101 protein-coding genes and 2 tRNA genes (1 of these 103 running past the window's edge) are annotated in these 115,343 nt (G+C 41.5%); 69 read left to right on the top strand and 34 right to left on the bottom strand.

Features of this window, described 5'->3' with window-relative positions; all coding sequences use genetic code 11:
- Positions 1 to 117: 117 nt before the first annotated feature.
- Both NYF15_RS11845 and NYF15_RS11850 read left to right on the top strand, forming a co-directional pair.
- Positions 118 to 194, top strand: a tRNA-Arg gene (locus NYF15_RS11845).
- A 97-nt stretch (positions 195 to 291) separates the two neighbouring features.
- Positions 292 to 368 (top strand) — tRNA-Arg (locus NYF15_RS11850).
- A gap of 231 nt (positions 369 to 599) precedes the next feature.
- Here NYF15_RS11850 and NYF15_RS11855 read toward each other — a convergent pair.
- Positions 600 to 2,615, bottom strand: coding sequence for a TonB-dependent receptor (locus NYF15_RS11855; protein WP_371353671.1), 2,016 nt, complete (start codon positions 2,613 to 2,615; stop codon positions 600 to 602).
- Between the two features lie 265 nt (positions 2,616 to 2,880).
- On the opposite strand from NYF15_RS11855, the gene NYF15_RS11860 reads away from it, so the two are divergent.
- The 7 genes from NYF15_RS11860 to NYF15_RS11890 all read left to right on the top strand — a co-directional run bounded on the left by NYF15_RS11860 (position 2,881) and on the right by NYF15_RS11890 (position 10,788).
- Positions 2,881 to 4,257: an SH3 domain-containing protein gene (locus tag NYF15_RS11860; RefSeq protein WP_371353672.1), complete on the top strand. Its 1,377-nt coding sequence runs from the start codon at positions 2,881 to 2,883 to the stop codon at positions 4,255 to 4,257.
- 8 nt (positions 4,258 to 4,265) lie between these two features.
- Entirely contained in the window at positions 4,266 to 5,378 is a 1,113-nt protein-coding gene (locus NYF15_RS11865; RefSeq protein WP_371353673.1) for a dipeptide epimerase, read from the top strand.
- Positions 5,375 to 6,124 carry a L,D-transpeptidase gene (locus NYF15_RS11870; protein ID WP_371353674.1) on the top strand — a complete coding sequence of 250 codons (750 nt, stop codon included), beginning with the start codon at positions 5,375 to 5,377 and terminating at the stop codon, positions 6,122 to 6,124. Before NYF15_RS11865 ends, NYF15_RS11870 begins: the two co-directional genes overlap by 4 nt.
- Before the next feature lie 80 nt (positions 6,125 to 6,204).
- Entirely contained in the window at positions 6,205 to 7,773 is a 1,569-nt protein-coding gene (locus NYF15_RS11875) for a sodium:solute symporter (protein ID WP_371353675.1), read from the top strand.
- Complete coding sequence (locus tag NYF15_RS11880) at positions 7,774 to 8,685, top strand: BadF/BadG/BcrA/BcrD ATPase family protein (RefSeq protein WP_371353676.1); 912 nt, start codon at positions 7,774 to 7,776, stop codon at positions 8,683 to 8,685.
- Positions 8,675 to 9,610 (top strand): N-acetylmuramic acid 6-phosphate etherase, encoded by a 936-nt coding sequence (gene murQ / locus NYF15_RS11885; RefSeq protein ID WP_237118055.1) that lies wholly within the window; start codon positions 8,675 to 8,677, stop codon positions 9,608 to 9,610. Before NYF15_RS11880 ends, murQ begins: the two co-directional genes overlap by 11 nt.
- Positions 9,610 to 10,788, top strand: coding sequence for an exo-beta-N-acetylmuramidase NamZ domain-containing protein (locus NYF15_RS11890; RefSeq protein ID WP_371353677.1), 1,179 nt, complete (start codon positions 9,610 to 9,612; stop codon positions 10,786 to 10,788). Before murQ ends, NYF15_RS11890 begins: the two co-directional genes overlap by 1 nt.
- Before the next feature lie 315 nt (positions 10,789 to 11,103).
- On the opposite strand, the gene NYF15_RS11895 is transcribed toward NYF15_RS11890, so the two are convergent.
- Together NYF15_RS11895 and NYF15_RS11900 are read right to left on the bottom strand one after the other, a co-directional pair.
- Positions 11,104 to 14,157: a carboxypeptidase regulatory-like domain-containing protein gene (locus tag NYF15_RS11895; protein ID WP_371353678.1), complete on the bottom strand. Its 3,054-nt coding sequence runs from the start codon at positions 14,155 to 14,157 to the stop codon at positions 11,104 to 11,106.
- Between the two features lie 349 nt (positions 14,158 to 14,506).
- Positions 14,507 to 15,352 (bottom strand): MurR/RpiR family transcriptional regulator, encoded by an 846-nt coding sequence (locus NYF15_RS11900; protein WP_062569591.1) that lies wholly within the window; start codon positions 15,350 to 15,352, stop codon positions 14,507 to 14,509.
- Between the two features lie 327 nt (positions 15,353 to 15,679).
- Here NYF15_RS11900 and pbp4b point away from each other — a divergent pair, with 327 nt between their 5' ends.
- Both pbp4b and NYF15_RS11910 read left to right on the top strand, forming a co-directional pair.
- Positions 15,680 to 18,127, top strand: coding sequence for a penicillin binding protein PBP4B (gene pbp4b / locus NYF15_RS11905; protein WP_371353679.1), 2,448 nt, complete (start codon positions 15,680 to 15,682; stop codon positions 18,125 to 18,127).
- A 94-nt stretch (positions 18,128 to 18,221) separates the two neighbouring features.
- Positions 18,222 to 19,598, top strand: a complete 1,377-nt coding sequence (locus tag NYF15_RS11910; RefSeq protein WP_371353680.1) for a Na+/H+ antiporter NhaC family protein — start codon at positions 18,222 to 18,224, stop codon at positions 19,596 to 19,598.
- A 150-nt stretch (positions 19,599 to 19,748) separates the two neighbouring features.
- On the opposite strand, the gene NYF15_RS11915 is transcribed toward NYF15_RS11910, so the two are convergent.
- Positions 19,749 to 20,885, bottom strand: a complete 1,137-nt coding sequence (locus NYF15_RS11915; RefSeq protein WP_371353681.1) for a PQQ-dependent sugar dehydrogenase — start codon at positions 20,883 to 20,885, stop codon at positions 19,749 to 19,751.
- A 271-nt stretch (positions 20,886 to 21,156) separates the two neighbouring features.
- On the opposite strand from NYF15_RS11915, the gene NYF15_RS11920 reads away from it, so the two are divergent.
- On the top strand, positions 21,157 to 21,903 hold the full coding sequence (locus NYF15_RS11920; protein ID WP_371353682.1) for a hypothetical protein: 747 nt from the start codon (positions 21,157 to 21,159) through the stop codon (positions 21,901 to 21,903).
- 71 nt (positions 21,904 to 21,974) lie between these two features.
- Positions 21,975 to 23,645, top strand: coding sequence for a P-loop NTPase fold protein (locus tag NYF15_RS11925; RefSeq protein ID WP_371353683.1), 1,671 nt, complete (start codon positions 21,975 to 21,977; stop codon positions 23,643 to 23,645).
- A 196-nt stretch (positions 23,646 to 23,841) separates the two neighbouring features.
- On the opposite strand, the gene NYF15_RS11930 is transcribed toward NYF15_RS11925, so the two are convergent.
- Genes NYF15_RS11930 through NYF15_RS11940 form a run of 3 tightly spaced genes read right to left on the bottom strand, consistent with a single transcriptional unit; the run spans position 23,842 to position 25,636 of the window.
- Positions 23,842 to 24,441 carry a hypothetical protein gene (locus NYF15_RS11930; RefSeq protein WP_371353684.1) on the bottom strand — a complete coding sequence of 200 codons (600 nt, stop codon included), beginning with the start codon at positions 24,439 to 24,441 and terminating at the stop codon, positions 23,842 to 23,844.
- Complete coding sequence (locus NYF15_RS11935) at positions 24,431 to 24,982, bottom strand: RNA polymerase sigma factor (protein ID WP_371353685.1); 552 nt, start codon at positions 24,980 to 24,982, stop codon at positions 24,431 to 24,433. The genes NYF15_RS11930 and NYF15_RS11935 overlap by 11 nt, the downstream gene beginning before the upstream one ends.
- Before the next feature lie 6 nt (positions 24,983 to 24,988).
- Complete coding sequence (locus tag NYF15_RS11940; RefSeq protein WP_371353686.1) at positions 24,989 to 25,636, bottom strand: energy transducer TonB; 648 nt, start codon at positions 25,634 to 25,636, stop codon at positions 24,989 to 24,991.
- A gap of 118 nt (positions 25,637 to 25,754) precedes the next feature.
- On the opposite strand from NYF15_RS11940, the gene NYF15_RS11945 reads away from it, so the two are divergent.
- Together NYF15_RS11945 and NYF15_RS11950 are read left to right on the top strand one after the other, a co-directional pair.
- Positions 25,755 to 26,261, top strand: coding sequence for a DUF3087 domain-containing protein (locus NYF15_RS11945; RefSeq protein WP_371353687.1), 507 nt, complete (start codon positions 25,755 to 25,757; stop codon positions 26,259 to 26,261).
- Between the two features lie 9 nt (positions 26,262 to 26,270).
- Positions 26,271 to 26,720, top strand: coding sequence for a low molecular weight protein-tyrosine-phosphatase (locus NYF15_RS11950; protein ID WP_371353688.1), 450 nt, complete (start codon positions 26,271 to 26,273; stop codon positions 26,718 to 26,720).
- A gap of 15 nt (positions 26,721 to 26,735) precedes the next feature.
- Here the strand turns inward: NYF15_RS11950 and NYF15_RS11955 are convergent, their stop codons facing one another.
- Genes NYF15_RS11955 through NYF15_RS11965 form a run of 3 tightly spaced genes read right to left on the bottom strand, consistent with a single transcriptional unit; the run spans position 26,736 to position 29,084 of the window.
- Entirely contained in the window at positions 26,736 to 27,668 is a 933-nt protein-coding gene (locus NYF15_RS11955; RefSeq protein ID WP_371353689.1) for a nuclear transport factor 2 family protein, read from the bottom strand.
- Positions 27,665 to 28,627 carry a TIGR03571 family LLM class oxidoreductase gene (locus tag NYF15_RS11960; protein WP_371353690.1) on the bottom strand — a complete coding sequence of 321 codons (963 nt, stop codon included), beginning with the start codon at positions 28,625 to 28,627 and terminating at the stop codon, positions 27,665 to 27,667. The genes NYF15_RS11955 and NYF15_RS11960 overlap by 4 nt, the downstream gene beginning before the upstream one ends.
- Before the next feature lies 1 nt (position 28,628).
- Positions 28,629 to 29,084 (bottom strand): nuclear transport factor 2 family protein, encoded by a 456-nt coding sequence (locus NYF15_RS11965; protein WP_371353691.1) that lies wholly within the window; start codon positions 29,082 to 29,084, stop codon positions 28,629 to 28,631.
- A gap of 97 nt (positions 29,085 to 29,181) precedes the next feature.
- On the opposite strand from NYF15_RS11965, the gene NYF15_RS11970 reads away from it, so the two are divergent.
- On the top strand, positions 29,182 to 30,108 hold the full coding sequence (locus tag NYF15_RS11970; RefSeq protein ID WP_371353692.1) for a LysR family transcriptional regulator: 927 nt from the start codon (positions 29,182 to 29,184) through the stop codon (positions 30,106 to 30,108).
- Here the strand turns inward: NYF15_RS11970 and NYF15_RS11975 are convergent.
- Positions 30,105 to 31,178 (bottom strand): energy transducer TonB, encoded by a 1,074-nt coding sequence (locus NYF15_RS11975; protein WP_371353693.1) that lies wholly within the window; start codon positions 31,176 to 31,178, stop codon positions 30,105 to 30,107. The two genes, NYF15_RS11970 and NYF15_RS11975, sit on opposite strands and share 4 nt — an antisense overlap.
- Positions 31,179 to 31,516: 338 nt before the next feature.
- Between NYF15_RS11975 and ribA the strand changes: the two genes are divergently transcribed.
- From ribA to csrA, 6 genes are all read left to right on the top strand, one after another.
- Positions 31,517 to 32,143 carry a GTP cyclohydrolase II gene (gene ribA, locus NYF15_RS11980; protein ID WP_062569603.1) on the top strand — a complete coding sequence of 209 codons (627 nt, stop codon included), beginning with the start codon at positions 31,517 to 31,519 and terminating at the stop codon, positions 32,141 to 32,143.
- Between the two features lie 78 nt (positions 32,144 to 32,221).
- Positions 32,222 to 33,016 carry a BPSS1780 family membrane protein gene (locus tag NYF15_RS11985; RefSeq protein WP_371353694.1) on the top strand — a complete coding sequence of 265 codons (795 nt, stop codon included), beginning with the start codon at positions 32,222 to 32,224 and terminating at the stop codon, positions 33,014 to 33,016.
- Complete coding sequence (locus NYF15_RS11990) at positions 33,016 to 33,468, top strand: regulatory protein RecX (protein ID WP_062569605.1); 453 nt, start codon at positions 33,016 to 33,018, stop codon at positions 33,466 to 33,468. Before NYF15_RS11985 ends, NYF15_RS11990 begins: the two co-directional genes overlap by 1 nt.
- Positions 33,469 to 33,485: 17 nt before the next feature.
- Positions 33,486 to 36,086 (top strand): alanine--tRNA ligase, encoded by a 2,601-nt coding sequence (gene alaS / locus NYF15_RS11995; protein ID WP_237118067.1) that lies wholly within the window; start codon positions 33,486 to 33,488, stop codon positions 36,084 to 36,086.
- Between the two features lie 6 nt (positions 36,087 to 36,092).
- Positions 36,093 to 37,310, top strand: a complete 1,218-nt coding sequence (locus tag NYF15_RS12000; RefSeq protein WP_371353695.1) for an aspartate kinase — start codon at positions 36,093 to 36,095, stop codon at positions 37,308 to 37,310.
- 93 nt (positions 37,311 to 37,403) lie between these two features.
- A complete protein-coding gene (gene csrA, locus NYF15_RS12005) occupies positions 37,404 to 37,595 on the top strand; it encodes a carbon storage regulator CsrA (protein WP_036970495.1) in 192 nt (63 codons plus the stop codon).
- Positions 37,596 to 37,620: 25 nt separating this feature from the next.
- Here the strand turns inward: csrA and NYF15_RS12010 are convergent, their stop codons facing one another.
- The gene (locus NYF15_RS12010; RefSeq protein ID WP_371353696.1) at positions 37,621 to 38,088 is read right to left on the bottom strand and encodes a YcxB family protein; all 468 of its coding nucleotides are present in this window, start codon (positions 38,086 to 38,088) and stop codon (positions 37,621 to 37,623) included.
- 96 nt (positions 38,089 to 38,184) lie between these two features.
- Here NYF15_RS12010 and NYF15_RS12015 point away from each other — a divergent pair, with 96 nt between their 5' ends.
- Entirely contained in the window at positions 38,185 to 39,138 is a 954-nt protein-coding gene (locus NYF15_RS12015; RefSeq protein ID WP_371353697.1) for a hypothetical protein, read from the top strand.
- Positions 39,139 to 39,170: 32 nt separating this feature from the next.
- Here NYF15_RS12015 and NYF15_RS12020 read toward each other — a convergent pair whose 3' ends face one another.
- The 3 genes from NYF15_RS12020 to NYF15_RS12030 form a co-directional block, all read right to left on the bottom strand.
- On the bottom strand, positions 39,171 to 42,137 hold the full coding sequence (locus NYF15_RS12020) for a TonB-dependent receptor domain-containing protein (RefSeq protein ID WP_130150380.1): 2,967 nt from the start codon (positions 42,135 to 42,137) through the stop codon (positions 39,171 to 39,173).
- A gap of 231 nt (positions 42,138 to 42,368) precedes the next feature.
- On the bottom strand, positions 42,369 to 42,560 hold the full coding sequence (locus tag NYF15_RS12025) for a hypothetical protein (RefSeq protein ID WP_130150381.1): 192 nt from the start codon (positions 42,558 to 42,560) through the stop codon (positions 42,369 to 42,371).
- Between the two features lie 57 nt (positions 42,561 to 42,617).
- Positions 42,618 to 42,791 (bottom strand): DUF1328 domain-containing protein, encoded by a 174-nt coding sequence (locus tag NYF15_RS12030; RefSeq protein ID WP_064485886.1) that lies wholly within the window; start codon positions 42,789 to 42,791, stop codon positions 42,618 to 42,620.
- 532 nt (positions 42,792 to 43,323) lie between these two features.
- Between NYF15_RS12030 and NYF15_RS12035 the strand changes: the two genes are divergently transcribed.
- The 3 genes from NYF15_RS12035 to NYF15_RS12045 are packed head-to-tail and all read left to right on the top strand — an operon-like array spanning position 43,324 to position 46,503.
- The gene (locus NYF15_RS12035) at positions 43,324 to 43,569 is read left to right on the top strand and encodes an OadG family transporter subunit (RefSeq protein ID WP_130150382.1); all 246 of its coding nucleotides are present in this window, start codon (positions 43,324 to 43,326) and stop codon (positions 43,567 to 43,569) included.
- Positions 43,570 to 43,583: 14 nt separating this feature from the next.
- Positions 43,584 to 45,362: a sodium-extruding oxaloacetate decarboxylase subunit alpha gene (gene oadA / locus NYF15_RS12040; protein WP_371353698.1), complete on the top strand. Its 1,779-nt coding sequence runs from the start codon at positions 43,584 to 43,586 to the stop codon at positions 45,360 to 45,362.
- A 10-nt stretch (positions 45,363 to 45,372) separates the two neighbouring features.
- Positions 45,373 to 46,503, top strand: coding sequence for a sodium ion-translocating decarboxylase subunit beta (locus NYF15_RS12045; protein WP_062569613.1), 1,131 nt, complete (start codon positions 45,373 to 45,375; stop codon positions 46,501 to 46,503).
- Positions 46,504 to 46,819: 316 nt separating this feature from the next.
- Here NYF15_RS12045 and NYF15_RS12050 read toward each other — a convergent pair whose 3' ends face one another.
- Entirely contained in the window at positions 46,820 to 47,911 is a 1,092-nt protein-coding gene (locus tag NYF15_RS12050; protein ID WP_371353699.1) for an alkene reductase, read from the bottom strand.
- Positions 47,912 to 48,010: 99 nt separating this feature from the next.
- Entirely contained in the window at positions 48,011 to 48,898 is an 888-nt protein-coding gene (locus tag NYF15_RS12055) for a LysR family transcriptional regulator (protein WP_371353700.1), read from the bottom strand.
- A gap of 110 nt (positions 48,899 to 49,008) precedes the next feature.
- Between NYF15_RS12055 and NYF15_RS12060 the strand changes: the two genes are divergently transcribed.
- Positions 49,009 to 50,196, top strand: coding sequence for an MFS transporter (locus NYF15_RS12060; RefSeq protein WP_371353701.1), 1,188 nt, complete (start codon positions 49,009 to 49,011; stop codon positions 50,194 to 50,196).
- A gap of 93 nt (positions 50,197 to 50,289) precedes the next feature.
- Here NYF15_RS12060 and NYF15_RS12065 read toward each other — a convergent pair whose 3' ends face one another.
- Complete coding sequence (locus tag NYF15_RS12065) at positions 50,290 to 50,847, bottom strand: TetR/AcrR family transcriptional regulator (protein WP_237118074.1); 558 nt, start codon at positions 50,845 to 50,847, stop codon at positions 50,290 to 50,292.
- Positions 50,848 to 51,108: 261 nt separating this feature from the next.
- Between NYF15_RS12065 and NYF15_RS12070 the strand changes: the two genes are divergently transcribed.
- From NYF15_RS12070 to NYF15_RS12145, 16 genes are all read left to right on the top strand, one after another.
- Positions 51,109 to 51,582: a phosphopantetheine-binding protein gene (locus tag NYF15_RS12070; RefSeq protein ID WP_371353702.1), complete on the top strand. Its 474-nt coding sequence runs from the start codon at positions 51,109 to 51,111 to the stop codon at positions 51,580 to 51,582.
- A 17-nt stretch (positions 51,583 to 51,599) separates the two neighbouring features.
- The gene (locus NYF15_RS12075; RefSeq protein WP_371353703.1) at positions 51,600 to 52,850 is read left to right on the top strand and encodes a beta-ketoacyl synthase; all 1,251 of its coding nucleotides are present in this window, start codon (positions 51,600 to 51,602) and stop codon (positions 52,848 to 52,850) included.
- Positions 52,844 to 53,911: a beta-ketoacyl synthase N-terminal-like domain-containing protein gene (locus tag NYF15_RS12080; protein ID WP_130150390.1), complete on the top strand. Its 1,068-nt coding sequence runs from the start codon at positions 52,844 to 52,846 to the stop codon at positions 53,909 to 53,911. Before NYF15_RS12075 ends, NYF15_RS12080 begins: the two co-directional genes overlap by 7 nt.
- Complete coding sequence (locus tag NYF15_RS12085; protein WP_371353704.1) at positions 53,904 to 55,178, top strand: beta-ketoacyl synthase; 1,275 nt, start codon at positions 53,904 to 53,906, stop codon at positions 55,176 to 55,178. The genes NYF15_RS12080 and NYF15_RS12085 overlap by 8 nt, the downstream gene beginning before the upstream one ends.
- Positions 55,171 to 56,157 carry a hypothetical protein gene (locus NYF15_RS12090; protein ID WP_371353705.1) on the top strand — a complete coding sequence of 329 codons (987 nt, stop codon included), beginning with the start codon at positions 55,171 to 55,173 and terminating at the stop codon, positions 56,155 to 56,157. Before NYF15_RS12085 ends, NYF15_RS12090 begins: the two co-directional genes overlap by 8 nt.
- Positions 56,144 to 58,996 (top strand): aminotransferase class III-fold pyridoxal phosphate-dependent enzyme, encoded by a 2,853-nt coding sequence (locus NYF15_RS12095; protein WP_371353706.1) that lies wholly within the window; start codon positions 56,144 to 56,146, stop codon positions 58,994 to 58,996. The genes NYF15_RS12090 and NYF15_RS12095 overlap by 14 nt, the downstream gene beginning before the upstream one ends.
- Positions 58,996 to 59,757 (top strand): 3-oxoacyl-ACP reductase family protein, encoded by a 762-nt coding sequence (locus NYF15_RS12100; RefSeq protein ID WP_371353707.1) that lies wholly within the window; start codon positions 58,996 to 58,998, stop codon positions 59,755 to 59,757. Before NYF15_RS12095 ends, NYF15_RS12100 begins: the two co-directional genes overlap by 1 nt.
- Positions 59,758 to 59,760: 3 nt before the next feature.
- Positions 59,761 to 60,528 (top strand): SDR family NAD(P)-dependent oxidoreductase, encoded by a 768-nt coding sequence (locus NYF15_RS12105; RefSeq protein WP_371353708.1) that lies wholly within the window; start codon positions 59,761 to 59,763, stop codon positions 60,526 to 60,528.
- On the top strand, positions 60,516 to 61,715 hold the full coding sequence (locus NYF15_RS12110) for a DUF1302 family protein (protein ID WP_371353709.1): 1,200 nt from the start codon (positions 60,516 to 60,518) through the stop codon (positions 61,713 to 61,715). Before NYF15_RS12105 ends, NYF15_RS12110 begins: the two co-directional genes overlap by 13 nt.
- Positions 61,716 to 61,724: 9 nt before the next feature.
- Positions 61,725 to 62,549, top strand: coding sequence for an outer membrane lipoprotein-sorting protein (locus NYF15_RS12115; RefSeq protein ID WP_062569627.1), 825 nt, complete (start codon positions 61,725 to 61,727; stop codon positions 62,547 to 62,549).
- 12 nt (positions 62,550 to 62,561) lie between these two features.
- Positions 62,562 to 65,192, top strand: a complete 2,631-nt coding sequence (locus NYF15_RS12120) for an RND family transporter (RefSeq protein ID WP_371353710.1) — start codon at positions 62,562 to 62,564, stop codon at positions 65,190 to 65,192.
- Positions 65,193 to 65,593: 401 nt separating this feature from the next.
- Complete coding sequence (gene betI, locus NYF15_RS12125; protein ID WP_054554307.1) at positions 65,594 to 66,184, top strand: transcriptional regulator BetI; 591 nt, start codon at positions 65,594 to 65,596, stop codon at positions 66,182 to 66,184.
- Between the two features lies 1 nt (position 66,185).
- Complete coding sequence (betB, locus tag NYF15_RS12130) at positions 66,186 to 67,649, top strand: betaine-aldehyde dehydrogenase (RefSeq protein WP_371353711.1); 1,464 nt, start codon at positions 66,186 to 66,188, stop codon at positions 67,647 to 67,649.
- On the top strand, positions 67,649 to 69,319 hold the full coding sequence (gene betA / locus NYF15_RS12135; protein WP_371353712.1) for a choline dehydrogenase: 1,671 nt from the start codon (positions 67,649 to 67,651) through the stop codon (positions 69,317 to 69,319). Before betB ends, betA begins: the two co-directional genes overlap by 1 nt.
- 129 nt (positions 69,320 to 69,448) lie before the next feature.
- The gene (locus NYF15_RS12140; RefSeq protein WP_371353713.1) at positions 69,449 to 70,666 is read left to right on the top strand and encodes a BCCT family transporter; all 1,218 of its coding nucleotides are present in this window, start codon (positions 69,449 to 69,451) and stop codon (positions 70,664 to 70,666) included.
- Between the two features lie 12 nt (positions 70,667 to 70,678).
- The gene (locus NYF15_RS12145; protein ID WP_237118088.1) at positions 70,679 to 71,386 is read left to right on the top strand and encodes a TorF family putative porin; all 708 of its coding nucleotides are present in this window, start codon (positions 70,679 to 70,681) and stop codon (positions 71,384 to 71,386) included.
- A 55-nt stretch (positions 71,387 to 71,441) separates the two neighbouring features.
- On the opposite strand, the gene NYF15_RS12150 is transcribed toward NYF15_RS12145, so the two are convergent.
- Genes NYF15_RS12150 through NYF15_RS12160 form a run of 3 tightly spaced genes read right to left on the bottom strand, consistent with a single transcriptional unit; the run spans position 71,442 to position 73,793 of the window.
- Positions 71,442 to 71,657 carry a hypothetical protein gene (locus NYF15_RS12150; RefSeq protein ID WP_237118089.1) on the bottom strand — a complete coding sequence of 72 codons (216 nt, stop codon included), beginning with the start codon at positions 71,655 to 71,657 and terminating at the stop codon, positions 71,442 to 71,444.
- Positions 71,658 to 71,706: 49 nt separating this feature from the next.
- The gene (locus tag NYF15_RS12155) at positions 71,707 to 72,597 is read right to left on the bottom strand and encodes a dienelactone hydrolase family protein (protein WP_371353714.1); all 891 of its coding nucleotides are present in this window, start codon (positions 72,595 to 72,597) and stop codon (positions 71,707 to 71,709) included.
- Between the two features lie 47 nt (positions 72,598 to 72,644).
- The gene (locus NYF15_RS12160; protein ID WP_130150403.1) at positions 72,645 to 73,793 is read right to left on the bottom strand and encodes a hypothetical protein; all 1,149 of its coding nucleotides are present in this window, start codon (positions 73,791 to 73,793) and stop codon (positions 72,645 to 72,647) included.
- 111 nt (positions 73,794 to 73,904) lie between these two features.
- On the opposite strand from NYF15_RS12160, the gene NYF15_RS12165 reads away from it, so the two are divergent.
- Both NYF15_RS12165 and NYF15_RS12170 read left to right on the top strand, forming a co-directional pair.
- A complete protein-coding gene (locus NYF15_RS12165; RefSeq protein ID WP_130150404.1) occupies positions 73,905 to 74,369 on the top strand; it encodes a MarR family winged helix-turn-helix transcriptional regulator in 465 nt (154 codons plus the stop codon).
- Positions 74,370 to 74,456: 87 nt separating this feature from the next.
- Positions 74,457 to 75,206 (top strand): RIO1 family regulatory kinase/ATPase, encoded by a 750-nt coding sequence (locus tag NYF15_RS12170; RefSeq protein WP_371353715.1) that lies wholly within the window; start codon positions 74,457 to 74,459, stop codon positions 75,204 to 75,206.
- Positions 75,207 to 75,238: 32 nt separating this feature from the next.
- Here the strand turns inward: NYF15_RS12170 and NYF15_RS12175 are convergent, their stop codons facing one another.
- The 7 genes from NYF15_RS12175 to NYF15_RS12205 form a co-directional block, all read right to left on the bottom strand.
- Positions 75,239 to 76,651, bottom strand: coding sequence for a family 43 glycosylhydrolase (locus NYF15_RS12175; protein ID WP_371353716.1), 1,413 nt, complete (start codon positions 76,649 to 76,651; stop codon positions 75,239 to 75,241).
- 245 nt (positions 76,652 to 76,896) lie between these two features.
- Positions 76,897 to 77,367, bottom strand: coding sequence for a hypothetical protein (locus tag NYF15_RS12180; RefSeq protein ID WP_371353717.1), 471 nt, complete (start codon positions 77,365 to 77,367; stop codon positions 76,897 to 76,899).
- Entirely contained in the window at positions 77,367 to 78,518 is a 1,152-nt protein-coding gene (locus NYF15_RS12185) for a PepSY-associated TM helix domain-containing protein (RefSeq protein ID WP_371353909.1), read from the bottom strand. Before NYF15_RS12185 ends, NYF15_RS12180 begins: the two co-directional genes overlap by 1 nt.
- Positions 78,519 to 78,618: 100 nt before the next feature.
- Complete coding sequence (locus NYF15_RS12190; protein ID WP_371353718.1) at positions 78,619 to 79,458, bottom strand: mechanosensitive ion channel family protein; 840 nt, start codon at positions 79,456 to 79,458, stop codon at positions 78,619 to 78,621.
- A gap of 34 nt (positions 79,459 to 79,492) precedes the next feature.
- On the bottom strand, positions 79,493 to 80,200 hold the full coding sequence (locus NYF15_RS12195; protein WP_371353719.1) for an LrgB family protein: 708 nt from the start codon (positions 80,198 to 80,200) through the stop codon (positions 79,493 to 79,495).
- The gene (locus tag NYF15_RS12200) at positions 80,190 to 80,543 is read right to left on the bottom strand and encodes a CidA/LrgA family protein (protein ID WP_237118096.1); all 354 of its coding nucleotides are present in this window, start codon (positions 80,541 to 80,543) and stop codon (positions 80,190 to 80,192) included. Before NYF15_RS12200 ends, NYF15_RS12195 begins: the two co-directional genes overlap by 11 nt.
- Before the next feature lie 69 nt (positions 80,544 to 80,612).
- A complete protein-coding gene (locus tag NYF15_RS12205; protein WP_371353720.1) occupies positions 80,613 to 81,404 on the bottom strand; it encodes a crotonase/enoyl-CoA hydratase family protein in 792 nt (263 codons plus the stop codon).
- Between the two features lie 268 nt (positions 81,405 to 81,672).
- Between NYF15_RS12205 and NYF15_RS12210 the strand changes: the two genes are divergently transcribed.
- The 5 genes from NYF15_RS12210 (at position 81,673) to NYF15_RS12230 (ending at position 87,767) form a co-directional block, all read left to right on the top strand.
- Complete coding sequence (locus tag NYF15_RS12210) at positions 81,673 to 82,875, top strand: efflux RND transporter periplasmic adaptor subunit (RefSeq protein WP_371353721.1); 1,203 nt, start codon at positions 81,673 to 81,675, stop codon at positions 82,873 to 82,875.
- 9 nt (positions 82,876 to 82,884) lie between these two features.
- Positions 82,885 to 85,995 (top strand): efflux RND transporter permease subunit, encoded by a 3,111-nt coding sequence (locus NYF15_RS12215; protein ID WP_371353722.1) that lies wholly within the window; start codon positions 82,885 to 82,887, stop codon positions 85,993 to 85,995.
- A 106-nt stretch (positions 85,996 to 86,101) separates the two neighbouring features.
- A complete protein-coding gene (locus NYF15_RS12220; protein WP_130150414.1) occupies positions 86,102 to 86,422 on the top strand; it encodes an HI1450 family dsDNA-mimic protein in 321 nt (106 codons plus the stop codon).
- A 71-nt stretch (positions 86,423 to 86,493) separates the two neighbouring features.
- Complete coding sequence (locus NYF15_RS12225) at positions 86,494 to 87,276, top strand: DUF481 domain-containing protein (protein WP_237118744.1); 783 nt, start codon at positions 86,494 to 86,496, stop codon at positions 87,274 to 87,276.
- A gap of 14 nt (positions 87,277 to 87,290) precedes the next feature.
- Positions 87,291 to 87,767, top strand: coding sequence for a hypothetical protein (locus NYF15_RS12230; protein ID WP_371353723.1), 477 nt, complete (start codon positions 87,291 to 87,293; stop codon positions 87,765 to 87,767).
- Between the two features lie 69 nt (positions 87,768 to 87,836).
- On the opposite strand, the gene NYF15_RS12235 is transcribed toward NYF15_RS12230, so the two are convergent.
- Both NYF15_RS12235 and ygfZ read right to left on the bottom strand, forming a co-directional pair.
- Positions 87,837 to 88,322, bottom strand: a complete 486-nt coding sequence (locus NYF15_RS12235; protein ID WP_054554327.1) for a peptidylprolyl isomerase — start codon at positions 88,320 to 88,322, stop codon at positions 87,837 to 87,839.
- A gap of 12 nt (positions 88,323 to 88,334) precedes the next feature.
- Positions 88,335 to 89,246, bottom strand: a complete 912-nt coding sequence (gene ygfZ, locus NYF15_RS12240; RefSeq protein ID WP_371353724.1) for a tRNA-modifying protein YgfZ — start codon at positions 89,244 to 89,246, stop codon at positions 88,335 to 88,337.
- A 120-nt stretch (positions 89,247 to 89,366) separates the two neighbouring features.
- Here ygfZ and NYF15_RS12245 point away from each other — a divergent pair, with 120 nt between their 5' ends.
- Both NYF15_RS12245 and NYF15_RS12250 read left to right on the top strand, forming a co-directional pair.
- Complete coding sequence (locus tag NYF15_RS12245) at positions 89,367 to 89,618, top strand: succinate dehydrogenase assembly factor 2 (protein WP_130150418.1); 252 nt, start codon at positions 89,367 to 89,369, stop codon at positions 89,616 to 89,618.
- Positions 89,611 to 90,018, top strand: a complete 408-nt coding sequence (locus NYF15_RS12250) for a hypothetical protein (RefSeq protein WP_371353725.1) — start codon at positions 89,611 to 89,613, stop codon at positions 90,016 to 90,018. The genes NYF15_RS12245 and NYF15_RS12250 overlap by 8 nt, the downstream gene beginning before the upstream one ends.
- Here the strand turns inward: NYF15_RS12250 and nadB are convergent.
- Complete coding sequence (gene nadB, locus NYF15_RS12255) at positions 89,993 to 91,615, bottom strand: L-aspartate oxidase (RefSeq protein WP_237118101.1); 1,623 nt, start codon at positions 91,613 to 91,615, stop codon at positions 89,993 to 89,995. The genes NYF15_RS12250 and nadB overlap by 26 nt on opposite strands.
- 400 nt (positions 91,616 to 92,015) lie before the next feature.
- Between nadB and rpoE the strand changes: the two genes are divergently transcribed.
- From rpoE to pdxJ, 10 genes are all read left to right on the top strand, one after another.
- On the top strand, positions 92,016 to 92,597 hold the full coding sequence (gene rpoE / locus NYF15_RS12260; RefSeq protein WP_036969086.1) for an RNA polymerase sigma factor RpoE: 582 nt from the start codon (positions 92,016 to 92,018) through the stop codon (positions 92,595 to 92,597).
- 1 nt (position 92,598) lies between these two features.
- The gene (locus tag NYF15_RS12265; protein ID WP_371353726.1) at positions 92,599 to 93,225 is read left to right on the top strand and encodes a sigma-E factor negative regulatory protein; all 627 of its coding nucleotides are present in this window, start codon (positions 92,599 to 92,601) and stop codon (positions 93,223 to 93,225) included.
- Positions 93,226 to 93,229: 4 nt separating this feature from the next.
- Positions 93,230 to 94,186: a MucB/RseB C-terminal domain-containing protein gene (locus tag NYF15_RS12270; protein WP_130150421.1), complete on the top strand. Its 957-nt coding sequence runs from the start codon at positions 93,230 to 93,232 to the stop codon at positions 94,184 to 94,186.
- Positions 94,187 to 94,189: 3 nt separating this feature from the next.
- Positions 94,190 to 94,639 carry a SoxR reducing system RseC family protein gene (locus NYF15_RS12275; protein WP_371353727.1) on the top strand — a complete coding sequence of 150 codons (450 nt, stop codon included), beginning with the start codon at positions 94,190 to 94,192 and terminating at the stop codon, positions 94,637 to 94,639.
- Positions 94,640 to 94,709: 70 nt separating this feature from the next.
- Positions 94,710 to 96,497, top strand: coding sequence for a translation elongation factor 4 (lepA, locus tag NYF15_RS12280; protein ID WP_130150423.1), 1,788 nt, complete (start codon positions 94,710 to 94,712; stop codon positions 96,495 to 96,497).
- A 25-nt stretch (positions 96,498 to 96,522) separates the two neighbouring features.
- A complete protein-coding gene (gene lepB / locus NYF15_RS12285) occupies positions 96,523 to 97,458 on the top strand; it encodes a signal peptidase I (RefSeq protein ID WP_062569659.1) in 936 nt (311 codons plus the stop codon).
- Positions 97,459 to 97,460: 2 nt separating this feature from the next.
- The gene (gene rnc, locus NYF15_RS12290) at positions 97,461 to 98,138 is read left to right on the top strand and encodes a ribonuclease III (RefSeq protein ID WP_062569660.1); all 678 of its coding nucleotides are present in this window, start codon (positions 97,461 to 97,463) and stop codon (positions 98,136 to 98,138) included.
- Entirely contained in the window at positions 98,128 to 99,060 is a 933-nt protein-coding gene (gene era / locus NYF15_RS12295) for a GTPase Era (RefSeq protein WP_130150424.1), read from the top strand. The genes rnc and era overlap by 11 nt, the downstream gene beginning before the upstream one ends.
- A 16-nt stretch (positions 99,061 to 99,076) precedes the next feature.
- Positions 99,077 to 99,763: a DNA repair protein RecO gene (gene recO, locus NYF15_RS12300; protein WP_371353728.1), complete on the top strand. Its 687-nt coding sequence runs from the start codon at positions 99,077 to 99,079 to the stop codon at positions 99,761 to 99,763.
- A 43-nt stretch (positions 99,764 to 99,806) separates the two neighbouring features.
- Positions 99,807 to 100,538 (top strand): pyridoxine 5'-phosphate synthase, encoded by a 732-nt coding sequence (gene pdxJ / locus NYF15_RS12305; RefSeq protein WP_062569663.1) that lies wholly within the window; start codon positions 99,807 to 99,809, stop codon positions 100,536 to 100,538.
- A gap of 220 nt (positions 100,539 to 100,758) precedes the next feature.
- On the opposite strand, the gene NYF15_RS12310 is transcribed toward pdxJ, so the two are convergent.
- Together NYF15_RS12310 and barA are read right to left on the bottom strand one after the other, a co-directional pair.
- Positions 100,759 to 101,085, bottom strand: coding sequence for a hypothetical protein (locus NYF15_RS12310; protein ID WP_371353729.1), 327 nt, complete (start codon positions 101,083 to 101,085; stop codon positions 100,759 to 100,761).
- A 47-nt stretch (positions 101,086 to 101,132) separates the two neighbouring features.
- A complete protein-coding gene (gene barA, locus NYF15_RS12315) occupies positions 101,133 to 103,901 on the bottom strand; it encodes a two-component sensor histidine kinase BarA (RefSeq protein WP_371353910.1) in 2,769 nt (922 codons plus the stop codon).
- 80 nt (positions 103,902 to 103,981) lie between these two features.
- Between barA and rlmD the strand changes: the two genes are divergently transcribed.
- The 5 genes from rlmD (at position 103,982) to eno (ending at position 111,455) form a co-directional block, all read left to right on the top strand.
- Entirely contained in the window at positions 103,982 to 105,307 is a 1,326-nt protein-coding gene (gene rlmD, locus NYF15_RS12320; protein ID WP_371353730.1) for a 23S rRNA (uracil(1939)-C(5))-methyltransferase RlmD, read from the top strand.
- Positions 105,308 to 105,315: 8 nt separating this feature from the next.
- Entirely contained in the window at positions 105,316 to 107,475 is a 2,160-nt protein-coding gene (gene relA / locus NYF15_RS12325) for a GTP diphosphokinase (protein ID WP_371353731.1), read from the top strand.
- On the top strand, positions 107,475 to 108,275 hold the full coding sequence (mazG, locus tag NYF15_RS12330; RefSeq protein ID WP_130150429.1) for a nucleoside triphosphate pyrophosphohydrolase: 801 nt from the start codon (positions 107,475 to 107,477) through the stop codon (positions 108,273 to 108,275). The genes relA and mazG overlap by 1 nt, the downstream gene beginning before the upstream one ends.
- A 146-nt stretch (positions 108,276 to 108,421) precedes the next feature.
- Positions 108,422 to 110,056 carry a CTP synthase gene (locus NYF15_RS12335; RefSeq protein WP_062569668.1) on the top strand — a complete coding sequence of 545 codons (1,635 nt, stop codon included), beginning with the start codon at positions 108,422 to 108,424 and terminating at the stop codon, positions 110,054 to 110,056.
- 100 nt (positions 110,057 to 110,156) lie between these two features.
- Positions 110,157 to 111,455, top strand: coding sequence for a phosphopyruvate hydratase (eno, locus tag NYF15_RS12340; RefSeq protein WP_062569669.1), 1,299 nt, complete (start codon positions 110,157 to 110,159; stop codon positions 111,453 to 111,455).
- Between the two features lie 48 nt (positions 111,456 to 111,503).
- Here eno and mutH read toward each other — a convergent pair whose 3' ends face one another.
- Positions 111,504 to 112,175 (bottom strand): DNA mismatch repair endonuclease MutH, encoded by a 672-nt coding sequence (gene mutH / locus NYF15_RS12345; RefSeq protein WP_341803103.1) that lies wholly within the window; start codon positions 112,173 to 112,175, stop codon positions 111,504 to 111,506.
- Between the two features lie 541 nt (positions 112,176 to 112,716).
- On the opposite strand from mutH, the gene rppH reads away from it, so the two are divergent.
- Both rppH and ptsP read left to right on the top strand, forming a co-directional pair.
- The gene (gene rppH, locus NYF15_RS12350) at positions 112,717 to 113,235 is read left to right on the top strand and encodes an RNA pyrophosphohydrolase (RefSeq protein ID WP_062569670.1); all 519 of its coding nucleotides are present in this window, start codon (positions 112,717 to 112,719) and stop codon (positions 113,233 to 113,235) included.
- Between the two features lie 33 nt (positions 113,236 to 113,268).
- Positions 113,269 to 115,343, top strand: partial view of a phosphoenolpyruvate--protein phosphotransferase gene (gene ptsP / locus NYF15_RS12355; protein WP_130150432.1) — the 5' portion only. Its footprint extends 202 nt past the window's final position; only the first 2,075 of its 2,277 coding nucleotides appear in the window; the start codon lies at positions 113,269 to 113,271; its stop codon lies off the right edge, out of view.

Here is a 115,343-nt window from a genome sequence, read left to right on the forward strand (position 1 = left end):
GAGTACCTGGCTACGAACCAGGCGGTCGGAGGTTCGAATCCTCCCGCGTCCGCCATATTTGAAACTCACATCGAGTATAAAGATAAAATCATTGCAAGATTATAAAATGCAACTTGCGGACGCGTAGCTCAGCTGGATAGAGTACCTGGCTACGAACCAGGCGGTCGGAGGTTCGAATCCTCCCGCGTCCGCCACTTTCTCTTAGAAAGTGACATAAGCCGACAAGCAGTCGGTTTTTTTGTGTCTTTAAGGCACAGTCAATGCAAGACTTAAACATGCAGAACATAATGCGGACGCGTAGCTCAGCTGGATAGAGTACCTGGCTACGAACCAGGCGGTCGGAGGTTCGAATCCTCCCGCGTCCGCCACTTTTCTCTTAAGTAGAGTTAAAGTGAATAAACCGACGAAAGTCGGTTTTTTTGTGCCTACAATTCGCGAACCACACACTTTCCACACCACAAATTAAACTCCCAACTCAAAATACAAAAAATGTACCCCGCAGGCGTGAAACTTGTTTCACGCGCATTAAGGTGGTGTCGCCATAAATAACGACCGCTCTATACGTAGCTATAAAACGTATAGAGCCTGTATTAAGATTATTAAAACAATAAACTTAGATTAAGTCTCACTGTACGAGGTTCAATAGGGTGAAAGTGGTTATCCTCTATGCCTTCTGCGGGCTCTCCCGCTAAGCGTGAAGCATAGTAATAATCGATATCATGGTCGTTACTATCGAAAAGATTGAGTAGCTCTAAGCCTACTTTCCAATGAGTTTGTTGGTAGCTAACAAGACCATTTACGACTGTAAGCGGCTCTGAGCGCTTGTCGCCATCATCACTTAACATACGTTTACCAATATGACGTAAGCGTAATGAGGTTTGCCATTTTTCAGTTATTTGCCAGTTTATACCGGCGCTTGCAACGATAGGAACCGCTCCTTCAATACGGTCATAGTTACTATCAATATCTAAACGAGAGTGAGTGAATGATGCCTCAGCATCTAGGCTTAGTGTATCGGCTAGCCAATAGTATGCACTAAGCTCTAAGCCGTAACGTTTTGAAGCATCACTGGCTTCTGTATTACCAGCATCGCCAACAAACAATAATTCAGAATCAAGTTCTAACCACCAAAGCGCGGCAGAAAAGTTGAATTGCTTTTCATCAAAGTAGCGCATACCCACTTCTGCACCATTACTTTTAACAAGTAAGTCCACAGTGTCAGCAGCTTCAAGCGTGACGGGGTCTAGGCTAATTGTCGCGCCACGAGCATCATTTGAGTGGAAAGATTGACCCCAATTTGCATAACCTGCCAAGTTATCGCTGAATAAGTAGGTTAGACTCGCTTTAAAACCAAGCAAGTCGTCATCAGCTTCTCCTGAGTTAGCCGTATTGTTGCTATCTACACTGGTATCTAAATAGTCATAACGAACACCGATAGTCGCCTCAAGTTGCTCGCTTAATGTTAATTGAGTTTGCCAAAATGCGGCATAACTTGTTTCATCTACACTGTCTTCACGAACAGTAGATAAAAACTTACGGGCCTTCGTATTATAAAGCCCCACATTATCGATATTGTCATTACGAAGCTCTATACCAACACTATGGCTTACAGGTATAGCGTATAATTTATCGGAAAATTGATAGCTCAGAGCTCCGCCTGAAATTGTGCGCTTATCTTGTTGGTTGAATTGGTCACCATTAATAGGGTCATTTAGCAAATAAGAGAAGTTAGAAAATAAATTTAGCTCATAATCAATAATATAAGCGTTAGCTGTAAAGTGTTCGTTTTGCCAGTTCGCCGATAAACTATAACGACTCGATTTACCGCCTAGCGTGGTGTCCAGCGACCCTAGTTCAGAGATAATACCTTGATCAATGGCTCTTTGAGGGATTTGATCTGCAGAGTTCCAGCTGTTGTCGTAAGCCATAGCTGTAATTGATAAGTTGCCACTTTTTGATTCGTTCACATAGCGAAGTAGGGCGTTCTTTTTATTTACGTCTTCATCAATGTCTTGCCAAGGGCCATCATAACCTTGCCACTCTGTTGCAGCTATTAATTTTCCGTTACCAACTTTTATATGGCCTAAGGCTACTGCTCTTAAGTAGCTATCTTCACCAACAGTAAAGTCGAGTTGCTGGTGTTTTGGATTATCTGTAAGGTGAAAATAGGCACTGCCTGCTGTAGAAAAGTCACCCTGTCGAGCATCATAACTTCCTTTTTGGTAGCTAACGGTGGCAATGGTTTCAGGAATGATGAAGTTTAAATCCGTATAACCTTGACCATGGCCATGGCTACGCATATTAATCGGCATACCATCAATATTGGTCGCAAAATCAGTCCCGTGATCTAGGTTAAAGCCACGAATAAAATATTGGTTTGCTTTACCTGAGCCACTATGTTGCGTTACCGCCATACCTGGAATGAGTTCAAGCATTTCAGTACTTCTTAGCATGGGGCGGTTTTCAATTTCACCTTGACCAATAACACCGCTTGAGGCACTAATTGATTCACCTATTAATCCTGTGCGATGCCCATACACAGTGATTTTTTCAATATTTGCTAACGCGTCTCCAGAGCAGCTAATGCAGCCCAGCAATAGGTATAACTTGTTCATTTTTATAAATTCCTTTTCAAGGGAGGTTTACACTATAAACGTAGTTGCTAACGCTTTGGATGCAAATAAGTTAATAAGTATGAAAATTAAGTTACCTTGCTTCATAATAAATTTGTGGTAAATTTAATAAAATATTCCAAAAAAAATAATAATTGTGAATTTTGTTTTGTGTATGCGAAGGAACTTATCGACACTGCAAGTAAGGGGCTGCACGCATTTGCTAAATTATTAGATTCACGCATTTACAAAGAATTAAGGAACAGCTATGCATCGTTCAATTATTGCTTTATCAATTACTTTAGGTGTTGCTTTTAGTGCACCTATGCATGCTGAGGGTTGGCAATCAGATGTTATCGGGGTTACGCAGTCACAGCTTTCACCAAGTTACTGGTTAGCGAAAGGTGCATCAGCAAAAATGATCATGACAGAGGCGCAAATTGCAGCCTTCAACGAGAAATTAATTAAAGATAATAAATACATTGTTGATCCACTGTCATTTCAAAAATCGCTCACTAAAGACGAGCTAACAAGCGCCATTCATTCGGCAAGCTCAATTCCAAAAAGCCCGCGCTTTTTTACCGATGGCCGACAACTCACCGCGAAAGATTTTGCAAAATATCAGGCTAACTTAAACCTTAATAAGGTCGCAGATAGCAATGAGGTACGCTTTGCTGTGGTCGTTAAGCGCACTGCATTACGTACTTTTCCAACCTGGGATAGAGTTTTAAATAGCGGGCTTGATCAAGACTTAGATCGCTTTCAAGAAAGCGGTATGTTCCCGGGCGAAGCGGTTGCTGTATTGCATCAAAGCGCAGATAAGAAATGGTTGTTAGTTCGTGCTTACAACTATCTTGCGTGGACGCCTGCCGAAGATCTTGCCTTTGCTGATGCAGATAAAATAAAAGCTTATCGCGAACAAGATAACTTCTTGGTGGTAACTGGTGCAAAAGTAAATACCGCTTATGTGCCAAGCGATGAAAGCCTTTCAGAAGTACAGCTCGATATGGGAGTACGCTTACCTTTAGTTAATAATGAGCAAGTACCGTATTTGCTCAACGGCCAAAACAGCTATGCTAGCCATGTTGTACAGTTACCTACCCGCGATGAGCAAGGCAAACTTGTTATTAAAGCCGCGATGATCAGCAAAACTGCCGATGTAAATTTAGGCTACCTAGACTACAACGAGCAGAATCTGATTAAACAAGGCTTTAAGTTTTTAGGCGAGCGTTATGGTTGGGGTCATGATTACAATGGCCGCGACTGTACAGGGTTTGTTGGTGAAATTTATAAGAGCTTTGGCCTACTAATGCCGCGTAATTCAGGGCAGCAAGGAAGTAGTGAATACGGGCAAAATAATCGTTTTGATAAAAATACAGCGGCGGATGCCAAGCTACCAACGGTTAAAAACATGGCGATTGGCGATCTAATTTATATTCCGGGTCATGTAATGATGTACTTAGGGGAGCATCATGGTGAGCCTTATGTTATTCATGACGTTAAAGGCTTAGGTTATAACAAAGGCGATGGCAGTTTTTATAGTAGTGCCTTGAATGGGGTGTCGGTCACGCCATTATTGCCACTTAGATTATCTCAAGAAACCAGCTACTTAGATCGTGTTTATAACATTAAGCGTATTCGCTAGAGGCCATTATGAAAATTAAAGCTGTTCGCTTTGCAAAGCTCAAAGTGCCATTAGTTACTCCATTTAAAACAGCACTGAGAGAAGTAAGTTTTATTGAGGACTTAGTGGTTTTAATCGATACCGAATGTGGTCAAATCGGTTATGGCTCTGCGGCCTCAACACCGGTTATTACAGGCGATACCCATCAAGGGATGATAGCGGTCATTCAGCAGTTTATTGCCCCTAAACTAGTCGGGCAAGAAATCGAAAACATCAATCAGCTTACCCACATTATTCAATCAACCGTGGTTGGTAACAGTAGTGCAAAAGCAGCGTTAGAGCTGGCGGTTTACGACTTGTGGGGCAAGCTCTATCAAGCGCCTTTATATAAGTTACTTGGCGGTGGTAAGACAGCGCTGAAAACCGATATCACCATTAGTGTCGATAACATAGATAAAATGCTCAGTGACTGTCAGCGAGCGGTTGAGCAAGGCTTTGATGTATTAAAAATAAAAATCGGCAATAACCTTAATCAAGATATTGAACGCGTAAAAGCAATCCATGCAGGCTTTGCCGCTAAGGCGCAGTTACGTTTAGATGTAAACCAAGGCTGGGATGCCAAACAAACTGTGTTTGCACTGCAACAACTTGAGCAAGCAGGCGTAGTATTAGAGTTGGTTGAGCAGCCAGTAAAAAGCAGTGATATTCAAGGTCTCAAATATATTACTGAGCGAGTGAATACCCCGATTATGGCCGATGAAAGCGCCTTTTCACCTAAGCAAGTGATCCAACTTTTAGAACTTGGTGCAGTTGATATTATCAATATTAAATTAATGAAAACGGGCGGTTTAAGCCGAGCAATTGAGATTGCTAATATCACAGCCCAATACCAAGCAGAGTGTATGATAGGTTGTATGCTAGAGGGCAGTATTGCCGTCGCAGGGGCTGCACATTTAGCCTCTGCCAAAGCGCAGCAAATCAGTAAAATAGATTTAGATGGCCCAGCCCTTGGTCAATATGACCCTGTGCAAGGGGGCGTTGAATTTAGCGGCCCACAAATACGCTTATCGGATGCCCCAGGTCTTGGCATTGAATCAGTAACTGGGCTTGAACTAATTACAAACGGAGTATGGCCAGCATGAAAAAACTAGTCAGTCTTATTGCAGTTATGAGTTTATCGGCTTGTGCCAGCAAAGAATCACCTAAACCTGTTATTGATAACAGCCATCAACAGCTCGTCGTGGTGGTGGCCAATGACAGTGATGCTATTGATGCCACCCTGTATCGCTTTGAAAAAACTGCTGGTAGCTGGCAACAACAAGGCCAGCAACACGCGGTGGTACTAGGTCGTACTGGCCTTGCTTGGGGAGTGGGGCTGCATCCTGCACAGCCTGGTCAACAAAAACAAGAAGGTGATGGTAAAGCGCCAGCAGGTATTTTTGAGCTTGGTACTGCTTTTGGTTATTTAGATTCATTGCAAACAAACCTCAGTTATCAAGCAATGACCGCCAATGATTATTGTATTGATGTGAAAGGCTCACCGTTTTACAACCAATTGGTTGATAAAGCACAAGTAGGTGAAGATGCCGTAAAAGACTCTTCAGAATGGATGCGTCGTGATATTTACAGCCAAGATAACCTTTACAAAAAAGGCATTGTTGTTAAGCATAATCCAAGCAATATCAATGGTGCGGGCAGTTGTATCTTTATGCATTTATGGCGCGCGCCAAGTAAACCTACAGCAGGTTGCACAGCAATGACAGAAAGCAATATGGATGCGTTACTTGCTTGGTTAGATGAACGTAAAAAGCCGCTATTAGTCAGCTTGACTAAAGCGCAATACCAACAGAAGCAAAGTCAGTGGCAATTACCTAGCTTAGTTGAATAAAAATAATAAAATAAAACTATTTTAATTTTGTCATAATGATGGAATAATATATTCCATTAGGGTTTGGGTTAGGATAATAAATGAGTGCAAATTACGCTTTTCTCGATTGGCTAGTATTCGCAAGTTACGGTGCAATTTTATTGCTAAGTGGCTGGTGGTTTAATCGCAAACGCGCTAACTCAAGCCAAGATTTTTTTCTAGGCGGAAATAGCATGCCAACGTGGATGGTGGCTATTTCTGTTTTAGCTACGTCGCAATCAGCGGCAACGTTTATTGGTGGGCCAGATCAAGGCTATCAAGGTGACTTCTCTTATATCGCAACCAATATCGGTGCGTTTATTGCTGCCTTCATAGTATCGGCGTTTCTAATTCCAAAGTTTTATCAGCAAAAAGTGTATACCGTTTACGAACTGCTTGAAAAACGTATCGGACCAAAGGCCAAGCGCCGTAGTGGCTTGATGTATTTATTTGGCCGTGTGTTTGCCAGTGGCGCCCGTTTATACATGGCCGCTATTGCTGTGGCGATGATTCTATATGGTAATATCGATGCCGATAGTGTGGTTATCGCGACTTTAGTGCTGGCGCTGGCGGGTCTGCTTTATACCTTTTTGGGTGGCATTCGCAGCGTTATTTATTCTGATGTACTGCAAAGTATCGTTTATGTCAGTGCGGCAATTGCGGTTATTTGGTGCTTGCTGAGTATTATACCCGCTGATTTTTCAACCATCATTGCAACGCTGAACGAGCCAAGCCCAGGTGCAGATTCAAAACTCGCGCTGTTTAAATTTGATTTAGATTTTGGCCCGTCAGGGGTGTTTAACATGGCCTCTGTGTTAACGGGGTTTGTGCTATTAAACATCGCTGCATTTGGTTTAGACCAAGATATGACGCAGCGTTTATTAACCTGTAAAAGCCCAAAAGAAGGCAGTAAAGCGTTATTACTATCGGTGGTGATGGTGATCCCCGTTATGGCTATTTTTATCTTTATTGGTTTGCTGCTTTATATTGTTTATCAGCAACCTGCATTAATGAATAGCGAGGCAGGGAAAACGGTTGTACAAGAATTTAATGGCGAAAAAATCACAATCTTTATGTACTACGTATTGAACGAAGTACCAGCTGGGGTTAAAGGTTTAGTCAGCGTGGGTATTATTGCTGCGGCTATTTCTACGTTGAACTCTGGGCTTAGTTCGATGTCTTCAGTCATCGTACAAGATATCTATCGCCCGTATTTAGAAAAACATAACAAGCAAGTAAGCGATCATCACTTTGTAAAAGCGGGTCGTGTAGGGATGGCACTGGTTAGTCTTGCCTTAGCGCTGATGGCTATTCTTTGTTATTTCTGGCAGCAATACAGTGATATGCCATTATTAAAATTTGCGCTAAGTGTCATGGTGTTCTCGTACAGCGGTTTGTTAGGTGTGTATTTTACGACCTTGTTCACCAAACGAGGCAGTGAAGGCTCAGTGTTAGCAGCGCTAATAGCGGGCTTTATGGTGACCTTATTAATGCAGCCGTACATGATTGACTGGTTACTACCTGAGTCAATGCGTTTTTACTTAGGCTTTACTTGGCAGCTATGCATTGGCACTTTGCTTGCGACATTGGTGTGTTGCCTTGGTAAAGCGGCGCACGAGAAGAGTGCATAAATGGCCGTACGCTATGTTTTAGCCATCGATGGTGGTGGCACCAAAGTGTTAGCAGAGCTAAAAGAGCAGGCAAGTGGCGCTACTTTTCGTGCCCAAGCGGGTTCGGCATCAATCTCGAATGATCTTGATTTAGCGTTAGAAAACATTGTTAAAGTGACCCGTGATGTTTGCCAGCAAAGTGGCGCAGAGCCAAGTGAAATCGTCACCGTTATGGGGGTTGCTGGTGGCTCATCGCAGAGTCTTGCTGAGCAATTAACAGTGATGCTCAAGCTGATTTACGAAATAGAATTTGCCAGTTTGCAAATTACCAGCGATGCCATTACGTCATTGTATGGTGCTAATCTTGGTGAGCCATGTGTGGTTATTGCCCTTGGCACCGGTGCTGTTGGGGCAAGATTAAACGCGCAAAAGCAAACTAAGTTAGTGAGCGGCTGGGGCTTTACCGTTGATGATTTTGGTGGTGGTGCACGTATCGGCCTAATGGCTGTGCAGCATTTATTAAACGACATAGATAGTTACGATTTACCAAAAAGCCGATTAACGATTCGTTTGAGTGAGCAGCTAGGATGCACTCGTCAAACAATTAGTAATTGGCTTAAACAAGCAAAACCCGCGGATTATGCAGCATTTAGCCCGTTGGTGTTTAGCTTACAAAATGACTGTGAAGCGGCAAAAACGGTATTAACAGAGCACACCCAGTCGGTGGTTCGGTTAATCAATAAAAGCCGAGGTAACTCGCCGTTACCGGTGATTTTAATTGGTGGTTTGGCGAAAGTCAGCCAACCGTTATTGCCACTTGCCTTACAAAACGAATTATCTCCTTGTAAGGGAGATTCATTAACTGGTGCCGCCATTTTAGCGGCAAAGCATTACCATGACATTATTGAAAAAGGACAACCCAATGAGCCCTGAGCACGTCTTTAAGCAACAACGTGAGTTACTCGAAGAGTTAAACGGTATTGTCTCTGAAGGACAAAACCCAGACACTTTGGATATCGATCTGCTCAGCTCCACTGAGATCCTCACTAAAATCAATAATGAAGATCACAAAGTAGCGGGTGCCGTGAAACGAGTGATCCCACAAATTAGTGAAGCTGTCGATCATGTCGTTGAAGCATTTCAACAAGGTGGCAGATTAATTTACATTGGTGCTGGTACTAGTGGCCGTTTAGGCATTTTAGATGCGGTTGAATGTGCGCCTACTTATAGCGTAAGCGATCAGCAAGTGCTCGGCATTATTGCTGGTGGTGACACTGCGGTTAAAAAAGCTGTAGAAGGCGCTGAAGATAGTACAACACTTGCTATTGAAGACTTAAAAAATGCCAATTTAACCAGTAAAGATGTCGTGGTTGGTATTGCTGCCAGTGGCCGTACTCCTTATGTTTGCTCGGCAATTGAATACGCTAAATCACTTGGTTGTGTCACTGTGGGTGTCACCTGTAACCCTGATTCAGCAGTGATGCGTTTACCACAAATCGGCATTTGCCCCGTGGTGGGGGCAGAAGCTGTGACTGGCTCTACACGTATGAAATCGGGTACTGCACAGAAACTGGTGTTGAATATGCTAAGTACAGCCAGCATGATCCGCACGGGTAAAGTTTATAAAAACCTGATGGTTGATGTGAATGCCAGTAACGAAAAGCTGCACGCTCGTGCTATTCGTATAGTCATGCAAGCAACAGATTGCTCTCAGCAGCAAGCCGTGGATGCATTAAAGCAAGCTGAGCAAAGTGCAAAACTGGCCATTTTAATCGTATTAACCGGAAAGCCAGCCCCTGAAGCAAAACAGTTATTGTCAAAAGCAGGTGGCTTTTTACGTAAGGCGGTTGAAAAATAATGCGCTTTTTAGCTGTATTACTCGTTAGTTGTTTTGCGCTTTTAGGTTGCCAAGAAACGCCTGTACAAGCAGCTCAGAAGCTGCAGCCTTTGCAGGTGGGCGCAGCCAATTTTCAAGCTTATGTACCTGCATTAACAGGAAAACGTGTTGGCTTAGTGGTTAATCAAACATCTGTGGTTGATGGTCAACACCTAGTTGATGCATTACTAGATAAAGGCGTTGTCGTTAGCAAAATATTTGCCCCAGAGCATGGCTTTCGCGGCGATCATGACGCTGGAGCTCACGTTAAAAGCACGGTAGATGCTAAAACAGGTATCGATGTTGTATCTATTTATGGCAGCAATAAAAAGCCAAGCCCTGAGATGCTCGCTGATTTAGACGTTATTATTTTTGATATTCAAGATGTCGGTGTGCGTTTTTATACCTATATAAGCTCAATGCATTACGTGATGGAAGCTGCCGCTGAAAATGGTAAACAGGTTGTGGTACTCGATAGGCCAAACCCGAATATTGCTTATGTTGATGGGCCTATCCTTGATCCACAATTTCGCTCGTTTGTTGGCATGCACGAAATTCCTGTTTTACACGGTATGACAGTGGCTGAACTTGCTCAAATGATCAAAGGTGAAGGTTGGATAAATGACGCTGATAAGCTTGAGCTGAGTGTCGTGCCTGTTGCAAATTATGAGCGTACTATGGCTTATGAGCTACCAATAAAGCCTAGTCCTAACTTACCGAATGCCCAGTCAATTGCGCTTTATCCATCATTGTGCTTCTTTGAAGCAACCCCTGTAACTATTGGCCGTGGTACTGATTTTCCGTTTCAAGTTGTTGGTTACTCGCCAGTTAAACTTGGCGAATTTAGTTTTACGCCAAGGGCGATTAAAGGTGCTTCAATGCACCCTAAATTCAAAGGGGTCGAAGTATTTGGTCAAGACTTACGAGATGCTGATATTCATGGTCTAGATTTAAGTGTATTTATTTCGGCCTACCAAACGTTGCGAGATACCAATCAGACTTTTTTTGAACGTCCTGACTTTATGGATAAGCTCGCAGGCACGGATAAATTACGTTTAGCCATTGAAGCAGGCCAAACTCAGCAACAAATTAGGCAAAGCTGGCAGGAGGATTTAGCTACCTTTAAACGACAGCGACAACCTTATTTACTTTATCAGTAATAATTACGAAACGAGGCACAGGCCTCGTTTTTAGTTTTAGCTAAACCTAACAATTCAATTAAATCTTAAAATAGATACACAATAGCTATGAAACGCCTTAGCCTTGGCTTTAGTTATATAAAAGGCATCAGGATACTCGTCGCTTAAAGCTACTCTTGGAAGACTGTTCTTCTACTTTCTAAAATATTTTTTATATGCAGATTCTATCCGTTAAAAAATAGAGAAGCGAGAGCGTAATCAAGGTAGGTATGTTGCTCAGTTTATTGAGTATAAAAAAAGGGCCGCATATGCGACCCCCAACAGGATTTAACTGGTTTAGAACTTAAAGTTAACTGATAACTGTAAGCTGCGAGGGTTATAGTAGCTGCGTGATTCACCGTAGTTTTCATCAATTACATATGGGTTTTTGTTATAGCCCGTTTGACGATTAAACACATTGAATAAGTCAGCACGCAATTGTAATTCCATATCACCTGAGAACTTAAAGTCTTGCGTGTAGTTCAAGTCTAGTTGCCAATGGCTTGCTGTTCTGCGAGAACCAGCAGGTTCTGCATAGCGGCTCACGTGGCTAGATGTTGAGGTTGACGAGTAGCCATATCGAGTACCATCCCAGTTCTCCCATGCACTGCCAGATTGGAATACGAAATAAGCACCTAAGTTGGCTTCCCAAGGCAATGTGTAATAACCATACACTTTTAATAGATGTGGTTTATCGCCTGAAAGCTTACCGTAGCGGTTATCCCATGAATAACGGCCGCGACCATCACCATAGTACGACGAGCCAATGAAGTTGTTGGCATCGTTGGTTGTGGTGGTGTTGTCTTGGTCAAAGTTACCGTAGTAGTGGCTCCATACATAAGAGGCATTGATATAGGTATTTTCACCCATGTACTCAGCTTCGATGCTTGCTTCCCAGTACTTGGTTTCACCGCCATCAACCTCGGCGATTACATACGAAGAACCACCGATTTCATCGCGAATCGCATCTAGGTTATCAATATATAAACCTTTGTCTGCAATATGCTGTGGTACGCCGTCAGCATCAACGCCAGAGTAGTCTGTTAAGCGTGCTGTATTTGGCATATCTTCCCAAAAGTGCATACCTTTACGGTGACGTACGTGAGCACGTAATACTAAGTCTGAGCCAATATACTTGGTTGTACCCAATGTAAACTCGTTAATACGACGAGGTTTCATATCTTCTTGAAATGCTTTACCTGATGAACCACGGCGCGGAGATGCCGAAAGAATATTACCCGATTCATCTAAAAGCAGTTCGATTTCGGCGCGGGTATTACGGTCCCAAGATGCTGCCCGTGAAAGTGAGCTTGCTTCTGGGTTATAGATTGCAAAGTTGGCAAATATTGAGTCTTCACCTGAGTAGGTCCATGTTGCACCTAATCGCGGTTGCAGCATATCTTTCCAATCTGTTTGATACATTTCATATTTGTGACCAGGAGCGACTTCGTAGCCAGAGATTGTGCCAGATTTCTTTTTCAAGCCTTGGCCATACCAAGTGTCTTGGCTAACAAGTAAACCTAAGTTATAGGTCCAATCCCCATGCTCAATGGTATCGTTAATTTCAAAGTTGAGGCTTCGCGTTTCTGAGTTAATCCCCGAAACTGTTGTGCCGCCATCGGTTGCTAAGCTCATTTGCTGTACATGGGCACGGTAAATCGCATCAGCAGGGTCAAAGCCTTCAGTATCGGCATCAGGATCAACTAAGCCACCAATGTATGCAATACGTCCCCAACCATTTGATAAGCGTGTAAGTTGCTCTTCACCTTCTTCCCATTTCGCACCAAAATGAAGTGTGTGATATGTATCGCCCCAGTCAAATTCATGCTCTAGGTTTATTTCAAAAGAGTCACGATAGAAGTTTTGATTATCATAAGTTGCAAATGCACCTACACCGCCACTGCCTTTCATCACGCCATCTTCTAGATAACCATAGGTGTTGATGAGTGCTGAGGCTCCAGCGTTGTGTATCGCAATTTGTTCTTCGGTGAACCCGTCAGCGGGATCATAGTCTATTAAGCTAGGTACTGAAAAATAACCCATTTCCGTTAGATTATTGACATCAAGTTGGCCGTTTAATGAAGGAACAACACTCAGCGGGTTATCAGGTTGTGAACCCGTTTCTAAATCAAATTTACTGTACTGGAATGATAGGGTGGTTGCAGAGCCTAAAATCCATGATCCATCTAGTGTAAAGATATCTTGATCAGCTTTATCACCTGCAGAGACGCTATCTGTTTCGTAAGCACCAATTGAGCGACCTTTAAGTGTTTTATCCGAGGTTCGTTGTGAAATATTAATTAAAATATCGTCGGTCGGTGCCCAAGTTAATTTACCAAAGTATTCATCACGAACACTTTCATAGTCCTTAACATCACCATAGGCCGTGCCTTTATTAGAGCGTGTTTCTTCAGGGCGATAATACGAGGTATAAAAATAGAGGGTATCTTCGATAAGTGGGCCGCCTAAACTTGCTGTTAGCCAGCTTTTATCCATCTCATAGCTTTCTTCACCCACTGGCGTTGCAACAAAGCTTTTTGGCTGTGCTTTGTATTCGATGTTACCGTGGAATTCATCAGTACCAGACTTAGACACGGTATTAACAGAAAAACCACCAGAGCGGTTAAAACCAACCGCTTTCGCGCCACCGCGGTCCATGGTTACATAAGCAACATCATGGGTTGAAGGTTCAGACGCCAAGTTACCGTACATAGGCAGCGATACATTTACCCCATCAAAACCATACGAATTGTCTACACCAGAGCCACCTGCTGAGGGGCCTAATGTTGTATTTGCTGAAAGCTCTACCCCTGGCACAAGTTTTAATAAATCACGGTAATCTTGGCCTACAGGTACATTATTGATACCTTCTTGACCAAGTGAGTTTGTTAGTGCTGACTTACCTTGGCGATATAATTTACTACCGGTTACGGTGATAACTTCAACATTTTCGTCTGCACCACCTAACGTAATATTGAGGCTAGATGTTTGCTCAAGCAAAACATCAACCATCATGGTTTGTGAAACGCCGTTTTTGTCGGTGAAGGTTAGTTCATAAGTGCCAGGTTTTAACTGTGGTAAGTCGTAGCTGCCATCTTCACGTGTAGTAACGGTTCGTGCTTTAGGCATGACATTACTTTTCGCTGTAACTGTGATCCCTGCCAATGATTGTTGTGCCGCTGGTGTTGATACTTTACCTTTGATTCCGCCTGTTAGATTAGCTAAGGCTGGTGCGCTTGTTAATGCTGCGGCCATAATAACGCCTGTTAAGGCTGTTTTTTTTGTGCGAAGTGCATGGTTAGTCGCTTTTGCTATGTAGCTTAGCGCGAGAGAGGATGCATGTTGTTTCATTGTTTCCCGTCCTTATATTTATATGCTTTGGTGGACTACTTACCCAGTTGAGACATGAACTTTAAAATTATGTTGCCCACATATTAAACAGGTGTTATTAGTGTTGGTCAAGAATATTTTTTCATTTAAATGTTGTTTGTTGGGAATAAAATATATAATTGATTTTGGGTAAAAAACAGGCAGTTTGTAGACTGTGCAAAGGCGCCATGCTGTTTGTACATTCTGTAATTCATTCTCACAGGTAAGTTTGGAATTTGAAGTTATAAGGGGTGGGGAGAGTATTTAAAACAAAAATTATTAAAAAGCAGCCTAAGCTGCTTTGTTATTCAAATAAGCGTAAAAAACTAAATTAGTTATTCTTAAATTCGCCAACAACTTCGTTAGAATGTTCCAGCAATTTACGACCTTGGCGACTCGATTGTGTAAGGGCGATAAAAAGAATATCAATTACAAAGTCCTGAGCTGTTCGCGCTAAAATAGATGATAGGCGAACAGATTCTCCTTCAGCGACAGAGTAGAGTTTTACATCTGCTGAGTCGGCAACTAGGCTGCTACCAAACTTAGTTACTGAGATCACTGAGCTTGCGTTTTTCTTGGCCTGTTTAACTACTTCGGCAATTTCGCGGGTCATACCTGACTCACTAATAGCAATAACTAAGTCGCCCTTAGAAAAGGTGGCCACATAGGCAAGTTGTGCATGTCCATCTGGCTCAGCGATTGCTGGCATACCGAGCTTTTGTAATTTATATGAAAAGTCTTTTGCAACCAGTGCTGAACCACCCACGCCACAAATAAGAATGCGTTTTGCTGATTTTAATAGCTCGACAGCTTTTTCAATTGCAGCAGCTTCGTTAAGGTTTTTTGTTTCAGTTAAAACAGCAAGCTTACTGCTCAGTAATTTTTCAGCGATTTGCTCAAGCGAATCATTTAAAGTAATTTTGCCATGGAGTTTGGGTTCGCTACTTTCATCATTAAGGGCATCAATCACTGCAAGTTTAAAAGCAGGAAAACCTTTATAACCTAATTTTTGTGAAAACTTCACCACGCTTGATTGACTTACACCAACCACTTTAGCTAATTCAACCGATGACAAATTACGAATAGCGTTAGCCGAATTTAATGTGAAATCAGCCAGCTTAGCTTCGCTGCTCGATAAAGATTGGCGTAGGGCTTTAATTTTTACAAAAGTAGACATAGGGCTCACTTTGTTTATTTAACTTAGTCTTGCTTATTGCATGCTTCAAATATGAATACGGCACAATGGCTGTTTAACATGACGACTTATTTTTGTTTTAGCTGACTTAAGTTTGGAATATTTTTCTTAATTTAGATGGAATAATATAGTTTTATTCCATAATAGATACAACACTAATTATTGAGTGTACTCAATATTTACCATGAGAAAGATAAAATATGCTTTTTATTCCAGTTATGTAAAATAAAATATTTTACATGTTACATGGGTGTTGCTACTGTATTGCTGAGAATCGTCAACGCTTAAATCATCAGGTATGAATCGGTTATGAGTTTTATCCCTTTGAAAACATTACTTAAACAGCTGTGTTATCTTTGTAGTGCGGCATTATTAGTTAGCTGTGCTAGTAATCAATATACCTATACGCAATCAGCCAACTACAGTCATCGGGTAAAGTTTTTAGTGATGCATTACACCGCCATTGATTACGAAAAATCGATGCGTGCATTAGTCGATGAAGGAGGTCTAAGCTCTCATTATTTATTACCTGAGTCGGGCGATTCAAGTTACCCAAAAGACGATTTAGAAATTATTCAGCTCGTTGATGAAAAAGACAGAGCATGGCACGCAGGGCGTAGTTTTTGGCAAGGCAGAGAAGACTTAAACGATCACTCTATTGGTATTGAAATCGTTAACGTACCTACCTGTCACACACCTGAGCAAAGTAAACCAGCGATGCAAAATGATGCAAGTAAACTGTGTATCTACCCTGATTACGATGCCAAGCAAATTGAGTTACTTATCAAATTAAGTAAAGATATTCTTGCTCGAAACCCTGATATTGGCCCAACTCAAGTGATTGGTCATTCTGATATTGCCCCAAGCCGTAAGAACGACCCAGGTCCGCGCTTTCCTTGGTATCAACTTTATAAAGCGGGTATCGGTGCCTGGTACGACAGCGACACCGTTGATAAATATTGGCAGTTATTTAGTGCATCAAAACCTTCAACAGAGCTTGTGCAAAAAGCGCTGCGCAGCTACGGTTATGAGGTGATTGCAACAGGGCAGCTAGATTTTCAAACCCTAGATGCTTTGAGTGCCTTTCAAATGCACTTTTTACCTTGGCATGTAAGTGGTAATAATGATGCTAGAACTGCAGCCGTCCTTTTTGCATTATTAGAAAAGTACTTCCCTAAAAAACTTGAGCGGTTATTTACAGAGTATCAGCAGCAACAGCAAGCGGTTGAGCCAGAGCCAAAAACACTGGCTAATGCACAAGTGATAGCACGTATTCCTGCACTTGATCCGAGTAGTCGCGCGCTAGTAAACGACCGAGGCACATTCACTGCTTATAAAGGTCGTGGTGAAATAATTATTGAAAATCACGATGCGATTAGCGCAGACATTTATATTAATGGTGAAAAAATTAATATTGCCTCGCCACTTACCGCAGAGCAAACCTACCAATACAGCTTGTATAAACGTACTCATGATGGCATTAATACTTATAAAGTAGAAAATGTATTGCCTGAAGGAGCAAGCTTAACATTACGTTTCCCTTACCCAGCGCTCGATAAAAATGCTACTCAAAAGCGTTTTAGCGCCGTTGATGAATTAATTAATCAAGAAATTAAAGAGGGCTTTCCAGGGGCTGTGCTTGCAATTGTTAAAGATGGCAAACTGATTAAATTAAGCCATTATGGCGCAGCTAAAAAGTACCATGCTGATGGCAGTGAGCTTAAAACCCCACAAGCCATGCAAAACGATACTTTGTTTGATATTGCCTCGAACTCAAAAATGTTTGCCACCAACTTTGCGCTGATGAAGCTTGCTAGCGAAGGTAAACTCGACGTAGAAAAACCGCTGTTTTATTACCTACCAGAATTTAGGGGCAGCGGTCGCGAGCAGCGCTTAGTGAAAGACTTACTTACCCACAGCGCAGGTTACCCAGCGGTGGTTGATTTTCACCGTAAAGACAATAAATTTGGTGAGCGCTTTTTTTCACAAAATAGCCTGCGTACCAAAAACCTACTATTAACTGGTGTCCCCTTTGTGGCGGGTCGTAACGTAAAGCACTTATATTCTGATATCGATTATATGTTGTTAGGTGTGCTGGTTGAACGCATCAGCGGTATGCCCCTAGATGCTTATGTTGAAAGTCAAATTTATCAGCCACTTGGTTTAACGCACACGGTTTATAACCCATTACAAAAAGGCTTTTTAGCCTCGCAAATTGCCGCCACTGAAATAAATGGTAACACTCGCGGTGGGCGTATTGAATTTGAAAATATTCGTACCGATGTACTGCAAGGTGAAGTACATGATGAAAAAGCGTTTTATGCCTTAGGTGGCGTAGCAGGACATGCGGGGCTTTTTAGTACCGCAGGAGATTTATCTGTATTAATGCAAGTTTTGCTAAACGGCGGTGGCTACGATAATAAACAATTATTTACCCCACAAGTGCTTGCGCAGTTCACTCAGCCGCAAGCGAGTGATGAAACGTATGGCTTAGGGTGGCGCAGAGCAGGACACCAAGCGCGTAAATGGCATTTTGGCCCTTATGCCAGCCCCCGCGCTTTTGGTCATACAGGTTGGACTGGCACAGTAACTGTGATTGATCCCGAATATGACCTAGCAATTGTACTTTTAACCAATGCACGGCATACACCCATTGAAGGCTCACCAGAAAATTACGAATTTGTCGGAAAGCGCTTCGAAACAGGCAAGTATGGCTCTATTATCTCACTGATTTATGAGAGTATATTAAATCACTAGTCGATTTAAGTTGAGTTTAGCGGTAAAGCCATTAAGCTTAGCGGGTTTTAGCATAATAAAAATAAAATATTGATCTTAATTTAAAAGGGTTTTTATGTCTTGGTATTCAATTTTACCACCCTTGATTGCTATCTTAATTGTGTTTTGGCGCAAAGAAGTGATCATGGCGTTATTGGTCGCGGTTGCGTCGTCTGAGTTTTTACTTGCTCTGAATGGTGAAGGTAATACCTTGTTTTTCACCTTTATCAATACCATTGAGCGGGTTATTGAAGTTGCCAGTTCCCCAGGTAATAGCCGTATTCTTATTTTTAGTATTTTAATTGGTGCTTTACTTGCCTACATTCGTGAATCGGGTGGTGTGGCTGCAACGGTTAATTTATTAATGAATAAGGGCGTGGCAAAAAGTAAGCGCCAAGTGGGTTACTTAACCATGTTCTCGGGGATTGCGGTATTTATTGAATCGAACTTAAGTGTTTTAACTTCGGGTATTTTGTCTCGTGGCTTATTCGATAAATTTAAAATGAGCAGAGCGCGTCTTGCTTACATTATTGATAGTACCAGCGCACCTGTGTGTATCTTAATTTTACTCAATGGCTGGGGCGCATATGTGCTTGGTCTGCTGAGTAATTACGAAATGGAAGAGTCTGCGGTATCTGTGCTGTGGGGCAGCATTGGTTATAACTTCTACGCTATTATCGCGTTACTTATCGTGTTTTATACGATTACTTTCGACAAAGTACATGGCCCTTTAAAGCAAGCAGAAGAGAATTTTGAGCAGCAAGAAACTGAGCTTGCAGAAGAAGTAAAAGGCTCTAAAGCCCGTTACATGCTTATTCCACTTATTACCTTAATTGGTAGCATGGTTGGCTTTATGTTCTGGACTGGCGAGGGCGATATTGCCAGTGGTAGTGGTTCTAAATCAGTGTTGTATGCCACTATTTTAGCTTGTGTTGTGGCGTACTTTTTAATGATTAGTTCTCATGAATTTACTCACCATAAGCTTGTTGATATTGGCTTTAAAGGCATGGGTGAGTTACTGCCATTAGTGTCGATTGTATTGCTATCGCTCACCTTAGGTGCAAGCTTGAAAGACTTAGGTACAGGTGTATTTGTGGCTGGCCTAGTAGGTGATTTTTTACCTATTTACTTGGTTGTGCCAGTGCTGTTTTTAACCGGTGCGGTAATTTCATTTACCACAGGTACTTCATGGGGCACATTCGCGATTCTGATTCCAATTGGTGTACCGCTCATTCAAGCTTTGGGTTTACCACCTTCATTAGTGATTGCGGCTATTTTAGGTGGCGGTGTGTTTGGCGATCACTGCTCGCCAATTTCAGATACCAGCGCGGTATCGGCCATTGCATCAGGGTGTGATTTATTAACTCACGTGAAAACCCAAATGCCGTATGCTTTATTCGGCGGTGCGTTAACCTTCATCGCTTATCTAGTAACGAGTATTATTGTTTTATAATTAATAGCTTGAAGTTAATCGCTGTAAGCTATACATAAAAACCACAGACTTTCTCTGTGGTTTTTTATTGCTTGTATATTGCAAAAACCATCGCGCGAAATAAATTTCACGCCTACAATACTCGATAACCCGCACATTCAAATCTTACAGTTATATCTTAGGTACAACCTTATAAACACCCACACCATCAACACCAAGATATAAATCACCATTAGGGTGGGTGGCAAGGCTGCGTACACGACCTACACCTTCAAATACCTTGCTGTGGCCTGTTACTTTGTCACCATCAAGCTTTACCAAAACGAGGTGGCCAAATTTCATCGAACCCACGGCAATGTGACCTTGCCACTGTGGGTATTTATCGCTAGTGATAAATTCCATTCCAGAAGGGGCAATTGAAGGCACCCAATACCAATCAGGCTGCTCCATTCCTGCGCGGCTGGTTTCGTCGGTAATTGTTGTGCCAATGTAGTTGATCCCATAGGTGATCTCAGGCCAACCATAGTTTGCACCCGCTTTAACTATGTTAATTTCATCGCCGCCACGAGGGCCATGTTCATGGCTCCATATAACCCCCGTTTCAGGATGCATAGCCATACCTTGAGGGTTACGGTGTCCATATGAATAAATGCTTTTATGAGTCGTTTTATGGTTATAAAACGGGTTTGATTTAGGGATAGAGCCATCGCTATTGATACGGTGAATTTTACCCGCATCATAGTCTAGGCTTTGTGGGTGAACGTCTCTTTTGCCACGGTCGCCAATAGAGAAGTACAGGTAACCGTCTTTATCGAATTCAATACGCGAACCATAGTGTTTCGTTGTTTTAATATTTGGCTCGCCATCAAACAGCAGTTGCTGGTCAACAAGTGCCATATCTTTAAAGCGGGCGCGCATAATCGAGGTATTGTAACCCTCACCATCGCCTCCATAACCCGAGTAAGAGAAGTAAATCCAACCATTGTCGGCAAAGTTCGGATCAAGCTCTATATCTAATAAGCCCCCTTGGCCTTCATCATGCACTTTAGGAGTTCCTTTAACTGTTTGCTCAACGAGTTTGCCATCACGAATTAATCTAAGCTCGCCACGCCTATCAGTGACAAGTAAGTCACGCTCGTTAAGCCAAGCCATACCCCAAGGAATTTGAATTCCTTCACTTACTAATTCTAGTTTGTAGTTATTCGCGCTAGCATCCAGTGGAATCTTTTGTTCCGGCTGAGCACACGCTTGCAAGCTCGATAAGCTAATCGAGGCAATGATTAAACTGTTAAACAAAGACCTTTTCATAGTAACTCCATATTTTAAAACACGATGTTATTAGCCTAGCTGGTTCAGCATTAAATTGTTATTAACATTAGAACAATGTGCGATTATTGGTAGGAAAAGCGAGGTAAAGGGCGGGGTATTAGCCGTCAGTCTGGAATCTCGTGGAAACCATCGCGCGAAATAAATTTCACGCCTACGGTACTCCTTTACTCTTTCCCCTTGTAGCTCGCCAGCTTGTTTTAAATCTGCTAGCTTAGCAAGTTCTTATTCTTAAAAGGATTTAACAAGTCTTATGAAGTCAGAAAAGTTTTTTAAATGGGTGTGGAATGTTAACGGTCTAATTTTACTTATAGGTTTAATCATTGGAGCAGCAGCAATAGGGTATAACTTTGTTGCTTACTTACTAAAGTCCGATAACCATGTTCAGCAACAAACACTAAACTTAGCTGAAGATGAAAAACAGCAAGAAAAGTGGAAACTGGGTTACCCCCGTAAGGTCGAGGGGAGTGATTTTTACTTTATCCCGTTGGAATCAGAAAAACTGGATATCGAGGTGAAAGCAGACGTAACAATTTACAATAATTTTAGCAGTGGTTATAAATACAGACCTACGCGCTCAAAGAACATCTTGTTTCTAAATGACAAAACTAATCATGCCAATTGGCTATTTAAAACAACGGATCAGTTAATCATAGAGTTTGGTTCTTTAAGCCATTACAAAGAGTTTGATACTCGTGCTGAAAAGGAGCAAAAAGTCGATGCCCCTAAGGCTGTTTCTTACGAAGTTATCAAAAACGATACCAACAACGACAAACTGCTTGATGGCAAAGATAAGCGTACCTTCGCGCTAAGCAAGATTGATGGCTCAAACTACAGCGAAGTTATTTCAGGTTACAACCGCATTGTAGAGTCTAACCTCAACGCTGAAGGCAATTTATTCGTTGTATTTATTAACAACGATGAAGTTTACTCTATGCTGATAGACCTAGATACATTTGAAGTGATTAGTAAAAGCATGCTCCCGAAGGTAGGGGAGTGAGTTGGTTTAAATTTAAATTAACAATGATAATTACTAAATATTAATTCTTAAGTTTATTGTTAGGTACTTAAATGGATAAGATAAAACAATTTGATTGGAGTGGGTCTACTAATCCTAAAACTGAAGGTGAATTTTTCCCGCCAGACAAACTAGATAGAGCAAAATATGCATCTTTTCTTACAAATCTTTTAGCAAGCGAAGGGTTTGATGAGAGCCGTAGCTTCGATTCTTGTAAAAGAAATTATGTGCTTAATTTAAATGCTGAGTGGGGAGCTGGAAAGACTTATTTTTTAAAGCGTTGGTCGCAAGATTTAAAAAGTGATTACCCAGTCGTATATGTTGATGCTTGGAAGCAAGATTATTCTGATGATCCATTTTTGACTGTTATATCATCAATTATTTCTCAATTAGGCATTCAAGCAGAGTTTGAAATTAAAGTTCCCAAAAGTGCTGTCTCTATGTTTAAGGCTGTTGCACCTGCAATAGCTCAAGGGGTAGTAAAAAAAGTTTTAAATACAGACTTCGATGAGATATGTAATTTGTTAGCTGACGATGATTTAAGTGATGAGGAAGGTGGAGACCCTAATACAAAACAATCAACAACTGATTTTTCTCTTGCCGCTAAAGCTCTAGCTGAAAATTTGATTAAAGAGCATGAAGCCAAAAGCAAAAGCATTGAAGTAATTAAAAGCAAGTTATCTATATGGGTTAATAAATTTGAAGAACAGAACGGTATACAGCTACCAATTTTCATTTTTATAGATGAGCTTGACCGTTGTAGACCTAGTTATGCGGTTGAGATGTTGGAAACAATAAAACATATCTTTGATGTCAAAGGTATTGTATTTGTGGTTGCAACAGATACAGAGCAATTACAACACACTATAAAAGCAATATATGGTCAAGGTTTTAGCGCTCAAATGTATTTGGGTAGGTTTTTTAATAGTAGGTATAGTCTTAAAAGACCTGCGCTGAATGACTTTTTAACAGTTCATACCGATGTAACAAAATACGATCCCGCTTACTTGAAAAGTAGAGAAGTTAGAATCTTGCCTGTTACTGACACTCCTGAAATCGCATTAAAAAATATTTCAATTGTCTTAGATGCTTTTCAAATATCAGCAAGAACAGCAATTCAAATTACAGATCGGATTGCAGCGATTATTAGCAACTTAAATAGTGGGAATAAAGTTGATATTTTAGTTTTGGCTATCCTATTTTGCCTATTAGAAAAAGATTATGCTCTTTATGCAGATGTTATTAATGGGACATTCGATAAAAAGGAACAAAATAACAAAGGTGAATCTAGGAGTGTAGACTTAGTAGAATTCATCAAAAGGAAAATGAGTAACGTCTACCTTGAAAGGGATCTTACATATAATTTCAAGACTAATATTGAATTTAAAGACTTGCATTTGAACCATCGAGGTTACAGTGAGAATCATTATTTGATTAGTCTCTCTAAGTTTATGGATTCTATTTTCTCTAAAATTTTTAGCGAAGGGGCGAATACTGCACTTTCAGCTTTTCTTTCATATGGAAGAGAAGAACAGAGTTCTCCTTTAGAAAAGGCTGTCACTTCATTGCGAAGACACAATCCTTCTAACGATAAGCAAGATATAACAGCAAAGCTTTTGATTCAATACATGTACTTAAGAGATGGGTTTAGTGAAATAACGCCAGAGAATTACGGAGACTTTGTTGAATTGTCCTCACCTCTAGAGCATATGGGAGAGAGTTAATTATTAGCTTAAATTAAGTTTAAACCTCAATACAAAAAAATAATGCAGCAGATTTTATATCGCATATTACGTATTAGTAGTACGCGATATGGCGTTTCAAATTGAAAACCCGCTGCTACCTAAAAACTTGCGACTTTACTTTTGTAACTCGCTAACTTGTTGGGTTTCGCTACGCTCTACCCAACCTACGAGTTCGCTAACTCGTACACTTTTCCGTTTCATGGGTCAGTTGTTTGAGTGCGATGATTTGGCCTTGTTTGTTTTGATCTAGGGCGAGTAAGTCACCTTGGTGGATATGAGTATCGAGTGTGCCGTGTTTTTGTAGCTCTTCAAGGAGTGACTGCTTTATTTGTACTATGACATTTTGCTCGCAGTCGGCGATATACCAGTCGTTATCAACACTGACTAGACGGCCAGTGAAGCGGGTACGGGTTTGGTGATTAGCTAATGCTTGTTGGTAGTTCGCATCTAGGTTTTGTTTTTGTTGTTTTAGGTTACTCACATAGCTGCCTTTGGCGTCGAGTTCGTGTACCTCAAGCCATTGATAATCTGATAAATCCACAGCATAAACATCGGTTAACTCGCGGTTGTTGTATTGCAGCATGACAAAACCAAGAATCGCTAAAGCAGCAAAAACACCGGTCAATTGTAAGCCTAAAAAGCGCTGTGGCCTTGGCGTTGCTGACTGTGGCTTTTGCATGTGTGAAAGCTCGTCGCTGCTTAAGGTGTGCTCTGCCTTACGTTTTTGAAAATGTGCTTTTAAATCAGCATCGAATTGCTCGTCGTTACGCTTCATGATGGCCTCCTAGTTGTTGTTTCAGGTTTTGACGGGCATATCGCAGCCGAGTTTTAATGGTCTCTGGGTTACTTTGTGTGATTGCAACAATGTCTTCGAGACTAAAGCCTTCTTGTTGTAAGGTCAGCGCTTCACGTTGTACAAAGCTAAGCGCCATAAGTGCTTTATCAAAGGCTTCGTAGTCGTAGTGATAACTTGCATCCTGCGCTTCAGCAGATAGTTGGTTGTCTTCTAATTCAACGAACTTTTGCTGCTTACGAAATTCATCAATTAACAAATTACGTGCTAACCGAAATAGCCATGCTTTTGGGTTGTTTTGAGCAGTGTAAAAGTCACGTTTATCAATGACTTTTAACCAGGTTTGCTGGCATATATCGAGGGCAAGATCTTTATCACTTTGTGTGACTAGGTAGTGATAAAGATCGTTCCCGTATTGAGCAACGAGTTGGTTAAGGTAACGGTTGTCGCCCGTTTTGGCGTACTGAGCCAAACAATCTGTGTTTGGCTTGTCAAATAACCATGTCTTGATGCTCATTAGCATAGGCAGTTATCCATCTATTTTAAAATCAAGTTGAACGCTTTGGTTTGTTTGTAATTGTGCCACACCTTCAACAACTTTAGGGCGATATTTCCAACGTTTAATCGCGCGAATTGCTTCGCGGTCAAATACCCGTTTTGGCTCAGCATCAATAATAACAGGGTCAATCACTTCGCCCGTCGGTGAAATGCTAAAGCTAATTTGCACCCAGCCTTCAATACCATCGCGGGCTGCGACCGGCGGATATTTAGGGTTTATACGCACGATAGGCGTTGCATCTCCCGTTGGTTGATTAATGGTTTTACTAAGTGTGTCGCCAATGCCATCAAAGGTCACTGTTGGTGTTGCATCGGCAATGATCATTGTATCTGGGGTTTCAGCCGCAGGGCGTGGTGGCGCTTTTGGTGGCATTTTAGCAACTGGCGGTGGCGGCAGTGTTTGTTTTACTTGTACTTTTGAGTCTTCAGGTACTTCATAAATTTCAACTGTGATATCTGGATCTAGCTTTACATCGGCTCTTTGCTCAGCAGAAATTAAGTACTGCATGAAGGCAAATGCTGTAAAGGTCATTACACCGCCGCCAATAATTGCTGCGCTTGTCTTTAAAGCAGTATTGCTGTTATTCAAGCTTGCTGAGTTTAGTGGTAAAGTATGCATAGCCGTTCCTCTTTGGATAATTGCTTTCATAGCTAAAACGGCTGGCAAATAAAAAAGGGGTGAAAATTTTTTCACTTTTTATTTTTTCACTAATTTTAGTGTGACTTTTTAGGTTGTTATGAAACTTATTCAAATAGATAAAGCCCGTTACCGTAAACATTTAAACCAAGTAATTATTGCTTGTGTAATTGCTTTAGCCGTTGGCAGTTTAGCCATTTCACAAACATTAATTGCGTTATTCCCTGATCCAAGCGGTAGCCATTTTCATTGGAACCTATTAGGTGTTGTTGTGTGTAGTGTGCTGGTGGGTTTTGTGCTTAATAAATACCGCAATCATGATTACATGACTGAAATTGTTTATGTGTGGGAGCTTAAAAAAGCGCTGAATAAAATCACCCGTAAAATGCCTAAGTTAAAAGCAGCAGGGCGTGAGGGCAATGCAGATGCTTTATTAGCAATTCATTACAGCTATGCGGGATCACGTTTGTTATGGCAGCTTGATGACAACACTATTACCATGGATGAGTTGGCAATTAAGCAGGCAGAGCTTGATAGTGTTGCAGATAAATATAATCTCTCGCTTGATGCCGAACGTTATGATGAGTCAATCTTAAAGCAATTTTAAGGATGCGTAATGAAAAAGGTGTTGATTGTATGTTTAGGCAATATTTGCCGCTCACCTACTGCTGAAGCGGTACTTCGTAGTCGTGCCAAGGCGCTGGGTGTCAATGTCAAAGTTGATTCTGCTGGCACCATTGGTTACCACCAAGGTAATCCACCAGATTCACGCTCAAAAGCAGCAGCTAAAAAGCGCGGTTATAGTTTTAATGGCATCTATTCACGACCTGTGACTCAAGCTGATTTTCATGAGTTTGATTTAATTCTTGCGGCTGATAAGCAAAACCTTGCTGATTTAAAAGCTCAGTGCCCTAAGCACCTGCAATATAAGCTGTCGTTGTTTTTAAGTCATGGTGATGCAGGGGAGAGCGAGATCCCAGATCCCTATTACGGTGGCGATCAAGGTTTTGAAAAGGTACTCGATTTAATTGAAGACGCAGCAGATAATTTATTAAAAGCGTTCTAATTGAACGCTTCCAATCTAGATAAAAAAGTTTGGTAAGTTGTGTTCATTAAACCAGCCTGCTACGTAATGCGACTCGCACAATCGCCAAGTGTTATCTGACTCTAGCCTCGCCGCTAACTGATAATGAGCGGCATAGATTTTTTGATTGAAATCGTCTACCGTTTTTTCGGGAATTATACGGGCAATGATAAATCGAGCAGAAGTTTTATGTTCGTTAACGTCTACTTTTACTATTTCTGCAAAATGCTGCCAAAATGGCGCTAGTTGCCTAAAGTTTTTTAAACTCCCTACAACATTTTCTTTGCCAGACAAGTCACTCAAAGGTGGAAAGCTGCCATGTATATCTTCGCTATAACAGTCAATTAATAAGTTAATATCGCTGTTATCGACGGCGAATGCGTATTTATTATAAAGATCAATTAAAGCCTGCTTTGGGTCAGTCGATTTGTAGTCTTTGATTAATGCCCACGGAGAGTGTAATTCGCTTACAATTGTTGGGCAGCCATCAACAAGCTGCCACCCTTGAATACCTGGAAGCATATTCCAGCTTGGTATCAGTGATTGCTGCCCTTTATTCCAGTTAATTTGAAACTTAATGTGTTTAATGAGCCATTGTTGGTTTTCTAAGATGAAGTGAAAGATAAGTGTGCAGCCACACAAAAAGCGTTTTTGGCCATGATATATATCAATGTAAGCGTAGCTACTTGCGGCTGCAAAGTCATTTTTATTGGCAGTAAATGTGTTACTGAATTCACCACTTGCAGCATAACTTTTAAAATCTGCACTTAGTGTTCTTGCAACCGATTTACAGCCATCAAAACAACCATGATGATGGCTTTTAAATGTTATATCAGTGCTAAATAGCTGAGTTAGAGATTGTTCATCAGCTAACAGCCAGCTCTCTTTGAATTGACTAATTAAGTTTACGAGTTGCTGTTGAATAGTCATACCGCAGACTCGCTCTGCTCTTTTTCAAGCGCTGGAATAACAAAACTGCCTAACTCGTCAATCACATCTTGTGCTGCTCTTCGCGATGGCTTTAAGTTAAGTGCTATATGTTTTACGCCAAGTTCCCTATGTTTTAATAGTCGCTCTATAAGTGCATTTCGTCCAATACGAATCACATTGTAAAAACGCTGATACGGTGCATCAGGATTTTTATCTAAATCAAAAAATGTCGCATAGCCATAATGTGGGCTTGTGTTGCTATTGCTTGAAATTGATAGGTTGTTAATGATTTCACTGATGGCTTGTTCATTATCAACAGCCCAAATCCAAGCATTAACATTATTAGCCAACCACTCAAATGATTGCCTAGAGCGACCAACGGCCATAACGGGTATCTGCTGATTTACTGGTTTTGGATAAAGGTCAAGTGAACCATCAAGCTCGCCGTAATGTTGGCTAATGTGTTTAGGAAAGCTTTGTTGGTGTAATGTTTTGATAATTTCAACTGACTCTCTGTAGCGCTCAGCACGCGCGTTAAAATCGACACCAAAAGCTGGGTATTCAACTGGCCTGTCTCCGGTTGAAACTCCTAACACAAAACGACCATTACTTAGATGGTCTACTGAGGCTGCTTGTTTGGCAACCATGATAGGATCGCGTAATGGTAAAACTGCCCCTGCGGTGCCTAAAGTAATTGTATTTGTATGCGCAGCAATGAAACCTGCGTAAGTAAATGGATCAAGCATCTGCGCAGCATCACCGAAATTAGGGTCATAAAAAGGCACATCTCGAAACCAAATACTAGCAATACCTGCTTGTTCAGCTTGCTTAGCAGTTGCTATATCAGCATTGAGGGTAGGGAAAGGGCTACTAGGATATGCTTCAATCGGTGTTAATAATCCCAGCGTTAATTTGTTGTCGGCAAATACATTTGTAAAGCTAGTTGGTAGATTATTCATGTTACTGATCTCCCGTATTCGCTGGCCAGACAACATCAAGTTTAGAGTGACTAATGCGCCATTGACCGTCGACTTTTTCATAGCGATCTAAGTATCGGCCCACTAATAAAAGCGGAGATTCGCTTTGCTCTCTACTTGTAACAAAGTCAATTAGATAGCACTCACCCTGTGCTGTTGTTTTATCTGTTAGCACTATTTGATGGTTCATCACGGCATGAACAAAAGGGAAGTGCTTTCTATTGTGGGTATCGAATTCATCATAAGCATTTTTTAATCCTTGCTTTATCTGTTCAATTCCGTTCATTTCACCCACTGTTACTTCGACTCGTGCGTTGCTAGTAAATACTTCTTCCATTTTATGAATTTGACCAGAGTCTAAAAGCTGACTGTAGTTTAATCGAAGAGTTCGGATCTCTTCTTTTTCGAGTAAATCGAGAAGTTTGCGTTCGCTCATCATGTTTCTCTATTGCTGAATAAGTGAACACTATTTTATTATCTTCTTTTTAAATGATAACCTAGCTAATATTCCATTTATTCTGTCCTGAGATTCCACAATGAAACCAGAAGATAGTCCTTTCTTTGGAATTCGAGAGTTTGTTGAAACACTACGCATGGGTACATTCACAGCAGCTGGTAATCGGTTAGGTTTAACAGGCTCCGCTGTTGGTAAAACTGTTACTAGGCTTGAAAGTAAGTTAGGTACAAAGCTACTACATCGAACAACACGTCAGTTAACTGCTACGCCAGAAGGGCAGCACTACTTTGAAGGCTGGCTGAAAATGCTGGATGAAATCGATAGTTTAGAACAGGCAGTGACAGCAGGAAGTCAAAATGTATCTGGACAAGTAAAACTTCACTTACCAGCTGCATTTGGCCGTAAATACGTTATGCCAATACTGTCTGGATTAGCGAGTAAATACCCCAAGCTTGAATTAGTTGTTCACTTTAGTGAAAGTCGGATAGATATAATAAATGAAAATGTGGACCTAGTTGTACGGATTGGTACGTTAGATGATGATGCAGATCTTGTTGCTAAATTATTGGGATATCAAAAGTTAACGGTGTGCGCATCACAAAGCTATTTTGATCGCTACGGGCTACCCGACACACCCGCGGATTTAATAGCCCATGATTGTATTATTGGCAGTAAGCGTGCGATGCAACCTACATGGCTATTCAAAGATAGTAAAAAACAGCTTTTTAAGCAGTTAATTAATGCCAGATACATGCTCAGTGATGGCGACGCTATGCTTGATGCAGCTTTGAGTGGTTTAGGTGTTGCGCAATTACCTACTTGGCTTATTCAGGAACAGCTTGAAAGTAATAAATTAGTCAGTGTATTAGAGACCTACTCAGGTGCAGTTATGCCAATTAATGTTGTATGGCCTCGTTCACGCTATTTGAAATTGAGCCAACGAGTAATAATAGATGAGCTAGCTGAGCAGTTTCGGCTCCACTCATCTATTATCAATCAACTTTAACGATTAATTTTAAAATCAAGCTGAACACGCGATGTAGCTGCGATAGCTTGACCGTTTTCAAATTTAGGGGCATAACGCCATTGTTCTACAGCCCTTTTGGCTTCTGTCTCAAAAGCGCCTCCGCCTTTAGATTCAATAACCGTTATTTTATCAACAAAGCCTGATGGGGTTACTTCAAATTCCATGACAACACTGCCGCTTTGGCCTCGCTGCGCTTTTATCAATGGGTATTTAGGATTAACACGGTACAGGGGTTCTTGTTCTTGGCTGTCTTTCCATGGCACCATTTTGGCAATGGCAACACAATGCTTAGTGGCTTCTTCTCGTTTGCCCACTTTTTCGTAAAGGTGTACAAGTTTAGAGTGAGCATCCAGCTCTGCTTTATGATCAAAACTCAGTGCTTCATCAAAAACAGTGACGACATGAGTCAAACGCTCTATCGCTTGCTCGTAGTTCTTTTTATGCTCTGCAAACGCGGCAACTAAAAAGTCAGCTTCAATACGCTCAACAGAGTTTTCAGGGATATTATTTCTATAATATTCGTCGGCTTCCTCTAGGTAAGCTTTTGCTGTGAAGTAACGACCACCACTTGGTTTGTAAGCTAGGATACGCGCTGCTTTGAGTTTGCTATCAGCAACTAGTTTGTGATCTTTTTTTATTGTGGCGATTTCAATCGCGTCTTCAAGGTAGTCAAAAGCAAGTCTTGGCGATTTGGTTGAATGAGCTAAACCAAATAATGAGTCGTAAACCTCGTTGCTCAGCTTCCCATGATTTTTTGCTAAAATATCGTAAGCATATTTGAATAGCTCAAAGCGCTCCTGTTGCTTGTTTTCAGGTAGGGTATTGGCATAGTTGATTGCTAAATTCGCTGTATTCTCAGCATTTTCACCATATACCTTTTGACCAAGCGTATAGGCTTTTTTAGCAAGCTCAGTGGCGTCTTCATGTTTCTCTATAGCGGCTAGGTAAGCACGATAAGTGTTATTAAATTCTGAGTTTATATCTTGGCTTGCCAAAGAGGGTTGGCTTAATAGCAAGGTAGCACATAATGCGAGAGACATTTTTTTCATAATAATCCTTATTATTATTTTCCTGTAGGTGCGTGAATAAGATGATTGAAGTTGAGTAAATGAGAATGAATCTTATCCTCGATGATGGTAGCAAACAGCGTGAGCGTTGTCACTTGTTTAGAAACTTTCAAACTAAAAGTTGCATGCCTGTATTTCAATTTTAGCCGCAATACACAGTGCAAAGCTCGTATCTTTAAGTGCTTTGAGTGTATAATACTTGAATTGCTGGTAACTGCCTCAATATTAGTTATCACTCGTCGTATGTTGCATTCTTACAACCTTCAAGCTGTTGTAATCACATTTGCAGTATCGCATTTATTTTTTAATTTGGATTTGTCGTGGCGCAAGTAAGAGCAAGAGTCCAGCTAAATGTTGGCAAAAACAGTGATATTCCTGCAGAAATCGTATCTTTTAGTGGCTTAAATGATGGCCAAGAGCATGTTGCTTTAGTGTTTAATCAAGCCGACACCGAGCAAGACGTACCCTTAATTCGTATGCATTCAGAGTGTTTAACTGGCGATGTATTTCATTCGTCACGTTGTGATTGTGGTGAGCAGTTAAATGAGTGCATTGAAATGATGCACGAGCAAGGTGGTATTTTACTGTATTTACGCCAAGAAGGCCGTGGCATTGGTTTATACAACAAGATTGATGCTTACGTATTGCAGTCGCAAGGTATGAATACTTACGAAGCGAATAACCACTTGGGTTTTGCTGATGATTTACGTGACTTTTCAGACGCCGTATTAATGCTCGAAGCACTTAATCAAAAGCATGTTAAGTTAATGACAAATAACCCGAATAAGCTTAAAGCACTGCGTGACGCTGGCATTGAGGTTGATTCAGTGGTTGGTACGCATGCGCACATTAAAGCGGGTGTAGTGGGTAACCGTGCTTACCTTGAAACGAAAATCAAACATGGCTCGCACATGCTTGATATTAAGAAAATTAAAAAGCCTGAATAAATTTCACAACAGGTGACTATAAACCCGTGGCGCACCCAGTTATACTCGGTGCGTTTTGCCGTTATTGAATGAGAAACTATGTCGATCGAAGTTCGTGTTTTTAAAGCCGATGCAGGCGTAAAATGGTTTAAAGCAGGGTGGGAAATCTTCAAGCTGCAACCTGTTACGTTTATTTTAATGCATCTGTTAATAGGTGTTATTGGCTTTTTATCGTTAGTGCTACCACTGTTACAAGTCGTCGGTGCATTTGTTGCGCCATTTTTAATGGCTGGTTTTTATCAAGCAGTATTGACAAAACAGCAAGGTGGTACGGTTAGCCAAGTTGATATTTTTAAACCCTTTAGTAATAAAGGTAATCGTATTGGTTTAGTGCGTGTTGCTGTGTACCAGATGGCGGCGGGTATTTTATTAGCCCTGTTATCAAATTTCATTTTTGCCGATGCTTATGCGGTTATTTCAAGCCAAACGTTCGACCCACAAAATCAAACACATATTGCTGATTTACTGGCCACGATTTCCATGGGGCAAGTGGCGGTATTTCTATTAGCAATCTGTGTGTATATGACTGCGTTTGCTTATGCTATTCCATTGGTTTATTTTCAAAAACAAAGCAATATGTTGCAGGTTCTAAAAACCTCATTCATGGTGTTTTACCATAATATGGCGCCACTGAGTGTCTATGGCCTAATTTGCGCCGTTTTAATGGTGATCTGTATTCCTTTATCGTTTATTCCTCTATTGGTTTTAATGCCAATTTGTTACATTAGCTTCTTCGTGTCTTTTCAGGCTATTTTTATGCCGGTTGTACCAAAAGGTGATGACCAACCAAAAGCACCTGAAGCACAGTCACAATCAGGGCGCTTTGACGCGTAATGGATGATAAAGAACAAAAATTAAAGAATTACGTACTTTGGTTACTGTCTCGACAAGATTATTCGCGTCGAGACCTAACGCGAAAGTTACAGCAAAAAGAGGCAACGCCCGAGTTTACAGAGCGTTTGTTAGATTGGTGTGAATCACACAACTTTATTAACGAACAGCGCTACTGCGAAGGGTTTGTACGCCGCCATTTAGCTAAGTATCATGGTGCTAAACGCATTCAGAGCGAAGCAATGGCAAAAGGGATAGACCGAGCACTATTAGATAAGACGCTCGAGGAGTTCGAAATCGATTGGTTTGAACTCGCACAGGACGCATATTTAAAGAAGTTTTCAAATTCAGGTAAAGAACTCGACCAGAAAGAAAGAGCGAAACGTGTACGCTACTTGATGTATCGAGGCTTTAATTACGAACAAATTGATTTTGCAATGCAAGCACAGCAATAAACGGGTGAGATTTTCACATGCAGCATATGACTACCGCACAGATCAGGCAACAGTTCTTAGACTTTTTTGCCTCTAAACAACACCAAATTGTTCCTTCAAGCTCGCTGATCCCGGGTAACGATGCCACGTTATTATTCAATAACGCCGGTATGGTGCAATTTAAAGATGTATTTTTAGGTGCGGAAAGCCGCCCTTATTCGCGTGCAACCAGCTCACAACGTTGTGTGCGTGCAGGTGGTAAACATAACGACCTTGAAAACGTAGGTTACACAGCTCGTCACCATACATTCTTCGAAATGCTTGGTAACTTCAGCTTTGGCGATTACTTCAAGCAAGACGCAATCAAGTTTGCGTGGCAGTTTTTAACTGAAGTAGTAAAACTACCGCAAGAAAAGCTACTTGTTACCATTTATCACGATGATGAAGAAGCGTTTAACATCTGGCATAAAGAAGTAGGCCTAAGTGAAGATCGCATTATTCGCATTGCAACCAGCGATAACTTCTGGTCAATGGGTGATACAGGTCCGTGTGGTCCATGTTCTGAAATCTTTTACGATCACGGTGAAGAAATTTGGGGTGGCCCTCCAGGTTCACCTGAAGAAGACGGTGACCGTTTCATCGAGATCTGGAACCTAGTATTTATGCAGTATAACCGCCATGCCGACGGTACAATGGAGCCGCTTCCTAAGCAATCTGTTGATACCGGTATGGGTCTTGAGCGTATCTCTGCAATTTTACAAGGCGTGCACTCAAACTACGAAATCGATTTATTCCAAGCGCTTATTGCTGCGGCAGCAAAAGTAACCAACGCACAAGATTTAGATGATAAATCGTTACGCGTTGTGGCTGACCACATTCGTTCGTGTGCATTCTTAGTATCTGACGGCGTTATGCCATCAAACGAAGGCCGTGGTTATGTACTACGTCGTATTATTCGTCGTGCTGTTCGTCATGGTAACAAGCTAGGCGCGAAAGGTGCATTCTTCTACAAGCTAGTTGCTGCGCTAATTGAGCAAATGGGTCAAGCGTACCCAGAGCTTGCTAAGCAACAAGAAATTATTGAAAAAGTACTGCGTATTGAAGAAGAGCAGTTTGGTAAAACACTTGAACGCGGTCTGGCTATTTTAGAAGAAAGCCTAGCTGACATCGAAGGCGATGTGATCCCAGGTGACTTAGTATTCAAACTTTACGACACTTACGGTTTCCCAGCTGACTTAACGGCAGACGTGGCCCGTGAGCGTTTCATGACGATTGATGAGCACGGCTTCCAAGAGTGTATGGCTGTTCAGCGCAAGCAAGCACAGCAAGCAGGTAAGTTTGGTGCTGATTACAACCAACAACTTAAGTCTGAAAAACACACAGACTTTAAAGGTTACGATGCAGAGCATTACACAGGTACTGTGGTCGAACTTTTCTCTGAAGGTCAATCGGTTTCTGTACTTGAAGATGGTCAAGAAGGTATCGCAATCTTAGACCGCACACCGTTTTATGCTGAATCAGGTGGTCAAGTTGGTGACACGGGTGTGTTAAAAGTTGCTGGTGGTGAGTTTGTAGTGACTAACACTACTAAGCTTGGTAATGCATTTGCACACCATGGTCGTGTACAAGGCCGTATTGGTACAAACGATAAAGCAGAGGCTACAATTGATGCGGCACGTCGCGATAGCATCAAGAAAAACCACACTGCGACGCATATCTTGCATGAAACATTACGCCAAATTTTAGGTGAGCACGTAAGTCAAAAAGGCTCACTTGTTGACCCTGAACGTTTACGTTTTGACTTCTCACACTTTGAAGCGGTAACAAAAGACGAATTACGTCAAATCGAGCGCGCGGTAAACGATGAAATCCGTCGTAACTTTGCGCTTGAAACGGAGCTAATGGCTATCGAAGATGCAAAAGCAAAAGGTGCGATGGCATTATTCGGTGAAAAATACGATGACGAAGTGCGCGTAGTAACCATTGGTGATTACTCAATCGAGCTATGTGGTGGTACTCACGTTAAGCGTGCTGGTGATATCGGTTTATTTAAAATTGTATCAGAAAGCGGTATCGCTGCCGGTATCCGCCGTATTGAAGCGGTAACGGGTGCTGAAGCAGTTGCTTATGTAAGTGAGCAAGAGCAACAGTTAAATGATGTTGCAGCGCTAGTTAAAGGTGATAGCAGCACAGTACTTGAAAAAGTAACCGCATTACTTGAGAAATCAAAAGGCCTTGAGAAGCAAATTGCACAGCTTAACGATAAGCTTGCAAGTGCAGCAGGTGCATCGTTACTTGACTCTGTTGTTGAAGTGAATGGTATTAAGCTACTGGTTGCTGATGTTGCAGGTACTGAGTCTAAAGCACTACGTGGCATGGTTGATGACCTGAAAACGAAGATTGGTTCAGGTGTTATTGCCCTTGGCGTAGCCAATGGCGACAAAGTAAGCCTGATTGCAGGTGTAACTAAAGACCTAACAGGTAAAGTGAAGGCCGGTGAACTTGTAAATCACATGGCTGCACAAGTAGGCGGTAAGGGCGGTGGTCGTCCTGATATGGCACAAGCAGGTGGTACTCAGCCAGAGAATCTTGCTACTGCCTTAGAAAGTGTAACTGGTTGGTTATCTGAGCGTTCTTAACTACTAGTGGCACTTATCGTCCAAAAATTCGGTGGCACCTCAGTTGGCTCAATAGAGCGAATTGAGGCCGTCGCCGACCTTGTTGTAAAAACCAAGCAACAAGGCCATCAAGTTGTGGTGGTGCTCTCGGCTATGTCGGGAGAAACTAACCGTCTAATTGAACTCGCTAAAAAAATCGATTCTCGTCCCAGTGCTCGTGAGCTTGATGTATTGCTAACCACCGGTGAGCAAGTGTCAGTCTCTTTACTCGCAATGGCGATTATTAAACGGGGCCATTCTGCGGTAAGCTTACTTGCCGATCAGGTCAACATTCGCACCGACAATATGTTTGGCAAAGCGCGTATTGAAGAGATTGCAGCGACTCGCCTTAAGCATGAACTTGAACATAACCGGATTGCCATTATTGCGGGCTTTCAGGGCCGTGATATTGAAGGTAATGTCACAACCCTTGGTCGTGGTGGGACAGATACTTCTGCGGTTGAGATTGCAGGTGCTATCAATGCCGACGAATGCCAAATTTACACTGATGTAGATGGTGTATACACCACCGACCCGCGTATTGAACCAAATGCGCGACGTATGAGTCATGTTACGTTTGAAGAAATGCTCGAAATGGCAAGCTTGGGCGCAAAAGTTTTACATATACGCAGTGTTGAAGCGGCAGGAAAATACAATATACCGCTTAGGGTATTATCGAGTTTTAACCCGGATCAAGGGACCTTGATCAGTTTTGAGGAGCCTGATGTGCAAACCAATATTGTGTCGGGTATTGCTTTTAATCGAGATGAAAGCCTAATTTATGTCAATGGTGTGCAGCAAGGGGTAGAAAACCTTGCAAAAATTTTGCAACTTTTTGCAGAATTCGGTATCGAAATAGATATGATTAATCAAGTTAATCATAACTTTGAAAAAATAGACTATGCTTTTACTGTGCACACTAATGATTTTGAACAAGCACTTGAAATCCTAACTTTAAACCAAAGTAATATAAAAGCTGAGTCTGTTAAAGGAGTAAGCAATGTTGCCAAGGTGTCAGCTGTAGGTGTAGGGATGAAATCGCACTCAGGTGTAGCAAGTTTATTTTTTAATGCCCTTGCAGAGGAAAACATCAAAGTAGTGCTTGTGTCGACATCAGAAATAAAGATTTCAGTTTTAATTGACGAAAAATATTTAGAGCTGGCTGTACGTGCACTTCATAAAGTTTTTTTAACTGAAAATGAATAAGATTTAGAGTTTTTACTTACTTTTAAGTCAAGTTTTCATTAAAATGTTTTTGACGCGGAATCTTTTAATTTTTTGGAACATGGGAGCAAGAGAATGCTAATACTAACTCGAAGAGTAGGTGAGACCCTGATGATCGGTGACGAAGTAACTGTTACTGTTCTTGGTGTTAAAGGAAATCAAGTTCGCATTGGTGTAAATGCACCAAAAGATGTATCAGTACATCGTGAAGAAATCTATATGCGAATCCAAGCAGAGAAATCTAACCCAAATCCGGGCAATGTTTAATCAGCGAAAAATTCTTAAGAGCCACTCATTGAGTGGCTCTTTTATTTAACTCAACAACTATTTCATCGCTAAGTGCTTGTTTAGAGATGTATTGCATACCGCGCTGTGCTTTTAATATATAACCTCGTTCAGTCTCAATAATCTCGCTTATTTGCTGCCAGCTTAATTGGTAACTCTTATATGGGTTTTCAGCCTTAATCCCTTCATCGTTAAATAAAATGGTCACCTCGCTACCTGATGCACGACTCATCATTTGTCTTGCTACCCACCACGGACGTTTGTAATAAAACGAAAGGCACTCAACGACAGCAAGCATAATCATAAAGCTGCCTAAGTAATGATTATCTAATTGATAAAAAGCTAATAAGCCCAGAGTTATTAATAATGCCAGCAGCGGGTATTTAGGTTTGGCTTGTGATGAGTAGGGAAGTGACTCATCAAAGCATTCGTAGTAATACGGTTTATCTAGTGTGTAAGTTGTACTTAATGTCATTCGGGGGCCTACTTAATTTACTGGCTGCAGTTTAGCACTGATAGAAAAAATCTGCCGCAGTTGGTTTTCATTTTGTTGTCATTATGAGAACTTACTATGATTGTATTTTTAGGTGTAAATAGCATGTTTATTAGTTCAGCCTCATTCGCTCTTGCAATGGCTAGTAATACCTTTTTGGTTATGGGTGATATGCCATACACACCTATGGATGAAATTAATCTCGCTCAGCCGAATGGTAAGCTCGCACGTGCAGTCGCATCCACGCCTCATAGCTTTTTGATGCATTTAGGTGATATGAAATCAGGGTCTTTACCTTGCACAAACAAATTACTTCAGGCCAATAAGCAGCTTTTAACTGCAATTACCGATAAACCTTTTATCTATACGTTGGGTGATAATGAATGGACTGATTGCGATCGTGATAGCTTAAGCCCTCAGTTTGATGAGCTTGAGCGATTAGAATATGTAAAAGGTTTAATGTATGACGATGATTACTATAAAAAAGCAAACTTATTACAAGGTTTTACTCATCAGCTCGACATGAGCGAGAACGCGCGTTGGCAATTTAATAATATTGAGTTTATGACTCTGCATATAGCGGGCACGTATAATGGGCGCGCGCAAATACTGAAAAGTAATAAAAATGACGCTTTGGATGCAGCAGATAAACGCGACAGGTTAAACTTAGAGTGGTTGCAGCGGGGCTTAAATAACCAAAGCGTTAAAGCGTATGTCATTGGCTTTCAAGCTGATATTTACAATGCAACGAATAAATCAGCATGCACTGCGACACTGCGCTCAAACTGTGATGCTTTTAAAGTCTACCGCGATGCTTTTTCCCAATTTGCTAAATTTGCAAAAAAGCCTGTGCTCATTATGCATGGAGATACAGGGCCATTTTGTTATCAACAGCTTACAGAAAATTTAACGCGATTAAATGTGCCTGGTGATTATGTGGTTAGTGACATAGCAAGTGTGAAACTAGAAGATGGGGATTGGCAAATAACCAGTGTTGCAACGGGTAAAGCGTTAACAGCGACATGTAAATAAAATAGAGCGGCCGTTAGGCCGCTCTTAGAAGGTTAAAATTTGAGTTTAATACCCATTTTAAATTGACGACCAAGTACGTCATAGTTACTTGGGAATGTGTTACCAGAGTTTGAACTAGTATCACCTGCTTCATTACCAACCACAGGTGGCTCTTTTTCAAACATGTTATCAATACCGAATGTAACATTCATGTAGTCAGTAACATGGTAGCTGGCGAATAAGTCAAAATAATCATAGCTTTCGATGCTTCTGAATTCTTCAAAAACATTTGGCGCTTCGATTGGCTCGATATCTACACCATCAATGTGACGCCATTGTAGTGACACGGTTAGATCTTCCCAAATCCAGCTAGTACGTTGTACCCAGCGTAATTCAGAGACAGGGTCGCAACTTGTGCTGTAAAAACCTTTACAGTCAATAATGCGTGCGGTATCAGAGCTTTGCGACTCTTGCGTTAGGTATTTATTGATATTACCTGAGAATTGCAACTCTCCCATGTCATCAAGCAAAATACCAAAATTGAAACCAAGTTCGATACCTTCGGCACGTTGATTTTTTAAGTTGGTAGTAAATTGCTCAATACCCGCACCCGCGATAGTTAAGTCACCACCGATACGATTAATCTTCGCACACTCGTTTGCATCACCTAGTACGTAACAGGCATCAAGAATTTCTTGAGCTGAGAACTCACCAATGATGTCATCGATATCAATATCATAGTAGTCAAGCGTAATTGTGAAGTTTTCAACAGCACTGAATTCAGGCGTCCAAACAATACCTGCAGTGAATGTTTCTGCTTCTTCAGCACCTGGTGGGTTAGCAGGATCACTACCACTAATGACTTGTACTTGACCAGAGATTACATCTTGTACGTTACCAACTTGAGCATCTGTCATACCTGTTGAGATACAAAGCTGTCTAAGTGCGTCATCAATGTTAGCTGCGTTAGCAACTGAACATGGATCTTGTAGCGCGTTGTCTAAGCCTGTTACAACAGGTGAAGCAATTTCGCCTACGTTAGGTGCGCGCGTTGCTTGTTGTTGCATAACACGAATAAGTACATCGCTAACAGGACGCCAGTTGAAGCCAAGTTTCCACGTTTCGTTGCTACCTACTGTATCGTAGTCAGCCCAGCGGAAACCAAACTCTACATCAAGAGTTTCAGCACCCGGCAAGCCGTCTAACACAGGTAAGTAACCTTCTAAGAAGAACTCATCGACTTTAAAGCCACCTGTAATAGGCAGTTGGTTACCACCTGCACCACCTTGACAACTAGCAGGGGCAAGTTTTAAACATTCATCAGGTTCAAATAAGCCTTTTTCGCGACGATTTTCATAACCAAAACTCATCGAAAGTGGTGCACCAGCACCTGGGATTTCGATAAACTCGATTGCACCATTAACGGTTGCAGTGAAAATTTCTTGGCTGTACTTTTGTTGTTGAAGGGCAATTGCTTGCGCATAGCCTGCCATTTCATCCGTGATGGTACCAAAGCCACCAAATAGATTAATTGGCACACAGCTTGAATCACCATTTTTACAGGTTACACCATCGGTTGTATCTAATGCATTTTGAATATTGGTTAAGTTTGTATAACCACCACGTACAGTTGTACGGTTAGATTCACCATACTGATAGCTAACATCATATTCCCAGTCATCTAGGAAGAAACCTGTTACACCAGTCACGATTTGGAACTGAGTACTGTCAAATCGTTCTGTACGAGCACCTAACTCTAATGTTCTACGACGTAACTGCACTTTTAGATAGTCTTCACTATCAACAATGCCGTTACCGTTAACATCTTGCCAGTTACTGTCATTTAAGCTACCAGCCGCCAAAGCAGCAGAAGCGCCATCAATCATAAATTGTCGAGCTTGATCGCCAATTAACGGGTTCGCTAAAGGTAAATCAAAACTTGAACCAAACGTACCAGATGGTGCTACTTGCGTATCAACACTGGTGTTAGTGTAGTTAAAGCTTGAATAAACTTTATGCTCATCAGTGAGGTTATATTTAGCGATTGCGGTTGCTGAATAACGCTCTGAAGGTGTTTGATAGAAGTTATATGGATTGAAGTTAAATACACTACATGTATCTGGTTGCAATGTACCATCGTTTCTAAATTGCCCTGAGCCAGTTGTGCCTGCACCAACAATTGCAAATCGTGTTGGGAATGCAGTTGTTGAGCCGCCACTTTCAACCGAGTTAGGACCACTACAATCTGCTGGCGCAGGGATTGGTGGCTCACCGTTTAAAAATTGCTCATAGTTAGCACCGGTAGCCGTTTCAATACCAAGTAAACCTAAAGGACGATCACCTAGTAGTACTTGATCACGCTGGCTCCAGCCAAGAGATAGTACAACGTTACCTTTATCGTCTTCTAGGTTAGAACCTATTGTTAAGGCTATACTGTTTTTGTCACCATCATTGTCACCGGTTTGAGAGTGTTTAAGATCTAAATCAACACCTTGAAAGTCTTCTTTTAATACAACATTCACCGCACCTGCAATCGCATCAGAACCATATACAGCTGACGCACCACCAGTGATAATATCAATTCGTTCAATCAGTGCAGTTGGAATTGTTGAACTGTCAACTGAGCCATTGTAGTTGTATGGGATCATCCGACGTCCATTCATTAGAACAAGTGAACGTTGCGATCCTAAACCTCTTAAGTTAATAGTGGCTGCACCGCCAGAGCCATTATTTACGTTACTACCATCGCCAGGTATTGTTGAAGGTAAAGTTCTTAGTATTTGTTCTACTTCAGGCTCTTGTTGGTAACCTAATTCTTTTTCTCCGATTGATACAATTGGACTTGCAGAAACAGCGCCCGGTTGTCTAATACGACTACCTGTGATTGAAATTACTTCGAGATCTTTTTTTGCGTCGCTTGTCTCTTCTGCTGCACTCATTGGTGCGTATATAAGAGCTGTAGAAACAACCCCTGTACTAATCGCCAGCTTTACAGCATTTGATAGTTTGTTTTTTAACATTGTTATCTCCCAATATTTAATTATAGTTGGCTAGAAAACAATGGATTACTACTCGATATCCATTCTTAGCATGTTTAGATTAGTACACAACCTAGGTAAATGTGTAGTTTTTGATAAGAAAATGTATAAATATTGAAATTTTAATGTTTTATGCTGAGTTGGAGAGAATGGAAATCATAAAAAAAAGCGGCTTTGAGGCCGCTTTTCTGGTTGGTATTTTGTATAGAAGGATTAGCAGTTAGTTTCTTTTGCGTTTACACCTTCTTTAACATCTTCACATGCATCTTCTACAGCATTTTGTGTATCAGTAATTGCTTCGTCAATGCGCTCACCTGCATCTTCAGCTGTGTTATCTTCACAACCCATAATGAATAGACCTGAAAATAGGGCGATAGTAGCGGCTTTTAAAGTTGAATTTTTCATAATCAAATTCCTTGTAATATTTAAAAATGTAGTTTCTAAGTGTCTGTTATTACTGTGTTACTTGGGTACGTTGCCTCTAAGTGCACCTGATACCAGTGAAATAACAAGTAAAACTAGAAATATAAAAAAGATAATTTTAGCGATACCTGCTGCGGCTCCTGCGATACCGCCAAAACCTAACACTGCAGCGATTAACGCAATAACTAGAAAAGTAATTGTCCAGCGTAACATAGTGATTCTCCTTGGCTAATAATATTTCGTTTCGGTTGAAATAGTTGAAGCCAGTTCTATGCCATTGTTAAATATTGTTTATTTTCAATTGGTTGTGATTTTTTCAGGGGTTTTTAAATTTTCTTATTTGGTAACTTTTACGAATTAGCATGTAACTTATTCATAGTGATTATTTTTCAACTTAAATGAGTAAAATCGCATCTTTTACTATTCTTATTTTGGTAAGACCAATTTATCTTTGTGGTGTTTTTATATTCTCAATGGCCTGTGTTGGCGAGGGTTTTGAGTATGTTATGTAAAAACAGGCAATGTCACCTTTATAACTTATGACTATATCGACTATTTTTATCATCTATATAGGGCTATTAATACGCTTATTTCACGGTTGTTAATTTTATGTTTTACGTGTTATTTTGAGTTAAATTGGTTTTACCAATTTACAAGGTGGTATACAAATCAAGAGTGTTTGTTATCATGTTGAATAATTATTTAACTATATCGACTTTTTATTTGTAACAGTGCGAGGGGCAGTATGGACATAAGTGGGTTACTCTCAACCGCGGCCAGCTTGATGATTACGGGCATGATTGGTGTATTTATATTTTTAACTATTTTGATTTCAGCCGTGACCTTAATGTCTAGGTTGATGAATCGTTTTGATGAACCAGTCGATGAGCCTGTACGAGCTGCAAAAATACAATCACAGCAGGGTGTGCCGCAAGCTCACATTGCAGCTATTAGCGCTGCAATCGCTCAATTCAGAAATAAACAAAAATAATGGGGCAGCTGAAAATGGCTAAATTAAAATTAACCGAACTAGTTTTACGTGATGCACATCAATCACTGTTGGCAACACGTATGCGCTTAGATGATATGTTACCTATAGCCGAGAAACTTGATAATGCGGGTTATTGGTCAATTGAATCATGGGGTGGCGCAACATTTGATTCTTGTATTCGCTACTTAGGCGAAGATCCTTGGCAGCGTATTCGTGAACTTAAAGCGGCGATGCCAAATACCAAACAGCAAATGCTACTGCGTGGACAAAACTTACTGGGTTATCGCCACTATGCTGATGATGTAGTGGAAAAGTTTGTCGAGCGTGCACATAAAAATGGTGTTGATGTATTTCGTATTTTTGATGCAATGAATGACGTACGTAATCTTGAAACTGCGATTAAAGCCGCTGTTAAAGTGGGTGCACATGCACAGGGAACAATTTCATACACAGTAAGCCCTGTGCATACTCTTGATATGTGGCTTAAGCTTGCTAAACAGCTAGAAGAGCTGGGCTGTCATTCTATTTGTATTAAAGATATGGCTGGTTTATTAAAACCTTATGACTGTGAGCAACTGATCAAAGGCTTAAAAGAAACGGTGTCAATTCCTATCGCGATGCAATGTCATGCTACAACAGGTTTAAGTACAGCAACCTATCAAAAAGCGATTGATGCAGGCATCGATATGTTAGATACGGCTATTTCATCAATGAGTATGACTTATGGCCACAGTGCAACAGAAACAATAGTATCGATTGTTGAAGGAACAGAGCGCGACACAGGTCTTAACCTTAATCAGTTAGAAGAAATTGCCGCTTATTTTCGTGATGTGCGTAAAAAGTATGCCGCTTTCGAAGGTAGCCTAAAAGGGGTTGATGGTCGTATCTTATTAGCACAAGTACCAGGTGGTATGTTAACTAACATGGAGAACCAGCTGAAAGAACAAGGTGCTGCGGATAAACTCGATCAAGTGCTTTTAGAGATCCCACGTGTACGTGAAGATTTAGGGTATATTCCACTGGTAACACCAACCTCACAAATTGTTGGTACGCAAGCCGTTCTAAATGTATTAACGGGTGAGCGTTATAAAACGATTACTAAAGAAACCGCAGGTGTACTTAAAGGTGAGTATGGTGCAACCCCAGCGCCGATGAATAAAGAACTTCAAGAACGTGTTTTAGACGGAAGCGAAGCAATAACGTGTCGTCCTGCTGATAAACTTGAACCCGAACTCGAAAAACTTGAAGCTGAATTATTAAAAGAAGCTAAAGAGCAGGGTTTAGAGCTGGCTGATGACGTGATTGATGACGTGCTTACCTATGCTTTATTCCCACAAATAGGCTTGAAATTTCTTAAAAATCGTCATAATCCTGATGCCTTCGAACCTGTGCCAACAGGTGAAAAAGCTAAATCTGATCAATCAACGAAACCTTCTTCAAATGGTGAGGTTCAAGCTGAGCAATACAGTGTGAAAGTTGATGGTAAAGTTTACGATGTTGTTGTTGCTAAAGGTGGCGAGCTTAAAGAGGTTGCACTCAAAGACAGTGAGTTAATACCACAATCTGCATCAGCGTCAGCTGGCGAAACACTTAATGCGCCACTGGCAGGTAATATTTTTAAAATCAAAGTAAAACCTGGGCAAACTGTAAATCAAGGTGATGTCGTTATCATTATGGAAGCAATGAAAATGGAAACCGAAGTACGTGCTGCTCATGACGGTACTGTGGCTGATATTTTAGTTGCGGAAGGTGACTCAGTTGCCACCGGCGACGCCATGATTGCACTCGCTTAGGAGGCCTGGGATGGATGGATTATTAAACCTCTGGCATGCAACGGGGATTGCAAACTTTACTTTTCCTGCACTGATCATGATTGCAGTTGGCTGCTTGCTCCTGTATTTAGCGATTGCTCGTAGTTTTGAGCCATTGCTTTTACTGCCCATTGGCTTCGGCGCTATTTTAACAAACATTCCAGTGGCTGGTTTATCAGACCCAGGTGGCTTATTGTACTACGTGTATCACATAGGTATTGATTCTGGTGTGTTCCCATTGCTGATTTTTATGGGGGTGGGTGCACTAACGGATTTTAGCGCGCTTATTGCAAATCCACGTATGTTGTTACTGGGAGCTGCGGCACAATTTGGTATTTTTGCGACGTTATTTGGCGCCATTTTACTTAACTTTATTCCAGGCTTTGAATTTTCACTGCAAGATGCATCGGCGATTGCCATTATTGGTGGTGCTGATGGACCAACCGCTATTTTCTTGGCCTCGAAACTTGCGCCTGATTTACTGGGGGCAATTGCTGTTGCTGCGTATTCATATATGGCATTGGTGCCTATTATCCAACCGCCAATTATGCGTGCGCTAACAACAAAAGAAGAGCGTGAAATTCAAATGCCGCAGCTACGTGCAGTATCAAAAAAAGAAAAAATCATTTTTCCATTGATGGTACTCAGCCTGACGATTTTATTTTTACCTGCAGCGACGCCACTTGTTGGTATGTTTTGTTTAGGTAATTTAATGCGTGAATCAGGTGTGGTTGATCGTTTAAGTAATAGTGCACAAAACGAGATCATTAATATCACTACGATTTTCTTAGGTCTTGCTGTTGGTTCTAAACTTGCAGCAGATAAGTTCTTAACTGTAGAAACTATTGGTATCTTGGTATTAGGTGCTTTGGCCTTTGCAATTGGTACAGCATCAGGCGTGTTTATGGCAAAAGGTCTGAATAAGTTTTCTAAATCGCCGATTAACCCTCTCGTGGGGGCTGCGGGTGTATCGGCAGTGCCAATGGCTGCGCGGGTGGTAAATAAGGTAGGTCTTGAAAGCAATCCACATAACTTCTTGTTAATGCATGCAATGGGTCCGAATGTAGCTGGTGTATTAGGAAGTGCCGTAGCTGCAGGTATTTTGTTAGCGATTGTTGGCTAAGTCGTTTACTTCCAACCGACTGGCGCAGTATTTTACTGCGCTTTTTTTTGCCTATAGACTAGGGCTTAAACTTATCTATTGTGTAAGGAAGCCACAATGAATGTATTTGTTATTTTATTATGCCTGTTTATCGCACTGGCTATTCTTATACCACTACTTGAAAAGTATCATTCAAAAATGGGGCTAGATGGTGCAACCAAATATGCTAAGTATATATGGCCGTTAGTAATGATCTCGATGGTGATCCAGCTGATTTATTTATTAGTCAGGTAACACAATAAGGAGCTCGCCAAAATAAGTTGGCGAGCTTTTTGTTTTAGTGCGTTGCTAAAAGATAGTCGGTATAGCCTTTTGCACCGCCACCAAATAAGGTGTCAGGGTCGTGTTGTGCAAGTGCAATCCCTTTTTCAATACGCTCAGGCAGATCTGGGTTTGCAACAAACGGACGACCAAAGCCAATTAGATCAGCCCAGCCTGCGGCTAATGCTTGCTCTGCTTTCTCGCCAGTGTACTTGCCTGCATAAATCATTAACCCAGAAAAATTTTCACGTAGCGCTTGTTTAAAATTTTGCTCCATTAATGGCGCATCGTCCCAGTCAGCTTCGGCAATATGCAGGTAAGCAACGTTTAGGTCATTAAGTACCTTCGCTGCGCCAATATAGGTTTCAAACGGGTTATCATCGACCGTCCCATTGAGTGTTGTGAGTGGAGCAAGGCGTACGCCTACAAGGTCAGCGCCAATTTCATCACATACCGCTTGTGTCACTTGTTGTAAAAAGCGTAAGCGGTTTTCTAAATTGCCGCCGTATTCATCAGTGCGTTGGTTTGATTCTGAATCTATAAATTGATTAATTAAGTAACCATTAGCAGCATGCAGTTCAATACCATCAAACCCTGCATCAACTGCGTTGCGAGCCGCTTGGCGGTATTCGTTTATAACGAGTTTGATGTCGTCATGGCTCATTGCGCGGGGCAGGGGCGTAGCAACAAAATCGGGTTTATCATCTTCGTCAATAAATACTTTAACGTCTTTGGCTGCAATAGCTGATGGCGCAATTGGCTGCTCGCCGCCGGTGTTACTTGGGTGAGATACGCGGCCAACATGCCAAAGCTGAGCAAACATAATGCCACCAGCTTGATGAACTTTGTCGGTTACCTTCCTCCAACCGGCAATTTGCTCGGCAGTATAAATACCCGGTGTCCAAGCATAGCCCTTACCTAGGGCTGATATTTGTGTGCCTTCGCTAATGATTAAGCCGGCGCTGGCACGTTGTGCATAGTAGTTGGCCATTAACTCATTGGCGATATCCCCTGGTTGTGATGAGCGAGAGCGAGTCATTGGTGGCATGACAATACGGTTTTTTAGTGTGTGACCGGCAAGTTGTACGGTATCGAATAATTTGTTCATTACGGCTCCTTGAAAGCGACTATGCTTTCAGCATAACGAAAATTATTTATGAAATTAATGCCAGTAATCACAAAACACTTTTGTTAAAAATGCAAAAAACTACAGCGTTAACCTGGGTGCTATAAAGTCTAAAAACGCTAATACTCGTGATGACACACCGCTATTTTGATAATACACCGCATGCACTTTTTCGCGACGATTAGGGCTCAATACTTCGCCTTCGAGCACTTTTACTAAACGGCCTGCTTTTAAATCTTCGTTGATCATAAATTCCGACAATAAGGTAATGCCATGACCTTGAATACAAAGCTGGCGTACCGTTTCACCGCTTGATGCACTGATTGAAAATTTAAGATCTAAAGGCGTGCTTAACGGCCAGTGGTTTAAATGCGGCGCATCGGTAAAACCAATAAGCTGGTGCGAGGCTAAGTCGGTTAGCTCATTTAAAGGTGGTGAAGTTTTTAAATAATCAGGGCTGGCAACGAGCTGTAGTTTACTAACTCCCAAAGTGCGCGCATGCAAGTTTGAGTCAGCGAGTTCGCCAATACGAATAGCAATATCGGTTTTATGTTCAAGCAAATCGATAATACTGTCGTGGCTGGTGATCTCGAGTTTTATATCAGGATACGCTTGGTTAAAGGCCTTTAAATGTGGCGCTAATTGATGAAACACAAAGGGGCTTGCGGCATCGACTCTTAATTTTCCTGATGGCGCACAGTGAAGAAGTTTTAGGGCTTCTTCGCCTTGTGCAAGCTGACTGAGTGCTTCTCTAGCAAAGCTTAAAAATAACTCGCCTTCTTCGGTCAGCTCAATGCGCCTTGTGGTGCGATTGAATAAGGTAACGTTTAAAGATTTTTCGAGCCGAGTTACCGCCCGTGATATTTTTGCTACTTGCTCATCTAAGGCATTAGCTGCACTTGAGAATCCGCCGGTATCAACCACGCTGATAAATGCTTCTAAATCTTGGGTGTTGGAGATCACGCTCATGGCAATACCTTTTCATTTTTGACAAAAGTATTTTGTCACTACTGCTATTTTTTGCAAATTTAATTTTAGCCACAATAGCCGCACTTTCAAAATTAAATAGAGGATATGTGATGCCAATTGCATTACTTGCGTTGACTCTCAGTGCGTTTGCCATAGGCACCACTGAGTTTGTGATTGTCGGCTTAGTGCCAACTATCGCTGATGATTTAGCGGTTTCGTTACCGAGTGCAGGGCTACTTGTAAGCTTGTATGCATTAGGTGTTGCGGTGGGGGCGCCAGTATTAACTGCGCTTACCGGACGCTGGAATCGAAAATATGTATTACTGAGCTTAATGAGCCTATTTGTAATTGGTAATTTACTGGCTTGGCAAGCACCTAGTTATGGCAGTTTGATCACAGCAAGGATTTTAACAGGCCTTGCCCACGGGGTGTTTTTCTCAATTGGTTCAACGATCGCTACAGGGCTTGTCAGTAAAGATAAAGAAGCCAGTGCCATTGCGATTATGTTTACGGGGTTAACGGTTGCATTAGTAACTGGTGTGCCACTAGGGACTTGGATTGGTCAGCACTTTGGTTGGCGAGCAACCTTTTTAGTGGTGTCTTTACTGGGCTTAATTGCACTGGTTGGCAGCGCGTTCTTAATTCCGAGTAACTTAAAGCAAAGTAAACCGGCCACTTTAGGTGAGCAACTAAAAGTAATGGTGCAACCTAGGCTTTTACTAGTGTACTTGATGACCATACTTGGTTATGGCGGCACATTTACGGCCTTCACATATTTAGCGCCCATTTTAGAGCAGCAAACTGGTTTGGCATCAGCCACTATTAGCTTAATCATGCTGGTTTACGGGGTATCAGTTGCTGTTGGCAACATCTACGGCGGTAAGTTAGCTGATAAAAAAGGCCCCATTAGTGCGCTGACTATTATCTTTAGTGCTTTGAGTATTGTGCTGTTGGTGCTGACCTTTACCATGCAATCTAAAGTCGCCGTGGTACTGACCATACTTGTCTGGGGTGCATTTGCATTTGGTAATGTGCCTGGGCTGCAAGTTTATGTGGTTAAACTTGCTGAAAGGTTCACACCCAATGCCGTCGATGTGGCATCAGGGTTAAACATTGCAGCGTTTAATATCGGTATTGCGCTGGGCTCAGTGTTAGGTGGCGTTGTGGTTGAAAACTACTCATTGCAAGACACTGCTTGGATTGGCGCTATCATCAGTTTAGCGGCGTTAATTGCAACAAGATACAGCGGTTATTTAGATAAGCGTGAAGCTGTTTTAGAGCTGAAGCTAGAAAAATAACAACATCGAAAGTTAGCTGTACCAACCTTTGCATACTTTTAGTCAAAGGTTGGTGGTGAGCTGGGTAAAAATAAGTTGCAAATGACTTAACAATTATTTTATCTCATCAACAAGCAAATTAATGATTAAGTTAATAACCTCTGTTTTTGGTAGCGGTAGTGCATTTGATGTAATGGAAAAACCTTCAATAAATGGAATAAGTAATGACACGACAACCTTACTTTTTTGTTCGCTAAAGCCTAGCGAGATCAGCAGTAACTCAAGCTCCGTACCACATTTTTTATAGTAGTTTTCTAAACTGGTGAGTACTTTTTCTGAACGGCATGAAATAGCCCAAATTTCTCGAAAAACTTCACACCAATCTTGGATATCGTCAAGGGCAAGCAGGTTACTGATGTAGTTCTTAATGGCTTGAGGGTTATTTTTTAGTTCAATATCACTCATCGAACTACGGATATGATCAAGACAAACTTCTAAATATGAATCAATTACTTGAACAATTAATCCGTCTCTGTCTCCAAAATGATATTGTACATTACTGAGAGTCACACCACTTTTCTCAGCAACTTTTCTGAGAGTGAGTCCTTGATTGCCATTTTCACTGAGCATTTTAGTTGCTGTTTGAATGATAATCTCTTTATTTGATTCCATTTTCACCACACAGTTGTTGAATTTTATATTCCGACCATTCTAGCAAAGAATATTATTTTTTTGTCATACCGCAACTATTTATGTTCATAACCTATCTCGTAGAGGCTTTAAGGGAGTAATAAATTATTCTCTGTCAAAACCCTAGATATTAAATTTTTGTTAACTTTAAAATGTTTCAATTATCATTCTATTGACAATATTGGTCAGTTGACCTAGTGTGTGCGTGCTTTTATTTTTGTTTCTTACATAGGGAAAATTACAGTGGAAATTACAAAAGATGTTGTTGTTGATGTTATTGCAGAGGTATTAGAGCTTGATAAAGATGAAGTCGCTTTAGACAGCTCTATCGTAGATGATCTGGGAGCGGATTCTTTAGATTTAGTTGATATTTCTTTTTCTTTAGGAAAAAAGCTGAAAATTAAAATGCCAACTAAAACAACATTAATTATTGCCAGTGAGCTTTGTGCAGATGAAAAGGCCTTTATACAAGGTGGCAAGCTTACTTCTGCAGGCGTTGATTTATTGATAAATAGTCCAAGTCATTATTCACAAAGTGAAATTGATGTGGGCATGGCTGTCAGTGATTTACTTAGTTTGACAACCGTTCTGCACTGGTTCTATTTAGCTAAAGATGTGTGTGAACATGCTAGCCAAAATGGTGATGTGTTACTGCAAGAGTATGTCGAACAATTCTGTGTATCTAGAGATATTGAGCTGATAAACGTACCAGCATAATTTGTTAGGGAAAACTCATGCACAAGGTTGTTATTACAGGGATTGGCGTAACTGTTAAAAATCACCAAGACCCACATACGTTGTTTGCAACTTTAGAGTCTGGTCAGTCTCTTATTGCAGATGACCATATTTTAAAAGGAATGGGGATCGAGGGCGTCGCCAGTAGTCGTATTAGCGATGAAGAGGTTAGTCAGCTACAAAATCGGTACACATCACTTGATCAAACTAGGGTAGCGCCATCTGGATTTGCTGGATTTGATGCGTTAACTAAATCAGTAAAAGATGCTGATTTAAACCCAGACCAACTTCGTCAAGCTGGCCTTTATTTTGGCACTAACAAAATACTGCCAACAGTTGATCTAGTACATCAGCTTGCTCAACAAAAAGCGGCAAGCGAAAAATTACCCTATCAATCGCCAGAGAGTGTGGATTATTACAATCCGCAAACGATTGTCGCGGATATGGTTGAACACTTCGAAATTGGTGGGCCAGTGACATCTTGTGCCGATGCTTGTGCGGCCGGTGCATCAAGTTTGATCTCTGGTTTTAGGCAAGTCTCACGTGGTGCTTTAGATATCGCATTATGTGGTGCAGCCGATTTTGGAACACAACCCGTCATGCAGTTGCTCTTTAAAAACATAGGCGCGCTCAATCAAGCGCAATTATTTAATTGTGCGAGTGAAGTATCAAGACCTTTTGATAGCAATCGTGCAGGAGTCGTGCTTGCTGATGGAGCAGCCTTTGTTGTACTCGAGAGTGAAGCGTCGGCAAAGCAAAGAGGTGCGTCTATTTATGCATATGTTTGCGGCGCTCATCGATGTACCGAATCTTATAAAATGACCTCAACTGAACCCAGCGGTAAGTTTTATGCACAGTGCATGCAAGCAGCCCTTGAAAATAGCTGTGTCAGTGCTGAGGACATTGACCATATTAGTGCACACGGTACCTCAACCAAGAGTAATGACAGTGCTGAAAGTCGTGCTATTGAACAGGTCTTTGGCAGCCATACGCCTGTTACTTCAACAAAGTCAGCGTTAGGGCATTCATTGGCAGGGAGTGGTGCAATTGAAGTGGTTTTATCTGCATTGAGTATAAAAAACCAAGTCATGCTGCCGACCTTAAACTTTGAATCCCTTGGCGATGATGATGCAAAGGTGAGTGTTGTGAAGAGTGCGACACCTAAAGCAATCAATTATTTGCTTAGTAACTCGTTTGGTTTTGGAGGAGTAAATACAAGCATTGTTTTAGCGAGGGATAGCGCATGTTAAAGCCTGTGTACTTATTTCAAGGTGAGACACTGCTGGCGCAGAATACATCATTAGAATCACTACTCACTCATAAAGGCAGATTAATGAGTACGCCTTTTGAAAGTGCTGATTTAATTAATCACTCCATTTTTATTTCTACGCTAGCAGACGAAAATCTCAAGGATGTTGGCGCTGAGCGCATGGTACGTAAAACCAGTGAGCGTCAAGCTCGTTGGCTTATTGCAAGTGGCGTAAGAACGTGGCGAACTTATTTTAATGAGCCACAGAATAAAGCGGGATTATTTATCGGTTTAGGAACCGTTGACTGCGATGAAGAGGATAATCCTGAGCTCGTTCAAGAACCGACAGCTGAGTGCTTAGCTACCGCAATGTTAGAAGAGAGGCGGCCGCTTGTTTGTTTAGCGTTACTCAACTCTAGTGCTACCAGCCATATTGCACAATTGGCTGGTATTACTGGTGAAAATATGAGTTTTTCGCCATTACTGAGCGCGGGCTTAAATGCCCTATGTGAGGGCTACTTTGCGATTGCTGAAGGGCGTTTGAAACATGCTTTATGTGGTGGCGGGAGTCAAAAGATAACGCCTTGGTCCTTACTTGCCTATGAGTCAATCTGGGCTAATCAAGACAATTACTGGCTAAGTGAAGCGGCAAGTTTTTTTATTGCCAGCGATGAACCCCGTTTAAATCAGCACGCTGCGATAGGTGTTATGCGTCAAGCATATCGAGCTCGCCTACAAAATAATGCACATGCACTCACCGAACAGGTTAATCGCATAACGGGTTCACCTTTAATAGAAAATCAGCACGTTGTAAAAGTTATCCTCGTTGGAGCAAACCTTGAGCAACAAGATATTACGCTACATGCATTAGGTGATGAGCTTAAAAGCAGGGCGGTTGTATTGGATAGTTACGTTGGCAACACCATGGCTGCGGCTACAGCAATAGCGTGCAATAGTGCATTGAGCTATTTGCATGACGCCGAACAGGGCTTCGTTATCGTGATTGCGTTTGGTGATCATGCTGAATTTGGAATGTTTTTGATAGAGGCTAACAATGACTAATCGAGTAGTGGTCACTGGACTGGGAGTGCTTAGCCCATTTGGTGTTGGCGTTGATTCATTTTGGTCTGCCGTAAAGGCAGGTGAAAATGCTGTTGATGCTTGGCATCCTCCTGGAGCTGAAGGCTTTCCTGTTCAGCACGGTGCAACAATTAAGCAAGATACACAAGCGTTGGTGGCAGAGGAATTGGTTGATTTTGAGTTACCAAAACACATCGAAAGACGTGCAATTTATGCACTTATTGCCGCTAAAGAAGCAATTAACGACGCACGTCTTGAAAATGAGTTGAGTCAAGCAGGGATTGCTGTGTGCAGTGGTGTACCTGAGCTTGATGACGCCTCATTACTGGCCCTCGCTGAGCAGCCAAAAGCAGATATCATGAACTATGCATTGGCTGAGCGAGAGCAGGTAATAAAGCGTTTTTCAGGTATTAGATGCAGCAATGATGTATTGGCAACCACCTTGGCTGAACAATTGAATACGTCAGGATTTATTTGCAATGTGAGTGGCGCCTGTGCAGGGGCAACTCAAGCTATAGGTCTTGCATATCGTGCAATCAAGCGAGGTGAAGCATCGGTCATGTTATGCGGAGGTGCTGATTCTGTATTGAGCATTCGTACTCTATCTGCATTACATCTATTAGGTGCCACAGCAGAAACACAGCGTTTTGCGAATCAACTTTGTCGGCCGTTCGATCAAGATCGTGCAGGGCTAGTTGCGGGTGAAGGCGGTGCCATGTTGGTACTTGAGAGTGAGCAGCATGCAAAGGCCCGTGGTGCCCATATTTATGCTGAAATTACTGGTTACGGTAGCTCTTTAGATGCTTACAAAGTCACCGCTCCCCACCCTGAAGGATTAGGGGCGATAAGTGCAATGGAGGGGGCGTTACAAAGTGCCGGTATTGGTGCTCAAAATGTACAGTATATAAATGCTCATGGTACATCCACTCCTTTAAATGATGTTATTGAAACAAAAGCAATTAAATCGGTTTTCGGTCAGCATGCAACGTCATTAAGTGTATCGTCTACAAAATCAATGATAGGTCACTGGATTGCGGCCGCTGGTGCGCCAGAAGCAATTGCAACAGTCCTTGCCATTCGTGATCAGTTCATGCCAGCCACCATTAACCTAACACAACCCGATGAGGGACTCGATTTAGATTATGTGATGGGGCAAGGGCGAGAGGCCAGCATTGACCATGCGCTATCAAATTCATTCGGGTTTGGTGGAATAAACGCGTCGTTAGCTATTGCGAGGTACTATGAATAGTCATTTAAGTTCTGTTGCACTGGTTGGGGTAGCGAGTAGTTTTGCTGACAGTGAATTTTCTTTACTGTTTGATAATCAACCAGAACACATTGCCGTGCCTCGTAAGCTTAAGCGTTATATGGCACCTGCTGCAATTAATTCATTAACAGCCACTTCAGAGGCTTTGGCACATATCAGTTTGGCTGAGCGTGCTACAGAGGTTGGTATATACACGTCTCAAACGGGTTACGGCAGCCCATTTTATTCAGAGTTTAGTGCGGCATTACCCGAGAGCGCGGATTCAGCCGCACAGACCTTTAAAGCATTATGGTCTAGTGAGCGAGTTAATCCATTTTTAATTACCAATGCCCTGAACAATAACTTGTTGGGTATTTCGGGGTTGAACTGGCAATTAAATGGAGATGCATGTGCGTTTATTCGAGATCAACTTGGTGCATTTGGCGCATTACAAGAAGCGATAGTCGCCATTGAAGCTGGTGAATGTCAGCTCGCTATTGTTGCAATTGCAGGAAATAGCAATGACCCATTGGCAAAGTGGCTACAAGACACTGAGTTTGAAGTGGCAGAAGAGGTCACAAATGGCGCCACTACGTTAATTTTGGCAAGCGAAGAGTGGCTTTCAAAAACGGGTCACAAAGCCATAGCAAGGCTAAGCATTTTAGCAAGTGGTTATCATTTAAATACTGAGCAATTAAATACGCTCATAGCTGAATACGTTAAACCAAGCCATTTTTTAAGTTATTACATTGAGTCGGCTAAAGGTAAAAATCGTCTTTTAGCTGATGCATTAGCCTCTTCTAATGTCGCAAACCATCACCTTAATAGTTACAGCGGCTCGGACATATGCCCAGGGATTGTTACCTCAGTAGCCTGCAATTTATCAACACTTCGCAAACAAAATCACTCTACAGGCGTGTGTGTGAATTGCGACCAAGCTGGTTTTTACTCATTTGTTAGGATTGAAAATGAATCGTTATAGTCAATATTGTAAGCCATCATTAAACCATGGCATTTATGCGATGGGGTTGGATAGAGTTTTTCATCGTGCAGAAAAAGGCACCTTATTCTATTTAGATGAGCAAGGAAATGAGCAAGCTATTATTGATTTTCTAGGTGGTTATGGTGCTGCGTTAATTGGCCATAATCATCCTCGTATGATAGATGCTGCGATGAAAAACTTTCAGCACCAAGTTGCATTCCACAACCAGTTTTCTGTTCGCGATGCCGCGAGCAAACTCGCTGAACGATTAAATGCACTTTTAAAAGAAGAAAATAATCAACAGGAAGATTTTTATTTCTCTTTTACAAGTACTGGGGCTGAATCGATAGAGGTTGCCATTAAGCATGCTGAAATGGCACGCCGTAGTGAAACGCAGCAATTAATAGAAGAAATGCAATTTGCTCTGTCACAAATAAAACGGTTGCCAACAGAAGGTAAGTTAGAACTCAGTGTGGCGCAGCGAGAGCTGTTAAATTTGAGCGAAGACGCAACACTGAGTGATTTTGTCACTGCTGTGGGTGAATTTAATGAGCAACAGTTAAATATTCAGCCTTATTTTATTGTTCTTAAAAATGCATTTCACGGTAAATTGATGACGTCGATACAACTTACTCATGGGGAGATGTATCGGGCACCATTTGCACACCTTGGTGTGCAAGCAGAGTTTTTACCGTTAAATGAACTTGATTATGCAGCAGCTATGCTTAACGACAAGCATAATGCCACTTTATTACTGCCTAAAATCAAAGGTCACATAGTAAAAGTTAGCATTGAACCATTGCGACTGGCTACTGCACTGCTTGTCGAACCCGTACAAGGTGAAGGGGGGATTCATTGCTTAACATCAGAACATAGTCAGTGTTTAAAAAAACTTAGCCAAACACTTGGTTGTCCTATTATAAGTGATGAAATTCAGTCAGGTTCAGGTCGCTGTGGGGCATTAACTGCAGGTAGTCAGATTGATTTGAAAGCGGATTATATTGTGCTTTCAAAAGCGCTTGCGGGCGGGGTTGCTAAAATAGGCCTTGTTGCGATATGCAAAAGTAAGTATCAAGCGGGTTTTGATATCATTCAAAGTTCAACATTTGGCGAAGATGACCACAGTGCCAACATCGCGCTTGCATTTTTAGACGAGCTTTATGATCCAAACTTAAATTTATTGGCAGCCATTAAGCAGCAAGGTGAAGCAATTAAAGCGCGCCTTGGTGAACTACAAAATATTTATCCTGATATTATTAAAGACATACGCGGTAGGGGCTTACTCATCGGTATTGAGTTTAATGCCGACATGCCGCTTGATTCAATTTGGTTAAAATCAATCGTGTATCAGGGTTTCATGGGCTACATGATTACTGGGTATTTATTTAATAATTATAATATCCGTGTAGCGCCATCTTCTAGTGCGCCAAATGTTTTACGACTAGAACCAACAATTCATATAACAGAACAAGAACTGAGTCAGCTTATTGCTGGCCTACATGATGTATGTGAGGTATTAAAAAACCAAGATAGCTATCACTTCTTAAAGCATCTAACGACCTCGGCAGAGGTGCGTTCTTCGCGTACAGAGCTTGCTGATTACCGAGCATATTATGCCAATTTAGCTCAAACCCACACACCCGCTGACGTTAAAGTGGCTTTTGTAAACCACCTAATCTCTGCCGATTGGATTTGGCAAGTCGACCCTGCAATGGAAGGAGTGCCTGATGTTGAGGCAAAGCTACTTATTGAGCGTTTAGGTTTTGACTGGCGAGTCGTGCCGTTCCCGCCTATGAGAATGACTTCGGTAACGGGTAAAACGGTGGATTTTATCCTGTATCCCTTATCAGTCACGTCAGAGCAAATTAGTGTCATGTTAGAAAATAATGAGCTTGATGCTATTCGACGTGCAGTGAGTGAGCGCGCGCAAACAGCACAACAAGATGGCTGTAGTGTGGCAGGTTTTGGCATGTTTACGTCTGTTGTGACCAATAATTGTAAGTCTATCCGCGCAACAGATATAGCCTTAACGTCGGGTAATGCACTGACGGTGGGGATGACGAAACTCGCAGTACTGGAGCATATTGAAAGCCACGATATGCAGATTGATAAAGTCGCGGTGATAGGCTCAGCAGGAAATATTGGCTCAGTTTACGCCACAATTATGACTGAGCACTGCCAGCAGTTAGTGTTGATTGGAAGCGCTCGAATGGGGTCGAAAAAGCGCCTACTAAAAGCGGCATATAAAATCTACAGCGATATTTGGCAGATGGTGAAATCACAAGCTTTGCTTACAGGAATCGTTAAAGTGGTTGCTGAACACCCAAAATGCCAACAATGGTTGGCTGATGAAGCTGCGGCACCTGTAGATTTACCCGCTGCGTTATTTGAATTATTTAGTCAAAGTAAAGAAGGGCTTGTTGTTATTGCCGATGACATCAGTGAGGCCTATGACTGCTCACTTATTATGTGTGCCACTAATGCATCTGAAGCTATTTTAGATGTGCAAAAGCTCCCCAAAAATGCCCTTATCTGTGATGTCTCTATTCCACATAACTTAAGTGAGAATGATTTGGCGCTACGCCCAGATATAACCTGTATTCGCGGTGGAATTGTTGGTACGCCAAATGGAGAGTCTCTTGATGGCAGAGCACGTGCTTATCTTAGCCAAGGGCAAATATATGCATGTATGGCTGAGTCTGTGATTCTAGGTTTGGAAGGTGTCCAGCAACATTACTCTTATGGCGATTTATGCAAATCGCAAGTCGATGAAATTTTAGCGATGGCTTCACGTCACGGATTTACCCTAGCCGGAAGTAAAAATGAGGGGTCAATGTAATGACTCAGCACTTAGATAATTTTAAAGCGCGCCCTGTAGCCTGTGTCACAGGAGCAACTCGTGGTATTGGTCGTGACATAGCCCTACATCTAGCAGCGCAAGGGTATGACATTGCATTTGGCTTTCGGAATGAAATTCACGCGAGTAATTTACATGAAGAGCTTGTTGCTTTGGGCGCTAAGGTCTTTTGCCAACCGTTAAATTTGTTTGATGCTAAAAGCATAAACAGCTTTTTTGATAGCTTAAGCACAGCACAGTTTGGTTTGGATTTACTTGTGAATAATGCCGGTATTACGAAAGATAATCTCCTTGCAATGATGAGCCAAGAAGAGCTTGAACAGGTTATTCACGTGAACCTTATTGCGCCTATTTTATGTGCGCAAGCGGCGCTCAAGATAATGCTGCCACAAAAGCAAGGTTGCATTATTAACATGTCATCGATTTCAGCAACTAAACCCAACCCAGGGCAAACGAATTACGCTGCAAGTAAAGCGGGTATTGAGGGCTTTACACGAGCCCTAGCGGTGGAAGTTGCCCGAAAAAATATACGGGTCAACTGTATTGCTCCTGGCATCATTGAAACAGATATGGTGTCTGATTTACTAAAAGGAAATGAGCAGCAAGCAAAGTCGAAACTGTTAAGTAAGCGACTTGGGAAGCCCCGAGATATCAGTGCGTTGGTTGCCTATTTGGCAAGCCAACAGGCTGAGTTTATTTCAGGGGAAGTATTTAATGTTAATGGCGGGATGTTGTTAAGGTAAGAAATGGAAAACGTAATTAATTCAGTACTTGTAACAGGAGCTGCTAACGGTATTGGCGCAGCGTGTGTAGATAAGTTTATAGAGCAGGGATGTCGCTATGTTATTGCACTTGATAAAGATGAAGTGAAGTTACATGAAATGCGACATAAATACCGTGATAAAGACATTATTTTTATTGCAATTATTGCCGATTTAACAAGCCAAGACTATTACTCGCAGCTAACTGATGCGCTGCAACCACTGAGTCAGTTAGAAGCCATTGTATTGAGCCATGGTATTGCCGATGAGAACGAAATCTCTGAACGGGATATTTTTGCCCGTGTAATGGATGTCAATGTCACTAGTTGCCAGTCAATTATTGCTCAATGTGAAAATAAGCTAGCAAAGGGAAGCGCAGTTTTATTCATCTCTTCAATCCTAGGAAAAATGGGCAACCTTCGAAACACAGCTTACTGCAGTTCAAAGCATGCGCAGTTAGGGATGATGAAAGGTTTGGCAATGGACTGGGCAAGGCATGGTATTCGTGTCAACGCTATTTTACCTTGCTATGTTGATACACCGCTTTTAAGAAGTGAGCTGCAAAAGCAGGCTGATATGGTTGGCTCGACCTTAGACCAGGTAATGCGAAAAGCAAAAAAACGTATACCGATGCGTGCCTATGTGCAAAGTAGCGATATTGCCGACAGTGCTTACTTTTTATGTTCGCAGCAGGCGCGCATGATCACTGCGCAATCTCTGATTATTGATGGAGGCAGTTCATGCGGTGGTTAGCATTAATCGTAATGGGCAGTGCTAGCGCGAGTAGTTATGCAAACTTATATATTCAACCTAATTTAACCACCAGCTTTGGCTATAACGTCTCAGAACATTATGCGACTGAGCAAAGAGTCGAGTTAGCAACAAAGCTGGAATTTAGCACAGAAAATATAGATTTCACTTTTGACGGAAGAGTCGAGCATGACTTTGTGTATAACAACAATGATCGCTTCAGTATTGAAGCTCAAGACCAATATGAATCGCGAGCAATTATCGAAGAAGCGTATATTTCCGGTGAAATAAGTAATCGCTTTTGGTCGTTTGGTTATCAGAAAGTTGTATGGGGTGAAGCGGATGACTTACGAGTTGTCGATGTTATTAACCCGTTAGATTATAAAGACTTTATCTTTTTCGATATAGATGATTATCGTTTAGCTGTACCAATGTTCAAGCTTGATTATGAGTATGAAAATGGTGACACGCTAAACGTTATCACCACGCTTCAACAGCTGAGTAATGAGTACCCTGCATCCAGAGCCGAGTTCGGTAATAATTATTACCCCAATAGTGAGCAGACACAGTGGGGTAAATATGAATTAGGCTTACGTTACAGTACATTCGCGTTAGCCACAGATGTTAGCCTTTATGCTTTTCACGGGTATCAAGATGATCCTGTCGTCACTTTGTCGCCAAGCGAGCGCACACTTTATTCATATGAAAAGTTCTCTATGCTTGGTACGAGTTTAAGCAAACCCATAGATGCATTTGTGCTGCGGACTGAGTTTGCTTATTTTGATAATTACACAGTGAATGACAGTGACTTATCTTTTAAAAACGTTAACAAGCTAGAAGCCTTAATAGGGCTTGATTACCGCTATAAAGACTGGACGACTACGGTACAGTTTACTGACCGCATCCTCAATGGATGGCAGCCCTCTTATCTTATTCCAAAATCTGCACCCATTTACACTGCTTCCGCAGAGAGAGGTTTCTTTGCCAATCAGCTCTATATTCGCGCAGCAGTCAGTTACCTCGACAATCAGGGTGGAGGAGTCCTATCTCAACTTAAGTTAACTTATAAACCTAATCAACAGTGGGTTTTAAAGCTAAATCTCGATCTTATTGAAGGTGATCAAGAAAACTACTTAGGTGCCCAGCAGCAGCGTGATCGTATTTGGTTAGCTGCAACTTATTATTTTTAAGGAGAGAAAATGAAACTAACATGCTTTTTAGCCTCAATGAGTATTGTATTTAGTGCAGCAACGTATGCTGAAGATGCAGATAAAATCTTACAACAAGTGCGTGATCGTAATGATGGCAAAGACTATTTATCAACAGTGACGCTTCGCACTCTAAGTGAAGATAGCGTGCTTAATCAGCGTCAGTTTTACATGTTGCAAAAGGATATCGAAAAAGACGAAGTAATGGTGCTCGCGATAAAAGCTCCTGCGGATGTGAGAGATATTAGCTTTTTGATGCGTAGCTTCGAAGAAGGGACTGCTCAAGAAGACGAGCAGTGGATGTACTTGCCTGCATTTAGAAAAGTAAGGCGTATTTCTGCCACTGACAAACGCGGTGCATTTATGGGCAGTGAATATTCTTATTACGACCTCGATAAGCTACGTGTAACAGATTTTGACTCAAAAGTTATAAAAACTGACATGCTAGATGGTGTTGAAACCTATGTCATCGAGCGAGAGCCGAAGTCTCAGGATGTGATTAATAAGTCAGGTTATTACAAACTGGTTACGTGGGTTGATAAACAAAGAAAGTTAATTCTTAAACAGCAGTACTATGACGCAAAAGGTATTCTTTTTAAGCAGTTAGATATCGATAAGGTTGAGAAAGTACAAGACATATGGACCATCACGGCATCTACGATGAGCAACTTTGTAGAGAATAAAAAGAGCACTTTTCTATTTCATGAAACCCTTTATAACCAAGGTGTTGATGATGCAATTTTTAGAAAATCAAAGCTTAAAAGAGGCATAAAAGACAGCGATGTCGCAGAGTTAACTAAAATCTCTGAGTTATAATAGGACACTGAAATGTTAGAGAAATACCTAGATTTTGTTTTTAAATATCCAAAATCGATACTGGCGATATTGTCGCTTATTACCGTTTATTTTTTTATCGCTTCGGCTAATCTCAGTGAGGATAACAACCCTTACTTTTTACCTAAAGATCACCCTGCACGCAGTACTATTTTTGATTTGCGCGATGAGTTTACCGGAACATATGACTCTGTCATGATCGCTTTGCATAACGAAGATACGGTGTTTAATCAGGCATCAATTAACGCTATTTTTGACTTATCTCGTGCCGCAGAGCGAATGAACTATGTTGATGAAACAGATGCTCAAATGCTTCAAGATCTTAAAGCTGATCATCCTGAAAATAGCGAGTTAGTGGCAAGTATTGATGAAATTCTTGCAGATGGTATGACCCCAAGTGATGGCTTGATTGCGCGTGAGTTGCTTAATCGCGCAGTTGAGTGGCAGTTAACAGCTAAACAGCAACGTAACTTAAGTGTGTTTGCCGAGCGAGTAGACCCTGTAAGAGAAATGGCAGGATTGTCGTCGACTGAAAATGTATTTTTAGACGAATACGGCACTATGTTCGCACAAGAAACGGTGAATAAGAGAAATCAAGATATCGAGTTTGTAAAAAATGCAGTCATAGATAATGAGTTAATTGAATATGGCCCAATCTCTCCAGATGGCAAAGTCGCGCTTATTGTTGTTGAGTTAAGTATTTTAGAAGACGATGCAACAGGGCAAGTGCGCGCCTATGAGGCATTCAAGCAACTGGTTGCAGATTATCAAATTGCTCACCCAGAGTTAAAAGACGATATTTATATTAGTGGTGTGCCAGTCTTTTTTGCAGCTCAAAAGCAGGTAATAGACCATGATTTTGCGACCTTGCTACCCATTGTTCTACTGTTGATAACCGTTATTTTAGCTGTATTTTTCAGAACTATTTTAGGGGTTATTATCCCGTTAATTAATGTTGTGATGTGTACCATATGGACCATGGGTATGATGGCTGTGGTAAACGCTCCATTGGATGTAATTACGGCTATTTTACCTGTTTTTCTAATCACGATTTGTTTATCTGATGCCATTCATGTCATGGCTGAGTATTATCATCAGAAAAAGATTGTTAAATCACGCTTAGTTGCAATTCGCAGTGCAATGATACTCATGGCTTCTCCCGTTGTTTTAACGACAATTACAACGTGTTTAACGTTTATAGTGTCAACCTCATCAAGTATCGAGAGCCTCAGAAACTTTGGGTTATTCATTTCATTCGGTATGTTTGTAGCCTTAATTATTTCACTCTTATTAATCCCTGCATTACTGGCTCTTTTTCCGAAAAAAGACATTTTTAAACAGCAGCACGCGCAAAGTAGTAGTGACGTTAGTAAAAAGTACTTTATAAGTCGATTATTAGTCGCTGCACTGACGCCTGTCATGGCAAATAGAAAAATGTTTACAGTCATTTTCATTGGCTTATTTATTGGGTCTGGCTTTTTAGCGTCAAAGGTTCGAGTTGACGATATGGGTTCTGGTTATTTTCCAAAGCAAAGTGATTTTCGTATCTCAGATGATTTTATAAATAATCATATAGCAGGCACGAGCCCAGGTTGGATCGAAGTAGATACCGGCAAAGATAATGGCGCCTTAACAGTTGAAATCAGTCACTTCATTGACCGTTTAGAGCAGCATATCCATCAGCATGAAACAGTGAACTATAGTTATTCTCTGGCACGTTATGTGAGACGAATAAACTACACGCTTAATGATTTTAACCCTGAATATAACCGTCTACCAGAAGATGTTGAACGCTTTATTGAGATTGATGAAGACACACAAGAGCCCTATGAGATCACCATTTCAGGGAGCGACATTATTAGGCAGTCTATTCTTATGTTTGAAAATAGTGGCGGTTCAGATGTAACGAATGTATTGAGTGAAGATTTCTCTAAAACAGTATTACTCTATACGCTAGGGACCACGGTGGCCAATGATTATCAAGCATTTTTAGATCATACCTTACCGTGGATCGAAGCAAATAAACCAGAGGGTGTCACCATTACCCACGCGGGTTCCCCTATTATTTGGACCGCGGTGTTAGATGCCTTGGTTAAGAGTCAAACGGTCAGTGCATCGATTGCACTATTAACTGTTTTACTTGTGATGATGGCTTGGTTTAGATCGATACGTCTTGGTTTAGCTGGAACACTACCGTTATTATCAACGGTGATGATCTACTTTGCGCTTATGACGCTGTTAAATATTGAGCTAAATATTGGTACTGCCATTATTTCATTCTTAGTACTGGGGATTGTTGATTATTCAGTGCATTATATATTAAGAATTCAGCATGAAATTAAGAATGGTTTTACAATCAATCATGCGCTGGTAAATGCAATGAGAGTAAGTGGTCGCGCAATTATTGCAAATGTCTTAGTGTTTAGTATTGGCTTTATCGCGTTATTATTTTCACAGCATCAAGCCCTTATCGACCTAGGAGCCTTAGTTGGTTTATCGCTGCTCATTAGTGGCTTAGTCACGCTGTTTGTTATTACTTTGTTTGCGCCGTGGTTCTTTAAAGACCAGTTAAACGCATCACAATCGAGCAGGACCATGGCCGTAATGAATGAGGCCAGAACATAAGTTTTTAATCTACCCATGTACTTTGTCGTTGCGCTTTCGTTTAATAATAGCGAAAGCGCATCGATGGAGTACTTTTTGAGTGCATTGTGCATACCTCTGGCACAGCAACTACACTTACCAAATTAGCCTAATTTAGCAACATACAAAGTGCTATCTCATAGTGTCTGCGAAAAAGAATAAAAATCTCGTTATTAACATGATTTAGCCATAATTCATGCTTTTTAATCTTAATTTTGAAAAAATTTAGAACTTTTTTATATCCCAAATAATAAGCCTAATAACAATCGCTTAGCTGAAGTGAGTGATGCCGTTTTGTTGTTGTTTACAATTTGTCAACCTTGAATTGCCAAGATGATTACCTTAACCTTTATTTTAATTGAACGTTCAATCAATAAAAAATTATGCCGAAAGTTGGAATGGAACCTGTTCGTCGTCAGCAGTTAATTGACGCCACAATAGAGTCGGTTGCAGAGCTTGGTTTGCAAGGCACCACCATAAATAGCATTAGTAAAAAGGCAGGCTTGTCGTCTGGCATTATCAGTCATTATTTTGGTGGTAAGCAGGGCTTAATTGAAGCCACTGTGCGTTATTTATTGACGAGTTTAAAGCAAGCTCTGATGAATCAAGTAACGCCGCAGACCAGCCCAGAGCAACGATTAATGTTTATCGTTGAAGCAAACTTTTCGCGCATTCAGCAGCAAAGCAACAACACCAAAACTTGGTTGAGCTTTTGGGCGCATTCAATGCACGACGCCCAGTTGCATCGCTTACAAAACGTAAATAGTAAACGTTTATTTAGTAACTTATTAAGCTCATTCAAACAGTTAATGAGCGATAGTGATGCCAACTTAGCTGCTGAGTTAAGTGCAGCCATGATCGATGGTTTATGGCTAAGAGCCGTCCTAAGTAAGTCAGACCAAGATCAATTCGAACATTGTGAGCAATTAGCTAAAGACTACATTCGCTCACTGATAAAACAGTATGGAGCCTAAAATGACCACACCTGTTTACGAAAATTTTATTAATGGCCATTTTTTAAAGAATCAAACTGGCGATACCTTTGCAGTTAAGAATCCTGCAACGGATGAAGTGATTTATCACGTTGAAATCGCTGATGAGTTTATTCAAAACGCGGCAATCGAAAGCGCAAAACAAGGGTTTGCAGTATGGTCTGCAATGACGCCAATTGAGCGTAGCCGTATTTTATTAAAAGCCGTGGCAATCTTACGCGAACGTAACGATGAACTGGCAAAAGTAGAAGTACTTGATACGGGTAAGCCTTGGCAAGAAGCTGAGTGTGTCGATGTTGAAACAGGTGCTGATGTTATCGAATATTTTGCTGGTCTTGCTCCTGCTCAAGTGGGTCAGCAACAAATGGTTGGCAATGACTTTTACTACACACGTAAAGAGCCTTTAGGTATTTGTGCCGGTATTGGTGCATGGAACTACCCACTGCAAATTGCGTGTTGGAAATCAGGTCCTGCACTGGCTGCGGGTAATGCGGTTATTTTCAAACCTTCTGAAGAAACACCACTTGGTGCAATTAAACTTGCAGAGATTTTCATCGAAGCGGGTGTACCTGCTGGCGTATTCAACGTTGTGCAAGGTGCTGCTGAAGTAGGGCAATGGTTAACAGCAAACCCAAATATTGAAAAAGTGTCGTTCACTGGTGAAGTGGGCACAGGGAAAAAAGTAATGGCAAGCGCTGCTGGTTCACTGAAAGATGTGACCATGGAGCTTGGCGGTAAGTCACCGTTATTAGTTTTTGATGATGCTGATGTATCACAAGCTGTTAGTGCGGCAATGCTAGGTAATTTTTATACGCAAGGCGAAATCTGCACTAACTGTACGCGCATTTATGTGCACAAAAATGTTTATCAGCAGTTTATTGATGAGCTGAAAACACGCACTGAGCAAAATATTATTGCTGGCGATCCAATGGATCCTGAGGTGAATTTAGGGGCGCTTATCTCTAAAAAGCACCAAGAGCTTGTACTTAGCTATATCGATAGAGGTATTCAAGAAGGCGCAACCTTGCTAACCGGCGGTAAGGCTCTGTCACCTGCATCAGCACCTAATGGCTACTTTGTTGAACCGACTGTTTTTGTCGACTGTAAAGACGACATGACCATAGTGAAAGAAGAGATCTTTGGCCCAGTAATGAGCGTGTTGGTGTTTGATGATGAAGATGACGTTATTCAGCGTGCAAACGATACCCACCTAGGCTTAGCCGCAGGCGTGTTCACGAAAGATATTCAGCGCGCACACCGCGTGATCCACCAATTACAAGCCGGTATTTGTTGGATAAACAGCTATGGTAATTCACCTGCAGAAATGCCTGTAGGTGGTTATAAGCAATCAGGTATCGGCCGTGAAAATGGTATCGAAACCTTGGATCACTATACCCAAACTAAATCGATTTATGTGGGTATGAGCAATATAGAGAGTCCATTTTAATGAGTACACAGAACTATGATTACATCATAGTCGGTGCTGGCTCAGCAGGCTGCGTGTTGGCAAACCGACTATCAGCAGACCCTTCTAATAAGGTGTTACTACTTGAAACGGGCGGTAGCGATAAAAGCATTTTTATAAAGATGCCTACCGCGCTATCAATCCCAATGAATACCGACAAATATGCATGGCAATTTCATACTGAGCCAGAGCCGTATTTAGATAACCGCCAGATGCACTGCCCACGAGGTAAGGTGTTAGGTGGCTCGTCATCGATTAACGGCATGGTGTATGTTCGTGGTCATGCCAAAGATTTTGATGAGTGGCAGCAACATGGTGCTAATGGTTGGGATTACCAAGCATGCTTACCGTACTTTAAACGTGCTGAATCATTCTACTTAGGTGGTAACAGTTACCGTGGCGAAAATGGCCCATTAGGGGTTAATAACGGTAATGAAATGGCTAACCCGCTTTATAAAGCCTTTATCAAAGCGGGCCAGCAAGCAGGTTATGCGCAGACTGATGACTACAATGCTGCCCAGCAAGAAGGCTTTGGGCCAATGCATATGACAGTTAAAGATGGCGTAAGAAGCTCTGCCAGCCGTGAGTATTTAGACCCAGTTAAGTCACGTAAAAACTTAACGCTAGTCACTGGTGCTTTAGCTGAAAAAGTATTGTTAGAAGGCAAAAAAGCCGTTGGTGTTGAGTTTTCAGTATCTGGCTCTAAGCAGCAAGCATTTGCAGCAAAAGACGTTATTTTAAGTGCGGGCCCAATTGGCTCACCGCATATTCTGCAATTATCAGGTATTGGTGATAAAGACATCCTGAGTGAAGCGGGTGTTGAGGTTAAACATCACTTACCAGGTGTTGGCCAAAACTTACAAGATCACTTGGAGTTTTACTTCCAATATAAGTGTAAGCAACCAATTACTTTAAACGGCAAATTAGGTCTTGTTTCAAAAGGGCTTATAGGTGCGCGTTGGTTATTAAACCGCTCAGGTTTAGGGGCAACGAATCACTTTGAATCATGTGCATTTATTCGCTCAAAACCGGGTGTTGAATGGCCTGATATTCAGTATCACTTTTTACCAGCAGCAATTCGTTATGACGGTAAAAGTGCCTTTGATGGCCATGGTTTCCAAGTGCATGTTGGGCATAACAAACCGAAAAGCCGTGGTGCCGTGACAATTAAGTCGGCGGATCCACAGGTTTCGCCTAAGATCCAATTTAACTACTTACAGCATCAAGATGATATTGAAGGCTTTAGAGCTTGCGTTCGCTTAACTCGTGAGATTATTGAACAAAGTGCGTTTGATGAGTATCGCGATGGTGAAATTCAACCAGGTAAAGATGTTCAAAGCGATGCACAAATCGATGCCTTTGTTCGTCAAGCGGTTGAGAGTGCTTACCATCCGTCCTGTTCGTGCAAGATGGGTGAAGACGAGATGGCCGTGGTTAACTCGCAAACTCAAGTACACGGTATTGAGGGGTTACGGGTGGTGGATTCATCTATCTTCCCAACCGTTCCAAACGGTAATTTAAATGCGCCAACCATTATGGTGGCAGAAAAAGCGGCTGACCACATTTTAGGTAAGCCTGTGTTATCGGCATCAACTGTAGATGTTGCTATGGAAAAACAATGGCAATCAACGCAGCGTAGTTCGGAGATCTAATAAGGCCACCCGCAGTATCGGCTGTGGGGCTTGCAGTGGCGCGCATCACGAGTTGTTTGTGATGCGTTAATGCGAGGAATAAAACTGGAGAAACAATGAAGTATTATTACTTATTTTGGGGGGGTAACTATGACCTTTTGGCTTAGTGCTGGCATCATTTTTACCCTGTTAGCAATTGCGGTTATTTTATTTAAATGGGGTACGGTAAGGTGTGTTGGCGTCACACCAGTTAGAACGTTTACGTTCATTGCAATTTTATTTACATCGGGCCTAGATGTAGGCTTGATTATGTTTCCACTGACAGAGTTTGCAGGTTATGCAGACATAAAAGCAAGCCCAGAGTATGCGTTTGCCAATCCATTAGCCATCGAGTTTGGTTTTTGGGGCTTCTTGATCTGGGGATTTTATTTCCTTACGTGCTTTTATTTCTGTGTAATAGAACCCAAAGTAAAGTTCTTCGAAATTGCTTGGGTAAAACTAATTAATAACATCGTTATTATTGGTACATGCGCATTTACTGCATTTTTACTGCTGTCGAATTTACCTTGGTATTTACCGTCGCTTGGTGATGGTGAGTCAATTATTCCGACATTTTACTTAATGGTGTTTGCAGCAATTTGCTTTGCTGTGTATTCGAGCACTGACATTAAGTTTGTACGCTTTTTAAGTATTTCTACTACTTGGTTGTTTATCGCCTTAATTGCCTTTATGTGGTTTGGTGCCTTTGCTGGCTCAGATGCACAAACATCAGCGTTTGTTGATAACCTTGCGTTAATTGGTGGCTATTTTGGTAATATTGATGAATTTGTATTACCGTTGAATGATTACCATGCCTTTTATCTATTTTGGTGGTTTGCTTGGAGTATCATGATTGGTCAATTTACCTCGCGTTTTGTGGGTGGCCTAAAGACTTACCAAGTTCTGGCAGCCATGCTGATTTTCCCATCTATTCCAATCGCAATTTGGTTTAGCGTTTTATATCAATATCATGAAGCGGGTATTGCTACAGCAGGCCTGAAAAACATCGCTATGGTGTTTGTCGGTGTGGTGTTTGTGATCAACTCACTTGATTCTTTGATCCGTTTATACACAGATAACCTAAACTTAACGGTGAAACGTTTTGGTAAGTTTAATTATATTGCCTTAAATGTGGTGGCGCTTTCATTGTTGACCCTGTTGTTTAAGTTCGACTTTTTACAAATCCAATGGGTTGGTGCGTTAGTGATTGCGTTATTTTTTGGCTGCGCTGTGTTTATTGGCTACAGCAAGTTAAAAACGGTGAAAAATATCGAGGGTTCACCAAAAGACAACAAATTAGATTACACAAAAATAGAAACAGTTAGCTAAGGGGAAATCAACATGACAACAAGACAAACACTACTCGCAACAGCGTTGCCATTGGCATTATTATCGACATCAGCGATGGCTGATTTATCAACTACAGTGACACTAGCATCAGATTACACTTTTAATGGCGTGAGCCAAACGCAAAATGATCCTGCTATTCAAGGTAGTCTAGACTATGCATTTGCAGACTCAGGTATGTATGTGGGGACGTGGGCCTCAAATGTGGATTTTGGTGAGGGGACAGATATCGAATGGGATGCGTATTTTGGTAACTACGCGCAGATTAATCAAGCATTGAGCGTTGATTATGGTATTGCCTACTATTCATATCATGGTGAAGGTCATTCAAGCGATGGTAACTACCCTGAGGTTTATACTAAATTTGGTTATGCCAGTAGCTTAGGACAAACTGAGCTTAACTTTTGGTATAGCTGGGATTACTTTGGTTCTGGCGCAGGGCATGTAATTTCTATGCTTGCGCATACCTTTGAAATTGCACCAAATCACGCAATCCGTGCCAGCTTTGATATTTCAAATTCACTTGATGGTGATAAGTACACATGGGATGGCAGTGATAAGTCATATAACCACTATCGTATAGCTTATCAAACAAGCTTTGCAGGTTTTGACTTTGAGCTTGCCGGTGAAAATACCAGCCTTGATTGGGATACCGCAGACGAGCGCATTGTTGCGTCTATCTCGCGTAGCTTTGATTTATAAGTAAAGCTTTAGTAACGAAACGGCTAACCTTGGTTAGCCGTTTTCTAATTAATAACTAGATTTCTTCGCCTTCATGTTGCATCGCTAAATCATCAAGCTCAGCAAGGGTGTAATCAAAGCCACTATTATCGACTTCGTAGCGTATTTTTACACCGAAACCACCTTGGCAGAGACTTGCGGTGACTTTAGCCACTGACCAGTGTTTAAGCTTGTTTAAAAACCGATTAGCGGTTTGCTGTGAGTCAAAGCGATAACTGATTTGCGATTCCATCTCTTTACTAGCCTACAAATTTTTCCGAGAGTGTATGAAATTGCCTCGATTAAATCAATTGCTCGTTAAAGAATGCAAGTGTACGTTGCCATGAAAGCTCAGCTTGTTTTTCATCGTAACGCGATGTGGAGTCATTATGAAAACCATGATTCGCTTTTTCGTACATGTGCATAGTATAAGGTATTTGGTGGGCTTTTAAGTCACTTTCATATTCTGACCAAGTATCATTCACGCGTTTATCGAATTCAGCTAAGTGGACAAGTAATGGTGCTTTTATGTTTTCTCTAAGCTCTTTAACAGCAGGGGTGCCGTAATAGGGGACGCCAGCATTAATGAGTTTGCTCTCAACAGCAGCGAGGTAGTTAACCATATAACCGCCAAAGCAAAAGCCTACCGCACCTAGTTTGCCATTACTGTTTGGATGTTCTTTTAAGTACTTCGCGGCGGCCACGAAATCTTGTTGGATTTTTTCTCTGTCCATTGAGCGCTGCATAGCACGCCCTTCATCGTCATTACCTGGATAACCGCCAAGTGGGTGCAATGCATCTGGGGCAAAGGCAATAAAACCCGCTTTAGCAAGGCGGCGTGCAACATCTTTAATGTAAGGGTTTAAACCTCTATTCTCATGGATCACTAATACGATAGGATGCTTGTCAGATAAGTTGGCGGGCTCAACTAAATAGCCTTTACCTTCACCGTGACCTTTGAATGAATTGAAGGTTTTGTAACTGGCTTTGATATCAGGATCATTAAAGGAGACCTGTTCAGCTAATGCATAGTTTGGCAACAAGGCACTACTGAGAACAGCCATTGAATAACCTAGTGCAACTAGGCCGCCTAGTTTTTTCATAAAAGTACGGCGGTCTATCAAGCCATGGGCGTATTCATCGTACCAATCAAATGCTTCTTGAGGAATGTGACGACTATGTTGGTTACTCATTGTTAGCTCCTTTATAATTGTGAGTATCAACATAGCTCAAAAAACAATCAATTAATAGCGCGATTTTTTGTTTCAATTAATACATCAATGAAATGGCGATGCCAAATAGCTTTAAACGCTTTATTGAATAAATACAAAAAGATGAGTGGCATTAACAATAACTTGAGAATGAGTAATGATAATAGGTTAAGAAAGTCGATAAAAAGATCTTCAACGGCTGCTACCATATTTCCTATCCCTGTGGTAACGGTGTCGATAATTTTACTCACTTTACTCGCATCATTTGTGTTGAGTTGCTCATTTATTTCCACGAGTTGCTGGTTTAGCGCATCTTTTTCTTGATTAAGTGTCCCTTGTTGAGCGGATAAAGCGTGTAGCTTAGTTGTTATTTGCTGTTTTTTGGCGAGCAGCGGCTTAGCTTGTTCAAGTTCAGTAAACGTTAAACGCTCAGAAAGGCTGCGTGTTGACTGAATGGTGTCAATCTGGGAATCCAGTTCTGCCAGTTGCAGTTTTAACTCAGTCGCTTGCTGGTGGTTTGTTATCTGTTGTTGATTCAAGACATCGAGTTTATCGAACACGGCTTGCTTTTGACTATCAACTTTAGCTTTGAGTTGTGCTGATAATGCTGAAGTTTGTGTAGCATTAGCGCTGACAGTATCAACTTTTTCACTGACCAGTTGGCTTTGTGAGTTAATTTGTTCATCTAAAAAAACTTGGCTGATAAGTCCTGTGCTTAAGACGATAGCGGGAACGAGAAAGCGAATTAAGATGAGGCTTGCCAGAAGTTTGTGGCGAAGATTTGGATAGATATTGCGCCATTCACAAAAAAGGTAAGCAATGACTGAAATAGTAAATACGCTATTAAAAATCACACCAGATGAGATCGTGTATAAAATTCGCTGTAAAAATAGTGAACCTATTGCAAGGCGCATAGCATCTGACATGTACTCAGCCAGATCATTAACAGGATCAAGTAGTTGTGCTGGCTGAATACTCGCAATACCAATGCCCACTTCGGCAGATTGTAATAACGAAATAGCGGCGTTAACTGTACGAGACGAGGCATACACCACGGTTGACTGAACTAAAGCGCTATCGATAAAACTCATAATATAATGTTGGAACTGCTCTAACCAGCACAGTAACAAGAGTACAAAAAGACCTAAATACTTTATAATGTGCTGTTTACTAAGCATACTACCCCCGAAGTTTAAATACCTGACTCACGCTACACCAATTATGACTAAGATTGAATTATTTTAGGTATTAACTGTCAATGAATAGCTATTAATCTTTGTTGAGGAAATATGAAAGAATCTGCATCAATTGGACAGTGCCGCGCTGAAGATTTAGACCCAGTCCAAGACTTAGGGCGTTTAGTGTCTTATTTACGCTCCAACTTAGTTACGCATCTTGATAACGCTCTTGAAGATAAAGAGCTAACATCAGCTCAATATATTGTGGTGGTGTTACTTGCACGAGGTAAAGTAAACACTTTAGCTGAGCTATGTGAGCACATGGTGTACGACCGTGGGGCCATGAGTCGTTTAATCACTCGCCTAGAAGATAAAGGGTTGGTCGCTAAAAAACAGTCAGTTGAAGATAGGCGTTCAACTCTTTTATGTCTTACAGAGAAAGGCCAACAGCTTTACCCTGAAATTTTACCCGCAGTTAATGAGATATATCGAAAAGCGCTCGCTGGCTTCTCTGAACTAGAGCAAAATCAACTTGCTAGCTTGTTGTTTAGAGCAATTCATAATTTAAAAGCATAAATTTCTCTAAGCGGTACATTGTCGCCGCTGACGCATTTTGATAATATAGTTGCCTAGGCATTTAATTTTAACAAGTGACAGATTGCTATGTTCGAATCATCTTTGCTCGCGCAGCTTCAGGCTCAATTCCCTACTCATCAATTTAGCCATGAAAGCTTGTCTATTGTTCATACCGGTCGGTTCGCTAATGCTATTGTTTATCGTTACAAAGACTCGCAGTTTGATTTCATTATCAAAGACTTTCAGCATAGTCCTTGGTGGGTAAGAAAAACCATTGCGCCGCTTTTTATTAATCAAGAGTACAAGGGACTCGCACGCCTGCAAGATGTAGACGGAGTAGTAGATAATTTTTGCCGTTTATCGCCAATTGCTATTGCTTATGACTTTATTGAGGGCACACCACTTAAGCAGCTTGCCCAACAGCAAGCACATTTGCCAGCGCGTTTTTTCAAAGACTTCGAACGTATGGTAGCGAAAATGCACCGTCGTGGCGTGGTACACCTTGATTTACGTAATCTGGGTAATGTGATTTGTTCAAAAGAGGGTAAGCCTTATATTATTGACTTTCAGTCGGCGATTCGCTTTGCACGCTTTCCGCGTTGGTTACAGCGTTTTATGCGTGGTGCTGATATGAGTGGGGTTTATAAAGCGTGGCAAAAACTGGCAGGTGACTCATTACCACAGGCGAAGGCTGATTATTTGCATGACTTTAATCATGTGCGTAAACGTTGGATTTTTAAAGGCTACCCTTTGCATCGTGCGTATGTGTGGTGCGGTGGCGTGGTGACACAGATATTAAATTCTGAGTTTATTCGCAGTATTTTAGAACGATTTTAAAAAGCGCGTTTGCACGCGCTTAGTGGGGAGAACTAGTATTTAGGCCAGCCATTCGCATCCCAATTAAGGGTGCTGATGAGCAATTTGGGTGTGCCATTATCGCCTGCATCATACGCATGACGAACAATTACATCGGTATTTAGAATGTCTTGTCCACCAGGCCCTACCCATTGGCTATTACCCGCATCAAGAATGCTACCGCCGCTGGCTAACATGTCGGTGCCATTTTTATCTAGATACGGACCTCGAATGTCGGTAGAGCGCCCGTAAGCAATACGGTATGTGCTATTTGTGCCATCACAGCATTTGCCAATTGAAACAAACAAATAGTAGTAGCCTTGGCGATACACTATGGTCGGCGCTTCAATACCACCTGAGCGACTTGCTAATGAGTAGATTTGACCAAATGGTTTCATTGTCATTGGGTTAATACGCGTTAGTTTAATACCCGAATTCCATGAGCCAAATGCAAGCCAAGGTGCACCATCTTTTGCTACCACAAGATCTGGGTCAATGGCATTGTAATTATTGCTATTGGTAGTGTTAATCACTAAGCCATCATCACGCCAATTGCCTGTGGCGACACTGTTTGCTGAGGTAAGGCCAATAGCACTGACACGTGAACCAAAGGTCGAAATCGAATAATAAAGCCAGCTGCGGCCATTGTAGCTTTTTAATTCAGGCGCCCAGACATCAATTCCGTCATGATCAGGCACATAGTTACTCCACCAACTTAAACCATTTGAAAAAATTGGCAGCGCATCATTCCAATCCACGCCATTGCTTGAATATTTACCGTAAATACCTGGGCCTGTTTGAAATATCCACCAAGTACCATTCTCGTAACCAATAGTAGGATCGTGGGTAACTAAATTGCCTGTGAGTGGCCAATGATCAGCAGCACCATTGGTGGTCGATGGATCAAAGGGAGTGGATTCAACATTGGCAAGTTTGGTGAGTTGCCATTGCTGCGCATCGCTGCCGTTGTAGCTCCACTGACTAATGTTCGCGCCATCGTTACCATCGAATCCATATAAGTCGAGAGCCTTACCACTGTTTAAGTTAATGAAGCTAACATAACCGTTGCCTTCATCATTAATTTGCCAGTGTTGGCTAGCAATGTTTGCATATTCATACTGCACCACATTACCGCCATCGGCCGTTGAGAAATCAAACACTTCGAGTGCTTTACCACTGTTTAAGTTAATAACCGAATAGTTGCTGCCACCTATGTTGGTAATTAACCAGCGCTGCGTGTCGTGATTTGTGTCAGCCCACTGACTGACATTTGCACCATCATTGGTTTGCGCGCTAGCTACTTCTACAAACTTAGCGCTGTACTTTGATTTAATCGTGTATACGCCATTATCAATCGCGTAGGCACTGGGGAGTATGAGTGTTGTTGCAAAGCTGAGCGCTGCAAGCGCTTTTTTTGAAAGTATCATTGTGTCTCCAAATCATTGTTATTGAGCTTTCCTTGTGTGTTTAGCTCCTTGGATGAGTTCTGATCAACATCAATTGAATGCATTGATGTTAATGAAAACTATTTATAATACTTTATTATATTATTACTTTTGTAAAGGTGTTGAATGAAAATAATTAACAAAAATTTTACTTTTAATTATTTTGGAGGAGATAAAGGTTTTTTCAGAGATATAAAAAAGCCACTCGGTGAGTGGCCTTTCAGATATTATTGAGTAATAAACTGGCTGGGAATATCCCATTTGAGGATATGCAGTTGGCCTTGCCAAGTTTGTATGGTGATCCACAGTTTATCATCTGTTGAGATGGTTTTAGGAGCTATCGCGTGGGCATGCTGACCGTGGCTGGTGCCATGCATTATGCCTTCTTCATCTTTAGCAAACTCCGTTAGTGGTAAAGGTGATTGACCAATATTTAAATATGCCTGACGAACATTGCTTATGTCACCTTGATTAAAGGCGATAAAGAAATCTTTAACATACTCATTGTGGTGTGAGTAAGGAGCATCTTCATTCAGTGGCATTGGCGCGATTTTAAATTCGCCCGCTTGTTGTTCTTGCCAAAGTGCAGGAAACTGAGGGTTTAATGACTGATAAATAAACCACACAGGCAAAGCCAGTACCACAGCATGTAAAACATACTTTTTACGTTGCCACCAAGTCGCTTGTAAACGAGCCATTAGTTTGCCTCCTGAACGTTATTTACTGGCGCAGCTTGGCGCGCTTTTACTGGTTTATTATTAACTAATTTAGCGGCATACATCATAAAGCCAGTGATTGACATACCACTTAAAATCAAACCAAAGATAAACCAAATAACCTTTGTCCACAGGCCGCCAATATTACCGTAATGAAGTGGATCAGTAATATGCGAAAGGGTTTGTAGCCCCGACATTGTTTCAGGACTTTTACTTGCTGCAATTTTACCCGTCCAAGGATTGATTGACGTTGAGTAAGCGTAGTTATCGTAGAAGATAGTATCGCCACTGCCCATAATATTAAACATGCCGCGGTTATGCTCTGGCAGCATCACATAGCTAGGTTTGAAATCTGGGTATTTCTCTTTGGTAAGTGCCAGTGCCGCTTTTAAATCGGTAGGCGGTGTTTGTTTGTCCGCAGGTAAAGTTGAAACAGCCACCAAAGGTGCATGCTCTTCTATGTCTATTTCGTTATGCCACATGATGGCTTGTACTAAATACCACAGGCCTGTGAGTGCCATTACTGCCATAAACCAAATTGACCACACGCCACTTAGGGTATGTAAATCTTTAAGAAAGGTTTTTTTACCTTGATTAAAACGCAGCTTAGGTTGACTGAATGCACGCCAAAAGCTTTTATAAATCACTAAGCCTGTTACTAGTGCACCTAAAATGACAAACGCCATGGCGCTGACTAAGTAGTAACCTATGCTGTAGCCTTCTTGCCAAGGAAAGAATAGCCAGCCGTGTAGGGTACGCATAAATTCGATGAATGAGATAGTGTCATTAACCGCTTGTACTTCGCCTGTGTATTGATTGACGTAAGCCACAGCATAAGGTTTGTCGGTATCAGTGAAAATAACCGCATTAACCAAGTAAGGCTCATAAGTGAGTACACTCATTACATCGGCGGTTGGGTAAGCTTTTTCTACGCTATTAATAACTTGATCAACACCTAGTGCTGGTAAATCATTTGGGTTGTTTGCACGTGCTTCACTGTTAGTAAGCCAAGTAAGTTCATGGCTTATTACAGATACAGTGCCTGTGACACAGATAAAGCAAAATAGCACCCATACTGGGAGCGAAAACCAACCATGCAGTTGGAACCAAAGACGTTTACTCATGGTAAAAATAGCTCGACCTTAATTGATGATAGTAATTGTTATCATTCAAATTGTACTACAATCTTTTGAACAAACACAATCTCTGTCGACAAGCTGCAAAAAAGGCGCCTTAAGCGCCTTTATCATTAGTTTGATTGAGAGTAACAATCCGTTGTGGGAAGGGTATTTCGATATCCGCCCCTTGGATTGCCTTAAATACATTACGGTTTATCGCTAATTTAGTCTCAATAATTTTGGTGGTTGGTACCCAAAAACGATAGCTCAAGGTGACACCGCTTTCGGCAAAGCGCTCAATACCGACTTGTGAGTGTGGTGTATCGGCAATCAGCTCATGATCGTTTAAAACGGTCTCGATCAGCTCAATAGCCAAGTCAGCATTTGCATCATAAGCTATATCAATTTCGCCTTTTACGAGTGAATAGCTAAACGAGTTATGCAGAATTTCGCCAACAATATGTTTGTTAGGAATGGTGATTTCGACTTTTTCTTCGTTAATCAAAATAGTGTAGCCGAGCTCAATTGTTTTAACTTGTCCGCTCACCCCTTTTACTTCAATTGTATCGCCTACTACAAAAGGCCGCGTTGCAATAATCGCAAGCCCTGCACCATAATTTGAAAGCATTCCTTGCAGTGCTAAACCTGCACCTAATGAGGCAGCACCTATCGCAGCCACAAAAGGAGTAACACTGATGCCTATTTTACCCAGCGCAATAATGAGGAACATGATGATCAGCAAGACTTTTATAACATTGCTGATAAAGTTTGTGAGGGTAATATCTATATTGTGGCGCTGCATTAAGGCTGCCACCATATTTGATACTTTTTGTGAAATCCACAGGCCAAATACCAAAATTAAGATCGCACCCACTATTTGCATGCTGTAGGTCACTAAATATTCGGTGATCAGGTTATAGTATTTTTCCACTTGTTGTAATTCTGCGTCAATCATGGCTTTTCCTAACAAGGTTTACTGCTGGTCATTACTATATCAGATGTTGAATGGCGGGGTAGAGTAAGGGGACGATTAAAGCGCTTAATAGTGCACTCAATGCCATAGCTACAGATGCAAAAGCGCCTGCCTTCGGTTGCTCTGTTATAAGAGAAGCAGTGCCAATAGCATGACAAGCAGTGCCAATTGCGACACCTTTAGCTTGTGCATTATGTATATTTATTAGCGAGAAAATTAAATTACCGAAAATTGCCCCAAGTACACCAATAAAAATCACCATAGCCGCTGCTAAAGAAGGAATTCCGCCAAGTGCATCGGTAACCAGTAAAGTGATAGGTGTGGTTACTGACAAACTAGCCAAGGATGCACTAAGTTCTGCAGGCGCGGAAAACATAGCGCAAATAATCGATGCAACCAGCGTGGCATTGATTACCCCTAAACTGCAACTTATCAAAATTAACAGTAGATTCTTTTTAACATGTATAAATTGCTGATAAAGCGGTAGAGCTAAAGCCACAATAGCGGGTTCAAGTAACCAACTTAGCACTTTAGTGTGCTCAGCGAATGGAGCGTAGGGGAGTTTGAGTATCATTAAACACGCTGCAATTAGCACAATTGCCCAGCAAACTGGGTTGGTAAGTGCTTTTGCAATAGCATGGTGTGTTTTAGTGTTTAAAAAACGCAGTGCTAGGAAAAGAGCAATAACTAATGGAACGCTTAACCACCAAAAGCTAGCTGTCATTTTCACGCCCCTTAAAGTAAGCGATAACAGAGCCAATCAATACAACGCTTGTCAGTGGCACAACAATAAAGATAGTCAGTAATAAAGGCCAGTGCTCAGCGATTAAACCTAAGTGTTCAATAATCCCGACCCCCGCAGGAATAAAAAACAATGGCATATAATTGAGTAAAGGACTGGCTGTCGGCTTTAAATGGTGCTCTTTTACTATACCTGTTAAAAGTAATACGAGTAACAAGACCATACCGAGTAATGGAGCTGGAAAACTGCTTTCAAACAAAGCCGTTAAATACTTAGCAACGGCTAAACAAGCAAGAATAATGGCGCTACTGATTAGGTATTTCATGAGTCAGGATAATTGCGAATAAAGTACAACTACATCATACCCTTGTCAGCTGTACTATGCGACTTTAGCTTACCATGATTTAGCATTATTAAATTTAACATCTTCAGCGCCTTTGGCTTTCGCAATCGCCTTTTTGGTATTCGGATTCATTAGTAAGCGAATTTGGCTCCAAGTTTCTTTAGCAAGAATTTTACGTTGCTGTGAGCGATAGCTTTGCTGAGTAATGCGTTTAATTGCTGCGAGTGTATCGGGTGAGCGGGCCATCAATGTTTCAAGTACAGCATCGGTTTGTTTATCGACATCATCAGTCAGTTGCGTAACCAAGCCATATTCTTTAGCGTCTTCAGCCGAAACAGGCCCTGCATGGCTTGCAAGCCAAAGTGCTTGGTCACGCTTCATTAAGCCTGCAAGTACAACGTTAGCCCCCATATCAGGACACAAACCCCAGCGAGCCTCCATAATTGCTAACTTTGCGTTTTTATCGACAATACGGTAATCAGCCCCGAGCGCGATTTGCATACCGCCGCCAAAGCAATGCCCGGTAATTTTAGCTATCACCGGAATACTTAAGTCTTGCCAACCTAACACCACTTTTTGCGCGAGGTTTTGGTTTCCTGGTAACCACTTGAATAATAGTTTGATGATATTACTCGGCTTTTTCATCACCGCAGCAACATCAAGCCCAGAGCAAAAGTGCTCGCCTTCGCCAGAGATCACCACAGCACGCAAACTACGATCGTTTTTAATTTTTTTGATCACGTTTGAAAGCTCCACAAACATAGCAAAACTGAGTGCATTTTGTTTCTCGGCACGGGCAAGGCTAACCCAAGCGACCTGTTGTTTTATTTCTAGTTTTATCATGGTAACTCCTCTGACCTGTTTGCTAGAGCTTACGAACTAATCACATGTATGTAAAGAAATGCTGATGTGTGACAAAGAATTAGGTGATTTATTAAAAAAGAGTAACTTCGTCATATATTTGGTTACAAATTGATGTATATTTTTAAAACAAAGATGCTGGTTTACAGCTAGTTCGGTTTTGCGATTAATAAGATACTGCTTCAAATTTTCGCAAAATCCCATGACACGACTAGACTTAGCTTTAAGTCGCGCTACAAGGAGTAAAAATATGCTGATGCGCAATACACAACGCATGCAAAAGCTATCAACTGAATCTATAACAACAACAGTCTATGCATTGGCATTAAGTGTCTTACTTACAGGTTGTTCAGATGACAAGTCTCAGCAGCAAGCAACACCACCCCCTGCTGTCTCTGTATACAATGTAAATACACAAGAGGTCGGTAACTACCGCGAATTTGTAGCACGAACCGAGGCATTTCAAGAGGTTAAAATTAGAGCGCGAGTTGAAGGTGAGCTTATTGAGCGTCACTTTGACGAAGGTTCGTCTGTTGAAAAAGATCAGTTATTACTTCGTATTGACCCTTCAGAGTATCGTTCAACGGTCACTGAAGTTGAAGCTGATTTAAAAAGCCGTATCGCAGCGGCCAGTGCAGCTGAGCGAGATTTAAAGCGCGGCAAAGATGTTGCGTCACAAGGGTTTATTTCTCAATCTGACCTCGACAAATTAACGACCAATTTTGAGCAAGCAACTGCGGCAGTTAAAGCGGCAGAAGCAGAGCTTGAGAAAGCGAAGTTAAATTTAAGCTATACCGAAATTAAAGCGCCATTCAGTGGGCGCATTGGTAAAGTAAATTATGATGTTGGCAATATTGTGGGGCCATCATCAAATGAACTTGCAGAGCTGACTGATGTTGACCCTATCTATGTGAGTTTTCAGGTAGAAGAGGCAGATTACATTAGTTATCGTCAACAGCACCAGACACCGTCAGGTCGCGACCCGCGAGATGTACCAATAGATTTAACACTACGCTTACCGAATAATTCGACCTTTCCTGCAAAGGGTGTATTAGATTTTGCTGATACTAAAATTAACCGTAATACTGGTACGGTTGAACTTAGAGCCTCATTTGATAATCCCGATGGTATTGTGATGCCAGGGTTATTTGTCACTTTAATCGTAGAGAGTACCAATAAAAAAGAACTTGCACTGATCCCACAAGTCGCCGTACAAGAAAATCAACAGGGTAAATTTGTACTGGTTGTTGGTGATGATAACAAAGTCGCCATGCGTATTGTTGAACTTGGCCGCCGTATCAATGCTATGTGGGTGGTTGAATCAGGTCTTGAAGCTGGGGAAAAGGTGATTATTGAAGGCCTGCAAAAAGTACGGCAAGGTGCAGAAGTTAAGGCTGTGGAAAAGAAAGTAGATGCCACAACAGGCACTATTTCTAATAAAGCAAACTCTTAGGAGTATGAGATGATTAGTAAAACATTTATATCTCGCCCTAAGTTTGCACTGGTTATATCTATTGTTATTACAATTGCGGGCTTAATATCGATGGCTTTATTGCCGGTTAATATGTACCCGCAAATCACCCCGCCACAAGTACAAATTACAGCCAGTTATCCTGGTGCGAGTGCGCAAATAGTTGAAGAGTCCGTTATTAGGCCTATTGAAGAACAGGTCAATGGGGTTGAAGATATGATGTATATCGAGTCAACTTCATCTAATAACGGTACTGCGAATATAACCGTTTACTTTAAAGTTGGCACTGATACGGACATAGCACAGGTTAATGTGCAAAATCGTGTCGCACTGGCTGAGTCAGGTTTGCCTGAAGAAGTGAAGCGTCAAGGGGTGTCGGTTAAGAAAAAATCAAGCTCAATGCTTTTAGGTATTAACCTTTATTCAAGCAAAGATAATATTGATGCTATTTTTCTAAGTAACTACGCGACAAATTATTTAACTGAGCCTTTAGGGCGTATCAATGGTGTGGCCTCAGCAGAGGTTATGGGGGAGCAGACGTACTCGATGCGATTATGGCTGCGTCCCGATAGAATGGCTTCTTTGGAGTTAACGGTGGCGGAAGTACAAGCTGCGTTACAAGAGCAAAACACCATAGTGGCGGCCGGTAAGTTGGGTGCGGCACCAACAGGGCCTAGCCAGCAATTTGAATACTCAATTCAGGCGAAGGGGCGTTTAAAGACACCAGAAGAGTTTGGTCAAACTATTATTCGCGCAAATAAAGATGGTAATTTTGTGCGTTTAAATGATATCGCGCGCATTGAAATGGGAGCCGCGAGCTACAGTACGACCGCCAAATTAAACCAGCAAGATACTGCGTTTATTGTTATTTATCAGCTAACTGAGGCGAATGCGACACAAGTTGCTACCGATGTTAAAGCGCGTATGGAGGAGCTAGCAAAGCAGTTACCTGATGGTATTGAGTACTCAATTCCCTATGATACAACTGAATTTATTAACCGTTCAATTGAAGAAGTGGTAATAACACTTGTACAAGCCGTTGGTTTGGTTATTTTAGTGGTGTTTTTGTTTTTGCAAAATTGGCGCGCAACACTGATTCCTACCGTTGCGATTCCGGTGTCTTTGGTGGGGACCTTCGCATTTATGATGATGATGGGTTATTCCATCAACCTAATTACGCTTTTTGGTTTGGTGCTAGCAATCGGGATTGTGGTTGATGATGCTATTATCGTTATCGAAAATGTTGAGCGGATCCTAAAAGAAGAAAAACTACCTATAAAAGAAGCCGTTACCAAAGCAATGGAGCAGGTATCAGGCCCCATTGTTGCAACCACCCTTGTGTTATTAGCGGTATTTGTGCCTGTTGGATTTATGCCAGGGATCACCGGAGAGCTTTATAAACAATTCTCCGTAACGATTTCATTCGCTGTACTTATTTCATCTGTTAATGCACTTACTTTAAGTCCTGCGCTGTGTGCTTTGCTATTAAATGAAAAAGCCATGAAACCAATAAAATGGCTGGCTCCTTTCGAAAATGTGATCACACGCTCAACCAGCGGATATAGCAAAGTAATTAATTTTATCTTAAAGCGTTCTGCGCGAATGGCACTTTTTGCTGTGGTGATTTTTGCTGCCGCAGGGTGGCTTGTAAAAACGGTTCCTACAGGCTTTGTACCAGCAGAAGATCAAGGCTTTTTGTTCGTTGATGTGCAGTTGCCAGATGCAGCAGCAAGTAATCGTACTCAAGAGGTGATGCATAAATTAGGGGATATTGTAAAAAATGAACCCGCAGCGACTGATTTTATAGCCGTGTCTGGGTTTTCGTTACTAGGTGGTGCAGGTTCAAATAATGCATTAGGGATTGTGGTGTTAAAAGACTGGGAGGAGCGAACTAGCTCTGAACTTGGTTTGCGTGCGGTACTAACACGTTTAATGGGGCAGTTTTGGGCGATGCCAGATGCGCAGATTATGGCATTTAATCCACCATCAATCCCAGGGTTAGGTACCAGTGCAGGTTTTGAGTTTAGGTTGCAAGATAGTGAAGGGCGTGAGCCCGCTGAGCTTGCTCAGGTATTAAATGGACTTATTTATGAGGCAAATCAGCGTCCAGAGCTTTCTAATGTTTACAGCACATTTAGAGCAAATGTGCCACAATACTTTTTAGAGATTGACCGCAATAAGGCCAAGGCCCAAGGGGTGGCACTTAGCGATATTTTCTTAACTTTACAGGCACAATTAGGATCATTGTATATTAATGACTTTAATCAGTTTAGTCGCACATACAGAGTGATCATGCAGGCGGAGAGTCGTTTTCGTCAAAACCCTGCCGACTTACAACATTACTATGTGCGTAATGATGAAGGTGCAATGGTGCCGCTTACCACGCTTGCTAAGCTTGAGCCAATCCTTGGCCCAACCAGCTTAACGCACTTTAATTTATACCGCAGTGCGAGTATTAGCGGGCAGCCCGCAGCGGGTTACTCAAGTGGTGATGCGATAAAAGTCATGCAAGAATTAGCTGAGCAGCTGCCAACGGGTTATGTTTATGAATGGGCTGGGCAATCTAAACAAGAAATAGAAGCAGGTAATGTTGCACCGATTCTATTTGGTTTAGCGGTTGTTTTTGTTTATTTATTCTTAGTCGCACAATATGAAAGTTGGACGATTCCATTTTCGGTCATTGCCGCCGTACCACTGGCGTTATTTGGTGCAATGCTTGCGTTATATGTAATTGGTATGGAAAACAATATCTATGCACAAGTGGGCCTTGTGTTGTTAATTGGCCTATCAACTAAAACTGCTATTCTGATCGTTGAGTTTGCTATGGAAGAACGCTCAGCGGGTAAAGGAATTCTCGAAGCAGCATTAAATGCGGCGAAAATGCGTTTTAGAGCGGTGCTAATGACAGCCCTCTCGTTTGTGCTTGGCGTATTACCTTTGGTATTTGCAAGCGGTGCAGGTGCTGGAAGTCGAATATCACTGGGTGTAACTGTGCTGTTCGGTATGTTAGCTGCTACGATATTTGGTACATTGTTGGTGCCATTATTTTATACCCTTGTGCAGGGGATGCGTGAAAAAATAAAAGGGCAAGCATCTTCATAGCCTTCAGCGAAAAATAAAAAAGTCAGGGTAACCTGGCTTTTTTTTTGGTAAAACTCAAAAGAGGTTTGTTATCATAGCTTAATTCAAATATCAGAGGGTTTTGGTCATGGCTGGTCCACGCTTATACAGTGAAGAAGAAGTAACACATCAGGCGTATGATATATTTTTAGAATTAGCACCTGACAACTTAAGCGAGCAAGATATTGCTGACTTTAATGAACACCGCGAAGAGCTCGGTTTTATTGAAGAAGGTGAACCGGATAATCAATGGCAAGATTTTGTTGCATTAGAGATTGAACCTGAGCTGTTTGTGCAAGTCTTAGTAGGACTTGAGTTTGATAATCAAGATATTCTGTTTGCCAAAATTTTAATTAGCCGAGATAAAGATGCGCCTTTTTGTCATATTCTTTGGAAAGATAGCGAATAAATTTTCCGCCGATGTTTGATTTAATCCCGAGTTGCTTTTATACACTAAAACGTGCGCTTTTAGTCGCTTTTATGCTGACTAGCTGGCAGGTTGCCGCTGTTGATCCATTTGAAGATTTTCATGAGTATGGTCAGCTATCTGAAGAAGAAATCCATAAAATCCATAAGGGCGAGATGCTTTATGGGGATATGGAATTTGGCTTTATGATTAGTAGTGGTAATACACATTCAACCAGCTTTAAATATAAAGGTAACCTGTATCAGGATTTTGAAAAATGGCGTAACCAATTCAAAATAGACACCCTATATAAACGAGACCGTAATGACGAAACTGGTGATGATGAAGTTTCAGCTGATCGAATTTTTATATCAGGGCAGGGTAACTACAAGCTAAACGTTAAAAATGAATCTTTCTTTATTTATGCGGATTATGAAGAAGATGAGTTTAGTGGCTTAGAGTTTAAAAGCACTGTGGCTACAGGTTATGGTAATCGCATATACCAAGGTAGCAAGAACAAGGTTGATATAGATGTTGGGCCTGGCCTTTACCGCTCAGTTGCCGATGAAGATATGGCAACCGAAGAGGATGAAACTAAAACCGGCTACTTATTGCGCTTAGCTCTGCAGTGGGAGCGCACGGTATCTGCACGCACACGTTTTAACCAAGATGTGAGTTATGAGCAATCCATGTCAGGGTTAAATTCGCGACTAAAATCAGAAACCTCGCTGATCAGCAAAATCATGGGTGATGTATCGCTTAAATTTACCTATATGTACCGTTATAACTCAAAACCAGAGGAAGACAAGCTTAAGTATGATTCAGAGCTCAGTGCAACCTTTGTTTATAGCTTTTAATTAGAGAATTCTTTATGTATCAACATAAGCAATATGCACTATTTATCTTTATTGTTTTAGGCTGGATAGGTGGTTTTCTTGCCTTGGCATGGAACTTAATAGGTGCAGATGTGCCACTAATGGGATTTAGTGCCATTTTAGTGTTAGTGGCTTTTTTATTTCATAGCCTAACCATCAAAGTAACTGACAAAACAGTGAGCTGGGCATTTGGGCCTGGTGTGTTTGGTAAAACGGTGAGCTTTGACGACATTGAGTCAGTCAGAGCTGTTAGCAATTCATTTCGTCATGGAATTGGCTTACGTATAACTCACGATGGCTGGGTGTACAGTGTATCTGGTTTTAGTGCGGTAGAGCTGGCAATGAAAGATGGTACACATTACCGTTTAGGCACCAATGATCAAGCAGGTTTACTTGCCGCACTTAAAACGCATATAACTCAGCCTGAAGCTATGCCAAAAGCAAAGGAAGAAGTGAGCGCAGAACCTGAGTAAGTGATACGCTTCTGTAGGGCATAGTGTAGATATAAAAAAAGCGCCATCGGCGCTTTTTTAGTGTTTCGTTTAGTGGCTGTGACCACAACCACCTTCGCCATGCACATGACCGTGTGCAAGCTCCTCTTCTGTGGCATCGCGTACTTCGAGTACTTCAACATCAAAGTGAAGCGTAATACCTGAAAGAGGATGATTACCATCGACAATCACGTCTTCATCTTGGATTTCAATGATCATGACTGATTGATCGCCTGCATCAGTTGTTGCTCTAAATTGCATACCTACTTCAATTTCCATGCCTTCGAACATCGACTTCGGCACTGCTTGCATTAGGTCGTCGTGACGCTCACCATAGCCTTGTTCTGGCTCTACAGTCACACTGAATGTATCACCGGCTTCTTTACCGAGTAGCGCGTTTTCAAGACCAGGGATTAAAAATCCTGTGCCCACGATAAACACCAGTGGTTCACCATCGAAAGAATTGTCGATGGTATTTTTGTTATTATCCAATACTGAATAATGCATTTTTACCACTTTGTTTGCTGCTACGATCATAGTCATTCCTATTTATTCATCTTCGAGAGAGTAAGGTAGAGCTTGAATTGATAGCTCAACCTGAGGGAGGTGTTTTGCACGTAATACGTGGCCTGTTTCATTGTCATTTGGTAAGACTACAAGGCCCACAAGAGTGTGCGTTTGTTGATTATAACTTTGGCTGATAAGCTTGCCTGCACGGCGCCAGTTTTCGCCCATTTGTGTTTCAAGCTCTAGTTCATCGAGTAAACCATCGGCTTTACCTGCGACGATATACATGGCGCGTTTATTTTTTCCGAGATACTTCATACGGGCGACGGTTTCTTGCCCTGTATAACAGCCTTTTCTGAAGCTAATACCACCTATAGCCTGTAAATTAACCATTTGCGGTACATATTCGCCAATAGCATCTTCATTTAAAGAGGGTTCAGCGGCAGTGATTGCTGCTTCTTGCCACATGCTGTCATTATCAAGTGCGGTGATATCGTCAGGTAAGCTAAAGTCATTATTTACCATCAATAATATGCGGTTTTCTGCAAGCTTTAGTGCTTTGCCTCCTGCAAAATCAACAGCAGTCTGAGTATCATTAAAGTGGATATTCAATAACGCGAGGGTTGAGGTAAGATCTTCACCAGTTAAGCCAATAAGCGGCTTATCAGATTGCTCAATCTCAACTTGAGAGAATACAGCATACTTTTTTAATTCGACCAAAGATTGCGCTACCTCAGGTTTAGAGCCAACTAGGTAGTAGTTATCTTGGTATGTAAATAGCTTGAACACACCCCAAAGTTTACCTTTGGCATTACAGTGTCCTGCCCATAAGAAGTTATCGTTACTTAGCTTATTGATATCTTGAGTAACTTGCCCGTGAAGGTATGACAGCTTATCTTTACCTGAAAGGCTAATAAGCGTATGAGATAATGGGCATGCGTAAACAGTCGACATAAAAACCTTCTTTACGATATAAGTGAACCCTAATGATAACTTAGTTAGGGTGGCAATTTAAATAGCTGTTTATTCGATTGCAATTTGTTAAACTGCAGACAAATAAGTACGAGGTTTAAAATGACTGAAATTCACAGTAAAGAACGCATTCGTTGGGCGTGCCGCCGTGGTATGCTCGAACTTGATGTTTTATTCATGCCATTCGTTGAACAAGCGTTTGACTCACTATCTACAGAGCAGCAAGCTGTATTTCAACGCCTACTTGAGTGCGATGATCCTGATTTATTTGCATGGTTTATGGGTCACGAAGAATGTAAAGATGCAGAGCTCAAGGGCATGGTGACGCTTATTTTAGACCGAGTTCGTGTATAGGTTTACCGTCAAAAATAACTTCCCAGACCACAAACCTTTTGTGGTCTTCTTTTGTTTTCTAGCCTTGTTATTATACTTTTCTTATAGTCATATCTTATCAGAGCTTTTAGCCTGTTTTGCTTGCCTTGTGATTGGTGTTGGTTGTTTTAAAAAAGTAAAACAAGCACAGCCCAGTGAGGGAGTTATTATTTTGCAGCAATCGCAGTTAGGCTTTTTTAATGAACAGTTACAACTGCAAGGTAAAATAAGTCCCAAGAGCTATGTGTTTGCAAATCATGTAGTTATAAGATTAATTGGCTTTTATCAATCACACTGGCTGATTATCTCGTCAGCCAGTGTTGATGAGCTAAGTTTTTCTCGTTTGCGACGAGCGGTTATTGCAGTGCAGCAACCAGCTTAGGGGTTAATATAGTCGGTGTAGGGTTTTCAGTTTGATTTGGGTAGTCGATTGTATAATGAAGCCCGCGGCTTTCTTTACGCTCAAGGGCACTACGAATAATCAGCTCCGCAACTTGTACCAAGTTACGAAGTTCTAGTAAGTTATTTGTAACCCTAAAGTTTGCATAGTAATCATGGATTTCTTGCTGCAGTAATTCAACGCGATGCAGTGCGCGTTCTAAGCGCTTGGTTGAGCGTACAATGCCCACGTAATCCCACATAAATAACCTTAGCTCATGCCAGTTGTGGGTTATAACGATTTCTTCATCTGAGTTAGTGACACGACTTTCATCCCATAAAGGTAATGGTTCTGGCGCAGGTGAGGTGTCAATTTTGCTTAAAATGTCTTTTGCCGCAGCATGGGCAAACACAATACACTCAAGTAATGAGTTACTCGCCATTCGGTTTGCACCGTGAAGACCTGTATAAGCGACTTCACCCACGGCATATAAATTGTCGAGATCTGTTCGACCATTAAAGTCAGTCATGACACCACCGCACGTATAATGCGCGGCAGGAACGACTGGAATCGCCTCTTTCGTTATATCAAGACCAACACTTAAGCACTTTGCGTAGATAGTTGGGAAGTGCTCAATAATAAAATCTTTATCTTTATGGCTGATATCTAAATAGACACAGTTTGCACCAAGGCGTTTCATTTCAAAGTCGATAGCGCGAGCGACAATATCACGAGGCGCAAGCTCTTCGCGCTCGTCAAAATCTTTCATAAAGCGTGTGCCATCAGGGCGTTTTAAATACGCACCTTCACCGCGCATTGCTTCTGTGATCAAAAAGTTTTGCAGCTCTGGGTGATATAAACTCGTCGGGTGGAATTGGTTAAATTCCATATTCGCCACTCGACAACCAGAGCGCCACGCCATCGCAATACCATCACCACTCGATACATCAGGGTTAGAGGTATATAAGTACACTTTGCTTGCACCGCCAGTTGCAAGCGCGACGAACTTAGCAGCAATCGTTTCTACTTTTTTATCTTCACAATTCCAGACATATAAGCCATGGATATGCTTTCCTTTTTTGCCAAGGCTTTTATCGCTGATCAAATCAATCGCATTGTAGTTTTCTAATAACGTGATGTTAGGGTGTGCTTGTACTTGGCTGATAAGTGTTGTTTGTACAGCACGACCCGTTGCATCAGCAGCGTGCAGAATGCGGCGATGACTATGGCCGCCTTCACGGGTTAGGTGAAAACGTTCTTTGCCCTTTGAGTCAAATTCCATGTCAAAAGGCACACCTTGCTCAATAAGCCACTTTAAACACTTTTTAGCGTTGCTTGCAGTGTAGTGAACCGCATCACGGTCACACAGGCCACCACCTGCATCAAGTGTATCCTCAACATGAGATTCAATGCTGTCATTTTTCTTATCAAAAACCGCCGCAATACCGCCTTGTGCATACAATGTAGAGCCTTCTGTAAGCGCCCCTTTACTTAATACGGTTACTTTACAGTGATTAGCGAGTGATAAGGCAAGGGAAAGGCCTGCGGCGCCGCTGCCAATGATAGCGACATCAGTAATGTGATGTTTATTTTGGTTCATGTCTGTGGTCTTAGCGGTTACAATGCTCAGCTGATAGTGCAAAAGTTTGAGCAAAAATATTTTGATATGATATATGTATATGTACCATATTTGCTGTAGCACTATTAGTTATTTTAAATGTTATACCAATCTTATTAGATTTTTTGTCATATAAACAGTGTACTATCAACTGTTTTGCACAAATGTAGAATAGCTTTGAATTAGAATAGCTGTTGATTTTAAAGCTATTTTTGAAGTTTTACGCAAATAAGAACGGTATAACTCAATATATTTGCATGCTATCTTATAAAAAAAACATTTTAAACTGAACTTTTATATTCATCGTGCAGTCAGAGTTTGTGTAAACAATGGCGAGTATATGAATAGCAAGCAAGAATCAAACAGAGGAGTACCGGCTCGAATGAGCGAGCAGGATTTGGATTTAGCGCTAGTTAAAAGGGTCCAGCAAGGAGATAAAAACGCCTTCAACCTATTAGTTAGAAAATATCAGAATAAAATCGCAGGCTTGATCTCACGTTATGTGTCGAATCAAGGTGATGTTGCTGATGTCGCTCAAGAAGCTTTTATTAAAGCTTATCGTGCGTTACCTAACTTTAGAGGGGACAGCGCCTTTTATACTTGGTTATACCGTATCGCCGTAAATTGTGCTAAAAATTACTTAGTTGCTCAGGGCCGAAAGCCCCCAGCGAACGATGTTGATGCAGAAGAAGCTGAGTTTTATGACAGTGCAGATGCAATGCGTTCTAACGCATCGCCAGAGAATCTGTTACTCAGTGACGAAGTACGTGCTGTAATTTTTAATACAATTGATAGTTTGCCTGAAGATCTGAAAACTGCGATTACCCTTCGAGAGATAGAAGGGATGAGCTATGAAGAAATAGCCGTGGTTATGGATTGCCCCGTGGGAACTGTACGTTCACGTATATTCCGTGCCCGCGAAGCGATTGATAATAAATTAAATCCATTAATAGGTGAGTCTTAGTATGACAAAAGCAGACGTTAACAAGTTGGATAACGAGCAGCTATCCGCGTTACTTGACGGCGAACAGCAACTAACCGATGAAGCGATAACAAAAGACGATGTCGCGACATTTGGTCGTTATGCGATGATCGGTGATGCAATGCGTGCTGAGGCAAATAACAGCGCTTTTAACTTTGATATTGCCAACGCCGTTGCAGATGCACTTGAACACGAACCTGTCTATGCCGATTTCGCGAATAAAACAAATGCACCAAAAAGCGAAGAAATCGTGGCAGCAACAGGTACTGACAATGTTGTCGCATTTAACTGGCGCCGTCCATTTGCACAAGTTGCTATCGCAGCAAGCGTTGCAATGTTCGCGATAGTGGGCGTACAAACATTGCCGCAAAACAGTGAGTCACCTGAAAGTGACATTCCATTGCTACAAACAACCCCATTGACTGGCGTGGCATCACCGGTGAGCTACTCATCTGAACAGCCAGCGCTTGAAAATGCACAGCAAGGTTTGCGTGAGTTACAGCAGCAGCGAATTGGTGCACTTGTTCTAGAGCACCATAGACAAGCACGTGTTGCTTATTCATTAGAAAAGTCGCAAACTGAGGCCAAAGCCGAAGAGGAAAATCACTAATTTAATGAAAGTTATTACTTTTATTTTATCGCTGGTAATAAGTGCATCCGCTTTTGCCAGCGACGAAAACCCCGCCAAAGCATTATTATTAGATATGGCTAAAGCCGTTCATACCCGTAACTTTGATGCATCCTTTGTGGTCGTTAAAGGTCAAGCAATGGAGCCTTATCGCTGGTTACACGCAAAACAAGGTGATATTGAGCTTGAGCATTTAAGTTTATTGAATGGTGCTGGTCTTGAGATGGCTCGTGTGAACGATCAAGTTACTTATTTTGAGCCCCACTCAGAGCCTTACTCTGTCAAAACTGACTCAATTGCAGGACCTATTCCAGAGGTTTTGTTTAAAGATATTGAGCGTTTAAGTGCTCATTATGATTTCGTTCTTGGCGGAAAAGGCCGTATAGCTGGGCGTTCAGCGCAGTTGGTTCGAATAGAATCAAAGGACGAGTTTAAGTTTAATTACTGGATTTGGCTTGATACTGAGTCATCATTATTACTTAAATCTGCTTACGTTAACCACAAAGGCGAAATGTTGGAACAATTACAGCTTACTCATATCAGTGTGACGGAGCAGCCAGCTCCCTTATTGCTTGAGATGCAAAACCGTGACTTTCCAACTCCCTTACCAGTGAGTGAAATTGACAATGAAAGCACAGGTACGGCGGTTAATAATTGGAAGATAGGCTGGTTACCTGATGGATTTAAACTGTTAAAATCTGATCGCCATAAGCTTGATTTAAACAATGAGCTAACAGATTATTACTTGTATTCAGATGGCTTTGTTGAAGTTTCTGTATTTGTTCAAAGACCATTACCAGGTAAACGCCCCAGTGGTGCGCTTTCATCGGGTGCTACTACAGTCTATGTTCATAACAGTGGTAGCTTTGATGTGTCAGTTGTTGGTAATATTCCCGCTATGACAGCCAAAGCCATTGCAGAGTCGGTAGCGCGACCTCTTTAAACCATGATTGAACAAACACTCACTGTCGTGTCTGTAAAAGGCACGACAGCAAATTTAGAAGCAGAGCAAAAACAAGCCTGTGCAGGGTGCAATGGCCGTTGTGGCTCACAAGTCTTTGCCAAGTTATTTGGTACCGCTAAAAAAACATTCCCATATACATTCGATAATGAGCTAAAAATAGGGCAAAAAGTGACCTTAGCATTGGATGATAGTCATTTAGTAAAACATGCAATGGCTGTGTATATGTTGCCACTATTACTTAGTTTAGGGTTCGCTTTAGCTGCTTTTGCAGTATTTTCGCTTGCTGAAGGGTGGCAAATTTTAGCGGCCTTGTTGGGGGGCTTAATTGGCTATGCAATAGCTAAATCAAGGGTTAAGAGCCTAAAACATGATATAAAAGTAATAAAAATTCACCCAATTACTATTCCTTTCACTCAAATAGATGGTGATTAAAGCCAATTAAATGTAAAATTGTCGCTTTATACACTTAGTCCATTTTATATAGAAGTTTAGAATCCAGTTTATGAAGCATATCCGTAATTTTTCGATCATCGCCCATATTGACCATGGTAAATCGACTCTCTCTGACCGTCTTATCCAAGTTTGTGGTGGTTTAACAGACCGTGAAATGCAGCAGCAGGTGTTAGACTCAATGGACATTGAGCGTGAGCGTGGTATTACCATCAAAGCGCAAAGTGTAACGCTAAATTATAAAGCGAAAGATGGCGAAACATACCAGTTAAACTTTATCGACACGCCAGGACACGTTGACTTCACATACGAAGTATCGCGTTCACTTGCAGCCTGTGAAGGTGCGCTTTTAGTTGTTGATGCGGGTCAAGGTGTAGAAGCACAAACCTTAGCTAACTGTTACACAGCAATCGAAATGGACTTAGAAGTTATTCCCGTTCTAAACAAAATCGACTTACCGCAAGCTGATCCACTTCGCGTTGCTGAAGAAATCGAAGACATCATTGGTATCGATGCCCTAGATGCTGTGCAATGTAGTGCGAAAACTGGTATTGGTATTGAAGAAGTGTTAGAGGTTATCGTTAAAGATATTCCGCCACCAGAAGGTGACAAAGACAAGCCTCTACAAGCATTAATTATCGATTCATGGTTTGACCCATACCAAGGCGTTGTATCATTAGTACGTATTAAGCACGGTGAGCTACGCGCAGGCGATAAAATTAAGATCATGTCGAATGACCAAGTTCACATTGCTGATAAAGTGGGTATTTTTACACCAAAGCAAACTAACACGGGCATCTTAAAAACCGGTGAAGTAGGCTTTGTAATTGCGGGTATTAAAGAAATCCACGGTGCACCAGTAGGTGATACCATTACTTTACAACGTAATTCTGCTCCAGAGCGCTTACCAGGCTTCCAGCGTATTAAACCACAGGTTTATGCGGGTATGTTCCCAATTTCATCTGATGACTATGAATCATTCCGTGATGCGCTTGATAAACTGAGCTTGAACGATGCGTCGTTGTTCTTTGAACCAGAGAACTCAACAGCGTTAGGTTTTGGTTTCCGTTGTGGCTTCTTAGGTATGCTACACATGGAAATCATCCAAGAGCGCCTTGAACGTGAATACGATATTGATCTTATTACCACGGCACCTACGGTAATCTACGAAGTAGAAACTAAAGACGGCGTTAAGCAGATTGATAACCCATCGGATCTTCCTCCGGTAAATAATATTCTTGAGATCCGTGAGCCAATTGTTGAAGCTAACATATTAGTTCCACAAGAATTTTTAGGTAACGTAATTACGCTTTGTGTTGAAAAGCGCGGCGTACAAACTAAAATGAACTACCATGGTAAGCAAGTGGCGGTAACGTACGAATTACCAATGGCTGAAGTAGTCATGGACTTCTTCGATAAGTTAAAATCAACAAGCCGTGGTTTTGCGTCACTTGATTATAACTTTAAGCACTTCCAAGCGTCAGACATGGTACGTGTGGACGTACTAATTAATGGTGAACGTGTCGATGCATTAGCCATAATCGTACACCGTGATATCGCACAATCACGTGGTCGCCTATTAGCTGAGGCACTGAAAGATCTGATTCCACGTCAACAGTTTGATATTGCAATTCAAGCGGCAATTGGTCAGCATGTTATTGCGCGTACAACTGTCAAACAGTTACGTAAAAACGTAATTGCAAAGTGTTACGGTGGTGACGTAAGCCGTAAGAAAAAGCTTCTACAGAAGCAAAAAGAAGGTAAAAAGCGAATGAAGCAACTAGGTAACGTTGAAGTGCCGCAAGATGCGTTCTTAGCTATCCTTAAAGTTGGTAAATAATAGAAGTTAATAAAGGAATTAATGCATGGCGGGTTATTTTTCGATTTTTTTAGTGTTGTTAACGCTTGGCTCAGGGCTAATCTGGTTAATTGACCATTTTATGTTTGCACCAAAGCGTCAACAACGCATCGCCCTTGCTCAAAATGCGTCGGGCGGTGAGCTAGACGAAGAAACTGCCGCATTAATTGCGCCAGAACCAAGTATTACTGAAACGGCAAAATCAATCTTCCCGATGATCGCCGCAATTACAATTTTTCGCTCATTTATTTTTGAGCCGTTTCAGATACCATCAGGTTCGATGATGCCAACGTTATTGGTTGGTGACTTTATATTGGTTCAGAAGTACTCATATGGTATTAAAGATCCAGTATGGCGCACTCAACTCGTTGATGTTGATGAGCCAGAGCGTGGTGATATAGTTGTATTTAAATATCCTTTGGATGAACGTGTTGATTATATTAAACGCGCTGTTGGTTTACCTGGGGATAAAATAGTTTATCGCAATAAGCACCTTTATATCCAACCTAAGTGTGAGGATGGAGCAACGCAGCAAGGTGAGTTGTTGTGTAATGAATACAATAAAATTGATATGGAAATTCTCAATAGTGACGAATTCAAGCAAGGGTCTATGAATTTAGTTCGCTTAGATGAAAATCTAGGCACAGTGAATCATAACATCTTGATTAACCCTGAAGCGCTTGAAATGAAAGGCCGTTATTATCAACAACCAGGTACACGCTCAGATGAGTGGGTTGTTCCTGCTGATCATTATTTTATGATGGGTGATAATCGTGATAACAGCCAAGACAGTCGCTTTTGGGGCTTTGTGCCAAAAGAAAACCTGGTAGGTAAAGCCGTCTTTATATGGATGAGTTTTGAATTTGAAAATGGCCCAGATGACTTCTTACCAAGCTGGGTTCCAACTGGTGTTCGTTTTGAACGCCTAGGTAATATTCAGTAACGATGAAAAAAAACGTAACAGAGTTATACAAAAAAATAGGTTATACATTCACTGATCAAGCCTTGCTTGAACAGGCGATGACGCACCGTAGCCATAAAGGTCAACATAACGAACGCTTAGAGTTTTTAGGTGATTCTATATTGAGCTTTGTGATTGCGAATGCGCTTTACAGCAAATTCCCTAAAGCGCGAGAAGGTGACTTAAGTCGCATGCGCTCAACCTTAGTGCGTGGTCAAACACTGGCTGAATTTGGCCTTGAGTTTGGCTTAGGTGATTACTTGCGTTTGGGCCCTGGTGAGCTTAAAAGCGGTGGTTTTCGCCGTGAATCGACCTTAGCCGACGCAGTCGAGGCCATTATTGGTGCCGTGTTTCTTGATTCAAACATTGAACAATGTGGTGAGTTGATTTTAAGCTGGTATGAATCGCGACTTGATGCAATTTCACCGGGTTTAAATCAGAAAGATCCAAAGACATTACTTCAAGAATACTTACAAGCGCGCAAGTTATCGTTACCAGGCTACACTGTTATTGATACAAAAGGTCAAGCGCACAATCAAACATTCACGGTTGAATGTATTGTTGAAGGGATGGATAGCATTATCTCAGTAGGTAGCTCGCGTCGTAAAGCGGAGCAAAAAGCTGCTGAAAAAGCCTTAAAGATACTTAAAAATGAATCTTGATGATTTAATTAGCAAAGAGCCTGCAGAGCTTGATACGCACTGCGGGATGATTGCCATTGTTGGCCGTCCAAATGTGGGTAAATCAACTTTACTTAACTACATTGTTGAGCAAAAGGTGAGTATTACCTCGCGTAAACCACAAACCACACGTCATCGTATTATGGGTATTCATACAGAAGGCAAATACCAAGCCGTGTATGTAGATACGCCAGGCTTACACGTTGACGAAAAACGTGCCATTAACCGTTTAATGAATCGTGCAGCATCAAGCTCAATTGGTGATGTGGAGCTGATCATTTTTGTGGTTGAAGGTACACACTGGAATGATGACGATGAGATGGTACTTAATAAAGTACGTCAAAGCGGTCGCCCAGTGTTATTGGTTATGAATAAAATTGACCAAGTAAAAGATCGTGATTTAGTACTGCCGCATATGCAGTTTTTGGGCGGTAAATTTGACTTCGTTGGTATCATGCCTGTCTCTGCAAAGCAGGGAAAAAATATTGAACTCATCAAAGATGAAGTGAAAAAGCGCTTACCGCTTTGTGAATTTTATTTCCCTGAAGACTATGTCACAGACCGTTCAATGCGCTTTATGGCGGCAGAAGTGATCCGTGAAAAGCTGATGCGTTTTATGGGTGATGAGCTTCCATATTCAGTGACGGTTGAAATCGAGCAATTTAAATGGCAAGAAAACGGTGTTTGGCAAATTAATGGTCTGATCCTCGTTGAGCGTGAAACGCAAAAGCGCATGGTCATTGGCAATAAAGGCGAAAAGCTTAAAGTGATTGGCCGTGAAGCTCGTAAGGACCTTGAAGACATGCTTGATAATAAAGTGTTCTTAGAGCTTTGGGTAAAAGTGAAATCAGGCTGGGCTGACGATGAGCGTGCACTACGTAGCCTTGGCTATGGTGAAGACTAAGTAAAGCCTACACGCCATGGATAGCGAATTCTACACAGCATACTTGCTGCATCGACGTCCTTTTAGTGACTCGCAAGTCATGCTAGATATGCTGGTAGAAGGCATTGGTCAGCTCAGAATGCTGGCTCGTATTAGTGGCCGCTTGGCCACTAAACACAAAGCACAACTGCAACCCTTCCAATCACTGCTGGTTAAGTACAGCGGCAAATCAGATTTAAAATACATTAATCACTTTGAACCCCATGACGGCCAAACTATGCTTACTGGCACCGAGCTCTATTGCGGTTTCTATTTGAACGAATTAACTAATCGTATCGTACCAATCAATGAGCCGATGGAAAGTGTTTATCATCTTTATAAGCAGCATTTAGACGAGTTATCGACAACTAAAAACCTACAAGCTGTGCTGCGCTCATACGAGTTTCAGTTACTTGAAATGCTTGGTTATGGCGTTGATTTCAGTGTGGATGCGCAAGGGGATGAAATTAACGATGCAGCAAATTACCAGTACTTTGCTGAATACGGCTTTTTATTGCATGACGACCCCCACAGTGGCTTTTCTGGAAAGCAATTAAATGCTATTGCTGCCCATGACTTTAGCGCGCCAGATGTGTTATATATGGCAAAGCAATTAAGCCGATATCTACTTAAGCCTTTACTTGGCAAAAAGCCATTAAAAAGCCGTGAGTTATTTATTAAGTAGGCTGAAACTCAGCCATGAATCGTTGTTTTAAACAGGTAAAAAAATGAAAGATATTCTTCTTGGTGTAAACGTTGATCATATTGCCACTTTACGTCAAGCGCGTGGCACAAGCTACCCAGATCCAGCCCATGCGGCCGCGGTTGCTGAACATGCAGGTGCAGATGGCATTACCATTCATTTACGTGAAGACCGTCGTCATATTCAAGATCGTGACGTGTATGTAATGGCAAAGACGATTCAAACACGTATGAACCTTGAAATTGCCGTGACTGATGAAATGATTGATATTGCCCTTGAAGTGAAACCAGCTTATGTGTGTTTGGTGCCGGAAAAGCGTGAAGAGCTTACTACCGAAGGCGGCCTTGACGTAGTGGGTAACTTTGAAAAAGTAAAAACAGCGACAGAAAAACTAACAGCAGCGGGTATTAAGGTGTCGTTATTCATTGATGCCGACAACGCGCAACTTGATGCTGCAAAAGCCTGTAATGCTCCATACGTTGAAATTCATACCGGTGCTTATGCTGATGCAGAAAATGACCAAGCGCTTCACACAGAGCTTGAGCGCATTCGTAGTGGCGTACAATATGCCGATAGCCTTGGTTTAATCGTCAATGCGGGTCATGGCCTTCATTACCACAACGTAAAACCGATTGCAGCAATGCCAGAAATCTACGAGTTGAACATTGGTCATGCGATTATTGCTCGTGCAGCAATTGATGGTTTAGAAAAAGCAGTGAGCGATATGAAGCGTTTAATGATTGAGGCGCGTTTATAATTGAGCTTTAGTCACTGAGTTTTAAAACGCGGAGCATGTTATACCAATCCGCAATAATACTTAATCATTTTGAGGGATTAAACCTGTTGCTACCGGCGTTAAAAATTTCTGATTTAGAACAACTAAATAACGAAATTTTTGCCTTGTTATCAACGAGGTTTTATTGCCTCAAAATAGACCACTTAATTAAGCGAATTGGTATTAAAACTGCTCCGCGTTTTTATTTGAGCAAATAAATGATCAACTGTGCAAGCACTGATGATAACAAGGGAGAAAGACATAGCAGGGCGGTTAAATATTGGTGCTTTTTCTTATAGTTCTGCAATACTTCGTCACCCAATGTCGATAGCTCTCCCTTTCTAATTGAATGGAAAATAATGGAGTTTGGTTTCTCCTTCATTAGCTCTGCTTTATTGTTATAGTCTTGCCATTGCTGTGTGTAGTTAGTCTTTACGTAATTATTAGCGACTTTGCTTAGCTTAGTATAAAGATGAAAAAACCAAGCGAGCGAAATCGCACTAAAGACGATAAGTAAAACAAAATACATCACAGCTCCTTATAAAATTCACATTTAGAGCATACAGCCGCATGCTGTTAGCCTTGCTGCTCAGTCATTCCCGCATCATTTAGCAAGTTATTGAGCTCATCAATCAACTCAAATAATTCAGGCTCAATGTAATTTAGGTCGCAATCACTTTTAAGTGAGGTTTCTAGCGTTTCGGCAAGTGATTTTAGCTTAGGTACACCAGTGTAGCAGCATGCACCATGGAACTTATGAACAATGCTAAGTACATGTTCACAGTCTTCTTTTTCAATTGCTTCATTAAGAAGGCGCAGAGTTTCCGGCACACTGAGTAGCAGCATATTAAGCATTTCAAGTGCGAGCTCTTCTTTGCCTCCTGCACGTTGTAGCGCGAGCTGCCAATCTAGGCGTATACTTTCAAAAGGAGGCTCCGATTGAGTTGTAACTGCTTTGCTCCGTTCTCTATTAATAGGCGACTGCGGACTGTGATCGCTGATTATTTGTTTTAACATGTCTTCATCAATTGGCTTAGTTAAATAACCTTTAAAGCCATCTTTGAGAAGTTGCTCTTTTTCACCGCTCAAAGCATGCGCCGTGACAGCAATGATTGGGGTATCTTCATTGAGTGAAGATTCACGAATAAGTTTGCATGCTGTAATACCATCCATAATAGGCATTTGGATGTCCATAAATATTAAGTCATACTTATGGCTTTTACTCAAGCTATAAGCTTGCGAACCGTTATGTGCTGTATCTATAAGTTCTATTTGCTCTTCAAGTAGGGTGCAAATAAGTTTTAAGTTAGCGTCGTTATCGTCAACAACCAGTACTTTTAGCGGCAATAACTTTTCATCGCCTTGTTCGATATTATGCACAGGGTGATCAAGCCGGTAAGGTGCAGCAAGCACTTCACATAGCTTACGGTGATTAAGCGGCTTACTTAAACAGGCGTCAGCACCGCTACCAACAAAAGCCTCACGCATATTGTGAGATACAGTGTTGAGCATAATGTATAAGTAGTCGGTTACAGGGCGTACAGCCTTTACATAACTCTTAAGTTGCTGCATATCGTCAATTGTTGCTGTGTGGCCAATGATACAAATGTCGTAGCTAAAGTCCTTGTTGATTTCATTGAGAAAGCTTTCTTCATCGGTACAAGGTGTGACCTGTGTTTGCCATTCATTTAACAATGATAATGTTGCTTGGTGAGTATGCTCGTGAGGTTCTAAATAAAGAATACGCTTATTGATCAGTGACTGTGTTGGTAAATCACTGGTAATCGAATTGCTTGGTGTTCTAAATACAGCATTAAAGGTAAAGCAGGTGCCATTTCCGGGTGCTGAGTTTAAGGTTATTCGACCATTCATGGCTTCAACAATGTGTTTAGTAATAATCAAACCAAGGCCTGTGCCGCCAAACTTACGCGTAATACTTGAATCAGCTTGGCCAAATGGGGTGAATAGGGCGTCTTGTTTATCCATTGGAATGCCCACCCCTGTATCGGTGACTGATACCAAGATAGATGCGCGTTCTTCATCTAATAAACGATGACCAACATCCACTTTTATAGAACCTTTTTCGGTGAATTTTATGGCGTTGCTTAAAAGATTAATCAAAACTTGTTTAAAGCGTGTTGGGTCGCCGGTGAGGTTATCAGGCACATGCGGATGGATAAATATTGATAACTCTAGCTGCTTTTCATGGGCACTAGGCGCAAGTAAGGTCAGCACCTCATTGATTGTATCGCGAAGTTGAAACTGCATTGACTCCAACTCCATCGCACCCGCTTCTAACTTAGAGAAATCTAAAATATCACTGATAATCGTCATTAAGCTATTTGCAGAAAGCTCTATGGTATCTAAGTAATCTTTTTGATGCTTATTAAGCGGTGTTTTATATAACTGGCGAGTAAAGCCAATTACCCCATTTAGAGGCGTTCTGAGTTCATGACTCATTTTTGCTAAAAAGTCAGACTTAACACGGTTAGCATCTTGTGCGTCTTTTTTAGCAATACTTAACTGAATATTTTGTGTTTCATATTGTTCAAGGGTTTCGCGGTAATCAGAGGTTGCCTGGTCAATATGCTTTTGCATTTCGTCTCGTTGCATCACCATGGTGTGCGAAATTGTATTGAGCCCTTCTCGAAGTAGTTCAAATTCGCCAAACATTTTCTTGTCGAGGCCGGTATCAACTTTACCTTCAATTAACTTATCGGTAGCGAGTACTAACTTATTAAGAGGCTGAACAAACATGCGAGTTAGCCTAAATGCTAAAATTGTGGCAAGTACCAAGGCTAAAATAATAACAATTCCACTTACAAGTAGTGCGCGTTGCTGGCCGATAATTGCTTGCTGCTTGTTAAGCATAATGACGACAGTGCCAAGTGATGCTTGGTAACTATGATGATTCCAAATCATGTCTTGGCGACTATGATTAATAATAGCCGTTGAGAAGGTTAAATAATGCTTAGAGCTTTTGACATTGATACCCTCAAGTGCTGCCGAGTTGTTTGTATCGATATCTTTAAATTCATTTTGATACTTACTAAAAATAACCAGTTCGTTATTTTCATCAAATATGGCGATCGACTGTATAGCAGGGGCGTGTTTGTTATGGGTATGACTTACCAAGCGTGTAAGTAAAGTTTTATTACGCTTTAGCAGAGGTTGCTCTACGGCAATGGCAAGTGGCTCGATAATTGTTACACCTTGTTGATATAAAATTTCATCGAGCTCAATGTAACGATTTATTGTAAAATAACCGCCCAGCAACAAGCCTATGATCACAGTCGGTATCAAGGTTAGGGTTAAGACTGAATCACGTAAGCCAAATTTAGTCATAAAATAGGTTGTTGTCATTATTATCGTTGTTTAAGAGTATATACTTACTCCCGCTTTATCAATAATTAAGGTGTTGTCCGATGGCACAGATTTTCAAAGCCAAGAAGAAATCCGTTTCACAAAAAATGATCACGTTATCGGTTACAGCAATGGATCATCAAGGGCGTGGGGTTGCAAAACATAATAATAAAGTGTGTTTTGTAAATGGTGCGCTGCCAAGTGAAGAGGTTAAAGCGCAACTTGTTGAAGACAAAGCTCGTTTTGCCAGCGCAGATTGTAAAAAAGTGCTTCATGCATCTGAGTATCGAGTTAAACCATTTTGTGAACATTATCAGGTGTGTGGGGGATGTCAGTTACAGCACTTAGATGCTTCTCAACAATTAGTTGAGAAGCAAGCTGCTGTGAGTCAGCTGTTTGCGAAGTTTGCTAAGGTCACTCGCTTAAACTGGGAAAAGCCACTGACCAGTGATATGCAGCATTACAGGCGTTCGGCTCGCATTGCTGTAATGCATGATAAAGCAGCTAAAAAAATGCGTGTAGGTTATCGTGCACAAGGCTCGAAGCAACTGGTGAGTATTAATCAATGTGATGTGTTAACTAGCACATTTAGTGATTTATTTACCCTATTTGATTTACTTATCAATACGCACAAAGGCTTACAAAGTATAACTCACTTGCAATTGTGTGAGGCTGATAATGCTGCTTTTGTGGTTATCCGGCATACAAAACCAATAAGTGAAGAGCTTAAGTCATTAGTTGCTCAAGCTTGCCAAGAACAACAATGGTTAATTGTTTGGCAATCAGAAAGTGGGCAGATTGATCAGTCACACTATCCGATGCCGTACTACACTATACCTAAATATGATTTAACCTTTGAATTTGGCCTTGAAAACTTTATTCAAGTTAATCCACAAGTGAATCAAGCTATGCTTAATCAAGCAAAAGAGTGGTTAGATTTGCAAGGTCATGAACAAGTGTTGGATTTGTTTTGTGGAATTGGTAATTTTTCATTACTGCTTGCAAAGTATGCAAAACACGTTATTGGTGTCGAAGGAGTAGATTCTGCGGTTGCATTAGCGAAACAAAATGCGCACACTAACTCATTATCGAATACTGATTTTTACTGCTTTGATTTAACTCAATCGATGCAATCTGCTGCTTGGTTTAGTGCTGAACTTGATGTGTTAGTACTTGACCCATCACGCACAGGTGCGATGGCTATTTTAGAGCAATTACCGCTTACTCAGTTTAAAACGATTTTATATGTCTCTTGTGATCCTGTTACTTTAGCCCGTGACAGTGCAATTATGTTACAAGCAGGCTTTAGCATTAAAAAAATTGGGCTTATGAATATGTTTCCACATACGGGGCATATCGAAACAATGGCGTTATTTCACAGGAGGTAAAGCGCACTATGGTAGCTACTAGACAATCACATCAGCTTACAAAGCAGAGTGATTTTGCCAGCCGTATCGAGCTGTTAGCGCTAACAGAAGACAAAACTACCTTATTAGAGCAGGCTCATGAGCTGTGCCTACATTGTGACGATACGAAACGTCAGAATACCGCCATTGAAATGGTGGAGATTTTAGCTGAACTGAATTTAGATGCGGACTCATTGGCTACGGCATTTTTGACGCCTTACTTCTTAGCTGAAAAAATTTCGATTGAGACAGTCACAGAAAAGCTAGGTAATCACGTTGCGTTATTACTTACAGGCGTAAGCCAAATGGCGACGATCAGTACCTTGGCTCACCAAGGCAAGGGCACTGTGCAAATCGACAATATCCGCCGTATGTTGTTGGCCATGGTTGAAGATGTGCGTGCCGTGGTGATTAAGTTAGCGGAACAAGTATGCCACTTACGTGATGTGAAAAACGCCAGTGAAGAAGAGCGTGTCATTGCCGCTAAGGAAACACGCGATATCTTTGCGCCTCTTGCTAACCGCTTAGGAATTGGTCAGCTTAAATGGGAGCTTGAAGATCTTTCGTTCCGTTACCTGCACCCAGACACCTATAAAAACATCGCAAAACAGCTTGATGATAAGCGCCTTGCTCGTGAAGCTTACATGGAAAACATGGTTGCTTTAGTAAAATCACGCTTGGCTGAAGCGGGTATTGAAGGTGAAGTATATGGTCGACCTAAACATATCTACAGTATTTACAAAAAAATGGCGCAAAAGAACTACGAGTTCGACCAGCTTTTTGATATTCGCGCTATGCGCATAGTGGTAGAGCGCCTGCAAGATTGTTACGCGGCATTAGGTATCGTGCATACTAATTGGCGCCATTTAAATAAAGAATTTGACGATTATATTGCAACGCCAAAACAAAATGGCTATCAGTCAATCCATACCGTGGTATTTGGCCCTGAAGGCAAAACTGTTGAAATTCAAATTCGCACAAGCGAAATGCATCAAGATGCCGAGTTGGGTGTGGCTGCGCATTGGATGTATAAAGAAGGTGCATTGCCAGGACGTGGTTCAGGCTACGAGCAAAAAATTAGTTGGTTACGTAAATTACTACAATGGCAAGAAGAGGTTGTTGATGGTAGTGACTTAGCTGAAGAGCTTAAAAACCAAGTAGTTGAAGACCGTGTTTATGTGTTCACGCCAAAAGGCGATATTTTCGATTTACCACTGGGTGCAACACCGCTTGATTTTGCTTACTACATTCATTCAAATGTGGGACATCGCTGTATAGGTGCGAAAATTTTCGGCAAAATAGTGCCGTTTACCCATCAACTTAGCACCGGCGATCAAGTTGAAATTTTAACGCAAAAACAAGCTAATCCAAGTCGAGACTGGTTAAATCCATCCCTAGGTTATATTAAGTCGTCACGCGCTCGCTCAAAAATACATCATTGGTTTAAACAGCTTGATCGCGATAAAAACTTAAGTGCAGGTAAAGAAATTCTTGAAACTGAGCTGCAAAAACTGGAGCTGACAACAAAAGATTTAACCCCTGCAATTGAGCGTTTTAACTTGCGTGGCCTAGATGACTTAATGGTGGCCGTTGGTGCTGGGGATGTGCGTCTTAATCAACTTCTCAACTTTATCAGTGACCGTGATGACGATGAGCCACAAATAAAACTCAAAAAGCCAAAAAATGTCAATGGTGATAAAAACGGCATTGTGGTGGATGGCGTCGGTAGCTTAATGAGTCACGTTGCTAAGTGCTGCCGACCAGTACCAGGTGATGAAATCATCGGTTACATTACCCAAGGCCGTGGTATTGCCGTACACCGTGAAGACTGTGATTCATTTAATAAACTAAAAGAGAAACACCCAGAGCGAGTGATTTCTGTGAGTTGGTCTGATGATGTTAACGGCTCATATGCGTTGACGATTAAAGTTGAAGCAACCGATAGATCAGGACTTATTAGAGACATTAGTTCTGTGCTTGCGAATGAAAAAGTGAATGTGCTCAATATGAATGTCAACACCGTTGAAGATAAGCAATTAGCGCTATTCTCAATGCAAGTTGAAGTGCACGACTTATCGAGCACGAACCGCTTATTGTCTAAATTACATCAAATTGAAGGTGTGCATGATGCAAAGCGTGGACACGCATAATGTCAGATAAACAGATTATTGAGCAGTCATTAGCGATAATGGAAAAACTACGGGACCCAGAATCAGGGTGCCCGTGGGATTTAAAACAAGACTTTAAATCAATAGTGCCGCACACCCTTGAAGAAGCTTACGAAGTTGCAGACTGCATTGAAAAAGGTGAGCTTAGCGAGCTTAAAAGTGAGCTTGGTGATTTACTGTTTCAAGTCATTTTTTATGCGCAACTTGCTAAAGAGCAGGGCTTATTTGATTTTGCCGATGTGGCAAATACGCTTAATGAGAAATTAGTTCGTCGTCATCCACATGTCTTTGCAGAGCAAAGTGAGCTGACCGACGCTGAACTTTCGGCGCAGTGGCAGGCTATAAAAGCTCAGGAGCGAGCAGAAAAAACAGCTTCACCGCAAATGAGCCTTTGGCAAGATATTCCAGATGCTATGCCTGGGCTTTCTAAAGCAAAAAAAATTCAACAACGCGTGGCGAGCTTAGGGTTTGATTGGCCAAGTTATCATGGTGCGTTAGATAAAGTTGCTGAAGAAATTGATGAAGTTAAAGAAGCCCTTGAACAGGACCCATATTCTGAGCACAGCGCAGAAGAGTTAGGTGATTTATTATTTGCAACGGTCAATGTTGCCCGTCATCTAAAACGCGATCCTGAGCAATTGCTTCGAAATGCCAATAGAAAGTTTACATCACGTTTTGAAAAAGTTGAGGCTTATTTAAGTACGCGAGGGCAAAGCCTAGAAACAGCAACACTAGAGCAAATGGATGAGGCGTGGGAAGCAATTAAACTGCCTACGAAGTAACATGCTTCGAAGTGGTTTTTCCCGCGCTCGTTTTTTGTGCACTAATTTGCTAATTTTATCTGGATTGATAGCAGTCCCTTTGCTATAATATCGCCCCGTCTTGATTCTATATTATTCCTTTTAATTCCTGATATTCTAGGGTTCGCATGAGTACAAAATTTATCTTCGTTACTGGCGGGGTTGTTTCTTCGTTGGGTAAAGGTATTGCAGCAGCGTCATTAGCCGCTATTTTAGAAGCACGTGGTCTAAACGTGACTATTTTAAAGCTGGATCCTTATATCAACGTTGACCCAGGCACTATGAGCCCAATTCAGCACGGTGAAGTATATGTTACTGAAGACGGTGCAGAAACTGACCTTGATTTAGGTCACTATGAGCGTTTCATCCGTACCAAGATGACTAGCCGCAACAACTTCACACAAGGTCGTGTTTATGAAGATGTGCTACGACGTGAGCGTCGTGGTGAGTACCTTGGTGCAACTATTCAGGTTATCCCACACATCACAAACGATATTAAGCAACGTGTATACGACGGTGCAGAAGGTAGCGATGTCGCTATCGTTGAAATCGGTGGTACAGTGGGTGACATTGAGTCACAACCGTTCTTAGAAGCAATTCGTCAGCTTGGCACTGAAATCGGCCGTGAGCGCGCATTGTTTATCCACCTGACGCTTGTGCCATTCTTAGGCCCTGCAGGTGAAGTGAAAACGAAACCAACGCAACATTCAGTTAAAGAGTTGCGTTCGATTGGTATTCAGCCAGATATCTTAATCTGTCGTTCTGATCGTAAATTACCGAATAACGAGCGTGCAAAAATCGCACTTTTCACTAACGTTGAAGAGAAAGCGGTTATTTCATTACCTGACGTAGAAAGCATCTATAAGATCCCTGCGTTACTTAAGTCACAAGAACTTGATAACTTCGTATGTCGTCGTTTCTACCTTGAGTGCCCTGAAGCAGATTTATCTGAGTGGGAGCAAGTGTTATATCAAGAGTCTAACCCAACAGGTGAAGTGACAATTGGTATGGTAGGTAAATACATCGAACTACCAGATGCGTATAAATCAGTAAACGAAGCATTAAAGCATGCGGGTCTTAAAAATCGCTTAACGGTGAACATCGAGTACGTTGATTCACAAGACTTAGAAAGCAAAGGGACTGAGTTACTGTCTCACCTTGACGCTATCTTAGTACCAGGTGGCTTCGGCGGCCGTGGTGTTGAAGGTAAGATTTTAGCGGCTAAATATGCACGTGAAAACAAAGTTCCTTATTTAGGCATTTGTTTAGGTATGCAAGTGGCGCTCATTGAATATGCGCGTAACGTTGCTGGCCTTGAAGGTGCAAACTCAACCGAGTTCAATGCTAAATCAGCACACCCTGTGGTTGGTTTAATCACTGAGTGGCAAGATGCTGACGGTAACGTTGAAATTCGTGATGAGCAATCTGACTTAGGTGGCACTATGCGTTTAGGTGCACAGAAGTGTCATTTAATCGCAGGTTCTAAAGTAAGCGAAGTATATGGTAGTGACGAAATTGTAGAACGTCACCGTCACCGTTACGAAGTAAACAACCACTATGTAGAGCAGCTTGAGAAAGCTGGTTTGAGTTTCACTGGTTTATCTGAAGATAAGAAACTAGTCGAAATCATCGAGAATAAAGATCACCCTTGGTTTATTGCCGCGCAATTCCACCCGGAATTCACGTCAACACCACGTGATGGTCACCCGCTGTTTGAAGGGTTTGTTGCAGCTGCACACACTCACCAAAAAGCGTCATCGTAATTTAAATAGGCCGTGCTATATGCACGGCTTATTTGTTTTAAAAAGCCAGCAGGAATAAAGCTGGCACAAACTCACCATTTTCGGGAAAAGAGGAATCAAGATGTCAGAAATCGTAAAAGTGATTGGTCGCGAAATCATGGACTCGCGTGGTAACCCAACTGTTGAAGCTGATGTACATTTAGCTGATGGTTCATGGGGCCGTGCTGCAGCACCCTCTGGTGCATCAACAGGTACTCGCGAAGCGCTTGAATTACGTGATGGTGATAAAGCACGTTATCTAGGTAAAGGTGTTTTAAAAGCGGTAGGCTATATCAATAACGAAATCGCTGAAGCGCTTAAAGGTCAAAACGCAGTTGATCAACAAGCTGTTGACCAAGTAATGTTAGATTTAGACGGCACTGAAAACAAAGAAAAATTAGGTGCTAACGCTATCTTAGCAGTATCTTTAGCAACGGCTAAAGCAGCTGCAAACTCTAAAGGCGTAGAGCTTTATGAGCACATTGCAGACCTAAACGGCACACCAGGTGTTTACTCAATGCCATTACCTATGATGAACATCATCAACGGTGGTGAGCACGCAGATAACTCTGTTGATATTCAAGAGTTTATGATTCAGCCAGTGGGCGCAACAAACTTCCGCGAAGCGTTACGTATGGGCGCTGAAGTATTCCACAGCTTAGCTAAAGTGCTTAAAGCCGAAGGCCATTCTACATCGGTAGGTGATGAAGGTGGTTTTGCACCAAACCTTGAATCAAACGAAGCGGCACTTGCTGCAATCAAGGTGGCTGTTGCAAATGCAGGTTATGAGCTTGGTAAAGATATCACACTCGCTCTAGACTGCGCGGCATCTGAGTTCTACGACAAAGAAGCAAATATCTACGACCTTAAAGGCGAAGGTAAAAAATTCACTTCTGAAGAATTCAACCACTTCCTTAAAGGCCTTACTGAGCAATACCCAATTGTGTCAATTGAAGACGGCTTAGATGAGTCTGATTGGGATGGTTTCGCACACCAAACACAACTAATTGGCGACAAAGTACAATTAGTAGGTGACGACCTTTTCGTTACTAACACGAAGATCTTAAAGCGTGGTATTGATAACGGTATTGCTAACTCAATCCTAATCAAGTTCAACCAAATCGGTTCATTAACTGAAACGCTTGCTGCTATCAAAATGGCTAAAGACGCAGGCTTCACAGCTGTTATCTCACACCGTTCAGGTGAAACAGAAGATGCAACAATTGCTGATTTAGCAGTAGGTACTGCAGCTGGTCAAATCAAAACAGGTTCATTAAGTCGTTCTGACCGTATTGCTAAGTACAACCAATTACTTCGCATTGAAGAAGTATTAGGTGAAAAAGCACCTTACAACGGTCTTAAAGAGGTTAAAGGTCAGTAATCTGACTTAGCTCATTAAGATTTTAAAAACCTCCTTCGGGAGGTTTTTTTATAACTGAAATTGCTGTTTTAGGATCTCGCCGGTAAAGCTGGTTTTTAAGTAAAAACCACGGGGTAAGGTTTGTATTATCTGGCCATTCGGGCCAATTGCATCGGTCAGTGCTTTGCTATTAGCAGCTTTTGGCCGTATTTGCATAACATCGCCCAAATGACCCGAAATTTCATCCACGCGACCAAGGGCGATTAGCTCCATTTGTTCTTCCCAATCACGCTGTAAAAGAGCATCTTGCTCTGCGCTTGGCTGCCATAAAAAGCCACTGCCGATAGTACGGTGAAAAGGCAGTATTTCGCGCTCGCCTAAAATAGGTAGCCATAAAACATGATTGAGCTTTTTACGTACCGTACTTTGCTGCCAAATCATGCCTGTTACATTCAGTAGCGGTGTTACAGAAACAAAGGTTGTTTCGAGCGGCTTTCCTTTAAATGAGATTGGCAGAGTTTTAAGCTCAATGCCTAAATCTTCAAAATCAGGTGTTGGTTTAGAGCCCGCCGTTGCGCCAAGTACATATTCGATTAGTTGACCGGTCCAGCCTTTTTCACGTAGTAAATCGTCAGGAGTTTTGAACTGATATTGCTCGGCTAGCTGCCCTAGGGTGAGGCCAGCAATAGCATCAACACGTTGCATTAATTCGTTTATAGAAGCGGGTTTTATTGGTCGCATAAGGCGTTTATTTGATTGTCTAATTAACCATATCATGATAGCAAATACGCGTCTTAGTGGATATCTTTGTGTTTGGGTGTTTTTTGCTCATGGTTAAGTTGAACTAAAAATAAGCACTAATAAAAACGCTTGTTAACTTTTAACTTATTGAAATTTATAATTTTTAGTTTCTTTGAGTCTCATATGGGATTAAGAAACGAAAAAGTTGTCTGTATAAATACAGATATATAAACACGTTTATCCACAGTTTCTGTGGAGAAACTGCAATTTAAAATGCACTATTGTGGATTTGTTTGCAAAATAGCCATGTTTTATAAAAGTTATGCACAAGCTGTGGGTAAGCTGGTTGAAATACTGTTGTAAATAGCTATTTTGTGTAAAAGACCTATTTTTACAAGAATAGAATTGTAAGGTATTGATTATGTGGATTTGTTAAAAACATTATTTTATATCTTGCAGGATGTTAGATGTAATAGTGTTTGCTGTATCGCAGGTTATGTGGAACAATCAATAAAAATCGACTTACAAATGAGGCACTAAGGTGATTGATGCCGAAGGTTTTCGTGCCAATGTCGGAATTGTGATTTGCAATAATCAGGGACAAGTATTTTGGGCTCGTCGCTACGGTCAGCACTCTTGGCAATTTCCCCAAGGTGGTGTGGACGACGGTGAAACGGCCGAGCAAACCATGTACAGAGAATTACACGAAGAAGTAGGCTTGCTTCCTGAAGATGTTGAAATCGTTGCAAGTTCAAAACATTGGTTACGTTATAAATTACCCAAACGTTTAATTCGCAGAGACTCAAGTCCTGTGTGTATTGGACAAAAGCAAAAATGGTTTTTACTTAAACTACGTTGCAAAGATGAAGATGTAGACTTACTTAAAACACATCATCCTGAGTTTGATGATTGGCGTTGGGTGAGTTATTGGTATCCTGTGCGACAAGTTGTATCATTTAAGCGCGATGTTTATCGCCGTGTAATGAAAGAGTTTGCACCATTAGCGATGCCATTTAATAAACGAGAACAACATAAAGAGAATTGGCGACAGAGACGATAAAGGTCACTTTATTTAAATACAAGGAGCAGCATCATGTTAGCCACGCTCAGATCCATTGCTGAGGCTGTGTCGCAACAAGCGGACTTAGACAGTGCGCTGGCGTGTTTTGTGAAAATGGTAAAAGAAGCCATGCAAACACAGTGCTGCTCAATTTATTTTGCCGATTACAGCCAAGACAACTTTGTATTAATGGCCACGCAAGGTCTTAACCCTGATGCAGTCGGTAAGTTTCGTATCGGTTTTACAGAAGGGCTCGTTGGCCTTGTTGCTCAGCGTGAAGAGCCTATAAATATCGCGTTTGCAAAGTCTCATCCCCGCTTTAAACTCTCTCCAGAGGTCAATGAAGAAGGTTACAATGCTTTCTTGTCAGTGCCTGTAGTGCATCAAAAAAAGGTGCTGGGCGTCATTGTTGTACAGCAAAAGCTTGCCCGTGTATTTAGTCCAGATGAAGAGTCTTTTTTAATTACTTTGTCTGCACAACTGGCCTCACAACTTGCTCATGCTGAAATTAAGGAAGTGCTAAGGCTCGACGAGTTTTCACATCAAACCTCCGTATTAAAAGGGGTTTCGAGCGCTCCAGGGATCGCTATAGGCCAAGCGTTTGTTGTTTTACCTAAGCTTGACTTTACTTCAATAGAGTTACAAAAAGACGAGGACGTAAGCACACAACGCAAACTTTTTACACAAGCTGTTGCCGCTACTCGCAATGAATTTAATACGCTGTCTATGACGTTAAGCGATTCAATTCCTAAAGAAGCGTTAGCAGTCTTTGATGTTTACCAACAATTACTTGATGCCAAAAGCTTAGGGCAGAATGTTGAAGCCCAGTTACAACAGGGCTGGAGTGCAAAAAGCGCGTTGAAAATTGTGATTGAAAAGTTAGTTGCACAGTTTAATGCTATGCAAGATCCTTACATCAAAGAACGAGCAATTGATGTAAAAGACATAGGTTTGCGTGTGCTACATCATCTAGTCAATACAGAATATGCAGCTAAACCATACCCTAAAGATACAATTTTAATTGCCAGTACATTAACACCCGCTATGCTTGCCGAAGTACCAAAAGGGCATTTGGCAGGGGTTGTGAGTGTTAATGGGGCTGCAAATAGTCATGCCTCTATTTTGACTCGTGCAATGGGGATTCCCGCTATTTGGGGCATTGAAGATCTACCATTATTGCAGTTTGATGGAAAACCTATGATTTTAGATGCTTACGCAGGGCGTTTATATATCTCTCCATCACAATCGCTGCACGATAAATACAGTCAGCTTAAATACCAAGAAGCCCTTTTAAATGATCGCTTTTTAGCTGAGCAAGATCTTGAGGCCATTACCTTAGACGGTGAACATATCAGCTTGCTTTTAAACGCGGGTCTTGAGATGAATACTGAGCATGATAATAAACGCTTGTGTGACGGTGTTGGTTTATATCGAACTGAAGCTTGGTTTATGCAAAAAGGCCAATTCCCGTCTCAATCAGATCAAGAACATTGGTATCGAGAGGTGCTAACATGTTATCACCCCAATCCTGTGGTGATGCGTACGTTAGATATTGGCGGCGATAAAGTTTTAGACTACTTCAATATCAGTGAAGAAAACCCATTTTTAGGCTGGCGTGGTATTCGCGTAACGCTTGATCACCCTGAGCTCTTTTTAGATCAACTCAAAGCTATGCTTAAAGCGAATATAGGTTTGGGTAATTTAAAAATAATGTTGCCTATGATTAGCGGAACAGAAGAGGTTGAAGAGTCACTTAAGCTTTTAGAGCAGGCTTATTTTGAGCTTGAAGAGCAATTTCCAGAGCAAGCAATTGAGCGACCAGAAATAGGCGTGATGTTAGAAGTACCCTCTAGCGTCTTTATGCTTGAAGAGTGGTCGCAAAAAGTCGATTTTTGCTCTGTGGGCAGCAACGACTTAACGCAATATATGCTCGCAGTTGATCGTTCAAATGCGCGTGTTGCAGAGTTATTTAACCCGTATCATCCAAGTGTGCTCAGAGTATTGCTTAAAGTAGCGCAAGAGTGTCAAAACCATGAATTGCCATTTAGTTTGTGTGGTGAACTTGGAGGAGACCCCGAAGGCGCTTTATTACTAATAGCAATGGGCTA

It is taken from the genome of Pseudoalteromonas sp. 68 DY56-GL68, from assembly GCF_041414825.1.
Lineage (GTDB): Bacteria > Pseudomonadota > Gammaproteobacteria > Enterobacterales > Alteromonadaceae > Pseudoalteromonas.

What these genes read in the sequence shown, in the direction of transcription:
- NYF15_RS11855 (WP_371353671.1), bottom strand. Translation starts at nt 2,615, where the DNA reads ATGAACAAGTTATACCTATTGCTGGGCTGCATTAGCTGCTCTGGAGAC.
- NYF15_RS11860 (WP_371353672.1), top strand. Translation starts at nt 2,881, where the DNA reads ATGCATCGTTCAATTATTGCTTTATCAATTACTTTAGGTGTTGCTTTT.
- NYF15_RS11865 (WP_371353673.1), top strand. Translation starts at nt 4,266, where the DNA reads ATGAAAATTAAAGCTGTTCGCTTTGCAAAGCTCAAAGTGCCATTAGTT.
- NYF15_RS11870 (WP_371353674.1), top strand. Translation starts at nt 5,375, where the DNA reads ATGAAAAAACTAGTCAGTCTTATTGCAGTTATGAGTTTATCGGCTTGT.
- NYF15_RS11875 (WP_371353675.1), top strand. Translation starts at nt 6,205, where the DNA reads ATGAGTGCAAATTACGCTTTTCTCGATTGGCTAGTATTCGCAAGTTAC.
- NYF15_RS11880 (WP_371353676.1), top strand. Translation starts at nt 7,774, where the DNA reads ATGGCCGTACGCTATGTTTTAGCCATCGATGGTGGTGGCACCAAAGTG.
- murQ (WP_237118055.1), top strand. Translation starts at nt 8,675, where the DNA reads ATGAGCCCTGAGCACGTCTTTAAGCAACAACGTGAGTTACTCGAAGAG.
- NYF15_RS11890 (WP_371353677.1), top strand. Translation starts at nt 9,610, where the DNA reads ATGCGCTTTTTAGCTGTATTACTCGTTAGTTGTTTTGCGCTTTTAGGT.
- NYF15_RS11895 (WP_371353678.1), bottom strand. Translation starts at nt 14,157, where the DNA reads ATGAAACAACATGCATCCTCTCTCGCGCTAAGCTACATAGCAAAAGCG.
- NYF15_RS11900 (WP_062569591.1), bottom strand. Translation starts at nt 15,352, where the DNA reads ATGTCTACTTTTGTAAAAATTAAAGCCCTACGCCAATCTTTATCGAGC.
- pbp4b (WP_371353679.1), top strand. Translation starts at nt 15,680, where the DNA reads ATGAGTTTTATCCCTTTGAAAACATTACTTAAACAGCTGTGTTATCTT.
- NYF15_RS11910 (WP_371353680.1), top strand. Translation starts at nt 18,222, where the DNA reads ATGTCTTGGTATTCAATTTTACCACCCTTGATTGCTATCTTAATTGTG.
- NYF15_RS11915 (WP_371353681.1), bottom strand. Translation starts at nt 20,885, where the DNA reads ATGAAAAGGTCTTTGTTTAACAGTTTAATCATTGCCTCGATTAGCTTA.
- NYF15_RS11920 (WP_371353682.1), top strand. Translation starts at nt 21,157, where the DNA reads ATGAAGTCAGAAAAGTTTTTTAAATGGGTGTGGAATGTTAACGGTCTA.
- NYF15_RS11925 (WP_371353683.1), top strand. Translation starts at nt 21,975, where the DNA reads ATGGATAAGATAAAACAATTTGATTGGAGTGGGTCTACTAATCCTAAA.
- NYF15_RS11930 (WP_371353684.1), bottom strand. Translation starts at nt 24,441, where the DNA reads ATGAAGCGTAACGACGAGCAATTCGATGCTGATTTAAAAGCACATTTT.
- NYF15_RS11935 (WP_371353685.1), bottom strand. Translation starts at nt 24,982, where the DNA reads ATGCTAATGAGCATCAAGACATGGTTATTTGACAAGCCAAACACAGAT.
- NYF15_RS11940 (WP_371353686.1), bottom strand. Translation starts at nt 25,636, where the DNA reads ATGCATACTTTACCACTAAACTCAGCAAGCTTGAATAACAGCAATACT.
- NYF15_RS11945 (WP_371353687.1), top strand. Translation starts at nt 25,755, where the DNA reads ATGAAACTTATTCAAATAGATAAAGCCCGTTACCGTAAACATTTAAAC.
- NYF15_RS11950 (WP_371353688.1), top strand. Translation starts at nt 26,271, where the DNA reads ATGAAAAAGGTGTTGATTGTATGTTTAGGCAATATTTGCCGCTCACCT.
- NYF15_RS11955 (WP_371353689.1), bottom strand. Translation starts at nt 27,668, where the DNA reads ATGACTATTCAACAGCAACTCGTAAACTTAATTAGTCAATTCAAAGAG.
- NYF15_RS11960 (WP_371353690.1), bottom strand. Translation starts at nt 28,627, where the DNA reads ATGAATAATCTACCAACTAGCTTTACAAATGTATTTGCCGACAACAAA.
- NYF15_RS11965 (WP_371353691.1), bottom strand. Translation starts at nt 29,084, where the DNA reads ATGATGAGCGAACGCAAACTTCTCGATTTACTCGAAAAAGAAGAGATC.
- NYF15_RS11970 (WP_371353692.1), top strand. Translation starts at nt 29,182, where the DNA reads ATGAAACCAGAAGATAGTCCTTTCTTTGGAATTCGAGAGTTTGTTGAA.
- NYF15_RS11975 (WP_371353693.1), bottom strand. Translation starts at nt 31,178, where the DNA reads ATGAAAAAAATGTCTCTCGCATTATGTGCTACCTTGCTATTAAGCCAA.
- NYF15_RS11985 (WP_371353694.1), top strand. Translation starts at nt 32,222, where the DNA reads ATGTCGATCGAAGTTCGTGTTTTTAAAGCCGATGCAGGCGTAAAATGG.
- NYF15_RS11990 (WP_062569605.1), top strand. Translation starts at nt 33,016, where the DNA reads ATGGATGATAAAGAACAAAAATTAAAGAATTACGTACTTTGGTTACTG.
- alaS (WP_237118067.1), top strand. Translation starts at nt 33,486, where the DNA reads ATGCAGCATATGACTACCGCACAGATCAGGCAACAGTTCTTAGACTTT.
- csrA (WP_036970495.1), top strand. Translation starts at nt 37,404, where the DNA reads ATGCTAATACTAACTCGAAGAGTAGGTGAGACCCTGATGATCGGTGAC.
- NYF15_RS12010 (WP_371353696.1), bottom strand. Translation starts at nt 38,088, where the DNA reads ATGACATTAAGTACAACTTACACACTAGATAAACCGTATTACTACGAA.
- NYF15_RS12015 (WP_371353697.1), top strand. Translation starts at nt 38,185, where the DNA reads ATGATTGTATTTTTAGGTGTAAATAGCATGTTTATTAGTTCAGCCTCA.
- NYF15_RS12020 (WP_130150380.1), bottom strand. Translation starts at nt 42,137, where the DNA reads ATGTTAAAAAACAAACTATCAAATGCTGTAAAGCTGGCGATTAGTACA.
- NYF15_RS12025 (WP_130150381.1), bottom strand. Translation starts at nt 42,560, where the DNA reads ATGAAAAATTCAACTTTAAAAGCCGCTACTATCGCCCTATTTTCAGGT.
- NYF15_RS12030 (WP_064485886.1), bottom strand. Translation starts at nt 42,791, where the DNA reads ATGTTACGCTGGACAATTACTTTTCTAGTTATTGCGTTAATCGCTGCA.
- NYF15_RS12035 (WP_130150382.1), top strand. Translation starts at nt 43,324, where the DNA reads ATGGACATAAGTGGGTTACTCTCAACCGCGGCCAGCTTGATGATTACG.
- oadA (WP_371353698.1), top strand. Translation starts at nt 43,584, where the DNA reads ATGGCTAAATTAAAATTAACCGAACTAGTTTTACGTGATGCACATCAA.
- NYF15_RS12045 (WP_062569613.1), top strand. Translation starts at nt 45,373, where the DNA reads ATGGATGGATTATTAAACCTCTGGCATGCAACGGGGATTGCAAACTTT.
- NYF15_RS12050 (WP_371353699.1), bottom strand. Translation starts at nt 47,911, where the DNA reads ATGAACAAATTATTCGATACCGTACAACTTGCCGGTCACACACTAAAA.
- NYF15_RS12055 (WP_371353700.1), bottom strand. Translation starts at nt 48,898, where the DNA reads ATGAGCGTGATCTCCAACACCCAAGATTTAGAAGCATTTATCAGCGTG.
- NYF15_RS12060 (WP_371353701.1), top strand. Translation starts at nt 49,009, where the DNA reads ATGCCAATTGCATTACTTGCGTTGACTCTCAGTGCGTTTGCCATAGGC.
- NYF15_RS12065 (WP_237118074.1), bottom strand. Translation starts at nt 50,847, where the DNA reads ATGGAATCAAATAAAGAGATTATCATTCAAACAGCAACTAAAATGCTC.
- NYF15_RS12075 (WP_371353703.1), top strand. Translation starts at nt 51,600, where the DNA reads ATGCACAAGGTTGTTATTACAGGGATTGGCGTAACTGTTAAAAATCAC.
- NYF15_RS12080 (WP_130150390.1), top strand. Translation starts at nt 52,844, where the DNA reads ATGTTAAAGCCTGTGTACTTATTTCAAGGTGAGACACTGCTGGCGCAG.
- NYF15_RS12085 (WP_371353704.1), top strand. Translation starts at nt 53,904, where the DNA reads ATGACTAATCGAGTAGTGGTCACTGGACTGGGAGTGCTTAGCCCATTT.
- NYF15_RS12090 (WP_371353705.1), top strand. Translation starts at nt 55,171, where the DNA reads ATGAATAGTCATTTAAGTTCTGTTGCACTGGTTGGGGTAGCGAGTAGT.
- NYF15_RS12095 (WP_371353706.1), top strand. Translation starts at nt 56,144, where the DNA reads ATGAATCGTTATAGTCAATATTGTAAGCCATCATTAAACCATGGCATT.
- NYF15_RS12100 (WP_371353707.1), top strand. Translation starts at nt 58,996, where the DNA reads ATGACTCAGCACTTAGATAATTTTAAAGCGCGCCCTGTAGCCTGTGTC.
- NYF15_RS12105 (WP_371353708.1), top strand. Translation starts at nt 59,761, where the DNA reads ATGGAAAACGTAATTAATTCAGTACTTGTAACAGGAGCTGCTAACGGT.
- NYF15_RS12110 (WP_371353709.1), top strand. Translation starts at nt 60,516, where the DNA reads ATGCGGTGGTTAGCATTAATCGTAATGGGCAGTGCTAGCGCGAGTAGT.
- NYF15_RS12115 (WP_062569627.1), top strand. Translation starts at nt 61,725, where the DNA reads ATGAAACTAACATGCTTTTTAGCCTCAATGAGTATTGTATTTAGTGCA.
- NYF15_RS12120 (WP_371353710.1), top strand. Translation starts at nt 62,562, where the DNA reads ATGTTAGAGAAATACCTAGATTTTGTTTTTAAATATCCAAAATCGATA.
- betI (WP_054554307.1), top strand. Translation starts at nt 65,594, where the DNA reads ATGCCGAAAGTTGGAATGGAACCTGTTCGTCGTCAGCAGTTAATTGAC.
- betB (WP_371353711.1), top strand. Translation starts at nt 66,186, where the DNA reads ATGACCACACCTGTTTACGAAAATTTTATTAATGGCCATTTTTTAAAG.
- betA (WP_371353712.1), top strand. Translation starts at nt 67,649, where the DNA reads ATGAGTACACAGAACTATGATTACATCATAGTCGGTGCTGGCTCAGCA.
- NYF15_RS12140 (WP_371353713.1), top strand. Translation starts at nt 69,449, where the DNA reads ATGACCTTTTGGCTTAGTGCTGGCATCATTTTTACCCTGTTAGCAATT.
- NYF15_RS12145 (WP_237118088.1), top strand. Translation starts at nt 70,679, where the DNA reads ATGACAACAAGACAAACACTACTCGCAACAGCGTTGCCATTGGCATTA.
- NYF15_RS12150 (WP_237118089.1), bottom strand. Translation starts at nt 71,657, where the DNA reads ATGGAATCGCAAATCAGTTATCGCTTTGACTCACAGCAAACCGCTAAT.
- NYF15_RS12155 (WP_371353714.1), bottom strand. Translation starts at nt 72,597, where the DNA reads ATGAGTAACCAACATAGTCGTCACATTCCTCAAGAAGCATTTGATTGG.
- NYF15_RS12160 (WP_130150403.1), bottom strand. Translation starts at nt 73,793, where the DNA reads ATGCTTAGTAAACAGCACATTATAAAGTATTTAGGTCTTTTTGTACTC.
- NYF15_RS12165 (WP_130150404.1), top strand. Translation starts at nt 73,905, where the DNA reads ATGAAAGAATCTGCATCAATTGGACAGTGCCGCGCTGAAGATTTAGAC.
- NYF15_RS12170 (WP_371353715.1), top strand. Translation starts at nt 74,457, where the DNA reads ATGTTCGAATCATCTTTGCTCGCGCAGCTTCAGGCTCAATTCCCTACT.
- NYF15_RS12175 (WP_371353716.1), bottom strand. Translation starts at nt 76,651, where the DNA reads ATGATACTTTCAAAAAAAGCGCTTGCAGCGCTCAGCTTTGCAACAACA.
- NYF15_RS12180 (WP_371353717.1), bottom strand. Translation starts at nt 77,367, where the DNA reads ATGGCTCGTTTACAAGCGACTTGGTGGCAACGTAAAAAGTATGTTTTA.
- NYF15_RS12190 (WP_371353718.1), bottom strand. Translation starts at nt 79,458, where the DNA reads ATGATTGACGCAGAATTACAACAAGTGGAAAAATACTATAACCTGATC.
- NYF15_RS12195 (WP_371353719.1), bottom strand. Translation starts at nt 80,200, where the DNA reads ATGACAGCTAGCTTTTGGTGGTTAAGCGTTCCATTAGTTATTGCTCTT.
- NYF15_RS12200 (WP_237118096.1), bottom strand. Translation starts at nt 80,543, where the DNA reads ATGAAATACCTAATCAGTAGCGCCATTATTCTTGCTTGTTTAGCCGTT.
- NYF15_RS12205 (WP_371353720.1), bottom strand. Translation starts at nt 81,404, where the DNA reads ATGATAAAACTAGAAATAAAACAACAGGTCGCTTGGGTTAGCCTTGCC.
- NYF15_RS12210 (WP_371353721.1), top strand. Translation starts at nt 81,673, where the DNA reads ATGCTGATGCGCAATACACAACGCATGCAAAAGCTATCAACTGAATCT.
- NYF15_RS12215 (WP_371353722.1), top strand. Translation starts at nt 82,885, where the DNA reads ATGATTAGTAAAACATTTATATCTCGCCCTAAGTTTGCACTGGTTATA.
- NYF15_RS12220 (WP_130150414.1), top strand. Translation starts at nt 86,102, where the DNA reads ATGGCTGGTCCACGCTTATACAGTGAAGAAGAAGTAACACATCAGGCG.
- NYF15_RS12225 (WP_237118744.1), top strand. Translation starts at nt 86,494, where the DNA reads ATGCTGACTAGCTGGCAGGTTGCCGCTGTTGATCCATTTGAAGATTTT.
- NYF15_RS12230 (WP_371353723.1), top strand. Translation starts at nt 87,291, where the DNA reads ATGTATCAACATAAGCAATATGCACTATTTATCTTTATTGTTTTAGGC.
- NYF15_RS12235 (WP_054554327.1), bottom strand. Translation starts at nt 88,322, where the DNA reads ATGATCGTAGCAGCAAACAAAGTGGTAAAAATGCATTATTCAGTATTG.
- ygfZ (WP_371353724.1), bottom strand. Translation starts at nt 89,246, where the DNA reads ATGTCGACTGTTTACGCATGCCCATTATCTCATACGCTTATTAGCCTT.
- NYF15_RS12245 (WP_130150418.1), top strand. Translation starts at nt 89,367, where the DNA reads ATGACTGAAATTCACAGTAAAGAACGCATTCGTTGGGCGTGCCGCCGT.
- nadB (WP_237118101.1), bottom strand. Translation starts at nt 91,615, where the DNA reads ATGAACCAAAATAAACATCACATTACTGATGTCGCTATCATTGGCAGC.
- rpoE (WP_036969086.1), top strand. Translation starts at nt 92,016, where the DNA reads ATGAGCGAGCAGGATTTGGATTTAGCGCTAGTTAAAAGGGTCCAGCAA.
- NYF15_RS12265 (WP_371353726.1), top strand. Translation starts at nt 92,599, where the DNA reads ATGACAAAAGCAGACGTTAACAAGTTGGATAACGAGCAGCTATCCGCG.
- NYF15_RS12270 (WP_130150421.1), top strand. Translation starts at nt 93,230, where the DNA reads ATGAAAGTTATTACTTTTATTTTATCGCTGGTAATAAGTGCATCCGCT.
- NYF15_RS12275 (WP_371353727.1), top strand. Translation starts at nt 94,190, where the DNA reads ATGATTGAACAAACACTCACTGTCGTGTCTGTAAAAGGCACGACAGCA.
- lepA (WP_130150423.1), top strand. Translation starts at nt 94,710, where the DNA reads ATGAAGCATATCCGTAATTTTTCGATCATCGCCCATATTGACCATGGT.
- lepB (WP_062569659.1), top strand. Translation starts at nt 96,523, where the DNA reads ATGGCGGGTTATTTTTCGATTTTTTTAGTGTTGTTAACGCTTGGCTCA.
- rnc (WP_062569660.1), top strand. Translation starts at nt 97,461, where the DNA reads ATGAAAAAAAACGTAACAGAGTTATACAAAAAAATAGGTTATACATTC.
- era (WP_130150424.1), top strand. Translation starts at nt 98,128, where the DNA reads ATGAATCTTGATGATTTAATTAGCAAAGAGCCTGCAGAGCTTGATACG.
- recO (WP_371353728.1), top strand. Translation starts at nt 99,077, where the DNA reads ATGGATAGCGAATTCTACACAGCATACTTGCTGCATCGACGTCCTTTT.
- pdxJ (WP_062569663.1), top strand. Translation starts at nt 99,807, where the DNA reads ATGAAAGATATTCTTCTTGGTGTAAACGTTGATCATATTGCCACTTTA.
- NYF15_RS12310 (WP_371353729.1), bottom strand. Translation starts at nt 101,085, where the DNA reads ATGTATTTTGTTTTACTTATCGTCTTTAGTGCGATTTCGCTCGCTTGG.
- barA (WP_371353910.1), bottom strand. Translation starts at nt 103,901, where the DNA reads ATGACTAAATTTGGCTTACGTGATTCAGTCTTAACCCTAACCTTGATA.
- rlmD (WP_371353730.1), top strand. Translation starts at nt 103,982, where the DNA reads ATGGCACAGATTTTCAAAGCCAAGAAGAAATCCGTTTCACAAAAAATG.
- relA (WP_371353731.1), top strand. Translation starts at nt 105,316, where the DNA reads ATGGTAGCTACTAGACAATCACATCAGCTTACAAAGCAGAGTGATTTT.
- mazG (WP_130150429.1), top strand. Translation starts at nt 107,475, where the DNA reads ATGTCAGATAAACAGATTATTGAGCAGTCATTAGCGATAATGGAAAAA.
- NYF15_RS12335 (WP_062569668.1), top strand. Translation starts at nt 108,422, where the DNA reads ATGAGTACAAAATTTATCTTCGTTACTGGCGGGGTTGTTTCTTCGTTG.
- eno (WP_062569669.1), top strand. Translation starts at nt 110,157, where the DNA reads ATGTCAGAAATCGTAAAAGTGATTGGTCGCGAAATCATGGACTCGCGT.
- mutH (WP_341803103.1), bottom strand. Translation starts at nt 112,175, where the DNA reads ATGCGACCAATAAAACCCGCTTCTATAAACGAATTAATGCAACGTGTT.